The organism is Psychrobacillus sp. FSL H8-0510, from assembly GCF_038008345.1.
Lineage (GTDB): Bacteria > Bacillota > Bacilli > Bacillales_A > Planococcaceae > Psychrobacillus > Psychrobacillus psychrotolerans.
Map to the genome: position 1 here is coordinate 115,344 of NZ_JBBOYZ010000001.1, position 115,343 is coordinate 230,686.

The window sequence follows — 115,343 nt, forward strand, 5'->3', positions numbered from 1 at the left end:
GCGGCTTGTGGATTTTTTTCGATCAATCGACCCGCTAAATCACTTTTAAGTCCGATCAGCGAGAGCTTTTGTCCAAGCGTATCATGCAAATCTCTCGCGATTCTTTCTCTTTCTTCAATAATAATATACTGGGAAATCTTTATTTGTGCTTCTTCTAGTTGGTCCTCTAATGCTTCTCGTTGGTTTCGAGTATATGTATTGAAGGGCAACAAAATAACACCTATCAAACAAATGATAAGAAACGGCATATGGGATAGAAATAACTCAGTTTGGGTAAAAAATCCGATAATAACAGCCGCAATTGTAGCAACTAGATGAATACTATAAATAACAAAGAAGCTAAATCTTCTCTTTATATTCCCGATTAAAAAGGACAAGAAAATAGAGAAGTATATATAACCGTATAGGTAGGTCATCCAAACACTGATGGAAATTTGTAGTGCAACGGAGAGATATAGTAACCAACCTTTAGTAGAAAAGGATGAACGATAGGCAATGAAAAATAGTAAGGTTAGTGCTAAACCAATAACAATCTCTAAAGGAGTTGTAGATCTAAATATAAAAAAGAATGGAAAAATGCAAAAAACAATCCAAGCATAAATACTTAGCCAAGGATATTTGGGGAATATTTGATACCATTTGGACATGTATTTCACCTTCTTACCTATGTATAGTTATATTCATTATAATGCAAAAACCATTCCTAGGTAATTCTGGGAATGGTTTTTGCAGAATTTTACTTACTTTCAAATGTTGAGTTTTTTGAGTTCAACTTCGTATTTTGCTTAGTATTATTTAATAAATGTTTTATCTCTTTAAAGTTAACAAAACTTTTATTATCCTCATCGAATAGTCGGAAGTGGATAGACTCCAAACTCTTACGTAAGTTAATCGTAGTAGCTTGGTGTAAAGGTGGTGTAGAGTCATGCGCTTTTTCTAAGTTATAGTTAGGAACACGTGGACTTAGATGATGCACATGATGGAATCCGATATTTCCAGTTACCCATTGTAAAACACGTGGCAACTTGTAATAAGAGCTTCCTTCTATAGCTGCTTTTACATAATCCCATTCTGACTCATCTTCAAAATAAGAATCTTCAAATTGATGCTGAACATAAAATAACCAAATTCCTAATGAACCAGCTACGAAAAGTATTGTTCCTTGGATAATCGCAAATGCTTGCCATCCAATTAACCAAATCATTAACGCATAAATAGCAACTACAGATATATTGATTAAATACGTATTGTTGCGTTCTTTTCCGCGGGCACCTTTACGGTTTATACGATTGCTTACTAAGAAAAGTAGCGCTGGTCCTAAACCGAACATTACGATCGGGTTTCTATATAAACGATAGGAAAGTCTTTTCATTGGTGTTGCTTCTATATATTCATCAACGGTCATCATCCAAATATCGCCGACACCGCGTTTGTCTAGGTTTCCACTAGTAGCATGATGGATATTATGTTCGCGTTTCCATTTTTCATAGGCAAAAAGCGTAATGATTCCGGTGATTGTTCCAGTTATATCATTGGCTTTTTTATTTTTAAAGAAAGAACCATGTGTACAATCATGAAAGATGATGAATACTCGAACGACAAATCCTGCTGCGATAACAGACAAAGCAACGGTTAGCCAAACGGACACATCTAAACTTATATAAGCTAAAAACCATAAGATGAAAAATGGTGGGATAGTATTGATTAGTTGAATAATACTCTTATTTAACTCTGAGTTTTCAAAGGGTTTTACGTTTTTACGTAATGCGAGTGTTTTTTCTCTGCTCATTTTATTCCTCCTAGTAAGAACTATTACCTTAATAATAAGGAAAATCACAAATTAGTAGTAGGCATAAACGTCAAGTCATAAGTATGACAAGTGTCATATAGGACATATAGGTTATACCAACATAAAAGAGTGAATAGTCCTTTATAATAAAAGCAAAAGCAGCACCTCCATGAAGAGATGCTGCTTGCATAATCATATAATTATCCTTACCCAGTTATTAAATAACCTTTGAATAACAAAACGTATTCATAGAAATACTTTGTGTAAGAAATTTTTACAAATCCGTGTTATTACTTGATTTTTAATGTTATTTTTCTTTACTTTCCTTCAACAAACGTAATGTTTCATCGAATTCTTTTTCGATTTCAGCATTCGGTTTGTATGTCATTAAGCTGACTACAACTGCCACGATCAATGCAAGAACAAAACCAGGGACGATTTCATATAGTGCTCCTGAAAGTGTATCATTTGTACCCCAGAATACTACAACGACAGCCCCGACAATCATACTTGCTAATGCACCAGTGGAAGTAATTTTTCTCCAGTAAAGTGTTAGCAAGATAACCGGACCAAATGCTGCACCGAAGCCTGCCCATGCAAATGCAACAAGACCTAAGATTGTTTCATTTTGTTCCCAAGCAAGGATTGCAGCAGCTACGGAAACTACTAATACAGCGATACGACCATAGTTTACATATGTTCTGTCGGATGCATCTGTTTTAATAATGGCTTTGTATAAATCCTCTATTAAAGCTGAAGAAGTAACGATTAATTGAGATGAGATTGTACTCATAATAGCTGCTAAAACTGCTGCTAATACTAAACCAGCGATAAACGGATGGAAAACAACTTGTCCTAGTACGATGAATACTGCCTCAGGACTTGAAAGTGAAACATCCGGATTTTGTTGGAAATATGCAACACCAACAAGTGCTGTAGTAATTGCGCCTAGAAGACTTAGAATCATCCAACCGATACCAATTCTGCGAGCTTGTTTAGTTTCTTTAACAGAACTAATAGCCATAAAGCGAACGATAATATGTGGCTGTCCAAAGTAACCAAGGCCCCAAGCTATAGAGGAAATGATACCTGCAGCTGTTGTTCCAGCGATAAGACTTAAGTGCGTAGGATTCACAGCTTTAATAGACTCCACTGTTTCACCAATTCCACCAGTCATAAATACACCAAAGATTGGTACACATATTAAAGCAAGGAACATAAGTAATCCTTGAAGGAAATCTGTATAACTAACAGCAAGGAACCCTCCAAATAATGTATAAGCTACAACTACTGCTGATACGACTAAAAGTCCTGTATGATAGTCTAAACCGAATGAGCTTTCAAAGAAAACTCCTCCTGCTACCATTCCAGAGGATACATAGAACGTGAAAAATAGTAAAATGATTAAACCGGATGCAACACGTAATAATCGAGATGATTGCTTTAAACGGCTTTCTAAATAACTAGGAATTGTAATAGAATTGCTTGATACTTCTGTGTATACACGAAGTCTCGGTGCTACGTATAGCCAGTTTAAATATGCACCAATTGTAAGACCGATGGCTATCCAAGCTTCACCCATTCCTGATAAATAAATTGCGCCTGGTAAACCCATAAGTAACCAACCAGACATATCTGCAGCCCCAGCACTAAGTGCGGTAACAGCGGGACCTAGTGAGCGTCCGCCGAGCATATAATCCGTTAAATTGGTAGTTTTTCTATAAGAGTACCACCCAATTGCGAGCATTGCGATCATATAAATTATAATGGCCGCGAGTTGATAAGTTTCTGCTGACATGATAAATCCTCCTCCCTTTTTTCATCATAACATGGAGGTAAACGAGGTGCATCAAAAATTTTTCAATATCCATAATTTCCTATTACTTTAGAATTATCAAATAAACGAATAATAATAGAAGGAGTGAATTAAATTGAAATTTTTTCACACAGCAGACTGGCATCTGGGTAAATTGGTTCAAGGGATATATATGACAGAGGATCAACGATTTGTATTAGAACAATTTCTCCAAGCAATTGATATAGAAAAGCCAGATGCAGTAATTATTGCAGGAGACTTGTACGATCGAGCAGTACCACCAACGGAAGCGGTACACTTATTGGATGAATTGTTTGCAGAGATTGTGTTGAAACGCAATACCCCATTATTAACTATTGCAGGAAACCATGATAGCCCTAGTCGACTAAACTTTGGTAGCCAGCTTATGAAAGAAACGGGTTTACATATTGTGGGACAATTAAGTCGGAACATGAAATCTATAGTTTTAAACGATACTTATGGAGAGGTGCATTTCCACCTTGTGCCATACGCGGATCCTTCCCAAGTCCGATATCTAATGGAAGATGAGACAATAATTACACATAACCAAGCTATGAAAAAAATAATAGAATTAATAGAAGAGAAGATGGACAAAACAAAAAGGCATGTATTTGTAGGACATGCCTTTGTTACCCCACATGGTCAAGAACAGGAAAATACAAGTGATTCCGAACGTCCTTTAGCTATAGGTGGAGCAGAATATGTAAATGCAAGTCTATTCCAACCGTTTCATTACACGGCTCTAGGGCATTTACATCAAGCCCACTATGTTTTAAACGAAACAATCCGCTATTCAGGTTCACCACTAAAATATTCTATTTCGGAGGAGCACCATAAAAAGGGCTTTTTCATCGTGGAGATGGATGCAGAAGGTAAAACGACTGTAGAAAAAAGATTACTTGCACCAACTCGAGATATGAGAACGGTTGAGGGTTTTTTGCAGGATATATTAATGCAACCTGTTAGTGAAGATTATGTGTTCGTGAAATTACTAGATGATACGCCAGTTTTATCTCCGATGGAACAAATCCGGACCGTTTATCCTAATGCCATGCACGTCGAAAGAAAAGCGTTTCAATTAATTGGTTTGTCAGAAGAACCAGAAGTTGGACGGACGAAAAAGGATGAATATACACTGTTCCGTTCGTTTTACTCCGAAGTTAGTGGTAAAGAAGCATCGGTAGAGACCGGGGAAATATTTAAAGAAGTATTAACTGTATTAGCACGAGAAGAACGGGAAGGGGGAAAATCCAATTGAAACCGATTCAACTGAAAATGAGTGCGTTTGGTCCTTATAAATTCACAGAAACAATTGACTTTACTGAACTAAAAGGAAATAGGCTATTTGTTATTTCCGGAGCAACAGGAGCAGGGAAAACAACTATATTTGATGGGATTTGTTTTGCGCTTTACGGTTCAGGAAGCGGGGAGGATCGTCGCGATACGAAAACGATGCGTAGTGATTTCGCAACAGATGATACACATACTTCTGTTGAGTTAGTCTTCGAGATACATAATAGACGTTACCGCATATTGCGACAATTAGGTCACGTGAAAAAAGGCAATAAAGGTGCAACGGGTGAACGATATGAATTTTTTGAGATACAAGCTGCTGGAGAAGTACCTGTTGTCGAACGACAGATTGTATCGGAGATCAACAAAAAGGTAGAAGAAATCATTGGGTTGACTTTAGATCAGTTCAGTCAAATTGTCATGCTCCCACAGGGAGAGTTTCGAAAGCTATTGACCTCTACTACAGAAAACAAAGAAGCTATTTTACGAAAGATTTTTAAAACAGAGCCCTATAAAATGATTCATGAAAAACTCAAAGAGAAAAAGATAATTGCAGAGGCAGAACTTAGAAAAGAACAATTGACACAGGATAATTTTACAGAAAAAATTATTGCTTCCTTTCCACTACGTGAATCTAACCTTTTTACATTAATAAATGAAGCTAATTTTAACACCTTTCAATTAGTAGAGGCATTAAAAGAAGAGACTAGCTTTTACAAAGAGAAAATTATACAAGACGAACGTAAATATGAAGAAGCATATGAGCTTCATATGAACAAACAGAAGGTCTATCATGAAACCAAAGCTATCAATGATCGCTTTATCGAGTTGGAAGTAAAGGAACAACAACTTAAGGCCTTAAAAGAGCGTGAAAATGAGTTCTTAGAAAAGCAGCAACAGTTAGATTCTGCGGAGCGTGCAAGTATTATAGAGCCAATTGAAGCTTATTTCAATGAGCTTGAGCTAGAGGTTAGAGGAAAGCGGACTTTATTGGAGAAAGCGCAGAAAGAAAATATGATTGCAGAGGATAATTTGAAACAAACAGAAATTATCTTTACAACCGAATCGAATAATAAAGAAGCACGCGAAAAAAGTGTGGAAATGGTTATCTATTTAAACAGTCTATTACCTATATTTGAAGAGTTGGAGATTAAGAGGAAAGAGTTGTTATTACTTGAAAAAGGTAGTTTAGAGGCTGAACAAAAGCTTTCGACAATAGCTGCTAATCTCCAAAAACATAAGAACTTGTTAAAAGAACAGAAGTTAGAAATAGAGAAGTTAGAAGAACTACTAGAACCTTTAGACAGTATGGTGCAACAGCTTACTTTGCTCCAAGCACAGCATAACAAACTGCAAGAATATAAAGTCGTTGACCAGGAACTGCATATACTGATCTCAGCGGAAGCCAAGCAACAGGACAAATTTGAACAATGCAAAGAAACGTATGAGGATATTGAACAACAGTGGTTAGGGAATCAGGCAAGTTTAATTGCATCTAAACTAGTAGAGGGCGAGCCATGTCCAGTATGTGGTAGCAAAGAGCATTCCACATTGCATATTGATATAGGTGAAAGTTTTGTTGATGAAGGTGAGCTTCGAATGGCGAAGGCTGCGTTAAATAAGGAAGAATCGACTTTATTGACCTTTAAAGCGAAAAAAGAAACAGCAGAAGCTCAAATACAAAAAGTGCTCGTTCAGTTGAAGGAACATGAAGTAGAGGCAGAATTGGTCGAGCAAGTAGAAACCAATCTGCTCGATTTGCAAAGAGAGGTACAGCAACTTCGCTTAAAAAAAGAACTGCTATTTTCTTTAAAACAACCTTATAAAGAGTCCATAGCCAAAGTTGAAAATCTAGAACAGAGTAACTTAGAGATGGAAGCATTTTACAGAGAGCAGTCAAGCCAAGTGAAGCAAGCAAGAGCGGTATATGAGTCGAAGCTTTCCACAATACCTGGTCATATACCGACTTTACAAAATCTACAAACAGAAATTACTTTTGCAACAAAGCAAAAAGAACAATTAGCCCTTGCATGGGAAAATGTACAAAATAGGATGCAGTCTTCCCATGATGCGTGTACCACAGCCCGCTTAGCACTAGAGCATACCTCTAAATCATTACAAGAAGCGGAAGTAAAACGCGAAAAAGCTTTAACCCAATTTAGAGAATCCTTGAGCAAAGCAACGTTTGAAACTTTAGAAAAGTATTTGGCTGCTAAACTAACCGAAACAGAGCGCTCAGCCCTAAAATATCAATGTGAAGAATATAAGCAAAGGCTCCATACATTTACGGAGCAAGTAAGAGAAAGAAAAGGACAACTGGAAAACAAAACAAAAGTTGAACTAAAGCCTCTCGAGGATGAATTGAATCAGTTAAAAGAAATATACGAGCAGGCTTTAACGATATGTAATAGTACAAAAGAGTACGTAAAGGCAGGAAAAGAAATAGAAGATAAGATTGCTTCTACTAGTGAGAGAATTACTCTATTAGAGGAACAAGTACATCGAATTATGGATCTCTATGACATATTGAGGGGGCATAACCAAAAGAAAATATCATTTGAGCGATATGTACAAATAGAATACTTGGAGCAAATTGTTCAGGCAGCGAACGAACGATTAAAGCATATGTCGAATGGTCAGTTCCAATTGCTGCGAAGTGATAGACAGGAAACGCATGGGAAACAAAGTGGACTCGGGTTGGATGTATATGATGCTTATACAGGTCAGAAACGAGACGTAAAAACATTGTCAGGTGGCGAAAAGTTTAATGCTTCATTATGTCTAGCACTTGGAATGGCCGATGTTATTCAAAGCTTCCAAGGCAATATTCGTATCGAGACCATGTTTATCGATGAAGGATTCGGATCTCTTGATGAGGAGTCTCTCAACAAAGCAATCGATACATTAGTTGATCTGCAAAAATCTGGACGTATGATTGGCGTTATCTCCCATGTAGCAGAGCTAAAAGCAGCGATCCCAGCCATTTTAGAAGTGGAGAAACAAAAGGCAGGTTATAGCAGTACAAAATTTGTTATTAAATAGACCAATTTCATAATAATAAAAAGTACCTTTCATTAGTTGTCTAAGAGATGTAGGCAGGCGACTGACAAACAACATAAGAATAACAAAAAAGTGATATTGGTTATGACGGACGTCACAACCAATATCACTAAAATTCAAACGATAATAATAGAAAGTCTAAAGTCCTTCGAAAGCAGTAGAAACAGGACATCTTATGCTTTATCTCAATACTTATCTTATAATATCTAAAAATTCTTCCTCGCTATACACCTCAAGCATGTTTAAGGCGGATAAACCTTGTGGGTCAACTATCTTTGGATCTGCTCCATACTCATATAGGAGAGCAGCCATTTCATAGTTTTGGTATTCCAATGCAGCGGTTAACGTATTAGAGTAATTATCTGAGGTATTTGGATTAGCCCCAGCCTCTAATAACTTTTCTGCTATCGCAATATTTCCTGCGTATATTGCATAATGAAGAGCAGTTGTTCGCTCTGAGTCCATCTCTTCTATATCAATTCCACTAGATAGTAGACTATTAACTTTTTCTTCATCCCCATCTGAAACAGCTTCCATTAGAGGAGTTAAGGTCAATGAATACTCATCACTTAAATAATCTTCTTCAGGAGATAGTTCATTGAAAATACTCCCAGAAAACAAACTAGCATAAGTGAGTGTACCAGCTGCAAATAAAGCTATGACCGCAATATAACAAACAAAGAAAATTCCAATGAGTGCACCCACTCCAAGAGCAATTTTGCTGGAGTTAGAATAGTAATTTGGTGTACCTTCTATTCTCATAAAGTTCCCGACAGCTTGAATTCGTTTAGGTAAAAGTGGATGACTGGATAACACTTCGCTTAACCATACGGCAATATTCGATTCTGTATGGATTTGTTCCAAATATGCGTCTTCGTTTACTTCTGAATATAACTTTTTTCCAACGCCAAGAATGGTAAGCGCTTGTTTAGCAGCCATTCCATTTTGTATATAATAGGCAGCTTCACGATCACAGGTATATTCACATGATCTACTATACGCTTGCGAGAGAAATGGTATAAATTGTGCAGGCATGATTAAAATGTTCTTCCACACATGTCTTCTCTTTACATGAGAAAGTTCGTGGGCAATGATAAAATCGAGCTCTGCTTCACCTCGTTCTCTAGCTAACTCAAAAACTTCCGAATAAATAACTACCATATTTCTTCCTAGAAATCTTGTAGCAAATGCATTAAATGCTCCTTCTGAATGAATAACGAACACATCAGGAACTTTTTTTATGTTCATTTTTTCAGATAAAGACACGACACGCGCGTATACATCCGGGAATTGCTTTTCACTAATACGTATCCCATTTCCTCGAATAGAGCCGAGCATAACTACATTAGCATAAAGCAAAAATACGAAAAGAATTAATAAAATAGCTATACCAAATAAAGACACGATAGCAAGTATGTATAATAACAAACTGAAAATAACACTAATAACGAAATATGGCATTTCCCTATTAGAAGTTAACTCCTTCGACGACAAATAAATTACCTCCCCCAAATATTTACCAATTTATCATCCTACGTCTTTTCTGTCAAACTAGAAAATTCTGATAGATACTATCTAGTATACCGTATGTCTTTCACACAAATTCCCCTTTCATCATATTATTTTTACAAGAGGTGGTGAAAAATGCACGAGGAAAAAGAGGGTAAATTATACAATCCCTATGAAATGGAACAACAAGAATGGAAGAAGCGACAGGTAAAAGAGAGAGGAAAACAATTATTAACCATTATTTCTCCTATTTTCATTCTTTTACTTTGGGAAATTTGTTCAAGAACAGGTGTACTTGATATACGATTTTTTCCACCCCCATCTGCCATTGTTTCTACATTTTTTGAATTGATGACAAGTGGGTTGTTATGGACACATATTTCTGTCTCTTTGTATAGAATAGCCGCAGGATTTTTATTAGGTGTAATACCAGGAATAATTATTGGGCTACTAATGGGATTGTACGCCCCGATCCGTCATTTTATCTCACCGATTGTCATGGCTTTTATGCCTATCCCGACTTTGGCTTTACTACCGATCATCATTATCCTTTTTGGTATTGGAGATTTTTCAAAAGTTGTTACTATTGCAGGAAGTGTATTTTTCCCAGTGGTTATTAATACTGTCGCTGGCGTATTGAATATAGAAAAAGTTCACTTAGACGTAGCCAAAAATTATGGTGCAAGCCCCACTGATTTCTTTCTTAGAATTGCTTTCCCGGGCGCCCTTCCAGTTATGTTAGAAGGAATTCAAATGGGGCAGGCGATTGCGCTACTGACGATTGTCGCAGCTGAGATGATGGGGGCAACATCAGGTATCGGTTATTTAATCTGGACTTCCTATAAAGCGTTTATGTTAAAAGAAATGTTCGTCGGATTGATCCTCATTTCTTTCTTTGGATTTATGTTTTCTCTTTTATTACGCGGACTACAAAGAAAAATTATCCCTTGGAGGTGATTAGATGGACCAACCAGTAAAAATTTCTATTGATAATCTCACGAAAGTATTTTATAAAAAAAATAATAGTGTGACAGCTATACAAAATATTACGTTAAACGTAGAAGAAGGAGAGTTTGTCTGTATAGTTGGTCCAAGTGGATGTGGAAAAACAACTTTACTACGAATACTTGCTGACCTGGAACAACCAAGTTCGGGTACATTTTCAATAGAATCAGATACAGACTTCCGGCCATTGCAATCAATGGTATTTCAAGAAAAGGGAGTTATTCCTTGGTTGACTGTAGAAGAAAATGTAGCATTTGGACTGAATATGCGTCATCTGCCTAAAGAGTTTGTTCGAAAGCAAACCAATTATTATTTAAAGAAAGTTGGTCTTACAAAGTTCTCAAAGCTATACCCAAAAGAACTTTCAGGGGGCATGAAACAACGGATAAGTATTGCACGAGCTTTTGCAAATGATCCGGAAATATTGCTAATGGATGAACCATTTGCAGCGCTGGATGAACAGAACAAGTTCATCTTGCAAGAAGAGCTGCTATCTATTTGGTCTGAGACGAAAAAAACGGTGATTTTTATTACGCATAGTATCGATGAGGCTTTGTTATTAAGTGACCGTATTGTATTGATGAGTGCTCAACCGGGAGAGATAGTAGAAGAGATAAAAGTACCTCTGCCAAGACCACGTACGATGGAGCAAGTTCGTGCCAATCTGGAAATGGCGGAGCAGTTTATAGCGATCTGGAATCATCTACAGCAGGAAGTTCAAAAGTCGAGAAAGTAAGGAGGAAATATGTGAAAAAGTGGGGCTTTTTAATTGTAGTATCTTTTGTACTTTTACTAAGTGCATGTAGTTCTAAAGATAAGGACAGTTCATCCAAAGTAGATGATGAGGTGAGTAAAGAAAATCCTTCAGGAGATCTTGCACCACTAGAGGAAAAGGTTAAGGTTGTTATCGCTGAAGATGGATCTGCCTCTGGAGCTGGGTTTTATATCGCAAAAGAAAAAGGGTACTTTGAGGATTACAATATAGATGTAGAGTTTGCGGTGTTCTCGAATAGTGATGAAATGTTGCCGGCCCTTGCTTCTGGAGATGTAGATATCGCAGGAGGAGTATCGACTGCGTCATTCTTTAATGCTATTGCACAAGGAATTGACGTGAAAATTATTGCAGACAAAGGGCATAATGTTCCAGGAAAATCTTATTTTTCATTTGTAATCGGAAATCAAATGGTAGATGAAATAAAAAGTTATGAAGATTTTAAGGGAAAAAAAATTGCAATATCCTCTAAAAACTCGATTGATGAATATATCTATTTGGAAATGCTAAAGCATGCTGGATTAACAACTGAGGATGTAGAGCTTGTATTACTTGCAGATTTCGGAAGTATGCTAGGTGCAATTGAAAATGGATCGATTGATGCAGCATTACAAATTGAGCCATTAATAGCGCAAGGTGTTGAAAATGGATTTCATCAACGGTTTGGAGATGCGACTGACTATGCACCTGAGTCTCAAATTGCTATGGTATTAGGTTCACCACAGTTCATGAGTGATGAACAGGAGGTCTCCCTGCGGTTCATGGCTGCCTATTTAAAAGGGGTTCGTGATTACAATGATGCCTTTATTAAAGGGGAGAACAAAGCTGAAATTATAGACATCATGACAAAGCATACATCTCTAAAAGATACTTCGCTTTGGGAAAAAGTATTTGTAACTGGATTAAACCCAGACGGTACAATGTTTTTAGATGATGTATTAAAACAATATAATGCATACAAAGAAAACGGAGCTATTAGTGGGGATGTAGATTTTGATAAGGCGGTAGATACGTCGGTAACAGAAAAAGCAGTAGAAATTTTAGGAGCATATGAAAAGTAAACGTCCAGAAATTTGGGCGTTTTTTTTTCAAAGATAAGGATAAGTAGGAAGGTTAAAAGACAATTCCGACAGATTATACTTTACTAGATTGGATATAATATAATGTAAGGATAAGCAAGTGAAAATGAGGTGCGTAAAATGGTAAATGTTTTAGTTGATGCTGACGGATGTCCAGTAGTAGATTTAACGATTTTTGTGTCGAAAAAGTTTAAAATGAACGTTACTTTACTATGTGATACTGCGCATTATATGCAACGAGAAGGTGCAGATACAATAATGGTATCTAAAGGAGCAGATGCAGTAGACTTTGTTCTAGTAAATAGAGTGAAAAAAGGGGACATAGTCGTTACCCAAGACTATGGCCTAGCGGCAATGGTATTGGCTAAGCAAGGTTTTGCAATCGATCAAAACGGACGATGGTATACTCCTGAGAACATTGACCAACTGTTAGACAGTCGCCATATATCTAAGAAAATTAGACAGGCAGGGGGGCGCTTAAAGGGTCCTAAGAAACGTCAAAAAGAAGACAATGAAAAATTTGAAGCAAGCTTCCATAAATTATGTGAGCATGCGCTTCAAGCAGGAAGTTAACTTTCTACTGGAGCTCACTTAAGATGGGATTATCAACAAATACCCCGTTTGCATCAAGATGGATTGCATTCTTCATTTCATTTTCAGTTTTAATAGAATATAGATGCACCTGCAATCCATTTAATTGGGCTTCGTGAATAAATTCTTGATCGACCGATTTTAAATTAACCCCAATTCCACTAGCATAAGTTTGCAAACGTTCATAATCTAGATGAGATAACGCAGCTTTCTCTTTGAAACTAAACAGTTGAACAAGAGGAAGCGTCGGCTCTAGTGTATGAAACTTTGTTAAAGTATCCTCATTGAACGACTCCACAATAACTTTTGGCAAGGTGTGGTCCTCTCCTAATAAATCATACTTTTTTAATAAACTGAAAAGCTTCTCTTCCATTCCCTTATAAATACGTGGTGACTTTAACTCAATATAATAATTTACATCATCCCCGAACTGAACAAAAATCTCTTCTAAGGTGGGGACTTTCTCTTGTTCAAACTCTTTGTTAGCCAAATCTGGATATGCTTCATTAAACCATTTCCCTGCATTTAACTGCTTCAATTCTTCCAACGTATACTCCTTTACAAAGCCAAGTCCATCCGTTGTACGATCAACCTTTTCGTCGTGCATAGCAACTAACACTCCATCCTTTGTCATTTGTAAATCTATTTCAATATAGTCTACATCCGCTTGGTGGGCTATCTCATAAGCAGTCATCGTATGCTCCGGTGCAAAAGCAGAAGCCCCGCGGTGCGCTATGATTAATAACTTGTCGTTGGAAATTGGTTGTATACTGTTTTCCGAGTTATCGCAGCCTGCTATTAAACATAAACTTACTAGTATAGTAAATAATAAGCGCATGAGAGACTCCTTTCTAGTAAATTTTTGTTTAGTAGAATGAATTTAATTGGTATAACTAATATCTATAAGAGTGCTATGAAAAGGTTGAATTGATTGATATCAGAAAACGAATAACATATCTATTGAACTGGGAGAGCTTTTTGTTCTTGTCGGTCGAATGATCGCAGGTTAGAAAATATAACAAGTGGGATCTTGGATGGAAATTGGTGACATAGAAGTTAATGATATGCCTCCAAGCAAACATGATTTATCATTAATGTATCCGATCAGTTGAAGATAACACTCAATTTATTTAATGAATTATCCGCTATCTTATTTAGATGCAAAGCCATGGGCACATATGCGTTCTGAAATAAGACAAATCCAAAGACACTTAGGAATTGCATGTTTGATGTGACACGTGACCAAATGATAGCAATGACTATGGGTGATCGAATATAGTGCCCAGGAAGCGCTAGATGCAGCTGCAGAAGGTACCAATCGTGCGATAGAAATTGCCAATAAATAGACAAGAATATATAAACGAACAAGAGGCATTCATATGCTTGCTTGTTCGTTTTTTGATTATAAAAAGAAAACAATCTATTTAACATTTGCTGTTTTTTTTGGTATATTATACGGTGGACAAAATTAGAAAAGGTGGAGTAAAAAATGGACACAAATGCATACAGAGTATTACTTTACTATAAATATGTCCCGATTGAAGATCCAGTAACATTTGCGCAAGAACATCTTGCAGCATGTAAGGAAATCGGGTTAAAAGGGCGTATTTTAGTATCAGACGAAGGTATAAACGGAACTTGTTCAGGTACGTTTGAACAAACTGAGGCATACATGAATATGATGAAGGCAGACGAACGATTTGCTGACATGGTGTATAAAATAGATGAAGCAGAAGGACATGCCTTTAAAAAAATGCATGTACGTCCTAAAAAAGAGATTGTGCATTTAGGATTAGTGGACGATATTAATCCAAATGAAATAACAGGACAATACCTTTCTCCAAAAGAGTTTTTCGAACAAATGCAGGCTGAGGATACTGTTGTCATTGATGCTCGTAATGATTATGAATTCGATCTAGGACATTTCCGTGGTGCGATTCGTCCAGAAATTCGCAACTTCCGGGACCTACCAGACTGGATGATTGAAAACAAAGAAATGTTCGAAGGTAAAAAAGTACTTACGTATTGTACGGGCGGAATACGCTGTGAAAAATTCTCAGGATGGTTAGTAAGAGAAGGATTTGAGGGTGTAGGTCAACTACATGGTGGAATTGCAACTTACGCCAAGGATCCAGAAGTACGTGGACAACTTTGGGATGGACAAATGTACGTATTCGATGAGCGTATCGCTGTCCCGGTAAACCAAGTAGAGCATGTCGTGGTTGGTAAAGACCATTTCACAGGGGAGCCATGTGAGCGTTATGTAAACTGCGCAAATCCTGATTGTAATGACAAAATTCTTTGCTCAGAAGAAAACGAACATAAGTATCTACGCAGCTGTTCGGACGAATGCCGCGAGCATCCACGCAATCGTTACATTGTAGAACATAAATTATCTGAAGAAGAAGTAGAAGCTAGATTAGCTGCTATAAAATAGTAAACGAAAGCCCATGCTAACTAGCATGGGCTTATTTAATAGATATGAAAATCCTTTCCACGAGCACGACTTCAAACTACCGACCTCTATTTAAATGGAATATTTCTGAAATGATTTCAGCACTTCCTGGAGAAAACATAAATATTGATAACGCAATACATAATAGTCCAACAACTATTAAAATGAATTTTTTGTTTCCAAGTAGCCCCTTAATTACTAAAAATATTCCTACGAATAGTATTAAGAAATACCAAAATCCCATCGTCTCACTCCTCTGGTTAATTTAATATAGGGACGTTAATGTTCCTCATAAGTTCTGCCATAAGTAAATGATACAGTGATTTTACTTGCTTCAACAGAATCACCAAAATAAACCCTGATTGTAAATGACGTCTACTAAGCAGGACAGTATAAAGCATGGATGATGGTAATATATTAAACATATAGAGGGGATTTGCCTTCCTATATAGAAAGTAACAAAGAGTTCATTTTTCAAAAATAGAATGGAGGAACGTATATGTCAATCGAAGTGAAAAATATTTCAGATTTGAACGCAGTCAACGTATCCAAACTAATTCAAGAAAGTGAAAAGGAAGGGTATCGTTTTGTATCCAGATTAGCTTCCGAATATGAAGACGGGACACATCGCTTCAGCGAACAAGGAGAGGCAATTTATGGGGCATGGGATGAAGATGAACTAGTAGCACTAGGTGGTTTGTTTAAAAATACTGCTAGTGAAGCAGACAATTCCGCAAGACTATATCGATTTTATACATTACCTGAGCATCGTCGAAAGGGTATAGGAAGCGAACTGTTGAAAGTGGTTTCTGAAAATGCCAAAGGTCACTTTAAGGAAATAACAACTAAAACAGAGTCAGCAAAGGCAGATTCATTTTACCGTGCTAACGGGTTTAAATTTGACGAGCGCTCTCCGGATACTACGCATGTGTTGAGTTTAGAATAGAAAGGGTTTACAACGATGAATAACCAGCAATTAGAAATGAAATTCCCCTTAATCTCCAAGATGCAAAGGAAAGAAGAAATAATATGGTTTAATCCAAATAAAATAGATTCAGAAGAGGCATTAAAAAATGTTTCTGTTACTGCTGAAATGGTTCAAGATGCAAGCGATCGTTTAGATCGCTTTGCATCTTATTTATGTATTGCTTTTCCAGAAACAGCAAAAGCAAAGGGGATTATTGAGTCTCCACTTGTAAAAATTCCTACAATGGAATCTTCCATAAAAAAATTCTTTCATACAGAGTTTGATGGAGAATTGCTGTTAAAATGTGATAATGCCTTACCAATTTCAGGATCTATAAAGGCCCGTGGTGGTATTTATGAGGTGCTTAAAATTGCAGAGCAACTTGCGATGCGAGAAGGTTTATTGGAAGAAACAGATGATTATGCTATTCTCTCAACCGATAGATTTAGACAGTTTTTCTCAAATTACTCGATTGCAGTAGGTTCTACTGGAAATCTTGGACTAAGCATAGGAATAATTAGTGCCAAATTAGGATTTCGAGTAACTGTGCATATGTCTAGTGATGCGAAACAATGGAAAAAGGATATGCTTCGTTCAAAAGGCGTAACGGTTGTAGAGTATGACTTTGACTATAGTATTGCGGTGATGGAAGGTAGGAAACAGGCGGAGAAAGATTCAAAGTGCTTTTTTATCGATGACGAAAATTCCATCGACTTATTTGTCGGATATGCTGTTGCAGCAAGTAGGTTGAAAACTCAACTAGAACAAATGCAAATCATTGTCGACGCCGAACATCCACTTTTCGTATATTTGCCTTGTGGAGTTGGTGGTGGGCCAGGAGGAGTGGCGTTTGGACTAAAACTAATATTCGGGGACTATGTGCAGTGCTTTTTTGCAGAGCCTACGAACTCCCCTTGCATGCTACTTGGTTTAATGACCGGATTACATGAAAATATTTCAGTAGCTGATATCGGCCTTGATAACAAAACAGTTGCAGATGGACTGGCTGTAGGTCGACCGTCAGGGTTTGTAGGAAAAACGCTTGAGCAGCTCATAAGTGGAAGCTTCACGATTAAAGATAAAACACTTTATGAGCTTTTAGCTTTATTGGCTGACACGGAAAATATTCTATTAGAACCTTCTGCACTTGCGGGCATGACAGGACCAATTCATTTAACAACACAAGGAGTACCCTTGAAAAAAACTACTCATATAGTTTGGGCAACTGGCGGAGGAATGGTTCCTTCTCAGGAAATGCAAATCTATTATGAAAAAGGAAAACAATATCTTTTGAACTAAATATCAATCCTACTTAGAGTCTAAGTAGGGTTTTTTTATTGTTATTTGCTCTACTATATATAGAACAAATGTGTTATGCTATATATAGAACAAAATAAGGGAGGGTGACTCATGTTTATTGAAATAGAATCTAATTCTGATGTCCCCATCTATTTGCAGTTGGCACACCAACTTATGGAAGGTATAGTACGAGGTGAGTTAAAGCCAGGTGACTCGCTACCGTCTGTTAGAGCGTTTGCGAGTGATCTTGGGATGAATATGCATACAGTAAATAAGACATATCACTATCTAGAGGAAAAAGAGTTTATACAAATAGTGGCAAAATCAGGTGTAATTATTCGACCAAGTGGTATTCCGAAGGCAACAGAGGAAGAAAAGCAAAAACTTGAAGCTCAGCTAAGACCAATTATTACAGAGGGATTAGTTCGAAAGCTCTCAGAAGAAGAACTAGTAGAGATGGTACGCAAGCTCGTACAGAATATTGAGGAGGGGAACAAATGATTATTACACTCTTTGGATTCATCCTATTATTTATAACTATTTTACAAGCATTTATGCCGAAATTTCTAAAGCCAACAGAAGCATTTGGCGTGTATATACCAGATAGTCATACAAAAGATTCAGTGGTGATAAAATTAAAAAATACGTATACGACGGTTGTACTAACGTTCGGAATGATTATTTTTGGGGTCTATCTCTGGTGGGCTTTAACTCAAAATCCGGCAGAAGAAACGTTAGCTTTAGTGAGTGTAGGAGTTCAGTTTACAACGTTGTTTGTGAGCATTGGCTATTATTTTATGATGCATCTTCGAATGAAAAGACTAAAAGAAACACAAGGGTGGTTAATAGGGAAAAGTGAAGTGAGAGTAGTTGATGTAAAGTTTCAGGAAAAGCTCAAACTAATACCCCGTGTACTCTTTATCTTTCCTATGTTTGTTACTATAGGTTTAATCATATATACATTTATGAAATATGACCAAATGCCAGAGATGATTCCTACTCACTGGGGACCTACAGGAGAAGCAGATGCGTTCAGCGAAAAAACATATTTTAGTGTAGTTGCACTGCCACTTATTTTACTTGTGATGCAAGGTATGTTCCTTATGATGAGTGAAGGTATGAAATTTTCGGGAGCTCGCCTTAATCCATCCAATAAAAAAGCTTCACTTGTGCAGCAACTAGCATTTCGAAAATATACGAGTTTGTTAGCGCTCTTTATCACTATTGGAATAACACTTATGATGGGATATTTTCACTTGCAGACGATTCATCCCGAGATATCCTCATCTCTTATCATGTGGGCTCTCCCTCTAACTTTCTTAATACTAACATTTGCAGTTGTTGGCATTTATGTAATTAAAGTAGGACAAAGTGGATCTCGATTAAAAGTAGAAGAAAACAGTCCAGCCATAGAAAACAAGATAGCTGTTGACGAGGACCGATATTGGAAGGGCGGGATGTTTTACATGAACAAAAACGATCCAAGTATTATGGTAGAAAAGCGATTTGGCGTAGGTTGGACTTTAAATTTTGCTCATCCTATAAGTTGGATTGTTTTACTCGTGCCTCTTCTACTTATATTCGGCATATCATTTTTATTATAAGAAAAAGCAGCTCCCCAATTATTGGGGAGCTGCTTTTTGCTTGTTTCAAGAAAGAGTATGCTTTGCGCTGCAAAGCGGCGTCAGTTTTCTTATTCAGCGTCGAAAACTTCTACTTTTTCCATTTTAGCGCCATTTTTCATAGCTTTTGCTACTTCAAGTCCACTTGTAACTTGACCGAAAACAGTATGAACACCATCTAAATGTGGTTGAGGTGCGTGTACGATAAAGAATTGGCTAGAACCAGTGTCTTTACCAGCATGTGCCATTGAAAGGCTTCCTGCTTGGTGTTTGTGTGGGTTTCCAGCTGTTTCACATTTAATGTTTTTGCCGCTACCGCCCATACCTGTACCAGTTGGGTCTCCACCTTGACTTACGAAACCAGGAATTACACGGTGGAATACTACTCCGTTATAGAATTCGCTGTTTGCTAACTCTTCAAAGTTTGCAACTGTGTTTGGTGCCTCATTTGGGAATAGATCAAATTCAATTTTTTCACCAGAATCCATTAAGATATAACCTTTTTTTGTCATTTAAAACACTCCTTTTTCGTTTAAATCCTTCATTAGTATAGCATGTACCTAAATCATTTTCCAAAAACAGAGACTGTAGAAGAGTTTCGTATATTTTTAAAAAGAAATTAGCCTATTGTTGTCAAAATCCTTACCTAATACAAATGATGTTTTACAGATAAAGGTTATTTAGCACTCCTGTCGAATTAGTTAATTGAAAGAATCTTTATAAAAATATAAATATTCTATTTATAATTACCAAAATTTGCTTTACAATATAATTATTACCTAAAAAGGGGGACTATTTAAATTGAAGAAGATAGGGATTATATTAACTGCATCTGCTTTATCGATTGGGATGTTTTCATCTGCTGTTAGTGCAGCGAGTACAGTTACTGTAGGAGGACAACCAGTAAATGTGGTAGCACAGGTGAATTCAACAGAAAAGGTTGTTACTAAGGAAGACTTACTTAAAAAGTTTCGCTCTGCTTTTCCAGGGTTTTTTGACTTTGTGAATGCTAGTGATTTTCATATGAGTTCATATGATTATCCGGAGAGGGAGGAAACAAATTATCAGATGTCTTTCAATAAGTTGCAGAATGGGAAGGATACTTATGGGAATATATCGTTTTATGGAGAAGATTTAGAGGTAGAATCCTTCAGCTATGAGCCGATTAGAACTCCAGACTCTTTGTTTCCAGCCAAGGTTTCTAAAGAAGAAGCTAAAAAAGTGGCAACTGACTTCGTTAAGAAGTTTCTTAAAGCTGGGAATTACAAATTAAATGAAGAAAATAATGATTACTTTTATTACTCAAAACAAATATTAACTAGTCCTATTAGTTATTCTTTTTCTTTCAATCGTTTGAAGGATGATGTTGCGATTGCTGATCAACTTGTAACTGTAACAGTTCTTGGAAACGGAGAAATTGTCAATTTTTATAATTCAGCAATAACTAAATCTCCTATTTTTGACGATGTAAAAAAGGTGAAAGATCAAAAGGACGCATTAGAAAAAATGAAAGAAAATCTTACCGCGAGGCTACAATATCAAGTTAACACCAACTATGAAACTGGGAAAAATGATGTAAAACTGGTTTATGTGCCTGATGTTCTGAGTGTTAGTGCTGTTACGGGTGAATGGTTTAACGGTAAAGAATTTTTAGCGGAACAACCAACTAAAATGGAATATGAAAAGGTTACTAACTCGGCATTGCCAGTCAGGCAAAATGGAATGACGAAGGAAGAGGCAAAGAAAGCAGCAGAAAAGTTATTACAAGTAAAGTCTGACAAGGTCAAGTTGAGTATTCAATCAGTAGAAGAAGTAAAAAATAGTTATGGGCAAGAAGTAATAAGTATTCAATATATGTATAACTACGCTAATGGAGGAAGTGGTTCCTCATTAGAATTTGATAAGAAAACTGGGGAGTTGCTTCAGTATCATAATGCACAAAATAGTATGATGATTGAACTGAACGGTACTAAGGAGGAAGTTGCTCCTATTTCTAAAGAAGAGGCGATTGCTCAAGCGGTCAAGTACTTAAAGGAATTAGTGCCATCTTATCTTCATGAATATGCTATGCCTTTAGAGGACAGTTATGTCGATGACGCAAGGGGGAATTACTACTTAAACTTCCCTCGTATAGTAAATGGGGTAATGGTTAGTGGGGATCAAATTAGTGTAAGTATTTATAAGGACGGCTCTTTGGAAAATCTAAGTGTAAGCAGGCCACAAATTGAAGAATGGCCGACATTGGATAAAGTTATTTCTTTAAAAGAAGTGGAGGATACGTTGAGTAAAGCATTAAGTCTAAAAATGAGTTATATGAAGGGAAATCACAAGAAAGAAAATAGTCATTATGATTTAATATACTCTCCGTTATTCAATGAAACTGCCTTTAATGTGTTAGATGCCAATTCTGGGAAATGGATTAATCAATACAATATAGAAGTGACACCTGAGGTTTCTCATCCAACAGCAGCAGAAGAGCTGAACTATTTAATTAAGGCAAAGGTATTGACGGTAAATGATCCAAAAACCTTTAACGGGGATGCAGCTGTGTCTAAAGGGGAAGCAATCAAGATCATGATGAATTCTTTAACGTATATTTATGAGACAAACATTAGAGAGTCAGAGAGTATGAAGCAATCTTTTACAAACATTAACTCCAAACATGCTTCCTATCAAGCTGTTGAGCGTGCAGTAGAAGCGGGTATTTTAAAAACAGATCAAAAGACCTTTGATGTAAATAATCCTGTTACTAAAGAAGAGCTAGCCGTATGGTATATTCGAGCACTAGGTCTTGAGCAAGCAGCTATACAAAAAAATATTTTTAAAAACGAATTTACTGATGGCAAAAAAGTTACGGAGGCAAATATTGGTTATGTAATTTTGGCAAACTCACTTGGATTAGTAAAGGCAGAAAAAAATCATTTTAACCCCAAAAAAGAAATAACATATGCAGATTTAGCGGTGTCCTCAATCCGCTTAGCTCATGAAATCTCCAATAAGGGAAGAGATTTCAGATACAGTTATTAAATCATAGAAATATAAATAAAATTAGAGGGTCATGACAACCAGTCATGACCCTCTATATTTCTGCGTTAATATAACTGGTTAAGGAAAGAATTAGATTAGGATTTACCTTCAATGTCACACTTTAATTTTCAAAATACTGAAACTAGATCATGAAAGTGGTACGATAAAAAAAGAGGTGAATCCAAATGAATGGACAGAATAGAAAAGACGTTAAACCTGGCATAGAAGTGTATATCGTATTAAAAAAAGATCAACGATCAGGAGAGAAAACGAAAGGGATCGTAAAAGATTTATTGACGAATTCTTCCTTTCATCCGCATGGCATAAAAGTTCGCTTAACAGATGGACAAATAGGACGAGTTTGTGAAATCATAGGATAAATTATAAGGTGAAAAGGAGTGTAGTTGAAGTGCAAGTAGAATCTCAAATTTTACAGTGGTTTAACCACTTTCATCAATATCCAGAAGTGAGCTGGAAGGAATATGAAACGACGAATAAACTTGCGGAAATTCTGGATAGTTTGGGTATTTCCTATCGTAGATTTGATGATGTAACTGGATTGCTAGCGGAAATCGGGGAAGGGTCAGAAGTAATTGCGGTTCGAGCTGATATTGATGCTCTCTGGCAAGAAGTGGATGGAGAGTTACGTGCCAATCATTCCTGTGGACATGATGCCAATATGTCTATGGTGTTGGGAGCATTATTGTTACTAAAGGATAAAAAGTTGAATAAACGAATCCGCTTCATCTTTCAACCGGCAGAAGAGAAAGGTAATGGAGCAAATTCGATGATTGACCGTGGGGCCTTGACGGATGTAACACATCTATTTGGTGTGCATTTACGACCAATTGAGGAACTTCCTTTTGGAAAAGTTTCACCAGCTATACACCATGGTGCGGCATTATTTGTAGAAGGTAAGATAAAAGGAATAGATGCACATGGCGCTAGACCTCATCAAGGCAATAATGCCATTGATGTAGTAATGGCCATTCATCAAGCATTGAAAAACATTTACTTTTCCCCATTCGAATCATATTCTGCGAAGCTAACAAAAATTCAAGCAGGCGGAGAAAATGCGAATATCATTCCGGGAAATGCTACGTTTTCTATCGATGTGAGAGCAGCGAGTAATAGTGTTTTGTTTCAACTAAAAGATCAGATAGATAAAGACTTGAATACAATTCAACAATTATTTGATATAAAGATCGAGTGGGAATTTCAAGATATTACACCAGGTGCTGAAGTATCGAAGGAGGCCGCAGCAATTTCAAAACAAGCGATAATGGAAGTTATAGGTATGGAAAATTTAGCAGAAGAAGTAATTACTTCAGGAAGCGATGATTTCCACTTTTATACTATTAGACATCCAGAAGTAAAAGCCGCAATGATTGGTATTGGTGCGGATTTGACACCAGGATTACATCACCCCAATATGACCTTTAACAAAGATGCATTAATAATAGGTGCAAAAGTAATAGAGAAAACGCTTTCAAATAGTGCAAAATAATATTGACTAGTGTTTCGTTTCGATTTAATATTACTCTATTAACGACTATTAAACGTCAATTTAGAATTGTCTCAAAGTTGTAAGGGGGAAATATTTTGCCAGAAAAGAAAGTAGTAAGTAAAAAAGAGATGTCTTTACTTTGGGCTCTTACACCATTAGTTATTATGATACTGACTATGATTATAACAATTATTAAATTAGATCAGGGGCCCCATATTCCATTAATCGTTGGAACCACAGTTGCAGCAATTGTTGCATGGAAGCATGGATTTAAATGGTCTGATATTGAGGAAATGATGTACAAAGGTATTAAATTAGCATTACCAGCAGTAGTTATTATTATTTTGGTAGGACTGATCATTGGTGCTTGGATTGGTGGAGGAGTAGTCGCTACAATGATTTTTTATGGTTTGAAAATTATTACTCCTGCTTTCTTCTTAGTGACAATATGTGTAATATGCGCCATTGTTTCTCTAGCCATCGGTAGTTCATGGTCTACTATGGGAACTATTGGTGTTGCAGGAATGGGAATTGGTCTTAGTATGGGAATTCCGGCTGGAATGATTGCTGGAGCTGTAATTTCAGGAGCTTACTTTGGGGACAAGATGTCGCCATTATCTGATACAACAAACCTTGCTGCGGGATTAACGGGCACAGATCTTTTTGTACATATTAAACATATGTTATATACGACAATACCAGGAATTCTAATAGCTCTTGGTGTATATGCTTTCCTTGGAAATAGATATAAATCTAGTAATATCGACCAAGAAGGTATTAACCAAACAATATCTATGTTAGATCAAAGCTTCGTCATTTCGCCGTGGTTATTACTAGTTCCACTTGCGGTAATAGTATTAGTTGCGCTTAAAGTACCAGCTATACCAGCATTGCTTGTTGGGATTTTATTGGGCTTTTTATCTCAAATACTTATCCAAGGCGGCAATGTTGCTGATGCAGTTGGAGCATTGCAGAGTGGGTATGTAATCGATACTGGGAATGCGATGGTAGACGAATTGTTTAACCGTGGTGGCTTAGATTCGATGATGTATACAGTTTCCATGACGATTGTTGCGATGACTTTCGGTGGGATACTGGAATACTCAGGAATGCTTCAATCCATTATGAGTCAAATCTTAAAATTTGCTAAATCAGCAGGATCGCTTATCGCATCTACAATTGTTGCATGTTTCGCGACGAATGCAACTTGCTCAGAGCAATACATTTCTATCGTTGTGCCAGCTCGTATGTTTTCGAAGTCATACACAAAAATGGGATTACATTCTAAAAACCTATCACGGGCTTTAGAAGATGGAGGTACACTTACTTCGGTCTTTGTTCCTTGGAATACGTGTGGAGTGTTTATCTTAGCGACATTAGGTGTTGGGGTAGCGGAGTATGCAGCATTTGCCGTTTTAAACTTTATCGTACCAATTATTTCTATTATCTATGCCATGACTGGCTTTACGATTCAAAAAATATCAGAGGCTGAGAAGTTAGAAATATTGAGTAAAGAAACTGCAGAAGCATAATTCGAAAATGTGCTAGCATTGAATAGAAAAAGGGAGTTCTTATTAGAACTCCCTTTTTTGATGGAAGGCAAATGCTATAAAATTATCGAAAAGAAATGTCGGTCATGATGATAGTCATGATTAGCTTCAAGAAAAGTTACCTGGTAATCATATAGAAATAAATCTGTCTGTCCAAAGCACTTCGGAAATAATAGTTTTGTTCTCAAAGGACCGGGAATCTTTTTCCTGGTTTTTCATAGAAATTCTATTAAAAGATATTGATTGATATTGCGATGCAGATGTCGAGTTTCTAGCTGTAGGTTGGAAAGTTTAGCTCGTATATAGCGCGTGGTCGGCCTTGTTGATAGGTCATCTCTTCCCCTATGATATGTGCATACCCATGGTCTGTAAGTTTTTTTAAGATACGTTCAGTGGTTCTTCTACTAACTTGTAAATAGACTTCTAGATCATATGCAGTAAACTCGGTGGACTTTCTTAGACGACTAAATTTTACTACTTTGGACAAGTTTGCTGGGCTTAATGTTGTTTGTTTCGCTATTTGCACAAGTAGTGGATCACTATTTTTCAGTTCTACCTGTCTATTGCTGTTCGGAAACGGTCCGAGTAATTCCTTGGAATCCGTTAATAAGTAAGCTGTATTATCAGTAGTATAAGATAGGGCGTCCTTTGCATTTTGAGTAGCTTCTATAACTGTTTTTCCATAGCCGAAAGCGATTTTAATGGGTGAAGAAGATGAACTCAACCAGGAATTAATCATGGAATTATTGTTTAAAGCTTCTTCCACATTACCTTGAGTTGAAAATAAGCTATATAAATTGTCTGCTTCTTTTACGGTGTTAGCTTGAATAGCTGCTGCAATCTGTTTTACTTTGTCTTCTGAAATGGCCTGACTTTTACTTGTTTGTATATAACCAATGGCTATTTTGGCTGACTGACTTTTGAATAGAAGGGCAAGTGATTTAGTATCCACTAATCCCTTAATGATAGAGCTTTTTGGATCAATCATTCGAACGACAGACAAACCGTTGTCCCTTAATCTTTGATAAACTGCGTGAATACTAGTTATGGCTAATAAGGAGGATCCATTTTTCTGCAAGTTTGTGTGGAATGCTACTATTTCCTCTAAGTCAAAGGAGGTATCAATTTTCATCAAAAAGGGTGTTTCATTGAACTGCCCAATATCCTCTAAAACACTCATTGCACTTGCAGGATCGATTATGTCAATTGATAATTTATGTATGGCAGTTGGATGAGTAAAGCTAAGTGATAGTAGAGTAGTAGTGATAACGCTTTCATCTTGTTTCAAATAAAAAGATGGAATTGGTAGTTTTAAAACAGACTCTTGCGCGTAGTAAAATGGAAATGATCCTGAAAAAAATACGGCATCACAAGGTTTTATAATTGATACTATATCTTTTGCATCAGAAGGTATATTATATGTATAATAATCCATTTTAATGGATGGAAGTTCATGTTCAAAACTTCTTAAACGTTTGATGAAATTGGCCGATCCTAGTACAGCAATGCGTGTAATCATTGGGTCACCTCTTTTTTAGGTTTTTAACGACTATTTAACGACAACTATATCGAATTACATTCATGATGTAAAGAAAGTAGGAATTTATAATGAAAATTAAAGAAATAGATATTTACGCAATTAGATTACCTTTAATAGATCCATTTATAATAAGTTATCATACCTACGATGATATGCCATCTATTATTGTTAAGCTAACGACAGATACAGGTTTAGTAGGATACGGAGAAGCAGTTGCAGATGAGCATGTGACAGGGGAAACTTGGGAAAGTACATATGCATTACTGAAATCTACATTAGCACCAGCTATTATTGGAGAAAATCCTATGGAGTTTGAACAATTACATGAAAAAATGGACAAGGCCGTTTATCTGGCTCCTGCAGCGAAAGCAGCCATAGACATTGCTTGCTACGATTTAGCAGGAAAAAAACTTGGTGTTCCTGTTTACCAATTACTAGGGGGGCGTTACCACGAAAAGTTCCCTGTCACACATGTTTTAAGTATTGGAAAACCAGATGATATGGCAGAAGAAGCTGAGAGAAGGATAAAAGAAGGGTATTCCTCTTTTAAAATGAAGGTCGGGACAGACGTACAGGTTGATGTAAAACGTATTCAGGCAGTACGGGCTAAAGTTGGAGAAGAGGTTGCCATTCGTGTAGATGTAAATCAGGGTTGGAAAAATAGTGCTACTACCATTATGGCTATGCAAAAGTTAGAAAAGGAAGGACTAGATTGGTTAGAGCAACCGGTAGTAGCGGATGACTTCAATGGAATGGTAGAAGTGAAGGCTAAAACGAGTACTCCTCTGATGATGGACGAAGGCTTACGAAACTTTCGTGATATGCGTGAGCTAATCGAAAAACAGGCTGCGCATAAAGTGAATATTAAACTGATGAAGTGCGGTGGGATTTACCCAGCGATGAAATTAGCTCATATGGCGGAAATGGCAGGTATCGATTGCCAAGTCGGTTCCATGGTTGAATCTTCTATTGGATCTTCAGCAGGATTCCACGTTGCATTTTCTAAAAAAGTATTTACTAGTGTAGAACTAACCGGTCCTTTAAAATTCTCTAAGGATGTTGGGAACTTACATTATGATGTTCCATTTATACAGTTAAATGAACGCCCTGGACTAGGAATTGATATAGATGAAGAAATACTAAAGGAGTTAACTGAGTTCTCCACAAAAGTAACAATGTAAGAGGAAGTGTTCGCATGAAGGAATGGAAAGGTAAACTTGGAGAGAAAGAATATATTGTTCGTAAGTTAAAGCCCGATCATATGGATAGTATTTTACGTTTACAGAAAATCGTTTTACAAACGATGGAAAATGATAATTTCCTCTCTCCACTAACAAAAGAAGAATATGAGTACTCCATAGCACATAACTTAATGATTGGAGCATTTGTAGACAATAAGTTAATCGCATTTAGAGCTTTGGCGTTACCACCAATGGATGATGCTCATCTAGGTATTGATATTGGTCTGTCCTCGGAGAAACTGGGGAAGGTCGTTTATCAGGAAATTACGAATGTTCACCCAGATTATCGAGGATTTGGTATGCAAAAGAAACTTGGCGTTATCATTATGGAAATCCTAGACGCTTCAACTTATACACATGTATGTGCAACAGTTGCACCATTTAATATTCCTAGCTTAAAAGACAAACTTAGCCAAGGAATGGTAATAGGCGCCTTAAAAAAGAAATACGGAGGCATGCTGCGATACGTATTTTATAAAAAAATTCATGTGAATCGTGCCAGTGGAGAAAAGTTATTAGAAATTCCTATGGATGCGATTGAGAAACAGCAGCAGGTTATTGCGGATGGTTGGATTGGTACAGCTATTTTTCAAAAAGAAAACAAATGGTATGTAAACTATGAAGAAAAAGGGACATATATCTAAATCCAAACCACTTAGTGATTAATCTCACTGAGTGGTTTTTTCTGTACATAATATGATCGATTCACGAAAAGCTATTTACAATCTATCAGTTGCTTCCGTCAAATGTATGAGAAAGACTCAAGACCAATGACTGAACCAAATAGCAGAATTTTCAATTATAGTGAAATAATAAGAATAAGTTAAGGGGTGTTTCAAATGAAAAACTTATATAAAGACTCCCGCTTTCGACTCATTATATCAGCTAATATTGCTTCTTCTATTGGTTCGGGAATAACGATGATTGCGATACCATGGATGCTTGTATCAAGTGATGATGGTAATAAGGTTTTTGGATTTATAACAATTGGTATGACGATACTGAGTTTTATCCTCACACCATTTATAGGGAATCTAGTGGATAAAGTATCTCGAAAGAAATTACTAATTGTTAGTGAAATCGTATGTTTTGTTCTACTGTTTATATTTTCTCTGCTAGGCTTTATGGGCTTACCATATGAAATTTGGCATTATACGATTATCTATATGATTGGTAGTTTGTATTACACTATTTTTTATCCGACGATGTTTGCTCTAAATCAAGAGATATTTACGAAGGATCATTATAAATCATTAAATGGAACGATGGAAGTCCAAGGACAACTATCTAGTATGATTGCGGGTGGTTTAGCTAGTATCTTGTTGATGAAATGGGAACTGCATTATATTCTGTTACTAAACACGATATCTTATGGTGCTGCTATTTTCTTTTATTTGAAGTTACCGTATGTGAGATTACCAACTATAAAAACGGAGGTTGTTAAATCACAGGTAAGTGAAGGAATTAGGTATATGTTGGCTCGTCCTGCTGTATTTATATTTTTATTGTTTTCTTTCATGCCTTTTATCGGAGTGATGCTTACAAATTACTTATTTCCTGTCTATTTAGTGGATGTACTTGAGGCAGATGCGAGTGTTTATGGAATTGAAGGAATGATCTACGCAATAGGAGCAGTAATTGCTGGTGTTTTCGTACCGACATTATCCAGTAAGTTTGGAAATGAAAAGACGATCATTTTTGGGATATTGGTATATACGATAGCCATATCCTTAATAGTCTTCGTGGATTTACCTGTATACCTATCCCTTATGTTATTTTTGGCAATAGGTAATAGCAGCACAAGGGTTGCTAGAAACTCTTTCTTAATGGATCATATTCCCAACAATATAATAGGGAGAGTAGATAGTTTGTTTCGTACATTAGGTCTTTTAATCAGAATTCTCTTATTAGCACTATTTACTGAAATGGTGTCCTCAGACCTCATCGTATATTGTTTTATCGTGCTAAGTGGGATATTAATGGTTTCTTTGTCATTAGTACTTATATCGTTGAAAAAGGGTGTTAAAGAAAAGGAAATAAATTGTCCAGTTGTAGCAAATACTTAGCGAGGTAGTGCAAGTTGGTTGCTATACTCTTGCGTCTTTTTTGAAACCATTTCCCATCTCGTCCGTAAAATAACTATGAACAAAAAAGAGAGGGATTGAGAAAATGACCAGTGTATTTATTATTTCGGCAGTTGCAGCTATAATTACCGCATTATTAGTTGTTCCGTTAACAGCTAAAAGAAAAGATATGGTAACTTCCATTATTGGTCTGTCTATATTAACTTTTATCGTACTAGCGATTATATATTATGTAACGAACTTAGATCGTAATTGGACAGCGTTATGGCCGTTACTAGTTATTACAACATTAGCAGGAATGTTGTTAGCTAAAGGAAAAGAGCAAAAAGCAAAAGGTATCCTGTTTTTAGGAAGCTTAGTAATCGCAATTTTCATGCTGACGGCGCCTTTTTGGAATGCTGATGAAAAATTTAAAGTAGCAGAAATGAAACAAGAGGTGGAAATTGAAGCATTCGATGAAACGAAGACACCTGCTAGTGTACCACCAAAATTTGCACGCAATAAAATGAAAAAAGCTTTTGGTCAAGTACCAAATACAAGCTATTATGAATTAGGTAATTTACAAATTCAAAAGGTAAAAGATGAGTACGTATATATTGCTCCAGTAGAATTTTCTGGACTATTCAAATGGTGGAATGGAGACGTAACACCGGGTTATTTTACAATGAGTGCAACAGATTCATCGGATAATCCAAAATTTGTAGAAGCAGAAATGAGCTATACACCGTCTTCTTACTTCCATAAAAATTTGGAAAGACATATGCGTATGAAACATCCAACTAAAATTTTCTACGGTGCACCTCAGTTAGAAATTGACGAGGAAGGAAAACCATATTACATCAGATCTTACGGAAGCTTCATCTCAGCACGAAATGGATTTGAGGTAAAAGGTATCGTTGCGGTAGATCCTGCTACAGGACAGACGGATTCCTATAAAATTGCAGATGTCCCGGCATTTATAGACGGCGCTGTATCACCTGAAACGGTGAGTCTACAAAATAGTTATTTTGGTAACTATATACATGGATTTATCAATAGTCTATTTGGTAAAAAAGATGTGAGATTACCATCAGATGAAGGAACGGAAGCAAATGTTAGTCCAATCTTCGGAGAAGACGGACAAATGTATTACTTCACAGACTTTACGAGTCCAAAAGAGGGAGTAGACTCGATGCTTGGTTACTCATTAACCGATGGTAGAACAGGCGAGGCTACGTTTTATACAGGAAATCTAGAAGACTCATATATGGATTCTCAAGGGGCATTACAAATTATCGAAAAGAAATTCATTGAGAAAAAATGGTCTGGCGAGATGCCCGTATTGTACAACTTTTACGGAGAAGCTAGTTGGTTAACACCAGTGTTAGACTCTAATGGGTTCTTGCAAAATTACTTTATAGTATCAGCAGCAAATCCTGAGATATCTGTTTACGGAAATACGCCAAATGAAGCGCTAAAACTATATAAAACAGCTATTCAACGTGGTGGAAGTTCGGTAGACGGTAGTTCCGATGCCGAAGAGAAATCGATAACTGGTACGGTTGTACGTGTATTTAAAGAACGTGTAGGTGACTTTACGCAAGTATCGTTCCTATTAGATGACAAACAAAGTTATATCGTATCTTCCGAAGTTGCTCCCCTTGCCGTTTATATGCAAGATGGAGATAAAGTACAAGTAACTTTCTTAAATACAGGAGAACTTTTCTTGCCAGTAAAAGAGGTAACGATTCAAGGAATTGAATAGAGTATAAAATAGAAAATCTATCCCGTAATTTTTGAGGGCACTGAAAAAGTCAAAGAAATAACTAAAGCGATTGCGTGAACAGATTTCTGTTCACACAATCGCTTTTTCTTTTTATTCAATTCTCTTATCATAGTATAATGAGAAAAATTAACTTGAGGTGGTGCGACCATGATTTCCAAACAAGAAACGTTAAATTTAAGCCCGTATATTGCTTTGTATGATTTAGTCATCCCAAAAGATAATATGCTAAGACAAATCAATGAGCTCGTTTATTTTTCTTTTATCTTAGACGAATTAAAATCAAAGTATTGTTTGGATAATGGTCGAAATGCAGTTTCTCCTATTCGTATGTTCAAATATCTACTGTTAAAAGCCATACATGACCTATCAAGATGCTATATTGTAGAGCGTTCAAAATACGATATGTCGTTTAATTTTCTAGATATGTCATCAGAAGAAGATGTCATTGATTCGAGTTCTCTTACAAAATTCCGCCACCTTCGCCTACAAGACATGAATTTATTAGATTTACTCATTGGAAAAACGGTGGAAATTGCGTTAGAAAGAGGACTTATCACTAGTAAAACAATTATTGTCGATGCGACTCATACAAAAGCTCGTTAAAATCAAAAATCACCAAAAGAATTTTTACAAGAAAAATTGAAAAATGTGCGCAAAGTAGTTTATCAACTCGATGAAGAGATGAAAGGAAAATTCCTTGCTAAACCAACGTCGAATGAAGTGCTAGAACAATTAAATCGAATGCACATGAAGAACATGCAAAATTCCAAGAAACCGAGGAATTTAAAGAGATAGCGAAAAAACGCTATAAAATTGAAGTGAATAATAGTGAAATTAAAAATCCGCATGGGTATAAAACAGCCAAATCTGCGGTTTATTTGGCATGGAAATACAAGGGCCACAACGATATTCGCTGTTAATCTCAAGCGAATATTGAAACTTCTAAACGAGAAAAAATAGAAAATACACACCATAAAGTAAGGCACTTTCTGTTCGAACTAACAGAAAGTGCCTTATTTTTATAAGAAAAACTAATCAGTTAACAAAAAGTATTAGTTTTTCAGTGCCCTCTAATTTTTAGGGATAGATTTTTTGAAGAATAAGTATCTTTCTTAAGTTATCTAAAAACGGAACTACCTGTTTTAGAGTTGTATGGTGGCGCGGATAAACAAATGCTTATAAGGTTACCGAAAAAAAGGTGTTGGTTGGTCTTGACTTCTGTCACAGCCAACTAGCATCCCCAAAAATTCAATCGGTAATTACTTATATTCATTTCATTTTTAGATTAATATCAGCTTTTTCAATCTTTAATCAAAAATTATAGTAGCTTCATTTTTTGCCAATAGGTGAGATAACCAATGATGTGTGAATGGTCGATTAAAAAAAGATGCTCTTAAAAATGTGAAGTACACACTTTTCAGGTGCATCCTAAGTAAAGCTACTTTTAAACAGGTCTTATCTTTTAGGAAAGAATTATAATTTAAAGTGTTGTACGATACCATTTAGTTCTTCCGCTAACTTAGCAAGCTGTTCTGAACTTGAAGCAACTTCTTCCATAGAACTACTTGCTTCTTGGACTGTTGCAGCTGTTTGTTCTATTCCTGCTGCCGACTCTTCTGAGATTGAAGCGATTTCTTCAATTGATCCATTCATCTCCTGGCTATTTGCGGAAACTTCGGCTAAGTTACTGGAGATAAATTGTATATTCTTTACCATTTTTGTTATGGCAATCACTATATTATCAATGGTTTCCCCGGTAGAATTAATCTGAATTGACCCATGTTCTACTTCTTTATATGCATCCTGTAAAAAGGTTGTCACTTGAACAAATTCGTGTTGCGTATTATTTACAATGTTAGTTATATCTGTTACAGAAACATTCACTTGTTCTGCAAGCTTTCTGACTTCCTCGGCAACTACAGCAAATCCTTTACCGTGTTCACCAGCTCTTGCAGCTTCAATCGATGCATTTAAAGCTAATAAATTTGTTTGGCCTGCTATATCTCGGATAACAGAAACTAAGTTAGCAATCTCGTTTGTTCGTTCTTTAAAACCTTGTACTTTTTGAACAGACTCTTTAATAATTTGATCTACTTTTTCCATTTGTTTATTGGATGATTCCATTAATAACTTACCTTCACTGGTCATCTGAAGGACTTCAATGGTTGATTGTTGAATTCTCTCTCCATTTTCATTTGCCTCTAGCACTCTTGAAACAAATGTATCCATAATTTCGGACAGTTCACCTGCACTATTTGCTTGTGACTCGGATCCAGTAGCCAGTTCTTGCATGGTTGTTGCAACTTGTAAAGTACCTGCTTTAACTTCATTTGCCGATTGTGTTAGTTCTTCACTATTACTAGATAAAGTTTCAGATGTATTCGAAATGCTTGTCATTATTTTGATTAGACTATTTTGCATTTGATTCATTGCAATAGCGAGTTGTCCGGTTTCGTCTTTAGACTTGACTTGAAGTAAATTCTGAGTCAAATCACCATTTGCTAGATAATTCATATGGTCGGATACTGACTTAATAGGTTTTGCAATACTATTTGCAAACAACCAAATAATTATGATTCCCACAAGCAAAGTAATTCCTATTGTGATGATTATTAATGTCAGTATATCCTTAGATGATTTATTAAAATCCATCTCATACGTACTAGCATTGATAATCCATCCCCAATATGGATCTACTTTTGAATACGTTACTTTACCTTCAATCTGATTTTCATCCGTTGGAAGAGCCCAATCATAGTATGTGAATCCCCCTCCATCATTTCCTACCTTAATAGAATCTTGTATAAATTTTTTGCCATGGGAATCTTCCTGATCCCACATATTTTGTCCTTCTAAGCTAGGATGGGCAAGTAGACTTCCCTCATTATTTAAGATATATATGTATCCATTTTCTCCAATTTCTATATTTTTATTTATTGGACGGGTTCCTTCAGCACTTATTTCGCCTAGAATTTCCATTTTCGCTTTTTCCTGTGCTTCTTCTAATGTTAAATCACCGTTTTCTACGCTTTCATTTAGTACGCCAATGATTTCAATTGTTATTTCTACGCTGTTTTTTAAAATTTTATTCCCTAGGTTATCCAAGCTAGAGAAGCTCTTTTCATAGCTAATTATTCCTAAAATAAGCAAAGGAACGGTTAGAAGTAAGATAGAAATACTAACTAGTTTTACTTTGATTGACATCAAATTTTTAAACTTCATAGAGACCACCATTCTATAATTTCCTTACGTAACCTTACTAATGACGGTAGTTAAGTTCTTCTTTCATTGTCACAAGCATTTCAGTAACTTTCCATAATTCTACGGGTCTGGAGAAATAATAACCTTGTAAATAGTCGCAAGAGTTTTCTATTAAAAATGCTAATTGTCCTTCCGTTTCCACCCCCTCTGCTGTAACCTTCATTCCAAGCCGATGAGCAAGTTGGATGATTAAATGAATGATAGTTCTTGCTTTAATATCATTCTCGATATCCATAATGAACATCCGGTCTATTTTGAGGATATCGAAAGGATAGTTCTTCAGATAAGACAGTGAAGAGTATTGTGTCCCAAAGTCATCAATAGAAAGTTGAATACCATACTCTTTCAGTACTTTTAGCTTATTGATCGTTTCTATCTGGTAATCCATTAATATGCCTTCAGTAATTTCTAATTCTACTAATTCTGGAGCAATATTGTATTCCTCTATTGTTTGAATAATCCGGTCAATCAAATCATCTTGCTCAAATTGTTTTGGTGATATATTAATTCCAATGACTATTGGTGGAAGTCCCATATCCAGCCATTCTCGCATTTGCCTAAGAGTGGTCCTCATTACCCAATTGCTGATTTGAAAAATTGTTCCATTCTTTTCAGCAATGGGAATAAATTCATTGGGGAATATCATACGACCTGCAGGGGTTTGCCAACGTATTAGTGCTTCAAAACCTTGTAATTGAGAGTTTAAGTTAAACTTTGGTTGATAGTGCAAAGTAAATTCCTGTTGGTCGATAGCCCTTTTCAATTTACTTTCGATGTTGAATCGATCTAAAGAAGAAGAAAGTAAGTGTGATTCGAATATACGAAAACTGTGATTGTTCTTCTTGTTAGCTTTGGATTCATACATAGCTAAATCCGCATTCTTTAAGAGTTCCTTTACAGTGTTTCCTTGATCTGGAGAAAATGTTGCCCCAACGCTTAATGAAATGTAGTGTTGTTGATTTTCAATTAGATAAGGTTCATTCATATAATTTATTAAATCTATACATCGGCTAGCCAACTCCGACTTGGTATTAACTTCTGGAGTAGCTAATACAAATTCATCTCCCCCTAATCGAGCAATTACTTCATTTGGATTAATAAATTTTTGTAATCTATTAGACACCATTTTTAGTAAGTCATCACCGGCTTGGTGACCGAGATGATCGTTTATGTATTTGAAGTTATCTAAATCAAATAAAATAATAGTCACTAAGTGATCAGGGTCCCTACTAAGTAACATTTCGGATATTCGGTCTGTCAGTAGCCTACGATTAGGCAGACCAGTTAGTGAATCATGGTAAGCCATATGAGAAATTTTTAGTTCAGCTTCTTTCCGATCCGTAATATCTGTACGAATAGCTGTATATTGATAAGCATTTCCTGCTTTGTCTAGAAAGGGAACTATGGTTGTATCAACCCAATATAAATCGCCATTCTTTTTCGTATTTAAAATTTCTCCTCGCCATGTACCACCATTCTTTATAGTGTTCCACATCTCACTAAAGAAGCCTTTTGGATGATATCCGGAATTAGTCATTGTGTGCGGACTCCCAATTAATTCATCTCTGGAATAGCCAGAAATATCACAGAATAAATCATTCACATAAGTAATATTTCCATAGATATCTGTAAATGTGACAAGTGTTGATTCGTCTAATGCATACTTCAAATCACCTAAGTGACTCAAAGTATCATCAAGTTGGATTTGTGTCTCACGTAAAGTGGTAATATCTTGAGTAATTCCAGTAACTTTTTGTTCAAATATATAACTGAGATTTATCTTAACAATCACGTGAATCAATGATCCGTCATGTCGAATTATTCTATATTCATTTTCAAGAAATTGCTCTGTAAAATTACGATCAATTAAGGAAGAGGCGTTAATCAAAGAGCTTTCTCGATCTTCTTCGTAAACATAGTTATTTATAAATGTGGTGATAGGTAGTACTTGTGGTATACCAGGATCGCCTCCCATCATTTCGATATACTCTTCACTCAAGTGCAGATTCCCAGATAGTAAATTATATTCCCACATACCAATTTTAGATATTCTCATTGATTCAGAATAGACTGCCCAGTTAAAAGGGTTATCAGTGTCATCTTCTAGATTTTGGACTGCATTTTTCAACATATTTTACTCACACCCAATCCACCAATTTTATAATTTATATATTATAAATATAATAACAATTACCTAATTTAAAGTATGTGATTTTTATCACTGTTATGGATATATATTGTCATATTATATAGTTATTATTAACTAATTTATAACCCTATTTCAATCTCATATAGGAAAGGAATTTAATATCAAGTAAATGTGTTGAATTTCTAAAGAGTATTGAAAAAGTTAATAAATTTAGCAGATCAAAGATAAATTTAATCAAAATTGAATAGGATAGATGGCATGCTATATAATGATATGACAAATCAAACATAGGATTTCTAGAGTAGAAAAGAGGGGTTATTTGAAGGTTCATTACTTAACGATAGGGGAAGTAGCAAAGCTAAGCAATATATCGGTTCAAACTTTACGATACTATGATCAGATTAATTTGTTTAAACCTTTCGAGATAAATACGAGCAATAATTATAGATATTATCAAAATACGCAATTATATTATTTAGACATTATTAAATCATTAAAGTACCTTGGATTATCGCTAGAAGAGGTTAAATCAGTCTTAAAGTTAAAGCCTGAAGAACTAGTTATATATTTAGAAAACCAAGAGAAAAGAATTGAGGAACAATTTCAAAGGCTCCATAATACGAAGCGGGTATTACAGCGCAAAAAAGAGCAAATACAATCTTTCGTGCTGGAACCAAATATGATGACGGTTAGCAAAAAGAACTTACCGGCACAAAAAATAGTGAAGATTAAAACCTATAATATGAAGGTCGATGATATTCCAAATAGGGAGTTTGGTCGTATTAGTAAAGTGTTAGAAGACGAAGGTAGCATATTTGATACATTGTATGGTGGAGCGTTTTCCTTCCAAAAATATGAATTCTTAAATGATATTAACTATGATTATTTTTTTGCATATATCGTAACGGATAAGGATTTTGAAGAAAAATATGAAGATGTGGAAATTAGTGTGTTACCTGCTGGAGAATACCTTAGCATTTCATTTGTTTTGGAAGACAATGAATATGTGGAATGCTACCAAAAGTTAATCGACTATATAGAGAAACACCAAGTAGTAATAGATCCCATTGTATATGACGTGTGGATGCCGATAAATTATTCGGCTTCCAAGGAAGATGAATTTTTAGTAGAACTCAAAATACCTATTCAAACTACTTGACCCTATAGTTACTATAGGGTTTATTTTTATTTATATGCTGAGTAAGAATTATAAGGAGTTTTAAAGATGGGTTCGCAAAAAAGTGGTTTAAATAAAGTAATTTATCTAGTTTTAGTAAATTTGTTTATTGTATTTTTAGGTATAGGATTAATTATTCCAGTGATGCCAACATTAATGCGTGAGATGAGCTTAGAAGGCTCTACGATGGGCTATTTAGTTGCGGCTTTTGCATTTGCACAGTTGTTAGTCTCTCCAATTGCAGGTAGATGGGTAGATTCGATTGGTCGTAAAAAGATGATTGTCATTGGTATGTTCATATTTGGGGCATCGGAAATGCTCTTCGGTCTTGGACAAGACGTGAAGGTATTGTATATGTCTAGAATATTGGGAGGAATTAGTGCGGCATTCATCATGCCAGCTGTAACGGCTTTTGTTGCCGATGTTACTACCTTAAGGGAAAGACCAAAAGCGATGGGCTATGTGGCTGCAGCAATCAGTGCTGGATTTATCATCGGGCCAGGAATCGGCGGATTCTTAGCGGAACATGGAACGAGACTTCCCTTTTTTGTTGCTGCAGGTCTTGGAATTTTAGGTGGAGTATTTTCACTTATTATTTTGAAGGAGCCTGAAAGAGCTCATATAGAAAGCGAAGGAGAACCAGTTAAACCACGTTTTCGTAAAGTATTGGAACCAATTTATTTGATACCGATGATTATCATTTTAGTATCTAGCTTTGGCTTAGCGGCATTTGAAACAGTGTATTCGCTTTTTGTAGATCACAAATACGGATTTACACCAAAGGATATTGCGTTAATCATTACGGTAAGTGGTGTTCTAGGAATTATATTCCAAGTGCTAACTTTCGATCGTATTGTAGGGAAAATAGGGGAAATTCGGTTGATTCAAATTTGTATAGGTGTATCAACGATTTTCATTTTTGCCATGATAAAGGTTTCTGCCTACTGGTCTATATTGCTCGTAACTTTTGTGATTTTCTTGCTGTTTGACTTAATGAGACCAGCGCTGACAACTTATCTATCCAAAATTGCTGGTAATGATCAAGGCTTTGTTGGAGGACTAAACTCTACGTTTACGAGTATAGGTAATATTATTGGTCCAAGTATTGCAGGTATACTGTTTGACGTGCATATTGATTATCCATATGTATTAGCAATGGTCATACTAGCGATTAGCTTTGTAATTTCATTGTTTTGGAAGAAACAAAAGCCAGTTTTTAAGGAAACAGCTGAATAAAGCTACTGTGGCTTTTAGCATTGTACTCATCAAAATGGGAGTCATTTTATCTTTTAGTAAAAATCCTATACAATAGAGTATATAGGATTTAACGTGAATCATTGAAACGGAGGACTAGTCGTGCATGATGTAGCAAAGTTACAAAAAGAAGCGATGGACATGCTAAAGAAAACAAGTAGAACTTTTTATATTCCAATTACTTTTTTAGAATCTAAACTGAAAAAGGCGGTTGCCTCTGCTTATTTATGTATGCGTGCGATAGATGAGATTGAAGATCATGAGTCATTAGGTGCACAAGAGAAACAAGAACTGTTACTTGCTACTAGCAAGATGCTTAAAAATGGGTTTGATAAGAAGCTATATGAACAGCTAGTTGAACCATTTCAGGAAATTCTTCCACCTGTATCGTTAAGACTTGGCGACTGGCTAGAAATTTGCCCGGATGATTTAGTAGAAAAAGTAAAAGATTCGACGAGTGAGATGGCAGAAGGAATGGCTAAATGGGTAGGTAAGAACTGGCAAGTGAAGACGAAAGAAGACCTCGATGAGTATACCTACTACGTAGCTGGTCTTGTGGGAGTGATGCTTTCGGATTTATGGAAGTGGAGCGCAGACATTGACACAGACCGTGATTTAGCAATTGCGTATGGACGAGGACTCCAAGCGGTGAATATATTGCGAAACAAAGATGAAGATAGCGAACGAGGTGTACAATTCTTCCCAGAAGGTTGGACAAGAGCGGATATGTTCGAGTATGCGGAAAGTAATTTAGCTCAAGCTGATGAGTATATCAAGAGTATCGACAGTAAAAGTATATTGTTATTCTGCAAACTACCTCTTGCACTTGCACACAAAACACTAAAAGCACTGAAGAGCGGGAAAGAAAAAATGACTCGATCGGAAGTAGAGCAAACTGTTGAGGAAGTACAAGCAGAGGTGTAAGGTCGTATTTAATATGGATAAAGCTGTATACTAAAAGATGAAATGAAATATTTCTACTATGAGAGGAGTTTTACTATGTTATCAAAAAAATTACATGAAGCATTAAACGATCAAATGAACTTTGAGTTTTATTCTGCACATACATACCTTGCAGCAGCTGCATATTGTACGGCTGAAGCATACGATGGATTTGCTAATTTCTTTTTAGTTCAGGCAGAAGAAGAACGTTTCCATGCCATGAAATTTTATAACTTTTTAAGTGATTTGGGATACCGAGCTACAATTGATGGTTTTGATAAACCGGGTAATGAATTTACTTCGACTTTAGATGTTTTTGAGACTTCCTTAAAACATGAAAAAGAAGTGACGCGTCGTATTTATCATCTTTCTGATATTGCATTAGATGAGCGTGAACATGCAACGATGGCATTCTTAAAATGGTTCATTGATGAGCAAGTGGAGGAAGAGGCTTCATTTGATACACTGATTAACAAAATTAAACGCATTGAAAATGATTCCAATGCTATGTTTATGTTGGATTCTGAGCTAGCATCCAGATCATTCACACCAGACGAAGCCTAATAAGAAGCTTCGAGAGTTGGATCTAAGTCTAATATAACGTTATTAAAAGGCTCTAATATTCTGAAGTTTACTTCGGTTATTTGGAGCTTTTCTTCCATAAAAGTAGAGTTCTTTTTGAGAGGTTTAAGTTATATATCAAAAGTAAATAAAGGGAGGAAAAAAAGAATGCTGAAAACAATTGTATTCGACCAAATAAAACGCGCGATGAAAGAAAAAGATGTGCTAGCAAAGGGAGTATTAACTATTCTCAAGTCTGCGTTAGATAGTGCAGAAAAAGAAAAAGGTTCTGCTCTTTCGCCCGAAGAAGAAATTGCTATTGTAAATAGAGAAGTAAAACAAACAAACCAAGCATTAGATGGTGCAAAAGCAGCAAATCGTGAAGATTTAATAGAAAAAGAAAATGCAAAACTAAAATTACTAGCAAGCTTCTTGCCTACCCAATTAAGTGAAGAAGAAATAGTAACACTTTTAACGGAAGCAGGAGTCGTAAAAGGCATGAACATGGGAGATGCGATGAAAATCGCTAAACCAATACTTACAGGAAAAACAGATGGATCCACCATGTCCAAAGTAGTGAAAAGTATAATTTAAAAAATGAGCGGGATTACATTCCCGCTTGAAAAAAAGATAATGTAAGGTTAAACGTCTATCAAATTGTCCATAAATTTGATAGGCGTTTTTTCTTGGTACATAGCAATTGTTACACAACGAGGGAACAGTGCGTTATATTGTAATCATTTAAAAATTGAATATTCAATTAGTATGTTTTGGATGGGGTTATAGAAGTTGGAAGTGTGTAGGTCAATTAGGTTGTTAGAAAAACTCTCAATTGAAATGGTTAGGATATAGTTACATACAATTTGCATTGACAATTTTATGAAAATTCTGTATTATTTAATAGTAGGAAGAATTTGGAATTTCAGTTTTTCTGCTTACCCTAAAAACTATTTAGCGACAATTTAGCGACAATTTCACGACGTTACGTTTTTATATGTAGAAGAGTGGGAAACCCAACTGTTGGCACAGTGGCATGAGTTAAATAGTATAGATGCAAAGGAAGACCGACATACCCAGTGTTGAATGTGGATAATATTTTACATTTAAGAAATAACAATTGATATTTGGATAGGGAATGGAGGTTGATTTGCTTTGAAGATAATTGATACTCATTGTGATGCGTTAAGTAAAATGTGGAGAACTAAAGAGACCATAGAATTCTATGACTCTTCTCACCTGAAAACAAATTTTAATCGTTTGCAGATTGGTCAAGTTTCCTTGCAATGTTTTGCTATATTCGTTCCACAACATATTAAGAAAGAAGATAAGTTTCAAGTGGCTTTAGAGCAAATTAAACTTTTCCACACTGAAATTTTAGCTAAACATCCTAGAGTTAAACAGGTTACATCTTGGAATGATCTTGATAATCTAAAACCTAATGAAATCGGTGGAATGTTAACTTTAGAAGGATTAGATGTAATTGGAAATGATCTGACGAAATTAATAACACTATATGATTTGGGGGTAATGACAATTGGCTTAACCTGGAATGGTTCAAATCTTTGTGCAGACGGGGTTGAAGAGGATAGAGGAATTGGCTTAACTAAATTAGGCGAACAAGTTGTTAACTTAAATAATCAACATTTAGTTTGGACTGATGTGTCCCATTTAAGTGAGAAGTCTTTTTGGGACGTGATGGATGTAGCGAGATATCCTATTGCTAGTCACTCTAATTCAAAGGCTTTATGTGATCATCCAAGAAATTTAACGAATCAACAAGCCGATACATTGTTTAAAAACAACGGATTCGTTGGAGTTACATTTTACCCGCCATATGTGAAATCAGAGGGCGTGGCTACAGTTGAGGATTTGATTGGTCATATAGATCACTTTTGTACACTGGGCGGAGTCAAAAATATTGGTTTTGGATCTGATTTTGATGGAATTGAATCATCTGTAACAGGATTAAAGGATGCATCGATGTATCAAAATTTAATTAATAAATTATTAAGATATTTTAAAGAAGAAGAAGTAAGGGGATTTGCTTATCGTAACTTCCTAAAACATAGACCTACGATAAGAAGTTAGTAAAAATTCCATGAGAAGAGAATGGAAAACAATAAAAGTAAGATTCCGGAAAATAAGAATGGGAAAGTTAACTTAAAAGTTAACTTGTAAGGACTTAAGTTCTCCTTTTTTCCCTCAATTTCTTCAATTACTCGTTCCACTCGATTTGTTTTTTGAAAAAACATTTTGAAGCTTTTTATTATTGCACTGAAAAATCCACCTTGGATGACAAGCATTATACTTCCAATAACTGTTAGAATGAGAGAAAAGTTGAAAAGAGTATCTATCCATAACAGTTGATTAAAAGAGTTGTGTTCAAGGTAGGAGTATATAACTGAAATAAGTAGTATGCCTGAAATGATTAAAAAATTCAAAAGAAACATCCAGATATCACTCCTAAAAATAGAATATATGTAATTATAACATATAGATATTTCTGAATATTCTGATTAATAAAGACGTTACCGTGTTTTACCAAAGGAAAAGGGGAGATTTCAATTGAAGAAAAGATTATTCGTTAAATTATTCATGTTAATGGTAGTAGTTGGTCTAGTACTGTCTGGGTGTAACTTTAATACGTCAGAAAAGGAAGAGACAGATTCAAATGCAGGGGATAAGGAAACAGCTGTAGCAAAGCAAATATTAAATATGGTAGAAGCATCAGAAATTCCAACTATGGATTCCGCACATGCACATGATAATGTTTCATTTACTGTATTGAGCAATGTTAACGAAGGTTTATATCGCTTAGGACAAGAGCACAATCCAGAATTAGCAATGGCTATCGAAGATCAAATTAGTGAAGATGGATTAGTGCATACTTTTACTTTACGCGATGCGAATTGGAGTAACGGTGAACCTGTAACTGCGAATGACTTTGTTTATGCATGGCAAAGAGTTTTCAGTGAAACAGGACATTATGCAAGTATGTTTGAAACAGCAAATATTCTAAATGCTACTGGAATCATAAAAGGGGAAAAAACATCTGAAGAGTTAGGAGTCAAGGCTCTAGATGAAAAAACACTTGAAGTTACTTTGGTAGCACCTACTGCTTTACTAGGACAATATTTAACTTTCCCTACTTTCTTACCTCAAAATCAAAAGTTTGTTGAGAGTTTAGGGGAAAAATATGCTTTAGAAGCTAGTGAACTGTTATATAACGGACCATTCATCTTATCGGAATGGAAACATGATGAGAGTTGGAAATATGAGAAAAATCCGGAATACTGGGATGCTGATACTGTAGAGCTAGATGAAGTTAATGTATTTGTTGTTAAAGAGGATGCAACTCAGCTAAATCTTTATGAAACTAACAAGGTTGATATTATTAATCTTAGTTCAACTTCTGTAGACCAATTTAAAGATAGTGAAGACTTTATTACTCTAGCTGATTCCGAAATCTTCTTTTTGCGCTTTAATCATAATAATGAAGCATTAGGAAATGAAAATATTCGTCGTGCGATTGATATGAGTTGGGATAAAGTGGCTCATGTTGACACAATTCTAAACAATGGTTCATTAGCTTTATATGGTTTAGTACCACAAGGTTTTTCGTTTTCTCCAAATGGTGAAGATTTCCGTGAATTAAATGGAGATTTAAACCATGGAACGATTGAAGAAGCGCAAGGGTATCTTGCAAAAGGGCTAAAAGAAATAGGTAAAGATTCTGTAGAGATTACACTTACAGTCTCTGCAGTAGAAGGAAATGATAAAACAGCAGAATACTTAAAAAATCAAATTGAAACTAATTTACCAGAATTATCAGTGAGCATAAAACTTGTACCTGTAGAGCAAAGATATGAATTAGAGTCAGCGAAAGAATACGATATGGTTATTTCAGCATGGGGGCCAGACTACATCGATCCAATGACTTATATCGGCATGTGGGTGACTGGTGGTTCAGCTAATCGGATGGATTATTCTAACGTTGAGTATGACACACTTGTAAACCAGATCAATATTGAAAAAGACTCTGCTAAGCGATATCAAATGATGTTAGACGCTGAAAAAATGTTATTTGAAGATGCAGCTATTGCACCTTTATATCAACGGGGTCTAGCGGTGCTACAACGTACTAATATAAAAGGCTTAGTGCGTCACCCAAGTGGGCCTGATTTTACCTTCAAGTGGACAAATATAGAAAGTAAATAATGTAATAGCTAAAAAGGGGTATAATTTTATACCTCTTTTTAACTATAAAAATTAGTAGCTATTTTAAATCCAATATAAGCGAGGTGTTATTTTGAAAAGGTATATTGCGCAACGTTTACTCTACATGTTTATCACCTTATTTATTATTGTTTCGCTCACCTTTCTATTAATGCAAATGCTTCCTGGTACCCCGTTTACTGATCCTGACAAACTATCTGTAGAGCAATTAGAATCAATGAATGAAAAATATGGCCTAAATGATCCGTTAGGAAAGCAATATGTGAAGTATATTGGAAATCTGATGAAAGGTGATTTAGGCCTATCTTACCAGTATGAAGGCCGGGCAGTTAATGAAATTTTAGGGGAACGGATAGGACCATCTGCAATACTAGGTTTTCAGGCACTTATGTTCGGAACGTTAGTTGGCTTGATGTTAGGAATCATTTCTGCGCTAAATCATAATAGTTTTTTAGATTATGGTTCTGTTATAATCGCTGTCCTGGGAATGTCAATTCCATCCTTTGTATTTGCAGCTCTAATGCAATATTTTATAGGGGTTAAATTAGGGTGGTTACCAGTAGCATTATGGGAAGGATATGAAAATACTATAATGCCATCTTTAGCATTATCTGTGACAGTTATAGCTACAGTAGCCCGATTTATTCGAACAGAAATGCTAGAAGTTCTCGGTCAAGACTACATAGTAACAGCAAGAGCAAAAGGAATTAGTGAAAAGTCTGTTGTTTTTAAACATGCTATAAGAAACGCGATAATTCCTGTAGTGACGATGTTAGGGCCTTTAGCTGTATCCATTATGACAGGAACATTGGTTATTGAGAAAATCTTTACTGTTCCTGGCCTAGGCGAACAATTTACAAAATCTATCTTAGTAAATGATTATAGCGTCATTATGGGAGTTACTTTAATGTACAGTGCATTATTTATCGGTATTGTTTTTATCGTAGATATTCTTTATGGAATAATAGATCCACGAATTAATTTAAAAGGGGGTTCATAAGTTATGAAACCTCAAAAACGAGAAATTACACAAGATTTATTTGTTCATGCACCAATGGAATCTACTAAAAGTGAAGAGATTAATGGAACACCAGAAACCTTTTGGAAAGAGACATTCAAAAGATTGAAAAAAAATAGAGGAGCTTTAATTGGACTTCTAACTATCCTTTTACTATCAGCAATGGCTCTGATTGGACCACTTTTAAGTGATCATTCAGTTACTGAACAAGACTTAGTGCGTTCTAACTTACCTCCAAAGGCGGCAGGATTTGAATGGATAGGTCTTGATGGAAAAGATGTTAATGGAAAAGATCAATATGAGGCTAGGGGAATAACCGAAAATTTTTGGTTTGGAACCGATGAGTTTGGTCGTGATCTATGGACAAGAGTATGGAAAGCTACGCAGATTTCTTTATTTATTGCCATAGTAGCTGCACTTTTAGATTTATTCATTGGTGTGATATATGGTGGTTTATCTGGTTTTTATGGTGGGCGATTAGACAATGCTATGCAACGTGTTATTGAAGTGTTGATGGGTATTCCAAATTTGATCGTTATTATTTTATTTATTCTTATACTTGAACCAGGCATTACTTCCATAATCTTAGCCATGGTTGTCACAGGGTGGGTAGGTATGGCTCGTGTTGTTCGAGGACAAATATTACAACTTAAGGGGCAAGAGTTTATCTTGGCAGCCAGAACCTTGGGAACACCTAATAGGACAATCATTTGGAAACATTTGATACCCAATGCCATGGGTTCCATTATTATTACGGTAATGTTTACTATACCGACAGCTATCTTCTTTGAAGCTTTTCTGAGCTTTATCGGGTTGGGGTTACAACCGCCTCTTGCATCTTTAGGTGTTTTAATTGAGGACGGATATAAATCAATGCGTTTCTTTTCGTATAAATTAATTTTCCCTGCAATTGTAATTAGTGCAATTATGATAAGTTTTAACTTATTAGGTGATGGACTGAGAGATGCACTAGATCCGAAAATGAGAAAATAAGAATGGAGACAATGATGGAAGATACCATATTAAAAGTAGAAAATCTTCATGTTTCCTTTAAAAGTCATGATGATGGAGAGATAAAAGCCGTACGCGGAGTGAGTTTTGAATTAAAAAAAGGGGAAACATTAGCTATTGTTGGAGAGTCAGGATCTGGAAAATCAGTTACAGCAAAAAGTTTAATGGGTCTTCTCCCTAAACAAAATAGTTTTGTTAAACAAGGTAAAATAATGTATGAAAAAAAGGACTTACTCAAATATAGTAATAAAGAAATGCAAAAGATACGTGGATCAGAAATATCTATGATTTTTCAAGACCCTATGACTTCTTTGAACCCAACTATGAAAATTGGTAAACAGATAATAGAAGGATTTAGGAGGCATCAAATAGTCGGAAAAAAGGAAGTATATAAAAAAGCAACAGAACTTCTAGAACTAGTTGGAATTGCAAATCCTGAAGAAAGAATAAAAGATTATCCTCACCAGTTTTCAGGAGGAATGAGGCAAAGAGTAGTTATAGCGATGGCACTAGCGAGCAATCCGAATATATTACTTGCTGATGAACCAACGACAGCACTTGATGTAACCATACAAGCACAAATCTTAGATTTGATGAAGGATTTACAAAAAAAGACTGGCGCTGCGATTGTCATAATTACCCATGACTTAGGTGTTGTCGCTAATATGGCACAGCGCGTGGCGGTAATGTATGCAGGAGAAATTATTGAAACTGGAACTGTTGACGAGATTTTTTATGAAGCAAGACATCCTTATACAAAAGGATTACTATTATCCATGCCTAAGTTACATTCCTCTCGGTCTACTAAATTGATTCCGATTTCAGGAACTCCACCCGACTTAAGTCAATTACCGGAAGGATGTCCCTTTGCAGCTAGATGCCCTTATGTCATGAAGGTGTGTCACGATTTCACGCCTGATAGTACGAAAGTATCTGATACTCATATGGTGTCGTGTTGGTTAGAAGATAAGCGTGCACCTCGAATTGAATGGCGGAGCGGAGAAGGAGTTTCAAAAGATGAAGAAAACCGAAAAGCTAATTGAAGTTAAAAATCTAAAGAAATATTTCCATGTAAGTAAAGGCAAATTATTAAAAGCAGTAGATGATATTACTATTGATATTTATAAAGGAGAGACATTAGGTTTAGTTGGAGAGTCTGGATGTGGAAAATCAACAGCGGGGCGAACAATTATTCAACTCTACAAGGCTACATCAGGACAAGTAATTTATGACGGTGAAGATATTCAAAAAAAATCATCAACAGAGATAAAGAACATGAAGAAAAAAATGCAAATGATATTTCAAGATCCTTACTCATCACTTAATCCAAGGATGACTGTATTAGAAATAATATCAGAAGGGATTGATAATCATGAGTTTCATTATAATAAAAAGGAAAAAGAAGACAAAGTTTATGAATTGCTTGAATTAGTAGGTTTAAATAAGAGGCATGCTACTCGATATCCACATGAATTTAGTGGGGGGCAAAGGCAACGTATAGGAATTGCAAGAGCACTTGCTGTTGAACCTGAATTTATTATTGCTGATGAGCCGATCGCAGCTTTGGATGTTTCAATCCAAGCGCAAATTGTTAATCTATTGCAAGAATTACAGGAAAAAAAGGGGCTTACTTTTTTATTTATTGCCCATGATTTATCAATGGTAAAATATATTAGTGATAGAATAGCGGTCATGTACCTAGGAATAATAGTAGAATTGTCAGATAGTGAGGATTTATACGATGAGCCTTTTCATCCATATACAAAAGCTTTGTTATCAGCAATTCCAGTACCAGATCCCAAAATTGAAAGAATCCGTGAACGTATTATTTTAGAAGGGGATGTGCCCAATCCGATGGATCCTCCAAGCGGATGCCGCTTTCGCACACGTTGTCCAAGTGCTATGGATATATGCACAGAATCAGTTCCGAAATGGCAGGAAGTTTCTTCAAACCATTTTGTTGCTTGTCACCTTTATAATGTGTAGTGCAAATTAAAGATGAGTTAGATGTATCGAAAAGATTAAAATGCAAAAGGCTTCCAAAACTACTGAAAGCCTTTTTGTAGGGGGTTATTTAACTGTTAAAATAGAAGTGAATAAGGTGAAATATCCATTGAGAGGGATTAATATATGTTCGAGAATAACTGGTGTAAGACCAAAAGCTGACAAAAAGACGAAGTAATGGATTACTTTCCTCATAACTTTTTATCAAATAATCCTCGTTTATTTAGCTAATCCTATTTACAATTCTTCGTTTTTAATAAGTGAAAATGGTTGATTGGAGCGCAGAGCGGCGACTCCAGTGGAAACAGCGCGAGCTGAAGACCCTGGACTGAGTGTAACGAGGGAAGCGGCTGAAGCCGTGCCCACGGAAAGCGTCCGCTCGGAGCGGAAATCAATGGCATATCTACGTTTCTGTTCTTATAGAACTGGGATTCTTTTGGCCGGGTTTTTCTTATACTTTTTCTATTTTGCTCTAATAAATAGAACTTTCAAGTAATTACCTTCTTTAAAAAGTGGAGAGGTTCTAAAATCGGTTGGAAGAGAGAACTCTTCCTCAATCGAATATTTTCGGTTACTTTCTTTAAAAGCTTTCTCCACAAATGTTTTGAACTTCTTCATCCCAAACGTGGCATTATTAGTAGAAGCGACAATGACACCATTTTTTTCTGTAATATTAATGGCATCTATAAGCAGTTTAGTATAATCCTTGGCAGAACTAAACGTATACTTTTTAGAACGTGCAAAACTAGGTGGATCGAGAATAACCATATCGAAGGATAATTCTTTACGTTTCGCATACTTGAAGTAATCAAATACATCCATCACAATAATATCTTGTTGTGCTACATCGATTCCATTTACTTCAAATTGTTCCGTCGTCTTACTTAAGCTTCTTTTAGCAAGATCTACACTTGTTGTCTTCGTAGCACCACCAGCTGCAGCAAATACAGAGAAAGCTCCAGTATACGAAAAGGTGTTTAACACCGTTTTCCCTTTTGAATAATTATCTCGAATTGTTTTACGAACATCACGTTGATCTAAAAACACTCCAACCATTGCCCCATCATTTAAGTAAATAGCAAAGTTTTGCCCATTTTCTTTTACAAGAAGAGGGAACTCTCCGCGTTCACCTTTAACAAAATCATCGTCTTCCACATACTGTCCTTTCGTATCAAAACGTTTCTTTTCATAAATACCTTTATAGGGAGTGGAAGCTTCTAGGGCTTCTAAAATGATTTCTTTAAAGGAATAAATTCCCTCGCTATACCAGCTGACTAAATAGTATCCATCAAAATAGTCAATGATTAAACCACCGATACCGTCTCCTTCCCCATTAAATACACGAAAGGCTGTTGTATCGGTATTATGATAATAGTCGTCACGGTGTTTAATCGCCGTAGCTATTTTTTTTTGGAAAAATGACTGATCAATTTTCTCGTTTTCATTTTTTGTTAGGAGCCAGCCAAGTCCTTTGTTTTGTTTTCCAACATAGCCTTTTCCGATAAACTGGCCAGAAGCATTTTGAATTTTTAGTATAGATCCTTCTTCAAGAGACTCTGGTTCCAGGAAACCGTCTTTCATCAATATCGGAACACCTTTTTGTAATTCTTGAGCAAGTGTTTCAGTTACTTTAATATCGAATTCATTTTGTGTCATTTTATTCATCCTTATATGTTTTTTATATATTATCTCATACGTCTTGGTAAAAACCCTTGATAGTCTTATGGTACAATATACTATACATGCGCAGAGGAAGGAAGTTTGCAATGAAAAAGTCAAAATTAATCCCACCAATTATGATTGTTGTGGCGGTGCTCGCAACTATTATTTTAAACCAAGTAGAATATACGGAAGTAACCATTATAAACAAAATACTTATTATTGTAGGAGCAGCTGTTTTATCTTCCGTAATTGGTTATTTCCTGCTAGGAACAGACGTAGATAAAGTGGATCCAAAACCAACTAATAACATAGTAAATAAAACTAATAAGAAAAAATAGAGGCTTTACTTTCTCAAAAATGATTGGAGTGACCTAAGTGTTAGATAAAGCACGGCAATTATTACAAACTTACTTTGGATATGATTCCTTTCGTGAGGGACAAGAAACAGTTATTAACTATGTACTAGATGAGAACTCTAGCCTTTGTGTAATGCCTACAGGGGGAGGGAAGTCTCTATGTTACCAAATCCCCGCACTTATGCTAGAAGGCACTACGATTGTCATCTCTCCTCTAATCTCCCTTATGAAAGACCAGGTGGATACTTTAATTCAGGCTGGGATCCCTGCAACCTTCATAAACAGTACATTAACTGCAGAAGAAGTGAGACAAACAATGGAGGAAGTAAAAAATGGCCAATATCGGTTACTTTATATAGCTCCAGAGCGTTTAGAATCTCCCAACTTTTTAAACCAATTAAAAAAAGTAAAAGTTCCTTTAATAGCAGTGGATGAAGCACATTGTATTTCTCAATGGGGTCATGATTTCCGTCCAAGTTACCGGGCTATTCATCGATTGAAGGAAGTATTTACAGAGCAGCCAACAGTACTTGCCCTAACAGCTACCGCAACGCCAGCTGTACGAGATGATATTTGCCGATTGTTACAAATTCAAGAAGATAATACAGTTATTACGGGATTTGCACGATCAAATTTAGCTTTTTCGGTCGTACTTGGACAGGATAAAAATAAGTTTTTAAAAGAATTTATTAAAAAAAATGCCAGCGAAGTAGGCATTATCTATGCTGCAACTAGAAAAACAGTGGATTTGTTATATGATCTATTAAATAAGGCGGGAATTGAGACGGCAAAGTATCATGCCGGGCTGCCAGAGAGTTTTCGAAACAGTGAACAAGAACGTTTCTTAACAGATGAAGCGCAAGTAATGGTTGCAACCAATGCATTTGGTATGGGGATTGATAAATCCAATGTACGCTACGTAATTCATTATCAGTTGCCAAAGAATATGGAAAGCTATTATCAGGAAGCTGGAAGAGCAGGACGAGATGGCTTACCAAGTGAATGTGTAGTTTTGTATGCATCACAAGATGTTCAAACGCAACGATTCTTAATAGATCAAGCAATGGACCGTGATCGAATTCCTCAGGAACTAGAAAAACTGCAGGGAATGGTGGATTACTGTCACACAGAAAACTGTTTGCAACAATTTATAGTTACTTATTTTGGAGAGCCAGATGCTCCTAAATGTGGCAGATGTGGAAATTGCACAGATTCAAGAGAAGTACAAGATGTAACACAAGAGGTTCAAATGGTTCTTTCATGTGTGGTTAGAATGGGGCAAAGATTTGGAAAGACGATGACTGCTCAAGTATTGACTGGTTCTGAGAACAAAAAAGTAATCGATTTTGGTTTTACGAAGTTATCAACTTATGGAATATTAAAGGGTAAATCATTAAAGGAAGTTTCTGGACTAATGGAGTTTATGATTGCAGAAGGGTTTCTTTCAGTGAAGCATGGTAGTTTGCCAACCATTTATGTATCTGATGCTGGAAAAGAAGTATTGTTGGGGAATAAAAGGGTGGAACGTAAAGGTGTAACGGTGACGAAACAAATTGCGAAGAGTGATCCATTGTTCGAAAGACTAAGAATACTTCGGAAAAAAATTGCGGACGAAGTTGGTGTACCACCATTTGTTATTTTTTCTGATAAGACTCTGCAGCATATGTGTGCAGAGCGCCCGCAAACCGAAGAACAATTATTAGAAATTCACGGAATCGGTGAAAACAAACGAGAAAAATATGGACAAGTTTTTCTCGAGGAAATTCACAATTATACTATCGTGTAGTTTTTATGAGATACTACTGTAAGATTAGAAGGTACATTAATCTTTTTGGCATCTTCAGTAGAGATTTCGACAATTACTGATTGCTCTAGAATTTTAAAAATAGTACCTTGAACTTCGTGATCATTACGAGTGAAAGAGATCTTCTCATCAATTTTCCTAGCTGCCACAAAGGGGGAAACTTCCTTAGGTTGTCGTTGAAAACTCATGTGTATGCCTCTTTTCTAGTTTTATTCCGCATTAGCGATAGTTTAATTATACCATAGATTAGGGTTGAAAATCTGTAAAAGAGATTATTAAAACTCGAATACAAGGGAATGACGTCGAATATTTTTGATATATTGGAGAAACTAAGTATATGATAGGGTTAACAGATTTGTTTGGAACCAATATGAATGGGAGGAACGTCAGATGAATTTAATCGGAACACCTTATGTATTGGACGAAAAAGAGAAACAAATTACGACCGTTCTTAAAGAAGAAGATTTTGATATCATGAATATTCAATTGCGTGCTGGGGAAGAAGTAAAAGAACATCATGCTAATGCAAATGTATTGATTGTTGTTAGAAAAGGGAAAGTACAGTTTACGGTAGAAGGTGTGGAGCATACTGTAACGACTGGGACCATCTTGCATATGAAACCATTGGAAAAGCATGCCTTAAAAGCATTAGAAGATTCGGATATAGTTGTAACTAAAATAAGTTTGTAAGAGGAGATTATGCATAGTGCATTTTAAAGAGTTTAAGTTAGATGAGAAAATTTTACGTGCCATTGAACAATTAGGCTACACAGAGCCAACAGAAGTGCAACAGAAGGTAATACCAGTAGTTTTGGCAAAACAGGACGTCTTAGTGAAATCTAAAACGGGCAGTGGAAAAACAGCTTCTTTTGCTACACCATTATGTGAGCTTGTAGACTGGGAGGAAAACAAACCTCAAGCATTAGTGCTAACACCTACAAGAGAGCTTGCTGTTCAGGTTCAAGAGGATATTACCAATATTGGCCGTTATAAACGTATAAAAGGGTTAGCTCTTTACGGAAAGTCACCTTTTGCTAGACAAAAGTTAGCTTTAAAGCAAAAAACGCATGTGATTGTAGGTACTCCAGGTAGAGTACTAGACCATATCGAAAAAGGAACGTTAGATGTATCTAAGATGGAATATCTAGTTATTGATGAAGCAGATGAAATGCTGAATATGGGCTTTTTGGAACAAGTAGAATCTATTATTAAATTACTTCCAAAAGCTCGTACAACAATGCTATTTTCAGCAACTCTTTCTGACCAAATAAAAAAATTAAGTACAAAGTATATGAAACAAGCGGTATCCATTGAAATTGATGCATCGGAAGAAAATGCTCCAGACATTGAACATGTGAAGTATGTTGTAGTTGAGGAGTTAAAGCTTTCATTACTAGAGAAGCTAACAATTGTGGAGAACCCAGACAGTTGTATTATCTTCTGTCGTACAAAAGAACGCGTAGAACAACTAGTAGATGTGTTAGATGAAAAAGGATATACCGCTGACAAAATACATGGTGGGATGATGCAAGAGGATCGCTTCGAGGTAATGGATGATTTCCGAAAAGGGGAATTCCGTTATCTAATTGCTACGGATGTGGCCGCTCGTGGGATTGATATTGATGATATTACTCATGTAATTCATTATGATGTTCCATTAGAGGAAGAAAGCTATGTACATCGTACTGGTAGAACAGGTCGCGCAGGGCGAAGTGGTAAATCGATAATGTTAGCAACTCCTTTTGAAGATAAGTTTGTAAGAGGAATCGAATCATTTATCGGCTTCGAAATTTCCACAGCATCAGAACCTACTAAAGAAGAGATAGTAAAAAGTCGTGCTGCATTTGATGTGAAAATGCAGGAGCAACCTGAGGCTAAAAAATCTAAGGGTGAGCAACTAAACGCCAATATTACTAAACTATATTTCAATGGTGGTAAGAAAAAGAAAATCCGTGCCGTCGATTTTGTTGGAACCATTGCAAAAATTGAAGGAATTACTGCAGATGATATTGGAATTATTACGATTCAAGACACAGTATCCTATGTAGAAATTTTAAACGGTAAAGGCTCGCTTGTATTGAAAAATATGAGAAATACAACAGTCAAAGGTAAATTACTAAAAGTGCATATTGCCAACAAATAAAGAAGAGGCTTTCCAATGGGAAGCCTCTTTTATTGCATTCCACTATCATTCGAAAAAATTATCCCTTTTGCTAGTAAAAGGTAGTAATGCGAAAGTAAATATAGACTTAAAAGTAACATCCCAAAGACCGTTAGTATTCTACAAACAGAAGCTAGTAAACTATACATGAGCACAAGTAAAATCCAAATTGTAGCTTATTACTTTGACACAAGGAACTACCGGAACTTTCCTATAAGTACTAAAGTAAAGCATCCTCAATAAACTTTCGATAACTCTCCATAATTCCATTAGGCAATTGTGTAGGAGGATAAAACTGAAGACTAATGGATTCAACATCATCTGCTAAAACTTCTCCGCTATATTCTGATGTTTTGAAAACTGCAGAAACGGAGTAAAATTTATCGCCGTTCGGGTTTTCAATATAATAGTCTGGGCCAGAATATACATTACAGAGTTGTAGTTTCCCTACAAGTAGAGCAGTTTCTTCCAGTACTTCACGTCTGGCTGTATCCTCAAAACTTTCACCGAGTTCCATTAGACCTCCAGGTAGACCGTAAATACCTGGTTCACGTTCTTGCAGTAATATTTCACCTTTATCGTTCAATATAAGCACATTAGAGCCAGGTAATATTAGAGGTTGATGTCCTACATATTGTCTTAGCTGTTTGTAGTATTCCATGTTAAATCATCCTTCCGATAATAATTGTAAAAGTGTAACTTAAATAATGGTACGATATGTATTAATAATTGAAACTTTCAATTAGGAAAAAACGTAAAACATAGTACTTATTAATAATAGAGGAAGTGAGCATCACATGACAAAGAAACTGTGGTTTCAAACAGGAGTAGCAATACTACTGACGCTAGTTATTATACGCATGTTCATGGAAGTCAAAAGTATTTTTTCACCGCTTTTGATCATTGGACAAACAATATTCTTACCTTTACTTTTAGGTGGTGTTCTGTTTTATCTGTCACGTCCATTATTAAAATGGTTAGAATCAGTCAAGTTCCCGAGATGGGCAAGTATCCTATCGGTATTTGCTGTTATTGGCTTAATAGGGTGGCTTTTTTATGCACTAATCGGTCCGCCAATTACGGAGCAGGTGAATGAATTAGTTGAAAACACTCCAGAAATTATAGAAGACGTGGAGGAGGTTACAAAATATGCGCTATCCCAAAAAGATCTTTTGCCGGAGACACTACAAGATACAGTGGATGATGCAACAGGGAAGATTAACGATATAGCTGTTTCAGCAGGTTCGTTGCTTTTCAAATTCATTCAAAGTGTTTTCCAAGGAATTTTCGTACTGGTACTTGTACCGTTTTTCCTTGTATATATGTTAAAAGACCATGAAAAGTTTGCTCCCTTTGTTTCTAGTTTTGCTAAAGGGGAGAAAAAGACCTGGATTCGTAAGACTTTAGCAGATATTGATGATACATTGCGCTCATATATTCAAGGTCAATTATTTGTCAGCTTTTTAGTTGGATTAATGTTGCTGATTGGCTATTTTGCTATTGGATTAGAATATGCCTTATTACTAGCAATATTTGGAATGATGATGAATGTTATCCCGTTTTTAGGGCCCTATATTTCGGTGATACCAGCGATAATCATTGCCCTTACTCAAGAACCAAAGTTGGCAATTTATGTAGCAATTATTATGTTAGTGGCACAACAGATTGAAAGTAATTTCATCACACCGAATGTTATGGGGAAATCCTTAGATATTCATCCATTGACGGTCATTACAGTTATTTTGGCAGCGGGGAATATCGCAGGGTTATGGGGAATTATATTAGCTATTCCTACCTATGCAGTGATAAAGGTTATTTTAAAAAATATCTATGCTAACCGAGTGGGGATAAAGGATGCTGCTACAAAGTCAGTGTAGGAGGTAGAATTGGATGAAATTCCGTTCGAAAATGGATAGGACGTTTAAGATGATGATGTCGGTTGCGCTAGTTATTATTGCGTTAGCGATAATGTGGCCAGTAGCATACGAATTGTTCTATACAAATTCACCTGATTATTTGGCTATTTGGATTATGATTGCTTTATTTTTAGTATGTACCGGTTTTCTCATATGGATTTCTTTTGACATTCATTACATATTTTACGATGACTATTTATATGTCAAAGGAGGTCCTTTTCGAAGTAAAATAAAGTATAAGGATATGACGAAGGTAAATAAATCATCGAATATATTAGTGGGCTATCGTATTCTTTCCTCCAAGGATGCACTGGAAATTCATTATAAAAACTCGTTAATGGGGAGTATAATAATTTCTCCAGACAATCAGGAACAGTTTTTACAATTATTATTACAAAAGGCGCCACATGCTACCTCTAATGTAATACCTCACGTATAGCTAGCGTTGGGGGCAGTAGATGATCGCACTTGCATAGTATATTATTAATGGCATTCCAAGATGAAATCAATCATTCAGGGAAGAGGTGCATTATGGATAATGATAGCTTCAATAAGCCAAGTAATGACTTGATAGGGGATATTCTTAAAGAGTATTCGAAGACAGGTGGCATGGACAACTTAAAGGGCGCGGGGAAGCCAATATCGGAGGAATACTTAACCGGTGATATCTTTCAACACTTCCAAAAAATTGCGAAGGATGCTGGATATAAACCACACTGGTTAAAGCTTCAGCATGAGATAAGGGACGAACTGCATGATATTGCGAAAAATTATTTAAATGGTGAAAAAGAAGGACTACAATTTAGGGTAACAAAGGTAAATGATAAAATAATGCAGTACAATAAAGCATGTCCACCACCTATGCAAAAAGGATTGGTGAGATTAGAAACAATAGATTCCGCCGCTAGCAGATGGTAATAATAACTAAGCCAAAATCCTCTGGATTGCGGCTTTTTTTAGCGTTAACGTACTTCTTAAATAATTGTATTGACGGAAGTTCTATTTCTTATTAAAATACAAATGAGTTAACATTAAAATTAAATTAGGTTAACTCATTTATTAAGGGGGAAACTTTTATGAGAAATGAACGTTTAAAAATGATGATTGTAGCCGCATTGTTTGCAGCTATCATAGCAGTTGCTGCACAAATCATGATTAATGTTCCACCTGTACCATTTACATTAATGACAATTGCGGTAATGCTAACAGCAACTATATTAGGGGCTAAGTATGGAACTCTTGCAGTAACGGTATATGTATTAATGGGCGTAATTGGAATTCCAGTATTTGCTGGGATGAAAGGTGGATTTGGTATTGTACTTGGACCGACAGGTGGATACCTGTTAGCAATAATACCTGCTGCGCTATTTGTCGGGTGGTATTTGGATACTTTTAAGTATTCGAGGATGCAAGCAATTATCGCAAATATCATAGCCGTATTTATCATACTAATACTTGGTTCTATTTGGTTGAAAATAGTAGCTGAACTTCCTTGGGATGCAGCGTTTAAAGGAGGAATGCTACCATTTATCCTTCCCGACCTTGCAAAAGCGGTTGTTGCTGCACTAATAGGCATTATTATTCGGACAAGACTGGTAGCGGCAAAACTAATATAAGCTTCTGTGTAAAGTCATTGTATAAAAAAAGCACTTGCTCCTAGTGGGATAGTGGAGCAAGTGTTTTTCTTATTTGGGGTATCGTTCTGAACTAAGTGAACGATTTTTTGTGTGGTTGTGGTCTTTTTCATCTAGAAATTCAATATTTATATCCTCGACAGGAAGGGCATCTACAGTTTGCATGTCTTCATGCATATCAAATAGGCTTTCCTTAGTGGTACGTACTCCATCGGGATTGTCAAGGATCCTTCCAGTTGCTTCCTTACGAATATCAGCCATTTTTAACCATGTTTAAAAGCATATGACTAAGGGCTTGTTGCTGCTCTTTGTCTCCACTTTTCCACAATTGTTGAAGAACATGTTCTTCTCGGTTGCGTGGTTCTTCGTGGTTGGCTAAATAACCAGCAACTTTTTCAGTAGCTTTAGCTAATGTTTCATCACTAAGTCCCATTTTTTCACCGGCTGCAACTTTTCCAGATAAATACGATTTAAAGTTAGAAAAATTTTGTAGAATTTGTTCTTTTTCTTCTTGACCAATACTATCAAGCTTAGCATCGACACGCTCATCTATATTGTTTCCCAATCTTCCTCACTCCTTTTTTATTGAACTCTACTTAGGTATGTCCAAAGAGTGTGCAATCATGCATAAGTAATCTAATAATTTTATTTTGATTGTGGACAAAAGCCACATTTTTGCAATCCGGGTATATCCTTTGAAAAGCAGCAAGTGGTTCTAATTGTTGTATTTAATAGTTCTGCGGGTTGTTGATCTTTCAAATAAAGCCGGAAATATTCTTTCGTACTAAATGACTCCCAAATGGACGAATCCTTTAACAGATACCAATCATTTCTGGCTTTCTCTTCCAACGCGGGATTTTCAAAAAAGGTATAGTAATGCCATAGTAAGTAACCAAACACATTTTCCCAAAGAACTAATGGAGATATACTACATTTTGAGCGGAGTTGTTTGATTATAGAAAAACATTGTTGTTCCCATATAAGTTGAACATCCAATTTGCGATTTTCTTGTACGTCTCGAAAATATTCTGGAGGGATAAATGTACTGATTGTTTTATTCCCATATTCTGTTGTACTAAAAAACTGGAGCTGTTCTATAGGTCCATCCCAAATTTCATCATACATAGTCATCATATAAAACTGCATGGAGATGAACATTCCGACCCTTCTCATAAAGAAAGAAGCTGCAATGGGTTCATTAGGTGAAGAAGAGATTAGCTTAATAATAGGGAGTGCATTAGCGATATCATTCCCTTTGAATAATATTGTTCCGTTAGGTTGGATAAATACACTATAGTTATTTAATTGTTGGATTTGGTCACTCGATAAGTTTGTCATATATGTAGTATACATTTTTTTATAGAAACAGTTGACTTTTTAATTGAAAATGATTATCATTACCATATAGAAAGTTTCTCCTAGTTGAGAAGTTTAAAAACAGCGACTTTTCTCCAAATTGTAGCTGGTGATAGGCACACCTTAACCCCCTCAAAGTTGAGATAGTGCATAAATACGTCGGTAGCCTTTAATAGGTTACCGATTTTTTTATTAGAGCAAAAGAATTAAATCGATCTCTAAAATAATTTAACTTTATTTTCCAGTAAAATATAAACATAGGAAGTTATTTGTGAAGAACTTCACTAATCATTAACTGTTGACATCCACTTTAATACTATCTATAATTCTCAGAATATAAAGATTATTTAGATAAAACTTAATAATCCTTATCAATTGGGAAAATACTAAAGGATGGTGGATGTGTCGATGGATTTAAGAACAAGAGCATTACGATTGCATCGTGAAAGTAAGGGAAAGATGGAAGTTGTCTTTAAGGTTCCCATGAACAGCATGGAGGATTTAAGTTTAGCCTACTCACCAGGTGTTGCAGAACCGTGTATTGAAATCCACAACAATCCATCCACTATTTATGACTATACTGCTAAAGGAAACTTGGTTGCAGTAGTGACAGATGGTACTGCAGTATTAGGACTCGGTGACATTGGACCAGGAGCTGCCTTGCCTGTTATGGAAGGGAAAGCAATTTTACTAAAAAGGTTTGCTGGTGTAGATGCCTTCCCGATTTGTTTGGACACAAAAAACGTGGATGAAATAGTCCAAATTGTTAAGGCGTTAAGTCCAACTTTTGGTGCTATAAATTTAGAGGATATTTCGGCTCCACGTTGTTTTGAAATTGAAGATAGACTTCGCATGGAATTAGATATTCCTGTTTTCCATGATGACCAACACGGTACTGCAATTGTAGTAGGTGCTGGACTTCAAAATGCGATGAGACTAGTAAACAAAACAAGTAATAATGTTAAAGTTGTGATTAATGGAGCAGGTGCTGCTGGCATGGCAATTTTAAAAGTACTTCTCCAGTTGGGATATACTAATATCATTATGTGTGATTCAACGGGGATTATTTATGAAGGCCGTGAACAAGGGATGAATCCTATTAAACAATCGATTGCAAGTTTAACAAACCCACTTGGTTTAACAGGTTCTTTAAAAGATGCGATGGAAGGATCAGATATATTTATCGGTGTTTCTGTAGCTAATTTACTGACAAAAGACTTAGTTCTTTCGATGAACACGGATTCCATTATTTTTGCACTAGCCAATCCTAATCCTGAAATTTCATATGAGATTGCAAAGGAGTGGGGAGTTAGAGTAGTAGCAACAGGCCGATCAGATTATCCAAACCAAGTAAATAATGTATTGGCTTTTCCTGGAATTTTCAGAGGTGCTTTAGATGTTAGAGCCACCGATATTAATGAGGATATGAAGTTGGCTGCCGTTGAGGCAATTGCTTCATTAGTAAATGACAATGAGCTTAAAGATGACTATATAATTCCAAGAGCTTTGGATGAAAGGGTTGTTCAGGTTGTGGCTTCAGCAGTAAGTAAGGCTGCAATTTCTTCGGGAGTGTCCACACTTTATGAGCCAGTACTTAAAAGTTAGTAAGTAATGGAAGGATATAGGTAAATATAGCTTATTTAACGACTTAATGTAGTAATTAAGTCGTTTTTTGTCGCGTATTTTATAGTTCAAATTACTATTCTAGAAAAATAATGAAATTTCCGAATATTTAAAATATAATAGATGTAGAAGGGAAATGAATGGTCATTCATTTTATTCTAAAAAAGTGTAAAGGGGATAGAGTATGGGAGCGTTCAAAATGCTAGGTCTGGAGTTAGCTAGGCTTACAGAGAAGAAAGGGGTGTTGTTTTCTGTATTAGGAGTATTACTAGTACCAATTGTTTATGTAGCAATCTTACTTTCAGCAACATGGAGTCCTTACGATAATCTAGATAATCTACCTGTGGCATTTGTGAACAAAGACTTAGGTGCAAACTCCGGGGGATCAGCCATTAATATTGGACAGGACTTAGTAGAAGAATTACAACAAAATCCTGCCTTAGGTTGGGAATTTGTCTCACAAGAAGAAGCAAACAAGGGGTTAAAGAGTCAGAAGTACTATATGGTAGTGGAGATTCCTGAGGACTTCTCTCAAAAAGCATCCTCTGTACTTGATGCAAATCCAGTAGTGCCAGAATTACGTTATATTCAAAATGAAGGCCTAAATTTCATGGCTTCTCAAGTAACAAAAAGTGCTACAGAAAAACTAAGAGAACAACTAGGCAATAAAATAACAGCAACCTATACTCAAACATTATTTTCTAGACTTGGAGATATTTCAAATGGCTTCGCTTCTGGTGCAGATGGATCCAATAAGCTTTTTGAAGGAACTACAACATTGAGTGATGGAACAAGCCAGTTACTACAATCTTTAAATGATAAGTCTGGTGATATTCAAAAGTTAGCAACTGGTGCTGCAACAGCGGAAAGTGGCGCAGGGCAACTTCTTAGTTCCGTAAAAAACGGAGAAGGTGATATTAAGAAGCTAGCGGCAGGTTCTAAAGAAGTGGTACAAGGTATTAATAGTCTTAAGGCTGGTTCCGAACAAGTACTAAATGGACTGAAATCGGCTAAAGCGGGTAGCACTAGTTTAACTACCGGATTAGAAAAACAGTTACAACCAGGAAGTCAGCAATTAGCAAGTGGTTTAGGAAAAGTGACAGAAGCTACGAAAACGCTTACAGGAGGGTCGCAAGGATTAACAGAGGGATTAAAGGCATATTTAGGGAAGCATCCTGAACTTGCACAAGATATTGAATTTATGACTCTTGTTGGTACGAGTGATGCGGTTTCTAAAGGCTTAACGCAATTTAGTCAACAAGTTCAACCTTTAAAAACGGGAGCAGATGCTTTAGTTGCAGGTGCTTCGCAACTGACAGCAGGTTCTAAACAGCTAGATGCAGGTCTTAACCAATTAGTAAGTGGTCAAACAGCAGCTACAGCTGGTATTGATCGTTTAAAAAGTGGTGCTACCCAAGTTGCGAATGGTAACGCAACGGTTTCTACTTCTTGGACGAAAGTTGGTAATGCCGTTTCTGGACTTAAAGATGGACTAACTCAAATAAGTTCTGGAAACCAAACAGTGGCTGTTGGTTGGGAAACAATGACTTTAGGAGTTACTTCACTAAACGATGGTGCAACACAACTTAAGTCTGGTAGCCAAGAGCTTTCTACTGGATTAGCTGGTGGTGCTAGTGAGGTTAGTGGTATTCAAGTGAGTGATGCTAACATAGCGATGTTTGCAAATCCCGTAACTTTAACTGGAGAAAAGGTTAATAATTATAAATTCTATCGTGATTCTACAGCTCCTTATATTATGTCTTTAGCATTGTTTGTAGGTATCTTATTATTATCTTTTGTAGTTGAATTTAAACGACCTGCTACTACTCCAGGATCTGTGATTAGTTGGTATGCTAGTAAATTGATGCAGCTTTCTTTGTTTGCAATAGCACAAGCATTAATCGTGTCGCTATTTACGTTAGTATTTATTAAACTACAAGTGGATAGTATTCCTTTGTTTATATTGTTCACTATTTTTGTTAGTTTAACATTTATGTCCATCGTATTTTTCCTAGTAACATTGGGAGGGAATATTGGTCGCTTTGTAGCACTTGCTTTTATTGTTTTGCAACTATCTACTACAGGATCGAATTTACCAATTCCGATGTTACCAGAAAATTTACAAGCATTAAGTAAATATCTACCGTTAACATACTCTAATGCAGGGTTTAAATCGATTATTTCTTTAGGAGATACAGGTTTCATGATTATGAATATGTGGTTCCTTCTAATTTGTTTAATCGTAAGCTTAATATTAACTTTTGTAGTCTTTGCTTTCAATTTTAAACGCGTTTCTACAAGCAATCATGACAATGATGGATTAACTGGTGCAAACGTGTAATTGCATAATTAAAAGAGGATTGACGGCTGCTAAAGCTGTCAATCCTCTTTTTAAGAACAAAAGTGAGATAATGCGGGTCTAACACAGCACCCGAATCCACTTAATCTTAAAAATTATATTTTAGTTTGTCCTTTTAAAGCTCTCGTATTTAATAATTTTGTATAGTAACTATGTAAGAACATACCTAAAATAATAATTCCAAGTCCTATAAGTGCAATTGGTGCTGGTAAAGGCACATGTAGTAAAAACATTTCACCAATAATGACGAAAATGATTTCGGTTGACTGTGTCGCTTCTACAGCAGCTAGTTTCCCTTGGTGATTTCGAACTCGATCTGTTGCCATGAAAAATAGAATAGTAGCGATCACTCCAGAACTCACAGCTACAATAAATGATTGAAACACTTGGCCAGAAGATGGTAAACCTACGGTAAAAATCGCATAAATACCCATTAAGATCCAGGCGGGCATAGACGCAACAGTCATGCCTAAAACGCGTTGAAATGTATCCAAGCGTCCATTCAAATGTTCCATCATTTTACGATTCCCTAAGGGATAAGCCAATGCAGCTATAAGTACAGGTAAAATCCCTAAAAAAATCATTTGCAAATTAACTGTATCTGTATTTGGAATCTGTATAAGAATAATTCCTACTAAAATAAGTAGGGAAATAAATAATGAGACGACCGGGATTTTTTGTTTAATGATTCTGTTTTCCATTTTTATCAAAAATAATGGCGCAAGTAGAACTCCAGCAACAATCGTGAATTGCCACATTCCAGATATTAACCAGCCAGGCCCATAAGCTGCTGCAAAAGTGAGCGGTGCATAAAATAATACAAATCCTACAAAGCTCCATAGAAACCAAGCAGCAGGTGCAGATTTTATTTCTTTATAGGTTTCAAATAAACCTTTTCGATTGTAGACAATGATGAATAAAAAAGGCAGCATGAAGAAATATCGAAGGGAGGAGCTCCAAATCCAGCTCCCCCCAGATATTTCCATAGAACGATTAAGTATAAAGGTTACTGCAAAAAATAGGGAGGCTAAAATACCTAGTAATATTTCGCGCATATTAGCACCTGCTTAAGCTTGCTGTTCAAACGACTGGATAATACCCTTTACAACTTCTGTTGATTTTGCCATATCATTTACAGAGATGAACTCGTATTTTCCGTGATAGTTTTCTCCACCTGTAAATACATTAGGTGTAGGCATTCCCATATAGGAAAGCTGTGAGCCATCTGTTCCTCCACGTACTGGAATAATAAGTGGTTCTATATCTAAAGCAATCATCACATCTTTTGCTACATTTAAAATTTCAATAACAGGTGTGATTTTTTCACCCATATTGTAGTATTGATCGTTTAACTCTACAGAGATAGCAGTTGCTCCGTATTCTGCTTTAATCTTTTCAGCAGTATCTAGGAATAATTGTTTTTTCGCTTCAAATTTCTCACGGTCATGGTCACGAATAATATAGCTAAGCTCTGTTTTTTCTGTATCGCCATTAATATTCATCAGATGTATAAAACCCTCGTATCCATCGGTTTTTTCAGGTACTGCATCTGTTGGCATGTGAGATTGAAATTTTGTAGCCATTGTAATGGAGTTCACCATTTTGTCTTTTGCAGACCCTGGGTGCACACTTTTCCCATTTGTAATAACCTTGGCACTAGCTGCATTAAAGCTTTCATATTGTAATTCTCCTAATGGACCACCATCCATTGTATAGGCAAAGTTTGCTCCGAATTTTTCCACATCAAATTTATGAGGACCACGCCCGATTTCTTCATCTGGTGTGAATGCCACTCGAATTTTCCCGTGTTTTACTTCTGGATGTTGGATAAAATATTCCATTGCAGTCATAATGATGGCAATTCCTGCTTTATCATCGGCACCAAGAAGCGTAGTACCATCTGTAGTTAATAGTGTGTGACCAACATAATTTTTTAGTTCAGGGAAGTCTTGAACGGTCATGACAGTATGCTCATTGAGAGTAATATCTTGTCCATCATAGCTTTCGATTCGCTGTGGATTTACATTTTTTCCTGTGTAATCTGTAGCTGTATCTACGTGAGCTAAGAAACCGATTGTTGGCATTTCTTTATCAGTATTAGCGGGTAAAGTGGCGAAAAGATAACCGTTTTCGTCTAATGTAATTTCCTCTAAACCAACTGTAGTCAATTCCTTTTTCAGCTCATGGAGTAAGTCCCATTGACCTTCAGTGGTTGGACATGTTGTACTTGAAGCATCGGATTGTGTATCTATTTTTGCATAGCGCACTAGTCGCTCTATTAAAGTCTCTTTCATGAGATTAAATCTCCTTTCGATTTGTAAAGCTAGTTCTTATTTTAACAGATTCTTTCGAGTTGCGGAATAATTAATGCTAAGAGCAAACATAAATTGAGCTCCGTAATAAGAAATCATTATAAGTGCATCTGAGAAAGGAATATCTACTATGAATTTATTAATAGCAAGGGTTGAGTCCGAAAAGATAAATAAAATAGCCCCAATAATAACAAATTTGTTTGCAGTTTGGAAAGCGTTCCAACCCATCGTCAAAATAACTGCAATATAAATAATAACTGCCAGCGCTAAGACTGTATCTCCTTGAGACCAGAGTGTTCCAGCTAACCAAATTACCATTGATAACCCGTATATTAATAGCAATGCGATTGCCCATTTTGGAATGGATGTTTGTTTGATGTTTCTAAATGCGAAGATATACCAAATATGTCCGATCAAAAAGGTTATAAGTCCGACTATAAACCAATAGATTAATCCGTCAGCAAACATACATACAGTGAGTCCGATTAAAATAAGTGTCTTGTACTTTTTAGATTCTCCTCCAGATTGTAGAGAAGCAAACAAGATAATAAGTAGCATCGGAATAAGTTTGAAAATAATCTTTGTCGATACAGGGTCACTTGGAATAAAGAAAATATAAATAATACCCATAATTGCAATTAAAACCCCAATAATTTTGCTCCACATAAAACAAACACTCCCCTTTCTTATTAAATTCGTTACGGAAGATAAAACTTCCTCCACATTGTATGCGAATCTAAATAAAAAAAAGAACCAGCTGCCATAGTGAATAGGGCAACTGGTTGTATTTCTGATTGGTATTGTCTTGTGGAAGTTGAGCTTTATTTATTAGTAAGCAGTCCAACCAGCATCAGCGGCAATAATTTGCCCATTAACGAAGCTTGATTCATCAGAACCTAAGAATACTGCAAGTTGTGCAATTTCTTCTGGTTGACCGACACGTGGCATAGTACCGCTACCTGTTTGCTGACGACCCATACCGAATTCAGAAAGGCTAGTCATAGAATTTTGAATATTAGTCATGACGCCACCTGGAGCGATTCCGTTACAGCGAATCCCTGAGTTAGCGTACATATAAGCTGTATTTTTAGTTAAACCAGACACTGCATGTTTAGATGCTGTGTATGCTGCACCTGCGCGAGCACCACGTAATCCACCTGCAGAAATGTTGTTAACGAATACTCCATGTCCTTGTTCTAAGAAAATGTTAGTTGCTATACGCATTGCACGCATAACGCCAGTAGTATTCACTGCGAATAACTGATCCCATTTTTCATCAGTAATTTCACCAACAGGCTCCATTCCATCCATGATCCCAGCGTTATTTACTAAAATATCTAATTTACCAAATGCTGCTTTTGTTTCAGCGAATAAGTTTTCTAAATCAGCAAGTACTGCTACGTTTGTACGGTTAGCGATTGCTTCTCCGCCAGCTGCTTTAATAGCTGCTGCCACAGTTTCTGCACCTTCTAAATTGTAGTCGGAAACAACGACCTTTGCGCCTTGTTTTGCATAAGCCTCAGCGATAGATTTCCCCATCCCAGAAGCAGCGCCTGTAACGATAGCTACTTTGTTTTGTAATCTCATAATTATTTCCTCCTCATATGTTATTATACAGTTGTACAATAACAGTATAGTTTAAAATGAAAACGTATTCAATCAACAGTTATCGCAATAGTTGTACAATATCAAACACATATTGCAATAAGTGTTCGATAAGGAGAGATATTATTGAAAACAAAAGATTTAAGAGTCGTGAAGACAAAAAAAGCTATCTATCAAGCATTAACTCATATATTAAAAAACAAAAGTCTGACTGATATTAATGTGTCCGAGCTTTGTAGACAAGCCGGTGTAAATAGGGGGACTTTTTACTTCCACTATGAGGAGGTTGGAGATGTTTTTAAGGAATTTTTTGAAGAGGTCATTTTAGATTTGCAAGAATCTTATAAAGAACCATATAAATACATTTCTGCACTTCAATTAAAGTCTTCAGTTTACAAAAATCTAGATCCAAAAACAGTTCGTATTTTTCACCATGTCAAAAAGTACGAAGACTTTTACCGTATTATTTTATCAGATAATGTGTCTACAACATACTACTACATGTTTTTTGATGCAATCCGTTCGAATTTTATAGAAGATAGTAAAATAGGGGAGTATGATGAATCTAAAAAATTTGTATATTCTTTTATGACAAATGCAATAATTGGTTTAATTATTGAATGGCATCGAAGTGATTTTAAAGAGTCCGTTGATGACATGAACATTCATTTAGTTCAAACATTGAATGCGATAGCGAGGAATTAGTGAACTTAGTATATATGGTATTTCTCATATTTGAAGAATAAAAGAATAAGTGGAGAAATAAAGAAGGTTAAAAAGTTGTACAAAAAAGACTCATCCGAGAGGATGAGTCTTTTTAATCAAAACTTAAACTTCTTGTAAAGTATTGCTTAATTACTTGCGTACAGTTTTTAAGGCAGTTGTCCAAGGGATAACTTGATCTAGCATTTGGTTTACTGAATCAGCTTGTACTGCTGCTGGTTTGAAGTCTGTCCCATTTTCAAAGTCTGTAAACAAAGATAGTGCTGGATGTACACGTACATGCGCTACTAGTAATTCACTTAAAATACCACGTAAATGCTCGGTTGCTCGAGCCCCACCTACTGAACCGTAAGATACGATTCCTGCTGCTTTGTTGTTCCACTCTTCACGTAAATAATCTAAAGCATTTTTAAGTGCTCCTGTGATTGAGTGATTGTATTCTTGAACGATGAATACAAATCCATCTTGTTTTGCAATGGCTGCTGACCAAGCTGCTGCACCTGATGCGTCGCCGCCTGCTTCACCTAATAGAGGTAATTTGAAATCTGCAATGTCAATAATTTCATATTCTGCGTCTCCACGCTTGTCGGCTAACTCTTTTACCCATGCTCCAACTTGAGGACTAACGCGTCCTTCACGTGTACTTCCTAAAACGATACCAATTTTCATCATGTCATTTCCTCCTGTTTGCTCTTCATTTGAATTTAATCCGAATATTTTTTTCATAAAGCTCATGTTTATACCCCAAATCTTTACTTATTTTTTTGTGACAGTTTTTCATCAAGTGATAAGTTAATTGGATTAACTAAGACAAAGTAAATACCGATAGCCAAGTAGACTAGTTCTAATTCGTATCCAGCGGATACACCATCGCCTAATAATCCGAATGATAATTTCGCTGAGAAAATTGCTCCTAGCATTATTACCGCAAATAGCCCGCTAATTACTCGTGTTCCTAGTCCAACTACCAGTAATGCTCCACCGACTAATTCAATAATCGCAATTGCGTATGCTAGAGAACCTGGTAAACCAAGGAACTCAAAATATCCAACGGTATTTGAAATACCACCTTGGAATTTTGCTATGCCATGTATTAAGAACATAAGTCCAAACACGACACGTAAAATAAGTGTTGCAAGTTGTTGCTTCTTCATAATAAAAAAATCCTCCATTTAAGTTACTTAACGTAACTTACTATAATATAGTTATTAACTAAATACAATACATTTGATTACAAAAAGTAATCATATAAGCGAAAAAAATGATTTTCTGCTTATTTATCAGAAAATCAATGAGTAAGAAAGCTATAGAAATGTAAGGAAATCAACTAAAAACAAGCATTCTGATGAATGCTTGTTTTAAAAACTATTTTTGCCAAGGAGGATAGAAAGTTACATAAGTTCCTGCTATAAAATCATGAATTGCTCGTTTATCTTCACGAATACCAACCATAAAAGCACTAACAATAGCACCAATGCCAAATGTAAAACCATAGATAATACCGGCTATTAAGTGACGTTTAATCATTATCCAAAAGTTGACGTCAGTTTCATCGATATTCACAATACGAATACCAAGAATTCTCTTACCTACAGTGTATCCAACCCAAAAGACAGGTAGTAATATAAAATAAAGATATGACCCTATAGTAGTAAACCATGTATTGCTTTCTCCAAGAATAAGGTAACTAATGATAGCTAGTGGAGCCCCCATAATAATACCATCGAATAAACTAGCACCAAACCTAATCCAAAAGCCAGCAGGATTCAATAACTTCAACTCCTTTTAAATGCCTATAATGCAGAGTCATCCACGCTATTTAAATATTCTTCAATCGAGCCAATAACGGATTCCACACAACCTTCCTCGAATGGAGAGATCAAATTAGCTTCTGCTACTAATTTAGTGAAAGATGTCGACCCACCAAGCTGACAAAGATGTAAATAATCCTTCCATGCAGCTTCGTGATCCTCTCTTGAACGCTTCCAAAATTGGAATGCACAAATTTGAGCAAGTGTGTAGTCAATATAATAGAATGGGCTAGCAAAAATATGTGCTTGGCGTTGCCACAACCCACCTGCCTCATAATAACTATTACCATCGTAATCACTGTGAGGTAAATAAACTTCCTCGATTTTCTTCCAAGTAGCTTTACGTTCAGCGGGGGTCATCTCTGGATTTTCATATACAGCATGTTGGAATTCATCGACTGCCACACCGTAAGGTAGAAACAGCAGTCCACTACTTAAGTGAGCAAACTTATATTTGTCTGTTTGATCCTTAAAGAACAATTCCATCCAAGGCCATGTGAAGAATTCCATACTCATCGAGTGGATCTCACATGACTCATAGGTCGGCCATACATACTCAGGGATTCCAATGTTACGACTTGTATACACTTGGAAAGCGTGACCTGCTTCATGCGTTAATACATCAATATCTCCAGATGTTCCATTGAAGTTAGAGAAAATATAAGGAGATTCATAGTTATCGATAAACGTACAATAACCACCTGCTTCTTTTCCCTTTTTCGCAACTAAGTCCATCAATTCACGGTCAATCATAAATTGGAAGAACTCCGCTGTTTCAGGAGAGAGCTCCTCGTACATTTTCTTGCCGTTTTCAACAATCCACTCCGGAGAACCTTGTGGTGTTGCGTTCCCACTTAAGAAGTTAAAAGGCTCATCATAATACTTCAGACTGTCTACGCCTATGCGTTTTGCTTGTCGCTCATAAAGTCTAGTTGCAACAGGAACGATAAAATCACGGACCTGATCACGGAATTTTTTTACCATCTCTGCATTGTAATCGATACGGTTCATACGAATATAGCCGAGCTCTACAAAGTTCTTGTACCCGAGAGTTGTTGCTATTTCATGGCGTACTTTTACTAGTTGATCATAAAGGTCATCAAATTTCGCTTCATTTTTATGGAAAAATCCACTACTAGTCTCTTTTGCTTTTTTACGAGTATCACGATCGGTAGATTCAGCATATGGTCCCAGCTGTGCAAGTGTTAATGTTTCCCCGTTAAATTCTACTTGTGCGGAAGCAACTAGCTTCGAGTAGTCGGATGCAAGCTTATTTTCTTTTTGCATAAGAGAAATAATTTCCGGTGAGAATGCCTTAATCTGATAATCTGCCAAATCGAATAGTTGATTGCCCCATTTATCCTCCAGTTCATCTCGAAAAGGTGATTCAACCAACGCTTTGTAGTATTCAGTAATCATCTCTTCAATTTCAGGATTCGTTTCATCAAAATAATCACGCTCTTTTTGATAGAACTCATCATTAGTATCGATAGATGCACGAATATAAACTAAGTTTGCTTGTGTAGAATAATCATTGCGAAATGCATTGATATTCTCGATTGCCTCATTCTGTTCTGCTACAGAAGAAGCTTCTTTAAATTTTGTTAATAACTCTCTAAATGTAGATTTGTCTTGTTCTAAATTTGGACGTTTATATTCATAATCGTTAAATGTAACCAATGGAATTCCCCTCTCTATCGTTTCGCTTTACGAAACTCCTTATTCATATTGTTTATTATTTTCAGATAAATTGCAACCACATTTTTACATATTGATAATTTACAAACGTTATTATATAATGTTTGTAAATTAATAAACAAAGATTGGTTGTGTTTGTATATGGAAGTGTCAGAATTACTTTGGAGTGCCTCCTCAGAACAGTTAAAGTCAGGGTATGCTGAAGAAGACGAAATGTATATTTGTATTATGTGCGGTTTTAAAGTTGAAAAGGGATTCATTTATCCAAAGAATAATATGTTATATGAAGCAGAAAAATTCATGAAGCATCATATTGAAATGGAGCATGACTCTGTTTTTCAATATCTAATAGGGCTTAACAAAAAATTTACTGGCTTAACCGAACATCAAAATAGCCTATTACGCCTCTTTTATGAGGGTAGAAGTGATGCAGAAATACAAACAGAGTTAGGAATTGGAAGCTCTTCTACGATTCGAAATCATCGTTTCGTATTAAAGGAAAAGGAGCGACAAGCAAAAGTGTTTTTAGCGATGATGGAAATGTTAAAGGCAAAAGACAATCATGCACCGACATTTTTACCGCTTCATAAGACTGCAACGATGGTGGACGATCGGTATAACATCACGCAAGAAGAACAAAAAGATATCGAAAGTAAATTCTTCCCAGACGGAATAGATGGACCTCTTATGAAATTTCCGAGGAAAGAAAAGCAAAAACTAGCAACCTTAAGAGTTCTGATCCAAAGATTTGAAAAAGGAAAAACTTACACAGAGAAAGAAATAAATCATGTACTAAAGAATGCTTATGAGGATTTCGTAACATTAAGACGTTACTTAATAGAGTATGGATTTTTGGCCAGACAAGACGATGGTAGTGCGTATTGGGTGAAAAACTAAGTAGAAGGATGGAATATAAATGGATCGCAAAAAAGAATTAAAACAAGAATATAAAGAAATTAAAATCGAGGGCGGAATTTACGTCATCACAAACAAACGAAACGGTAAAAAGTATGTAGCTTCTACACCTAATTTTAAAACGTTGAATGGGGTTAAATTTACATTAGAAAACGGACTCCATTCAAATAAAAATCTGCAAAAGGACTGGACTCAGTTCGGCAAAGATAATTTTGACATAGAGCATATGGAGATTATTAAAAAAGAGGAAACTGAAAGTAGGGTAGGCAAAAAAGAATTAGAAAGGTTATTGGAGAAATGGTTAGAAAAACTACAACCTTTCGGTGAAGAAGGGTATCATAGCTAAAATGAATTTTATGGAATAGTAAAAAGATGGGTATCAAGAAAATAACACGATAATTACTTAATACCCATCTATTTGTAACAATCAATTCCCCAAAATATATGCCTTTAACAACGCGACACGTTCTCGCGTACGAACCTTGAATTCAACCACTTTGGGAGTTTTAGCAGCCACGACATCTGATTTCCATCCTAGTTTACTTGCTAGTACTTTGGATCGTTGTAAATGGTAGTCGCTTGTTATAAGGGTGACGGAGTCGATATTACTGGGTAGTAATTCTTGTGAGAACAGTAGATTTTCATATGTTGAGGTGGCTTTGTCTTCTAAGATGAGTCGATCTTCGGCTATGCCATTTTCCAATAGAAAATCTCTCATCACCACGGCCTCTTCGATATCTTCATCGGGACCTCGTCCACCTGAAAGTACTAATTTTACATGGGTATATTTTTGGGCATACGCAAGAGCAGCCTCCAATCGATACTGTAAAGCAAAAGAAGGGATATTCCCTTTTTTCACTTTGGCACCAAGCACAATAGCATATTGATTGGTGCCATCTGCCTTTGGATTTTGACCATTTTCAAGCCAATTACTCGTGAGAACCCATATCCCAATTCCACTAGAAATAATCACTACTAATGGGATAAGCACGATCCACCTCATTTTCTTCTTCATGATATTCACTCATTTCATACAGATGGTTTCTTCTTACTTAAGAAAGTGGAGATTCTCATCTCTTCCTTTCGCATTAAACGACGGAAATTCTCGAGATGTAGTACAACAGCCATCAAAAATAGGAATCCGGCAATAGCCATTGGCCCTACTCCTTCTGCAAACCAAATGGATGCACCGATAAAAACAAAGTAAAAAACAAACACACCAATTAATAAATAGTCCGTTAATAATGTAGTTCCGATTAATAATATAAGTCCGATTAAACCAAGCGGCCAGCTAAGAGCAAGTAGTACACCAATAAGGGATGCAGTGCCTTTACCACCTTTAAATTTAGTGTAAAGAGGGAAGTTATGTCCAAGTATTACAGCAGCACCTGCACTATATAGCAGGATGTCCTGTTCCACTATCGAAAAATGTGCGTACTGTGAAACCCAAAAACCCGTCCCAATTACGACTATAACTCCCTTTAAAATATCAATTATGGCAACTAAAATGCCATATTTTGCGCCAAGAACAATAGCTGCATTTGAGGCGCCAGAATTTTTTAAGCCCTCTTTTTTAATATTTACCCCACTCAGATACTGAGCTATTTTAGAACCGTGAATGGACCCAACAAGATAACTGATCACAAGGATACAAATCATCGGAATGAGCATTTTTTTCACCCCCATTAACTTCAATATATTAAACGAATGAAAAGATGAGAAGTTTCAGAATTTTAAAGTATATGTTTTTTAATTATTCAAAAAAGTATTGACAAATAGATTGGTAGAAATCTATACTGTGTAACAAGATGGAAAACTAAATCTAATACTCTTATCAAGAGTGGCGGAGGGAATAGGCCCTACGATGCCCGGCAACCAACAAGTTCTCAACTTGGAAAGGTGCTAAATCCTACAAATTCTAAATTGAATTTGGAAGATAAGAGGAGGAACATGCGAATTTGCACCCTCTTCTTAATTGAAGAGGGTTTTTTGTTTGTTCTAATCCTCCCTCGCCTCCATAAGCGTCCATCTAACTACATTTTAGGAGGAATTCAAATGACCAATCTACAAAAAGAAACACTACTTTTACACGGTGGCCAACAACCAGATCCAGTGACTGGATCACGAGCAGTACCCATTCATAAGACGACATCCTTTGTATTTAGAGATACAGAACATGCACAAAACCTATTTGCTCTTGCAGAAACAGGTAATATCTATTCACGTATTACGAATCCAACTGTGGATGTATTTGAACAACGAATTGCATTATTAGAGGGGGGAACGGCAGCAGTTGCATTTTCTTCAGGAATGGCAGCTATCGCATTTTCTATATTAAACATTGCAGGAGCAGGAGACGAAATTATTGCTGCTGAGAATTTATACGGTGGTACGTTTAATTTATTTGCTCATACATTGCCGCGATATGGTATAACGGTGAAATTTGTAGATTCTACAGATCCAGAAAATTTCCGAGCTGCTGTGACAGATAAAACGAAAGCATTTTTTGGAGAAATTATAGGAAACCCAAGCTTAAATGTATTAGATATAGAAAACGTAGCAGCCATTGCTAACGAAGTAGGAGTGCCTTTACTTGTAGATAGCACATTTGCTACTCCATATGGATCGAACCCTATTAAGTACGGTGCTCATGTCGTAATTCATTCAGCGACTAAGTGGATTGGTGGTCATGGTACTACGATTGGTGGAGTTGTAGTAGATGGAGGAAACTTCAATTGGGACTCCGAGAAATTTCCAGGATTCACACAACCGGATGTGACCTATCATGGTCTAAGATATGGAATAGACGTTCCAAACGTGGCATTTGCAGTGAAATTACGCGTTCAATTGCTTCGTGATTTTGGTCCAACTTTAAGTCCTGAAGCAGCATTTTCCTTTTTACAAGGACTAGAAACACTTCATTTACGCGTACCAAAGCATAATGAAAATGCACAAAAAATTGCGGAGTACTTAGAAAGTAACGAAGAAGTAACTTGGGTTAACTACTTAGGTTTAGAAAGTCATCCCTCCCATGAGCTTGCTAAAAAGTACTTACAGAATGGTTTTGGTTCCATCCTAACTTTTGGAGTGAAAGGTGGTAAAGAGGCAGGTCGTAATATTATCGATAATATTGAAATTTGGTCGCATGTAGCTAATGTCGGGGATGCTAAATCGCTAATAATCCACCCTGCATCTACAACACATCAGCAGTTAACTCCTGAAGACTTGGTGAAATCGGGCGTTACAGAAGACTTAATTCGCTTGTCTGTTGGACTAGAGGCGGTTGAGGATTTACAGTCTGCCCTTGATAAAGTACTTGTGGGAAAAACAAATGTCCTCTCTAGATAGAATTTTATTGATAATTGAGTAAAAATGGGCTACAATATGTAAAATAGTTCTTCGTATATGAATGCGATTAGATTTTACAAATTGAAGCAAATTGGAACTCAATTGTGCAAATTCAGTTGGAGGAGATAGCATGGCGACGATAAAAGCAGCAATCCTAGGTTTCGGAACAGTCGGGCAAGGGATTTACAACATTGTAAATGAAAAAAGAGAAGATCTGAAAAAGTCTTTAGGATTAGAACTAGAAATTAGTGCGATCCTCGTAAACAATGTTGGAAAAGAAAGAATGGCTACACCTGGTGTGTTAGTAACTGATAACTTTGAGGATATTATTAATATACCTGGACTCCAAGTGGTATTCGAGGCAATTGTAAATGAGGAACCGGCATATAACTACTTATGTAGAGCGATTGATAAAGGATGTCATGTAATAACAGCAAATAAAGTAATGTTCTCCAAATATAGTATTCCATTACATGAGCGTGCAAAGTCTCGTGGAGTATTTATAGGATATGAAGCAACAACAGCCGGCGGAGTTCCAGTTATTAAGACATTAAAAAATCTATTACAAGTTAACTCAGTGAAAAGAATCCAAGGGATCTTAAATGGTACGTCGAACTACATTTTGACACAAATGCGTCAGGATGAATGTCCATTTGATGACTCATTAAAAGAGGCGCAGGACCTTGGTTATGCAGAAGCAGATCCATTTAACGATGTGTCCGGGCAAGATGCTTTCCGAAAACTGATGATACTAAGCGCACTAGCGTTTAAAAAACAGCCCAATTGGAACGATGTTCGTGTAGTTGGTATTGATGAAATCTCATTAGAGGATGTCCGCAAAGCCAAAGAACAAGGACTACGTTATCGCCATGTAGCAGAAATAGAGCAAGACGAAAACGGTGAACTATACGCATCAGTTGGTCCACAACTAGTAGGGCCAGATCATCCATTATACTCAATAGAAGGTGTAAACAACGCAGTTGCACTAGATACAAACTATATTGGAACATTAACATTAGTCGGTCCAGGAGCAGGTATGTACCCAACAGCAAGTGTGATGGTAGAAGATTATGCAGAAATAATCGGAAAAAGAGCTGGATTCTTTATTACTATATAATTTTTAGTTTAGGGTACTAGTATATTTTATTTATTTACTTAATTGATTGAAGTGGAGGGCGGCGACTCCAGCGGGAAGCGTCCGCCTGAAGCGAAAATCAACGGTATTGTTTACAGGACCTATTAATAAAAAAGGACATTCTCCTCATTCGGAGAACGTCCTTTTCCTTTGTATTAATCTTCGTCTTTTACATCAATATCATCCGGAATCGGAGTATTTCGCCATTCATCGATTTGTCGCTTCAAATCCTCAATTTGCAGTAAGTGCGTTTCAAATTGAGCACTATTCACGTAATACTCTTCCCCATCAAAAATAGCACGAATTTTTTTCTCTGAAATATATCGTTTTACTTGATCAATAGGCATTGATAAATAATTCGCAGTTTCTTCTACTGTCATATACATGTAAAATGCCTCCTATCCTTATTAGTATAAGATACGATTGGCGGTAACTCAATATGTGCTATATTGGAAGTTAGAAAATGTGGAAAGGTAGGGAGAAAACTTGACCGTATTACCATACATATTTGTTCTACTTGGTGCTATTTTATGGGGGACAACAGGCACTGCACAAACATTTTTACCAGACAGTGCGCATCCTTTTATCATTAGTGCTGGACGATCAGCAACAGGTGGATTATTCCTGCTGATCATTATGGTTTTATTAAAAAAAATTAAATTCCGTTCATGGCCCTGGAAGCAAACACTATACGCCGCTGTATGTATCTCTTTGTTTCAGCTCTTATTCTTTTCTTCTGTGCGTTTAACAGGTGTAGCTGTAGCAAGTGTGGTTGCCATTGGAAGTGCACCAGTATTTTCAGGTTTAATAGAATGGATATTTTTAAAGATGCGCCCTACAAAAGTGTGGGGATTCTCGACTGGCTTAGCTATTATAGGTTGTATGTTATTATTTGTTACAAAAGGTGAAGTGAGTATAAATCCATTTGGGGTTCTGTATTCCTTAATCGCGGGTATTATCTTTGCATTGTATACAATGACAAGTAAATCTATGTTGCAAAAAGAAGAGGCAATGTCGGTCGTTGCAATGACTTTTTCACTAAGTGCTTTACTGTTGACGCCTTCTTATTTCCTATTTGACGTGAGTTGGTTGAATGATGCAGGAAACATAGGAATCATTTTTTACTTGGGAATAGCAACAACTAGTATTGCATATGTATTATACGGCTGGGGTCTTCGTAAAATACCCGCCTCCTCTGCGTTAACTTTGTCTCTGGCAGAACCGACGACAGCTGCTTTACTTGGGGTAGTTGTGGTAGGGGAAATTCTTAGTACAACCTCTTGGATGGGGATTGGTTTATTGCTTGGGAGTATCGCTATTTTAACACTAGGGAGTAAATCGGCTAGGGGACAATCTGAAGGCGTAGGTAAAGTGTCTGTTTAACTAAGACTGTAAATAAGGAGGGCTGTTTCGAGAAATCGGAACAGCCTTTAATTATTATTCTCGTTTAAAACCCTAACACTGCTCGAACATCTGTCATATAAGACTGACTTACCGGTAATTCGGTTCCGTCCTGTAACTGTATTAACAAATTAGAAGAAAAATCGCGGACGATTCGGTCGATAAATGAAATATTAACAATATAAGAGCGGTGAATACGTAAAAAGTTATCTGGTAACCGGAGTTGTAATTCCTTCAAAGGGATACTAGTTTTATAAGGCTCTTTATTGGCGTAGAACCATGTCTTTTTTTGAAGACTTTCAATATGAGACACTTTTTCAATAGAGATTGGTTTCCATTCGTCTTCCTGCTTCCCCGTTAAAAACTTATAAGGAGAAGTAATGGGAACTGCATGATGAGGGGGGAGTATAACAACCAATGCCGCTTTTTCCCCATTAATCTCAATTGGATAACCAATTCCGTAATAGGGAACTTGAAATAATGCATCTTCTAAAACAGCTTCTATTCTACATCCTCTCGTCAGTACTAGATTAGCTACACTATTAGGATGGATTTTCTGTCCTGCTTTTAGATGAAGATCATGCCCTCCTGCTTGGTAGTATATATACTGATCTCCAGCCGCTATAGCGATAGAGGCCTCTTTGGGCACCCATTCCTCCATTATTAAACTATACTGTTTTAGTTGCTCTATTTTAAAATCCACTAATACACCTCGTTTTCATAATATTCTGCGTTCATCTCGCTAATTCTTCGTTTATCCTAAAAAAACAATATTTCATCCAAATATCTATACAAAAAACATCTTTCTGTTATATATTAGATTACAAGAAAAGGAACTGTTATGATACAGTAAAAAAGTCGTATTTTTAAACAGTGTTCCTCCACAAAATATTAAGGGGTGTATGTACATGTCAAAAAGACAACAACAGGTAGAAGAGCTTCAACAACAATGGAAAGAAGAAAACCGTTGGAACGGTATTGAACGTCCATATTCTGCAGAAGATGTAGTGAAATTACGTGGCTCTGTCATTATTGAACAAACATTAGCTCGAAAAGGTTCAGAACGTTTATGGAAGTCGCTCCATCAAGAAGACTTCATCAATGCCCTTGGAGCTTTAACTGGTAATCAGGCAGTGCAACAGGTAAAAGCTGGACTTCAAGCAATTTACTTAAGTGGCTGGCAGGTAGCAGCAGATGCAAACCTTTCAGGTCAAATGTATCCAGATCAAAGCTTATACCCTGCAAACAGTGTGCCAGCAGTAGTTAAGCGTATTAACCAAGCGTTACAACGTGCAGATCAAATTGACCAAGCGGAAGGTAGAGAAGATGAGTTTGACTGGTTTGCACCTATTATTGCAGATGCAGAAGCTGGGTTTGGCGGACCATTAAATGTTTTCGAACTGATGAAAGGTATGATTGAAGCTGGAGCGGCGGGTGTCCATTTAGAAGATCAACTTGCTTCTGAAAAGAAATGTGGACATCTTGGTGGGAAGGTTCTTCTACCTACTCAAAATGCCATTCGTAATTTAGTATCAGCTCGACTAGCAGCAGATGTAATGGGGGTTCCAACTGTATTAATTGCACGTACGGATGCAGATGCGGCAGATATGGTAACGAGTGACATTGACCCACGTGACGCAGATTTCATAACTGGCGAAAGAACACCTGAAGGGTTCTTCAAAACAAAACCAGGAATTGACCAGGCAATCGCACGTGGTTTAGCATACGCGCCATACGCGGATCTTATATGGTGTGAAACTTCTCATCCTAGTTTAGAGGAAGCTAAACAATTCGCTGACGCTATACATGCAAAATTCCCAGGTAAATTGCTAGCGTACAATTGTTCACCTTCCTTCAACTGGGAAGCAAACTTGGATCAGGAAACAATTGCAAAATATCAAGTAGAGCTAGGGAAGATGGGTTACAAATTCCAATTCGTAACACTAGCGGGGTTCCATGCGTTGAACCACAGCATGTTTGAACTAGCGCATGATTATAAAACAAATGGTATGGCAGCATACTCTAAACTCCAACAAGCAGAATTTGCAAATGAAACAAAAGGATATACAGCTACGAAACATCAACGTGAAGTTGGGACCGGATACTTCGATGAGATCTCACAAATCGTGTCAGGTGGAACTTCCTCTACTACGGCGATGAAAGGCTCTACAGAAGTAGCACAGTTTGCTTAAACCAAACATGGGGATGGGAGGTTAATGATAAATGGAACAACTAACGACTAAAAGGATTGAAATTTTAGGGAAAGAGGTTGAAGGCATTGACGAAATTTTAACGCTAGAAGCATTAGATTTCGTAGCTTCCCTCCATCATCTCTTTGATAAAAGAAGAAAAGAATTGCTACAAGCACGTCAGTTTCGTCAAGAGAAATTAGATAACGGGGCAACATTGGACTTTTTATCGGAAACCAAAACAATTCGAGAAGGAGACTGGACAATAGCTCCCCTCCCAGAGGACTTACTGGATCGCCGCGTCGAAATAACTGGCCCGGTTAATCGTAAAATGGTCATCAATGCATTAAATTCAGGGGCAAAGACATTTATGGCTTGTTTTGAAGACGCGACTTCGCCCACTTGGGAAAATATGATTGATGGTCAGCTCAATATGCGTGATGCTGTTCGCAAAACAATCTCTTATACACAGCCTGAAACGGGTAAAGTATATAGCTTGAAAGAACAACCAGCGGTCCTCATTGTAAGACCTAGAGGATTCCATCTTTTGGAGAAAAATATACGGATAGATGGTGAGTCAATCTCTGGTAGCTTCTTCGACTTTGGACTTTATTTCTTCCACAATGCAAAGGAAGCGATTGCTCAGGGAACTGGTCCTTACTTTTACTTGCCGAAGTTAGAAAGTCATTTGGAAGCACGATTATGGAATGATATTTTCGTCTATGCACAGCAACAATTAGAAGTTCCTAACGGGACGATTAAGGCAACTGTTTTAATCGAAACAATCATGGCGGCATTCGAAATGGATGAAATTTTATATGAGCTTCGAGAGCATTCGGCAGGTCTAAACTGTGGACGTTGGGATTATATTTTTAGTTATATTAAACGACTTCGCAACCAGTCCCAGGTCATCTTGCCCGACAGAGGTCAAGTGACGATGACGTCACCATTTATGCGTGCTTATTCGCAGTTATGTATCCAAACCTGCCATCGACGAAATGCATCAGCCATTGGTGGAATGGCTGCACAAATTCCCATAAAAGGGGACGAAACAGCAAACGCAACAGCTTTCGCAAAAGTAAGCGAAGATAAACGGAGAGAAGCAACGGATGGACATGATGGAACATGGGTGGCACACCCAGGGTTAGTGCCTGTCGCTTGGGAGCAGTTCCAAGAACATATGCCTACGCCAAACCAAATTCATCGAAAACGAGAAGACGTCCAGGTAACAGCGGCTAATTTACTCGAAGTACCAAAGGGAACTATAACCGAAGAAGGCCTTCGTATGAACTGCAGTGTAGGGGTTCAATATATAGCATCTTGGCTACGTGGAAATGGAGCAGCTCCGATTAATAACTTAATGGAAGATGCTGCAACGGCAGAAATTTCTCGTACACAAGTATGGCAATGGATTAGACATCCAGAAGGAAAGATAGAGGATGGACGAAAAATTTCCATCACTTTAGTAGAACAAGTTTTAACAGAAGAATTAGGGAAACTGAAAGCAACTTTTGGAAATGACATATACGGAAACGGTCGCTACACAGAAGCGGCAGAGTTATTCCTATCATTAGTAAGAGAAGATGAATTTATCGAGTTCTTAACATTGCCAGGCTACGAAAAGATTAGCTAAAAAAACAATCCATTCAAGGAGGTGATTTGCATGAAATTAACTACTCAAGAAGTAAATACAAAGCATTGTCGTGAATGTGGATGTGTTATTAATGAGCAAGTAGAATCATCCCTTTACGAGTGTGAACGTTGCATCGGCATGAACGAGGAATAACTATATCGAAAAAACAGGAATGTCTATAAATAAGAACTTGTAAGTAAATTTAAATTATAGAATATAAACCTTCTAACTAATCTTTTATAGATATGTTAGGAGGTTTTTATTTTTTTAAAGCATTTGTGTCATAATAGTAGTTAATATTAGGTATTAGAGAATCTAGGGGGTGTTAAAATGGCAACTTCTGAAAAAGAGTTAAGGACCTGCAACAAAGGGCATAAGTATTATAAAAGTAGTGACTGTCCGACTTGTCCAATGTGTGAACAAGGAAGCAAACCTAATAGCGGTTTTCTATCGCTGCTCTCGGCACCAGCAAGAAGAGCGTTGATGAATAACGAAGTTACTTCCTTGCAGAGGCTCTCTGAATTCAGTGAGAAAGAAATTTTAAAGTTCCATGGTATAGGTCCCGCTTCTTTGCCCACACTTAAAGAAAGTTTAAGAAGAGAAGGTTTAACCTTCAAAAGTTAATAATGTATACAAAATGCACCGCAAAAATGCGATGCATTTTTATGTGGTTATTTAGATTGTTATTCTGCAGGATACGTGGTCTGAACAGTTTTTTGCCCATTTTCTTCTACATATTCAATGATTAAATGTGTGCCTTCTTCTACGTTTTCAAACTGAGGCATCGCCACCTCAGATAATTGCATTACTTCTGTTTCACCAGCTAGGTTTTTTACTTCAATAGAGTGTGGATCCACTAGTCCGGTAAATTTTATTTCCTGTGTTTGAACGACAAGTTTTCCCGGTGAAGTCAAAAACTCATACGCAACTTTTTCTTTTTGGTCATTTAACCCTTTGGCGGTGGACCAAACGGTCAATGTGTAAGGACCTGGGGGAATTCCCACAAGTTCTTCTTTCAGATTAAGTGGGATCGTCCATTCCTCATTAGGCTGAAGTTTCTTTTCTTGTATTTCTTGCATGAATAATTTATTTGCTGAATATGTGTAAATGATTTCCTTCTCATTATTTAATAGTTGGAATTCGATTTGTTGACCACTCGACATTTCCAAAACTGCTTCTTCTGAAGTATCATTCTTTAGCGTAAATGATCCTTCTCCATTTGTTGTTATATCAATTCGTGTGGATACAGTATCTTCTACGGCATCACTTCCAGTTGTATATTCACTTAGACTGGATCCACAACTAGCCAATATAAAGAGGGGGATTACAAGTAATAAAATCCAATTGATTGTTTTGTTCTTTCTCATGTTGTACACCTCCTGTTTACAAATTAGACCATCTTTTGGATAAAAAGTTTCATACGATGAGAACAAAATTTTCCACAAAAAAACTTCCCTGTGTTAATCACAGAGAAGTAGTTATTATGCTTTTACTGGGCTAAATTCATGAACCCATACAGTCATATGAGGTAACCAAGGCATACCAGGGTGATAAGACAAGATGGACTGTTTATAATCTTCCACTGATTCAAAGCCTTCTTGGTTTGCATGTTCATCCATCAAGTCACCAAGTGTTTGAATATATACACGGTCTACAACGAATGATTGTCCTTGAAGCTCCATAATCTCGCCTACATCTGCGTAGCGACCATTACGTCGTGTAGCAGTTTTTTTACCTTGTAATACTAAAGCAACATCAGATTCCATTGTCACTAATCGTTCAATGGAACATGTTTTTGGAGGTAAAGTTGTTGTTTCTTCGTGATTTGTCATTGATAGTCCACCTTAAAAAATATTTTCTACTTCTAACTAGTGTACATGTAAAATGTATTGCGGACTATGGTTAGATAAGCACTTTTTAGGTTGTTGGAGCAAATTGCACCGAGATCACTTTATGCTCAAGTTCAACTGGAGACTGTTTTCCCCTCATTTAAGAACATTTTCGTGTTATTAAACTATTTTCCAGCCCATTCATAGGCTATCTCTTGTTTCTTATCACTTAGTTCCTTTGCAGCTGACCAAGCGATAAGGGTGTATGAGCCAGCAGGAACTTCCGCCAATTCTGTTTTTAACTCAAGTTGGATAACGACTTCTTCGTTTGGTTGTATCACATTTTCGGACATCATAAGGACAAATACTTTGTCGGCAGAATAAGTAAATACAATATTTTTTTCATTGTCTAAAAGCTGATATTCTACTTCTTGGCCACTACCATACGTTAAAGTTGCTTCTTCATTTGTTTCATTTTTAATCGTAAAAGTAGCATTCCCATCTTCTTTAACTTCTAATTTAGTTGTAATAGTTTTTTCCTCCTTTGGTTTAGATTCATTTCCAGTAGTAGTATCTGTATTGTTCGTTCCGCAGCTTGCTAAGATTAATATGAGGGAAAAGGTACATAAACCAAAAATTATTCTTTTCAAATTAATCACTCCTCTACCTTATTAGACAGTTCTGCGGATGAAAAGTTACATATGAACTTCCTGACTTATTTTCTTAAGAATTTCTTCATATTTTCCCTACTGGAATGTTAAGGAATGAAGGGTACAATAAGTAACATAAGAGTGATGAGGGATACATAAATCATATCGTGCAGACCAAGGAGGTAAACGAATGACACAGTTCACAGTATTAGTAACCGACGATGACAAGGACATTCGAGATGGTATCGAAATTTATTTGAAAAATGAAGGCTACCACGTTTTAAAAGCTGCAGATGGATTAGAAGCATTGCAGTTAATAGAAGAAAACGAGGTTCATGTCATTGTATTAGATATTATGATGCCTAAAATGGATGGAATTTCAGCGACTTTTAAAATTAGAGAACAAAAAAATATTCCTATTATTATGCTAAGTGCAAAAGCTGAGGACTCAGACAAAATTCATGGGTTATCGGTTGGAGCAGATGACTATGTAACGAAACCTTTTCATCCGATGGAATTGGTAGCACGTGTAAAGTCTCAGCTTAGAAGATATACCAAGTTAGGAAATTATCAGGGGCAGCAGCAAGTTATTGAACTAGATGGACTAACACTAAACAAAGAAGCGAAGGACCTCTCAGTAGAAGGAGAGTCCGTTAAACTAACACCAATTGAATTTAAGATTACAGAGCTACTAATGGTTAATGCAGGACGTGTTTTTTCGATCAATGAAATATATGAACGCGTTTGGAATGAACCAGCATATAACGCTGAAAATATAGTAGCTGTTCATATCCGGAAAATTCGAGAAAAGATAGAAGCAGATCCTAAAAATCCTAGATATTTAAAGGTGGTGTGGGGCGTTGGCTATAAGATCGACAAGTAAAATGAGTTTACTTTTATCTGTAGTGGCAATTGTCTGCGGGATACTTTGTTTGTTTTATTGTATAACCAACCTTGTGCCTATAGTAGAAATTAGAGAAAGCTTTGTAGAAATTATTCAAAACATGAAAGGGGGAATAGTGGGGTGAAGAAACCAATTATAAAGGATATAATACTTTCTTTGTTAGCGGTGATAATGGTTTTAGCATTTTTTACTTTAACTAGAGAAAGTGGTAATTATATAGGGAAAAACTATTTTGATAGTGATGGGTTTAAAATAGAAGTGAGCAATTTTGAGTCGTCCATTGTTTCGCTTATTTTAGCTGTTCCAGAAAAAGAAGAAATGAAGAAGAATATTACTGTAACAGCGGAGGAAATAGATGAACATCGCTATCAGTTTGGTAGTTTGCAAGAGCAACTTGACTCTATCACCGCTCAATATGAAGCAAGAACAGACGAAGCATCAATTGCAGAGCGAAACAAAAAAATGGAAGACATTACAAAAAACTTTGAGAATAATGAATATGTAGCTGATAAAGTGAGAATGGAAAAGGAAAAGCTAGTGGATGAGTACTTTCAAGCTTTAGAGGCAAGTAAAAATGAATTCCTAAATTATAATGACGAATTTATATATAGTTTAAAAAATACAGAGACGGGTGAAAAATTTAATAACGGCGATTTAGATACAAAGCTTGCTTATAAAAAAGAGTATTCAAGTAAGTCGACGTATTTAAAGGGCAATGTGATAAATGAAAATACAGAAAACTCCTCGTATCTGCAAAATTTAGTTGGCTATAGTTTTCCAAAATTCGAAGGAACTATTGCTATACCAGAGGCTAGTATTATAAATGGGGATCGGGCGGATAACTATCAGTATTTTAAAAAAGAAGAAAGATTCTTTTATGGGATCCTCATTCTAGGTGTCCTAGCCACTATTGCATTTATTGTATTATGGAAGAAAGACAAGGTTCATTTTCAGCATGAAGAGGGAAAACGTAAATATCATAGACTGCCAATAGATGTTCAGTGGGTATTATTTTTTGCCAGCATATTTATTGTATTTATTGCTACGAATGAATTGAGAATGAGTATTTTACATTATGGTGGATTCGATATTCCAATCTTTACATTACTCCTTGCAGTGTTCTTAACAGCTTTAGCGTTCTATCAATGGCAGTGGATTAAAGGAAGTTTTGAAGATATAGATTGGAGTAAAAGCCTCTTATACAGTTGGTTTAAATCTTTAGAAGGATTATTCTTAAAACGCACTATTGGGATGCAAACGTTGATCATGCTCACGGTTATATTCCTCTGGGGATTTGGAACAATGATGGTTTTCTGGCAACCTGCAGTATTACTACTTTGGATACCAGCAACTATATTTATAGGTATTCCAATACTGGTGTTCTTATTGGCTAGAATGTCATACTTGAACCGAATTATTATGAAGACGGAAGAAATGGCAAGAGGCGTAATTGGCAATGAGATTGAAGTAAGAGGGAAGTCACCGATTGCTGAGCACGCCGCTAACTTAAATGGACTTCGTAGCCGTATAAAATCATCCCATTCGGAGCAAGCAAAAAGTGAACGCTTGAAAACGGAGCTTATTACAAATGTTAGCCATGATCTTCGTACACCGCTAACATCTATCATTACGTATACCGATTTGTTAAAAAATCCAAGCATTACAGATGAAGAGCGAGCATCCTATATTGCAATATTGGATAAAAAGTCGATGCGTTTGAAAACACTAATTGAAGATTTGTTTGAAGTATCTAAAATGACAACCGGCAATATCGAATTAGATAAACGAAAAGTAGACTTAACGCAGCTCTTGCAGCAAGCAATAGCTGAACATCAGGAAGACATTGATAAGTCGGGTCTAGATTATCGTGTAGTCATTGGCACAAAACCAATCATGTCCTATGTCGATGGACAAAAGTGGTGGAGAGTCCTGGATAACCTCATTATTAATACACTGAAGTATGCCCTACCTAATACTCGTGTATATATCAATTTGGACCAAATGGACGGAGAAGCCGTGTTCGTCATCAAAAATATAGCGAAGTATGAGCTAGGCAATGATGTGAATGAATTAACCGAGCGATTCAAACGAGCAGACACATCTCGTCATACAGAAGGTTCCGGACTTGGCCTTGCAATCGCACAATCCATCGTGGATTTACATGGAGGCAGCTTGCAAATGGAAGTAGACGGAGATCTGTTCAAAGTAACGGTGAAAATTGCAGTAATAGTATAAAAAAAAAGAGAAATCCCAGTGGGGTTTCTCTTTTTTTATGCTTCGGAAATGGTCTTAGTTGTAATTTTGAGCTGTTTAGTTGGAATAATGGAGAGGTTAGTTGGAATTTTGAATGATTTAGTTGTAATAATGAGCATGTTAGTTGGAATAGTAAAAAAATTCCACAAAAAAGACCGCCAAAATTAGCGGTCGTGAGACATCACGTAATGTCTGAGTTTATGATTATTCACTGGTTGGAGGGGAAGCTTATTTAATAAATAGTTTCCAGCATGCTTGTCCTTCAATTCAAGGAAGTAGACACATTCACGGTTTGTAATAGAGTCTTTCATTAGGTAAAACCAATCTTCAACGGCCTGTTGCTGGAGAAGGAGTTTACCCACTTTGCAAGTGGGGCACTTTAACTGACCACTCACTTTCCTTTTACAAATAGGGCATATCAAACCGGTTTTCACATCAGCAAGTTTCACTGGATATGTTTGTGCTATTGAAGGAGGGATATATTCAAAGGATTTAGCAGCAAGTTGCCTGGATAACTGATTGAATTTGGTGGTTGATAGGACATCGGGCAACTGATTATAATCATCCATATAGATGGAGATGTCGCAGCCCATAACAATTGTGGTATATTTTGGAGGAAGTACTACATGTGTTTTACTGTAGGCAAGAACAATGATTTTTTTTATAGGAAGATCTATTTTTAATTCCTTTAGGAGTACCTGGAGCTTTTTTGTTTGACGTGTTATTTGCTGTTCGGGGCATTTAAAGGGAGTGACTTCGCCGTCAAACTCTCTTATAAGTTGATCAGGATTTTTTTGAAAGGCAATTTTCCCTCGGATGTTTTTAATTTCTAAAAGAGCTATATATTTCTTTGTGAGAATAAGCGTATCCATTTGGAGATAACTGTTGGAATCTATTTTAATGTGGAGGTCTTTAAGTATGGCATAGCTTTTAGGGAAGGGAACCTGTTTGAGAAAGTTATCCACATAGCATTCTCCGTGAAATCCTGCTTCTATTGCTTTAATACGTTTCTCTACTTCTATATAAGTAGGGTGATAGATAGGTAAACGTTGTAGAATTCGCCTGTAGATTGGAATCGACTTTGGAAATTTGCGTGGTATATCGATGACACATTCCTCCTTTTCAATGAAAATACCATTTTTACAAACATATAACAAGTAGGGGATGAAAACATGGAAACGTTGAATCAATTAAATTTTGCTCGGGTTTATACATTAGGAAGAATTAGTCAAGTAAATGAAGCTTCGTGGGATATACAACCTACAGGATTCAATAATACTATTCGGTGGAATGTAGGACATATTTACGTGAATGCTGAGATACTAACGCAAAGAGCAATTCCAACCTATGAAATTGTACATCCGGAGTGGGTAACACTGTTTGTTCCGGGAACAAAACCAAGTGATTGGAATGTGGAACCGCCAACTTCAGATGAACTAGTCAGTGCTTTAAAGGAACAAGCGGAGCGAATAAAGGTTGCGCTAGACGATCAGCTAGCCAATATTTTAATAGAGTCGATGTCTATAGGGAAGCTCCATGAAATGAAGACAGTTGAGGCACTAGTGCAATTCTTGGTTTGGCATGAAGGCGTACATGCTGGAATTATCCACGCATTGAACCGTGCAACAAGTGATTGACGATGAAAATTTATATTGTAGGCTCAGTGGGAAGTGGCAAAACTACCCTTGCTCGTAAAGTTGCAGCCCAACTTCACCTACCACACTTTGAAACGGATAATTTCGTATGGAACCATCAGCTAACTGGTGACATCCGAAATGAAATAGATGTTAGAAACCAACTATTTATCAATGCCGTTAAACAAGAAAAATGGGTAATAGAGGGCGTTCACATCGACTGGACAGATGAGGCGTTACTCGCAGCAGATCAAATTGTTTTCTTAGACATCCCTGTGAATAAAAGAACATGGCGCATTATTAGAAGATACATTCGTCAACTTTTAAAAATAGAAAAGGGTAACTACAAACCGACCTTTACTATATTCCGGAAGATGTTCCAGTGGAACACGTACTTTGAAGAACAAATGAAACCAGCGTTCATGCAGAAATTTGAAGTCTACGGATCGAAAGTGCATTACCTTTATACAAATGAAGATGTCGAAGATTGGTTTCGGGAACTTTAAATAAAAAAATGGGATGGCGGTTTGTTCAAATGAATATATTTATTGAAAAATTACATGTGGCAGACGAAGAAAATTTGTTTAATTTTGAACTTGAAAACAGAACTTTTTTTGAGGAAATGGTACCTACGCGTGGAGATAATTTCTATAACCCAGAGAATTTTAAAAAAATCCATAAAACTTTACTTGAAGAACAAGTTAATGATGATTCCTATTTCTATTTAATAAAAGATAGTGAAAGCTCAATTTTAGGCAGAATTAATTTAGTCGATATTGAGAAAATGGATAAAATCGGTTACCTCGGTTATAGGGTGGGGCAGGCACACATAGGAAAGGGAATTGCCAATACAGCATTGAAATTATTAATAGAAACAGTAACTGGGAAGGGCATAAAACAGATTAAAGCCAAAACAACAACTAATAACATAGCATCCCAAAGAGTTTTAGAGAAAAATGGATTTGAAAGAATAGAAACTAGTAGTGAAGAGTTTGAAATGAATGGTCAGATGCTGAAATTTGTTTACTATATTTTAAAAATCTAGTTTTACATATGGTTTTTTTGAAGTCGAGCAGTTTTACTAAGGATAGCATTTGTTTTATACACCCCCAAAATAACTAAATAACTTTAATGAGCCAAATAAAAAAGGATCACCATCTTCTAAAATGGTCATCCTTTTTTTTCATTGTATCTATTTCCTTTATCAAATAATCCAGTTTACTTTGTATATCTGATAACTGCTGTTGATTTGCTTGCTTTTTTTGTTCTACATTCTTTTCTTCTTGAGCCAGCTCCGAAAGGGCAATGCCTTCGCCTATGGTTTCAATAATGTACCCAATCGTTACAACAACAGTACCTAGAAATCCTACTTTTGCAGCTAGATTACCCTGTTGCTCACTCTCGTTCTCCTGCTGTTCATTAGGGTCTAGTGGGTTCATGCGCACTAACATCCTTTATGCTATCTTTTTGTCCCGGTTTAACAGGAAGTTTTCCTTTAATAGCATATGATGGCGATAATGAATTAGTTATTTTTTTGTGGGAACCATTTTATGTTCAAATGCATAAATTACGGCTTGTGTACGATCACTTACCTCGAGTTTTGATAATATATTACTGACATGCGTTTTTGCTGTTTTTAATGCTATAAAAAGAGTGTCTGCTATATCTTGATTTGTTTTGCCTTCTGCCATTAGTAAAAGTACTTCATGTTCTCGGTCTGTTAAATCCTCATGGAGAGCATGATCCGATCCTTGACGCATACGCTTCATCATTTTATTGGTTACTTCAGGTTCTAATACAGCATCTCCATTCAAGGTTTTACGTATAGAATCTGCAATATGAGAGGCTTTTGACGTTTTTAACAAATAACTGATAGCTCCAGCTTCGAGTGCTGGATACACTTTGTCATCATCTATAAAGCTGGTGACTATCATTACTTTCGCTTCTGGCCATTGTTGAACAATTTCCCGTGTAGCTTCTGCACCATTCATAATCGGCATAACCATATCCATCAAAATAATATCGGGTTTGTGCACTAGAGCCATATCCACAGCTTCTTTTCCATTTACCGCTTCAGCGACTACTTCCATATCAGGCTGTGCTTGTAAGTAAGCGGAAACACCAATACGTACCATTTCATGGTCATCCGCTAATAAGATTCGAATCATTTTTTTGCTCTCCTTTCTCCAACTGGATTGTTTCAATATCTATCTTCTCAATCGGTAGCTTCACTTCTACAATTGTACCTTGAGAAGGAACAGAAACAATTTTACTTGTTGCACCAATTTCCACAGCTCTCTCTTGTACACTTTGTAACCCGTAAGAGCCATTTTTGGAATCGACCTGTTCAAATCCTACTCCATTATCTTGAACTCGGAAAATAGCAAGATTATCTCGTTCCACGAATAATATATCGACTTCAGTCGCGTTTGCGTGTCGTAGTGTATTGGATAACGTTTCCTGTGCAATTCGGAAAAGATGATCCTCTGCTCCTTTTGACAAAGGGACATCTTCTAAGCGATAACGAATCGTGAAAAATACTTTTTCTTGTAATTCTATAAGTAGTTCTTCCAAACCTTCTTTTAACGTTTTATCATGAAGGGCTGCTGGACGGAGATGTAGTAATAATGCTCGCATTTCTAATTGTGCTTGTTGAACTATTTTTTCTGTTTGTAACAATGTTTTTGGGGCTTTTTCATGTTGTGATTCTTCTATTTCTACCATAGCAGACAAAAGCATAGACGCAGCGAACAATTGTTGAGATACGGAATCATGTAGTTCTCTAGCCAGTCGCTGTCTTTCTTGCACGATTCTCTCTTGAATAACTCTATCTTGGTCCTCTGCTTTTTCATTCGTAATGCGTTGTAATGTCTTACGCTGAGTTATGATAAGTTGCTCTAACTGTGTTGTAGTAACATGTAATCGTTTAGAGTACGTATATTTCCTCTTTGTTGGTTCAAATGCCTCGGCCGCTAGCAAAGGGCGAAGGCTAATATCAATCTTCTTTTCCTGATCTCGAACCTTTAGTAGTGTATTCAGTGAAAAACTAAAACTTATAATAGCAAGAATGATAATAATCCAAGCACCAAAAGGCACCTCTGCGTACTTTGATTCTAATAAGGACCACCAAGCATTTTCATTGGGCCAACCCCATAGTGCATAAAGCAAAAGTGCTGCAAGTGATAATAAGGTGAAAAAAATAGAGAAACCTTGCCCCAAAATAATTTTCATTTGCGGATCACCTCAATATCCCCAATCCATGTGGATACAGTAATGACTAGCTCTGAAGCATACAGAACGTCGTCTAAATAACCATCTTTCACTAGAACAGATTGGTTCCATAGACGTTGAACGCCACGACCAAAGATGTCCGCCTCTCCGATTATCGTTGCAAAATGTAGTCTTACTGGAATTTCGTATGGTACATAGATGGTCACCTTTCCAAGGGACTGGCGAACGGAAACAAAAGATAGGCCTTTTGGCAATACTGTTTGTGTTACATCAATCACTTGTTCTCCATAAAAGCTTTGCACATGGACATCTTGCCACTCGTAAGCATTAAAGGGAGTTGTTTGAGAAGAGAATAACTTATTCTGTATAATACTATTTGGAGTTTCTTTATATACTGTGTCAAATGGACGGACCATATGTTGAATAGGTTCATTTTTCCAGAGTTTATACAGGATGTACCCCATTATAGCGAGAAGTAGAAGTCGCAAACTCCACATAGAAAAAATCGCTATAATCAAAAGAATAAATCCAGTCCAAAATAAAAAGCGGGTACGTTTTCGCAAGCTAAAATACATCATCCCGATGCCAAGAAGAACTAATACAATACTGCCATTCCCGAAAATTGTAGCCTCTATGAACATAAGGAAAACAAAACAAATGAGTATAAAAGCTAACTTGTTCGTTTGGTTTTCTTTCATAATGAGTATTCCTCCTTCTTCGCATTAGGTGAAAATTCCATCAGCGGGTTCCGCTAATGGCTAGTTGAACCTGGATAAAGGAGAAGGCGAGTGCCTCCTCCTCTTTAATGCCTGCTACGCTTTTCCATCTGTCTTGCGTCTTTCCTCTAGTTTACACAATTTCTTCTTTAGTTTGTGCATTTTTTTCTAACATTTGTAAACGCTGTTCCATCGAAGTGACTTCATGCTCTTTTTCAATCTTTTGGCCCAGACGTTCGATGTACTGTTCCATGTCTTCGAAAGTACCGAAATTCTTTTCTTTTTGTTCAGGTTGTAGAATTCGATCCATTTGATGGTGTGCACGAGTTACATTTTCTTTTCCCATCAATTGTAATTGGCGAACTTTCATGTCTTTAATTTTATGTTTCATCTCTTCGTATTTACGTTCTAAACCGAAAAGCTCTTCCGTTGTTTGGTGAATACTGTTCTGCAGTACAATGGCACGTTCTTCGTAAGCTGTTACTTCAGCTAAGGCGAAAGCAGCTAAGTCTTCCTCACCACTTGCAGTTGCTAGATCTACTTGGTTTTTACGTTTTTCAACCATCTGCATCGTTTCCACTAATTCTTTTTCAAGTTCTTGCTTTAAGTTTCCTTGACGCTCTAACCATTTACCAGTTTGTTCTGTTTGTTTCTCTGCTTCCCTAATATATTGGTTAAGCATTGCAATCGGATTTTTTTCTTCTTTTTTGTCAAAAAGCTTGTGTAAGTCTGCTTCTATTGAGTATTTTAGTCTGTTTAATAGTGATGTCATTTTCATTTCCTCCTTATTTTGAAAGCTCGTTCCATTGTTTTTCAAAGTTTACAAATGGGTCATCTGTTTTAACGATTGAAGATGAAAAATTTACTTCTTCGTTGTTCCATTTTTTCACTACATACCAAACCGCTAGAATTGCTAAGATACCGAAGAATCCAGGCACGTTTACAACGGCACTGATTAAACCAAGGATTCCTACGCTTGCCCAAAAGATTTTCAAGAAGGTTGAATCACTCTTTAAGTAAAAATGTACCCCTGCAAAAACGATTGCTGCGGAGACCCCAAGAGCTAAGAGCGAACCTAAGTTAGCTAATGCTACAATCCCTGCAATAATTCCTAGTGTTAATAAACCAAATCTTTTTTTCATATATTTGTTCCTCCTCTCGTTTGTATTACAAGCTTACCAATATTAGAAATGAATCCAAACGGGCTTAGAATTGATTTTCTTATCGGTCTTGAGCCTTAGGGGTACTAAGACATTTTCTGCTATACTTATGAAAAAGTAGTCAGGAATCTACTCGTTATCCGATACTTTGTTAAGTGAAAAATACATACATTGGAGAAATGATACATGAAAAGAATCGCTGGAGCAGCAGTAGTAATCCTCTTATATTCTGCAATCGTATTTTACTTTGGCTGGGGAGTTGCCAAGTGGTTAGATCTTTATCTCCCTATAAATACTTGGTTATTTAGTTTTGTCTGGGGAATACTTGCTTTTGGATTTTTCATTGGGAGAATCAGTCATAAGTTGCGACTCTTTAGTATAATAGGGTCCTACTGGTTTATTGTCATGCAGTATGGGATTATTCTTTTCCCAATTGCGACCATACTTTTGTGGATTTTCCCAACACATCTAAATTTAATAGGATGGTTAGTTTGTGGGATTTTCATCTTTGTTTTAATATTTGGCACATATAACGCATACACACCGGTAGTTCGTGAGCTTTCTATTGTAATGCCGAAAAAGGGCTCTAAACCAGATTCTATTAAAGTAGTAGTTGCATCTGATTTCCACCTTGGTTTATTATCCAATAAGGCACATTTAACTCGCTTTGTGAAAAAAGCAAATGCTCAGAAGCCAGATTTAGTGTTGTTAGCAGGAGATTTAGTCGATGATGATCCAATTTGGTTTGTGGAAAAAGGTATGTCCGAAGTTATGAAACAGCTACAATCTACGTATGGTATATACGGGGTGCTTGGAAACCATGAATATTATGGAAAGAAAATTCCTCTATTAGTAGAAGAGATGGAAGCATCCAACGTTCACATGTTATTAGATGAAACTATTTTAGTAGCAGATTCGTTCTATTTGACGGGTCGTGAAGACATAACGAACAAAAACAGAAAGCAATTATCTGAGTTAGCTCCGGAAGAAAAGGATTTACCATGGTTTGTAATGGACCATACACCGTCTAATTTATTAATACCTGAGAACGAAAAAGTAGATTTTCATGTGTCCGGTCATACACATCTTGGGCAAATGTGGCCCAATCATTTATTTACAAGAAGGATTTTTGAATTAGATTATGGGTATAGGCAAAAGGGAAGTTTACATGCAATTGTATCTTCTGGATTTGGTTTTTGGGGACCACCTATAAGGTTAGGTAGTCAATCAGAGCTATGGTCAATAAACATTAAGTTAGAGGATGTGGAAGTATAATGGAAGCATGGATTACAGACTGGATGAATCAGTTTGGTTATCTAGGAGTATTTTTATTAATTTTAGCAGAAAATATTTTCCCGCCAATTCCTTCTGAAGTGATTTTAACCTTGGGAGGATATATGACAACGATGACTAGCATGACGAAGCTTGGTATTATTATTGCTTCCACGGCCGGTTCTGTCATTGGTGCGACTATCTTGTATGGTATCGGGTTACTTTTAGATGTGGAGCGGTTGGAGAAAATTGTTGGGAAGTATGGTAAGTTCCTACGATTAACGATTAAGGATATTCATAAAGCCGACGCTTGGTTTGATAAATATGGAGTCTGGGCAGTCTTTTTCGGAAGATTAATACCACTGGTGAGAAGCCTTATTTCAATTCCTGCAGGGATGTCGAATATGAAGTTTGGATTATTTCTTCTATTTACGACACTTGGAACGTTAATATGGAATACAGTATTAGTCTCGGTAGGAGCGGCGGTTGGAGATAACTGGGATGAAATTGTTGGATATATGGATATTTACTCCAATATTGTATATACCATTATAGCTATTTGTGGTATTGCATTTCTGATTTGGTACTTTAAAAAACGAGATTAAGGAGATTTTATGGAAATTTTAGAGTTATTAAAAGCACTTATACTTGGATTTGTAGAAGGAATGACAGAGTTTGCACCGGTATCGTCTACGGGACATATGATTATTGTCGATGATATGTGGTTGAAGACGGAAGATTTTTTAGGGAAATATTCTGCTAATACATTTAAAATTGTTGTTCAATTGGGTTCTATTTTAGCGGTAGTAGTAGTGATGTGGAAGCGATTATTCAGTTTAGTCGGCTTGTATAAAATTGATACAGAAGAATCGAGTAAACAGTTCAACTTGCTTCATGTTATAGTTGGGATTATTCCAGCAGGAGTATTGGGAGTTCTATTAGAAGATTTTATCGATAAGAATTTATTTGGTGTAGAAACCGTAATATTTAGTCTTATAGCGGGTTCTATTTTAATGATTATTGCAGATAAATTTGGACCGAAAAATCCTTCTATCGTAAGTCTAGATCAAATTACATATGCACAAGCTTTCAAAGTAGGTTTAGTACAATGTCTTTCGTTATGGCCGGGGTTCTCACGTTCAGGTGCTACCATTTCTGGTGGTGTATTATTCGGGATGAATCATAAAACAGCAGCAGACTTCACATTCATCATGGCTGTTCCGATTATGGCTGGAGCAAGTTTGATATCTGTTTTGAAAAACTGGGAAGATATTGATATGAACCACTTGAGTTTTTATATAGTAGGATTTATTAGTGCATTTGTTTTTGCACTTATTTCTATTAAGTTCTTCTTGAAATTAATCTCACGCGTTAAATTAATGCCGTTCGCAATTTATCGCATTATTTTAGCAGTGGTTCTTGCAGTTATCGTATTTCTTTAAATAAGTTGGCGAATTTTGTTAAGTAGTTCGTGGAGTAGGACTAAAACTATAGGGAAAAAGCATTGCCTCTGGCAGTGCTTTTTTTGAGTGGATTTGGTATGGACTACTTAGTGAAATAAGAAAAGCACGTCTCTCTTTAAAAGAAAGAATTTGTTAAGGAAAAAGGATGAATATTGGATAATGATTGTCCCTACTACTGGTTATTTATTTTGAAATAAAAGATTGTGAACGTGTTCACTTAAATTATATAGGGATTGAAGCTTTAAGGTGTCTAGAAGAACTAAAGATCGGGTAAAGAATACATAGGAAAAGCAATCAGGAGGTAATTTTTAATGAAGAATCATATTGTTGGCGTATACGAAAATGAACAACAAGCAGCTGAAGTTGTGGAAGATTTAAAAGCGAAGGGCTATACAACCGAAGAAATTTCAGTTATTGCTAAAAATATAAATGAAACATCTGAAATCGCACAGGAATTAAAACCCTCCACAAAGGATGGAGCAATTGTTGGAGCTGTAACTGGAGGAGCAATTGGAATAGCAGGGGTGATAGCAGGGTTATCCACTATATTAATCCCAGGGTTTGGTGCTGTGTTGGCTGCAGGTCCAATTATTACAACAATTGGCGGAGCAGTAGTAGGAGCCAACTCTGGTTCTGGAGGATTAAAACATGCTCTTATGGAAATTGGAGTTCCAGATAATGAAGCTGAACTCTATTCGAATGAAGCACAGGATGGTAAAATCCTGGTATTTCTTCACCCTAAAGAGTGAGGGTCGATTGAGTGGTCAAAAGTAATGTTTGCAAAAATAATATCAAGTGATTTTAGCTAAAAATCGCTGAATCACTTGATGTATTAGTTCCCCTAGAGAATTGACAGCTTGAATTAGGAGTTGCTCAGTTAAACACAATATGTTAGATTATATAAATGAACTAAACACAATATATAGTATGTTAACGATGAAAAGGTACCTTTATGGTTTAAAAGGGAATTCGGTAAAATGCCGAAGCTGTCCCCGCAACTGTAAGTGTGGACGACTGTTGAATAGCCACTGCGAGTGATCGTGGGAAGGACAACAGAAGGATGAAACACGAGCCAGTAGACCTGCCTTTTCATCGGTAAGCAACACTTTCTTCGGGGGTTGAGAGGTGGGAGCGAAGGCCTCTATCTCGAATGATTGATATGTCTTGTTGTATCCTACACTTTTAATTTTGAGCGATGTCTCAGCCGAAGATGGCTGTGTCATCGCTTTTTTTGTTTTGTGGTTTGGAGGGAAGTGCCACATAACTGTAACCGTTTAAAAAATAGGAGGAATTCAAATGACAATCATCTCAAACACAACGAAACAAGAAGTCCTACATAATCTAACAAAAGAATTTGGGGAGGAAAAAATTACTCCTCTTATAAAAACACATGAAAGATGGATGCAAAAACACCCGGAAGGTACAATAGCTGCTTGGTCGAAGTCAATGTCACTAGAAGCATTAAGTTTTCTAGATGAACAAGAAACGTACTGGACCTTTGTAGCAGCAAGAGTTCATTTAGCGCAGGTGTATGAACAAGTAGCTGAGAGAAGAAACACAACTGTGGATGCAGTGTACACAAAGTTTGCTAGTAATGTTCAACTGTTAAGTGATAAAGGCATTTACGATAAACGTCTTAAACAAGCATACTCACTACAAGAACTAGAGCAGCTATCTGAAATCCTCGTACAGGAAAGAGATTATTTATTTACTTATATCGGTCTAAAAACACTATTAGATCGATATGTAGCGAAGGACTTTGATAAAACAATAGTCGAACTGCCTCAGGAACGTTGGCTTATTATTGCAATGACACTGATGAAGGATGAGCAAGAAAATCGTTTAGAGAAAGTAAAAGAATCCTATTGGGCGATGAGCAACCTATATATGACAGTAGCAACACCAACACTATCTAATGCAGGTAAGCCTCATGGACAGCTCTCTAGCTGCTTTATCGATACGGTAGACGATAGCCTTCAAGGAATCTACGATAGCAATACGGACGTTGCAACCCTATCCAAATTTGGCGGGGGTATAGGTGTGTATATGGGCAAAGTGCGTAGCCGTGGATCTTCTATTAGAGGTTTTGTTGGTGCTTCCAGTGGTGTGCTTCCTTGGATTAAACAACTTAATAATACAGCAGTAAGTGTTGATCAGCTTGGGCAACGCCAAGGGGCAGTAGCTGTGTATTTAGATGTTTGGCATAAAGATATATTTACATTTTTAGATTTACGTTTAAATAACGGTGATGAACGACTACGAGCGCACGATATTTTTACTGGTGTATGTTTGCCCGATTTATTCATGGAGAAAGTCGATGCTAGAGAGGAATGGCATTTATTTGACCCTCATGAAGTTCGTCAGCTTAAAGGCTATTCTTTGGAGGACTTTTATGATGAAAAACGTGGCGATGGATCATTCCGCCAAAAGTACGAGGAATGTGTTAGCGATCATCGCTTGTCTCGTGAAACTGTTCCCGCTATCGACTTGATGAAGCGAATTATGCGTTCTCAGCTAGAGACAGGAGTACCGTTTATGTTTTACCGCGATGAAGTCAATCGCAGCAACCCTAACAAGCATGCAGGGATGATTTATAGTAGTAATCTTTGTACGGAAATTTTCCAAAACCAAAGTGCAACTACATTTGAGTCGATTCAAATTGAAGACGATATCATTGTCACTCGTCGTAAACCAGGGGATTTTGTCGTATGTAATCTGTCGTCTATAAACTTAGGGAATGCAGTTCCGGCAGATGTATTAGAAAAGCTTATAAAAATTCAGGTTCGGATGCTCGACAATGTGATTGATCTAAATATGATTCCAGTTCCTCAGGCGGAACGTACAAATTCTAGGTACAGAGGGATTGGGCTTGGGACATTTGGATGGCATCATTTACTGGCACTAAAGAGTATTCGCTGGGAGTCTGATGAAGCGGTTGAGCTTGCGGATTCATTGTATGAAAAAATTGCATACTTAACGATTAAAGCTTCTGCGGAGCTTGCGAAGGAAAAAGGGGCATATCCATTATTTGAAGGGTCAGATTGGCAAACAGGAGTTTATTTTGACAATCGTCAATACGATAGTAAAGAGTGGAATGAATTACGGGATATTGTAGGGGAAAGTGGGATACGGAACGGATATTTAATGGCAGTTGCTCCGAACTCTTCAACATCGATCATAGCTGGAAGTACTGCAAGCATAGATCCTATATTCCAGAAGTCATACTCGGAAGAGAAGAAGGATTATAAAATTCCGGTCACTGTACCAGATTTGAATTCTGAGACTACATGGTATTATAAATCAGCGTATTTCATCGATCAGCATTGGACGCTTAAACAAAACGCTGCACGCGGGCGTCATATCGACCAAGGAGTTTCATTAAACCTATATGTGCAAAACACAATCAAAGCAAAAGAATTATTAGATTTACATCTAGATGCATGGAATAGCGGGTTGAAAACAACTTATTATGTGCGTTCCACTTCAGTTGAATTAGTAGATTGTGACTCTTGTTCAAGCTAATGAAAGCGATCATTTGCTATTTAAGCTATAGCGGTAATACCGAGGAAGTAGCGGATCTATTGAAGAAGCAATTGGAAGCCGGCAACTTTGAAATAGATATGTATAGTATTGGCTATGGAGCAGTACCAAATTTGTTTGAATATAACCTTATTTTTCTCGGAACTTTTACTTGGGATAAGGGAAGCACGCCCGAGGAAATGAAGGACTTTGCAAGAGAAGTTGGTGACAAGCCTAACAATGTCTATATCTTTGGGACTGGGGACACACAGTTTGGTGGAGATGATTTGTTTTGTAATGCTGTAAACAAATTAGCTCGTTTCTATAACAGTGATTATCCGGGTTTGAAAATTGAGCAATCACCGAGAGGCAGCCAGGAGAGGCTGGTAAGTAAATGGTTAGAAGGAGTTTTGGAACATGCAGAAGGCAAAAACATTAGAACCTAGAAATCCGAACAAATCGACAGGAATTTTCAACGGCCAGTCAAGTGGAATATTAAATTGGAACGATATTGCGTATCCACACTGGCATAAGATGTACAAGCGCTTGCTAGGTAATTACTGGCAGGCAGATGAGATCAATATGTCCAATGATATAAAGCAGTTTGCAAGCCTTAGTCAGTCGGAGCAGGATGCCTATTTGAAAATTATTGGCTTGCTTGCGACATTGGATGCACCTCAAACACGTACAGCACTGTTATTATCGCTTTACGCAACCGACCCGTCAGTCCAATCAATCATGGCTGTAATTGCACAGCAAGAAGCGGTGCATAATGAAAGTTATTCGTATGTATTATCTTCTATCGTATCGCTTGATCAGCAAAATAAGGCATTTGAATTTGGGAGAACAGACGAAATTTTACTCAAGCGAAATAAAAACATCGCGAAGTATTATAATGACTTTGTAGAAAACCCGACGACAGAAAACATATTAAAAACGTTAACATACACTACCTTATTAGAAGGACTGTTTTTCTATTCAGGCTTTGCCTATTTCTATAATCTTGCTCGCTATAACAAGATGGTTGGGACTTCTACAATGATTAGCTATATAAACCGAGACGAGCTAGAGCACGGACGATTTATATCGGAACTGTTTAGAGCAACTCTTTCTGAAAACCCTGAACTGAATAACGAAGAGCTAATTGAATGGGTATACGAACAATTTAAAGAATCCGTAGAGTTAGAAATAGAATGGTCGGAGTATGTATTGGCTGATATCGAGGGAATTGAATTAGAAGAAATGCATGGGTATATTAAATACCGTGCTAACAAAATGTTACGTTTAATCGGTTTGGAGGAAATATATCCTGAATATGTAGAAAACCCAATGAAATGGATACGTGCCTATGCAGATAATATTGATGGAACAAAAACAGATTTCTTTGAACAAAAATCCCGTCAATATGTAAAAGTAAATGCTATTGATAATGGATTTGATGATCTTTAATATAATAGTGGAAACTATTAATGGATTAAAATACGGATAACAAAAAATTGCTTTATTGAACTATTACATACGTTCAATAAAGCAATTGCTATTTTTCGTGAGATAGACTGTTAACATAGTGGCCTAGAAGTTTTAAAGTTTTAAAGTTTCATTTGTACTCTTACCAGGTTCAACAGGCTCTTCTTTGCCTACTACTTTTTTCATGAAATTATATGCAGACTTGATCATTGATCCTGTCTCCCAATATTCGGCTGTTTCAGATTTTACTTTAATCAGTATCAGTCGAGGGTCCGTATAATCCATATCAAACATCACTTCATAGGCTTTATTCCAAAACTCTTTTTTCTTATTAAGGTCATCGACAATTTCAGCTGTTCCACTAATCGACGCATACGATTTTTCCGAAATGATAACGTTGACGTCATCATTTGTTTTGATTTCTTCATATTTATCGGTATCCGTACGTGTTAAAAACCATAAATCACCGTCAAATTCTACCTCTTGTAATTGCATCGGACGTGCTACTAAGCGGTTTTCCGGACTGTGTGTTACAAGCATCGCGACCTTGGCACTTTTGATAATTGATTTTAGTGCATCTAAAGTTTCTGGTGTATTTGTCATGAGAAATTCCTCCTTAATAATATATAGATAAAATCCCCTTATTTCGCAACAATAAACTTATTCTGAGCTTTTTTATAAAGATGGTTATTTGACTTTATAAATGAATTACAAATAGCCCATATTTCATTATGAAATATGGGCTATTATTATATTAAATCAAGAAATCCACTCTAATATTTCGATACGATTGCCAAATGGATCGTGTATATATATCCGATTGGCTCCGGGTAAGTCGACATCGACTATAAAATTCACATCACATTCAGCTAAATGTGCTTTTAAAGCATCTAAATTTTTTACTTGAAAAGCAGGGTGAGCTTTTTTAGCTGGTGCAAATGGCTCTTCAATACCGATATGGATTTGATAAGAGCCGAAACCAAACCAAACGCCACCCCGTTTTTTTAGAAGTGCAGGTTTTTCTACTTCCGTAAAACCTAAAATTTCCCTGTAAAATTTTCTTGCGATAGATTCAGAATCCTTTGGAGCTGCTAATTGAACGTGATCGATTGATTGAAATACAAATGACATCGTTAATCCCTCCTTATACTTTCATTGTATGGGAAAGATAGTTATAAGAATAATTTATAAAATTCATCATTATACATAAAGAATACTTATGACATTTTTGCAATTATTTTGTTAACCGTATTTTTATTGCGAGCTGTGGAGGGAATCCCGAGTTTACGCTCAAAAAAAGCATTCGTAAACTTTGTTTGATGATAGGTTTTAGAAAGACTAATAATCACGTTTCGGTTTTTCCAAACAACAAATTCATCATCTATTAAACCTACAAGCATTTCTTGTTGCTCCTCCGAAATTTCCTGTGTTAAAAACATCACATACACTTGGTCTTTGTAAAAGATAGGATGCTGCTGAATCTCTTCCAACTCTTCTTTTGAACGGATTGTTACAGGTATTTCAAATCCATAAGATTCTAGAAGAGCTACCTCTAAAGAGGGGCCATCAATAACAGACTGTTCCACTATTACGTTTCCAGTCTGAATATAGGTTTGTACATTTTCATAACTCATCTCTTCAAAAAGAGATTTTAAGGATTTCATATCTACCTTATTTTTAGCACCGAGATTGATCCCTCGTAGCAATATTACTGATGGCATCCAACAACACTCCCAACTGTTTTAAGAAATTCTACTTCTATTTTAACCAAGCCAGAAGGAGTTCGTACAGCTTAAAACTAATACAAATAAAAATAGTACTCCTAAAAAAGCATCTACTTTATCAACTAAGATCTCATGAAAGAAACCACCTCTCCGTTCTCCTGTAAAGCCCCTTGCTTCCATGGCAAATGCTGATCGCTCGGCTTTACGGACAGCACCCGCAAGCAAGGGAATAAGGACTAGGCGAGTATCCAACAAACGCTGTAAGGCATTTTTTTTCTGAACAATTCCTCTCAACCGTTGTGCCTGCTGAATTTGTATAAATTCGTCTTTTATAACTGGTAAAAACTGAAAGCCTACTAAAATGCCATAAGCTATTTTAGGGGATAGTTTTAATTGTTGCATTAAACTTAATATGAACGTAACGGGATTAGTTGTTAAAGCAAACAATAGAGACAAACTTGAAAAAGCTAAAACACGGAAGCTCAAAGAAAGTGCATGGTGTAGCTGGAGTTCTGTCACATGAACAGACCCGATTGACCAAATGATAGGACCGACCGTTTCCTTAGCAAATACAAGTGTCGTCCAAAAATAACCAAAAGACATTATAAAAAATGGAATCATAAAGAATAGCCACTTCTTCCAATCAGTTTGACTGAACAATATTTGCATTAAAAGTACACCAGCCCAAAATAGAAGGGGGGTCACTGGATCAAAGAAAAAAGCCATCGTGAACATGCACACAGTGATTAAAACAAACTTCACGGAAGGATTCATTCTATGCAAAAGACTTCTCACATTGCATCAGTCCTTTCGGTGGGAGTAAATGATGCTCCAGTAATAACTTTTCGTTCTCCCAAACGGCTAACGCAGGAAACTTCCCAGTTAAACTACCATCCTCCATCAATATAATAGAATCTGCTAGACAATAGGCGAACTCCATATCGTGCGTAACGATTAAAAATGTAGTGCCATCATGAGCACGCTCATCTATTAGTTGATATAGCTCTGATAATGCGGCAGCATCCTGACCTGAGGTAGGTTCATCCATTAAAATTACTTCTCTCCCATCACAAAGCATTGCGGCAATGGCTACCCTTCGTTTTTGACCATGACTAATAGAAAAAGGATGTGAAGCAGCAATGTCCATTAGTTTTAATCGCTGCAACATGTTATCCACACCATATCCACCGCCATATGCCACTTCATCTTGAACAGTCTTAGTAAGAAACAAAAACTCAGGTGATTGCGGAACATAGCCTAAGAACGTCGGTTCTACTAATCCATTTCTAGGAATCAAATGACATAAGGCCTTTAATAAAGTTGATTTACCACTACCGTTAGGTCCAGCAAGAATGGTAATTTCTCCGCGCTGTAAAGAAAATGAGGCGGGCTTCAAAAAATTTTTTGTCTCTATTTCTGTTGCTTGAATGGAAATATCTGGTTTTATAGAAGTCGTTCTTTTAGGAAGTATGGATGGTTCATCGCTTTCGCTCAAAGGAATGATCCTGTCAAAAAAATCTCCCCATAAGTCCAAGCGATGTTCAATTGCAACAATTGTCATTTGCCGATTTTGCTGTAGCTGATCCAACCATTCTATATATCTTTTAGCTGTATAAGGGTCCAAATGAGCGATTGGTTCGTCTAACAGCAAAATCTCGGGCTCCATAATAAGTGCACATGCAGTAGCGATTTGTTGCTTCTGCCCACCTGAAAGCTGTTGAATAATAGAATATCGAAAGTCAGTTAAATTTGTGAGAGCAAGTACCTCTCTTATTCGATTCTCCATCTCTTCACGTTTCACCTGCAAATTTTCTAGCGTAAAAGCAAGCTCCTCTTCCACTGTTTGCATACAAAATTGCGCATCTGGATCCTGAAAAACGGTAGCAATTCGATGATTTATTTCCCCGGCAATGAATGTCCGACTATCCTTCCCAAATAGCTCAATATTGCCCGTTAAAATACCATCGCAATTATCGGGATATAATCGATTGCACAAGTAAAGTAGTGTCGTTTTTCCACAGCCGCTAGGACCAGTTAACACAACCCTGGAACCTTTTTGTACTGCAAATGAAAAGTCAGTCAAAGTCCATTTTTCCTCATCTGGATATCGAAAGCTGACCTTCTCAAACGAAATGACGTCATGCACGAGCATCACCTTTTTTCGGTCGTGAAATAGCGTATCCTCGAAGAGAGCCTGTTGCTAGTAAGCCATCGGCAACCGCTTTACCTCCAACACCAGCAAGGAGAGCTCCACTCAATATGCGAATGCCAAGCATCAGCGCAACATAACCAGTACTGAATACCGTAAAGCCACCTAACAAATACCCGTAGGCAAAACTAAATACCGAAGATCCCACACCCGCTAGGATTAGAATCCAAATATCAAAGCGTTTGTATCTAGTTGCAGCAAATACTGCTTCTGCCCCTAAGCCCTGAATAACACCTGATAGAATTAGTCGGGGTCCAACGGCATTTCCTAACAACACCTCAATGGCAGCGGCGATTGTTTCTGAAATAACTGCAGCACCTGGCTTTCGAATAATATACATACTAATAATAGACACGATAAACCAAATCCCAAAAATCCATTCATATGCAATCGGACCTATAAATCCAGCCCAAATATTACCGACATGCAAGAACAATAAATACACAATGCCAAATACAACGGCAAGTAAAGACATTAACACGATTTCTTTTAGCTTCCATGATTTCAGCATTTAACGACCTCCATGAGAGGGGCTGTTAATACTCATAGAAACGGTCATAACCAAATGCTTATGCTCATCTGAGCGGGCATTCGTGAATGCTTCTTCATAAAACGCAAACACATCATGAATATCTCCATGAATACCACTCGCATAATGCATGGAATCATTAAACACACCTTGTGCTTTAGCACGATCCACTTCACGGTAAATAATGTCCATATAACTCGGGTTATTCATCGGGTATAGAGCAAATTGAGAAGATACATATTGTTTTGTTATATCTGTGTTGGCAATTATATCGCCTTTGTCTAGATAGACATCTCCTGCAGAATCACCGGGGCAACCAGCGGAAAAAGTACCGGACAGTGCAATATGTTCTCCTGTTTTAGCAGCATGCAATGTAATTGCTTTTGCCACATTAAATACATGTACTTGTTTGCCACGAATAACCGTCGACACATCATCTGTGTGCATCCACACATTCGTCGCATCCGTCTCCTTCAAAGCACCTTTAATCACTTTGATAAAATCATTTGTCATCGGATGTAACGAAAAACGAAATCCGATAATTGGGCTCAATCCACACTCCATTTAAAAAACCTCCCTGTATTTTTTCATAAAAAAAGACCACATCCGTGAAGATGCAGCCACTTATCCAATACAAAAATATTAGGGAAGTCACCGCACTTCCTCACGCAGGTATTATCCTGATCGAGTTTTAAGGGATCGGAGCAAAATGCTCGCATCTCAGCCAAAGTGGGCACCCCTAGTGCGCAAAACGGTATGTAGTTTTTAATATGCCCAAAGTATAACGTAGCTATTTGAAGTTGTAAATATGTTTGCAAAATTTCCTACTTTCGTCCATGCTTTATCTAACCCGATTGTTTGAGGGCTGGGTGAATCATAATGGATATTTGGAGAAACACCGGAATGTTGGGGATAATCACCCGAAAGCACCAGAGAAACACAAGAATCCATAACTCGAGGGAGGATAAAGTTTTGAAGAAAATATACATAACTCGTAAACTACCCGAAGAAATCATTGAGCCTTTAAGAAAAAAGTTTGATGTACAAATGTGGCATAGCGAAACTATTGGAATGACAAATGAAGAAATAATAACAAATGCTAAAGACGCGTACGCTCTATGGACGATGTTATCCGATAATATCGATCGTACACTAATTGAAAGCCTTCCAAATTTAAAAGTAATTAGTAATTTTGCAGTGGGCTATAACAATATAGACATAGAGGCAGCAAAAGACCGTAGTATTGTCGTAACAAATACTCCGGGAGTATTAACAGAGACAACAGCAGACTTAGCATTTGCTTTACTATTAGCAACTGCTCGAAGAATAACAGAAGTAGAACAAGAAATTCGTTCGGGTAACTGGGATTCCTGGTCACCAATGCAATATACAGGAATGGACGTTTTCGGTGCAACACTCGGTATTGTAGGAATGGGACGTATAGGGGAAGCGGTTGCTAGACGTGCGAAAGGCTTTGATATGAATGTGTTATATCATAATCGCTCTAGAAAACTAGATGCAGAAGAAACGTACGGCTTTACTTACGCGGAATTAGACGAATTACTTAAGCAATCTGATTTTGTCATTCTATTAACTCCACTTACACCTGAAACAAAGGGACTTATAGGGGAACGTGAACTTAATATGATGAAAGAAACTGCAGCAATTATTAATGTCGCACGAGGTGGCATAGTAGATGAACAAGCTCTTTATGAAGCACTGGCGTCGAAAAAGATATGGGCTGCAGGACTAGATGTATTTGAGCAAGAGCCTGTACCGGTGGATCATCCTCTACTAACTTTACCTAATGTAACGGTGTCTCCCCATATCGGTAGTGCCAGTATCCGCACTCGCCAAGCGATGATGCAAATGAATGCAAAAGATATAGAAGCAGTTTTAGAAAATAGAGAACCTCAAAATAGAATTCTCTAATACTTAAGTAGTGGTCCTCATATGCAGGGCCACTCTTTTTGTTTACTTGAAATGATGATCGACATCAGTAAGTGCAAATGATAAACTATAATGAAAACGATTATCATTATCAGTAGTGATATTCATATAAAAGGGAGTCAGTTGCATGCTAGATAAAATGCAAATGTTTATCGTTCTAGCTGAATGTCGTTCATTTACAGAGACGGCTCGTAGAATGTTTTGTTCTCAACCAACAATTAGTCATCAAATTCAACAGCTAGAAGAAAAATATAAGACCATATTAATTCAACGTAAAAATAGACAAATTGAATTAACAGAGCAAGGGGAAGTTTTTTTACAATATGCTAGGAAAATATTATTACTAGATAAGCAAATGGAACAAGAATTGCACCAAGTAAATTCTCCACTTTCCGTACACATAAGTCATTACATAGCTGAAAAATATTTTGCGACTATTTTACCTCTCCATATAGATGAATTTGAACAGCAATCATTCTCCATTAAAAGCAATTGTTATGAAAGCCTTAAGGAAAAGTTACTTCTTGAGAAAACAAATTTTGCAATTATGCCAATCTATGAGAATGACTCAGAATTTCAACAAGCATATAAAGTGGACTTATTATTTGAAGAGGAATTATTTTTAATAATGCATTGCAGTCATCCGCTGGCAGGAAGAAAAGTGATTTACGCACGAGATTTAAAAAACCAAACTCTCTTACTACCAGAAAACTTGTATTTGCAACAACTAATCAAAGATAAAATCGATCAAAAGAATGCACAAGTCCAATATATGCAGATGACGAATTTTGAAATTATAAAACAAGCTGTCTTGTCTGGTATGGGTATTTCTTTTTTGCCCTTAAAAATAATAGAGCCTCTTTTAGGTCAGAACAAGATTATGGCGAAGTCGATTCATGGACTTTGTATTAAACGTCAAAATGCAATTGTATCTAATCCACAAAAAATGCTAACCCAAAGAGAGTTAAATTTCTGCAAATACGTCAAAAATCAATTTATACATATGGAAAGCCTTTGAGTGCCAATAGAATGAACTAACCCAAGCTTCTTATAGCTTGGGTTTTTCTATATTTTCAAATCTAGTTTGCAACTATTAATAAAATGAATAATACTATTTATTTATTTTATTGATAGCGCTTACTTCCATGGAGCTAGGTGAAAAGTCGATATGTGAATTATAAATGATATTGAGAATCATTATCGTTGGTGTTAAAGTACGAAGGCAGGAATAAAAAATCAATTATTTAATAAAAAGGAGAAAGCATAGTGTATAAAGGGATTAAAAAATTATGGGGCTTACCGCTTATACTATTAGTGTTTTTAGTAGCAGGTTGTTCATCGAATGAAGCTAAAGGACAAGCTGATGAAACAAATTTAGAAGGTGAAGGAGCAGTAACGGAACAAGTAGCAGAGTTAAAAGTGGGGATTCCATCAGATGTTGGTCCATTAAATATATATACCGGAAACGTCGACTGGTTAACTGATTTAGTATATGACAAATTATTTTCACCATCGCCATATGTAGATGAACCGATTCCATGGTTAGCAGAGTCTGCAGAGCAACTTGATGATACAACTTGGATTGTAAAGGTACGTGATGGTATAAAGTGGCATGACGGGGAAGACTTTACGGCAGAAGATGTCAAATTTACATATGAATACTTCCGCGATGGTTCAGCCAACCGCCATACACATCATGTTAGCGAAGTACCGAAAATTGATGAAATTGAAGTTGAAGAGGATGGAAAAACGGTTCGTTTTGAGTGCGCCTATGCTTGTCCATCACTAGCGAGTATTACCTTTGCCGATTTGCCGATTTTACCAGAGCACATTTGGAAAGATGTTGAAAATCCACGTCAATATAATAAGTTAGCTGTAGGAACAGGTCCTTTTGTTTTAAAAGAATATGAAGCAGACCAGTATTACAAATTTAAAGCGAATAATGAATACTTCATGGGTGAACCAACAGTTGCTTCCATAAATATGCCGATTATAAAGGATGCAACAGCTATGTTTAACGCATTACGTGCAGGTGAGATTGATGCATCTACGCGTACAGTACCAGCTGAATTACAAGATTCATTTAAAAATACCGAGGCGATGAAGTTAGCAAAAGTATCTCCATTATCTATTGTCCAATTCGGTTTAAATTATGAACGAAAGCCATTTAATACAGAAGAGGTACGCCGAGCGGTATCTCTAGCGATAGATCGTCAAAGCATTGTTGATACTGTGTTATTAGGTCAAGGACGTGCTGGTTTAACTGGATATCCTCACCCGGATTCTCCGTGGACAAATCCAGATTTATCGACACCATATGATATAGCGAAAGCAACAGAAATTCTAGACTCACTTGGCTACAAAGATACAAATAATGATGGTTTTCGTGAAACACCAGAAGGTGAAACGTTACGGATGAATACAATTGTTTCTGCAAGTGAACCTGTTTATGTGCGTGTAGCTGAAATGCTGAAGGAGCAATTAAAAAATATAGGGTTACAGTTTGAAGTAGAAGCAATGGATGCTACGACTTATGCAGCTGCCAATTCAGAGGATAATTTTGATACATATGTTAGTTTAATAGGTCCGCATGGTGTAGCAGATCCAGATCAATTCATTATGTCTCATCGTGCATCATATCTATGGACGAAAGATATAGCCTATCCTGCTATGGATACATTGATTGAAGATTGGATGGCGGCATCCACAATTGAAGATCGTAAAGCAATTTCATTTGATATGCAGGAGTTATACAATAACCAACCTACTGCGATTGCCCTTTATTATCCGGAGGAAGTTTTCGCTTATAACGCTACGGTGTATGACCAATATGTAGAGTCTTTAGGTTACGGGATTGTGCACAAATATTCATTCTTACCAGAAGAAACGCGTCAAGCTGTTTCGGCAACAGCCCCAAAATTTGTGGAATAAGGAGAGTTGTAAGAAATGAATAGGACTCTATCGTCAATTGGAAAAAAGCTAATTCAATATGGACTGGTGTTCCTCGTAGCATTGACGATTAATTTCGCTTTGCCCCGATTAGCCCCAGGTGATCCGCTGTTATATTTTTTCGGCGATACGATAAATGAACTAACAGAAGTACAAAAGCAGCAGGCTCTTGAATCGATAGGTCTCGATGGGTCTTTATGGGAACAGTATATTGTATATTTACAAGGGATTGTGACATTTGATTTTGGGGTGTCAATTAAATATGCAGAGCCTGTGATGACAATAATAGGCGATAGATTGCCATGGACATTGTTATTAGTGGGGCCAGCTATGTTATTAAGTGCTGTAATTGGCGTTATATTGGGCGCTTATTCTGCTTGGAATCGTGGGAAAGGTCGTGATGTCTCACTATTAATAGGAATGCTGACCTTACAAGCTGTTCCAGGTTTTTGGGTAGGACTATTATTTTTAGCTGTTTTAGCGGTTCAATTAGGTTGGTTTCCTACATACGGGGCTTTTTCAATGATGCAAGATGGAACAACTTGGGGGTATATAAAGGACGTTGCAGTGCATGCGATCCTGCCGCTTACTACGATCACATTAGCAACAGTAGGATCGAACTATTTGCTAACACGTTCTTCAATGCTTGAATCTCTTGGGCAAGATTATATCACGATGGCAGAGGCAAAAGGTGTACATAAAAAAGGGTTAATTTTTAATCATGCATTACGCAATGCTTTGCTACCCATTTATACGCATTTTACGATGACATTAGGCACTTTAGTGGGTGGAGCAGTGGTAGTGGAATCTGTCTTTTCTTATCCAGGAATTGGTCGATTGTTATATGAAAGTGTTATTGCAAGAGACTTTCCAATGATGCAAGGCATATTTTTAATTATTACACTTGGTGTGATTGGAGCAAACTTATTTGCTGATTTAACGTATCCACTTATTGATCCTCGTGCACGTACGCTTAAAAAGACAAAGGGAGCGGATATGAATCATGCGTAAATCAACAAAAGTCATCGGTACTGTAGGATTCATTTTATTTATTGGTGTTGTACTCTTTGCTGTACTTGGACCTTTTATCATCCCATATGACGCATATAAGCAATCTGGCCCTTCCTTTCTGGCTCCTAATAGTGACCACTTTCTTGGAACGAATGATATGGGACAGGATATTTTAGCGGAGCTTGCGGAGGGGGCACGAACTTCATTAACGATTGGAATTTTGACAGCTCTATTTGCCACACTCATTGGAGGTAGTGTTGGTATTCTAGCGGGTTATATCGGAGGTTGGTTTGAGGTAATTGTGATGCGTGTTATTGATGTCGTATTAACACTGCCATTTCTACCTCTGATGATTGTTATTGCCGTATATATGGGACCAGGAATATTTACACAAGTATTTGTTATTACTTTAGTTATGTGGGCTGGAAAGGCAAGGCAAATTCGCGCACAAACTTTATCTATTAAAACAACAGGACCAGTGCTAGCAGCTAGGACGATGGGAGCAAACCATTGGTATATTTTCAATAAACATATTTTTCCGAGCGTTTTTCCCCTATTCATCCCACAATTTGTTGGCGCTGTAAATACAGCCATCTTATTGGAATCTTCACTTAGTTTTTTAGGGATGGGAAATCCATTAGTTAAGAGCTGGGGAAGTATATTATATTACGCCAATAGTCGAAGTGCATTTTTAACAGAAGCATGGGTTTGGTGGATTATTCCTCCTGGTATTTGTATTGTCCTAGTGGTCTTAGCCTTTTCTTTAATGGGCTATTTTTTAGAAGAAAAAGTGAATCCAAGACTAAGTTCATACGCGGTCACACCGAAACGTCAAAAACAGGAGAAAGTAGAGGATTTAACGCTAGTTGAGCGAGATATTATGCTGTCTGTTCAAAATTTGACTGTCGAATACCCTAAAAAGGGCTGTTATCAAGAAGTAGTATCTAATGTTTCTTTCGAAATACAACGAGGGGATGTGCTAGGAATTGTGGGAGAGTCAGGAAGCGGTAAATCAACAGTAGCTGCGAGTATTATCCAACAGCTGAAGTTACCGGGAAGAAGCAAAGGCTCAATTTATTTTGAAGGACAATCACTAGAAACATTGGATGATGAGCAAATACGTCAACTTCGCGGGCGGGACATTGGATATATTGCACAAGCTGCGATGAATGCGCTTAATCCTGTTATTACTATTGAAAAACAGTTAAAAGAAGCAATCAAAGTACATAAAAAATTAGACGAATCTAGTATGGACCAACGTGTAATAGAAGTAATGACACAAGTCGGACTCGATACTAAATGGAGATTTTCTTTCTCTCATGAATTATCTGGTGGTATGCGTCAGCGCGTAATTATTGCGATGGCCTTAATAAATCGACCGAAACTTATTATAGCTGATGAGCCGACAACCGGACTTGATGTAATTGTTCAAGTTGAAATTGTTCAGTTACTACGAAAATTGCAACGTGAGTTAAATATTTCAATGATTTTTATATCGCATGATTTACCAGCTGTACTATCGGTTACGGATCAGATAATTATTATGAAATATGGTCATATCGTAGATAGAGGTGAGTCGATTGAAGTCGCTGAAAACTCAAGTCATCCATATACGAGACGTTTAGTC

The 115,343-nt window shown here is 36.6% G+C and carries 113 protein-coding genes, 1 pseudogene and 3 riboswitches (2 of these 117 cut by a window edge); of the genes and pseudogenes, 68 read left to right on the top strand and 46 right to left on the bottom strand.

Features of this window, described 5'->3' with window-relative positions:
• The 3 genes from MHI40_RS00615 to putP all read right to left on the bottom strand — a co-directional run.
• Window positions 1–647: the 5' portion of an ATP-binding protein gene (locus tag MHI40_RS00615; RefSeq protein ID WP_093536672.1), read on the bottom strand. 484 nt of this gene lie to the left of the window's left edge; only the first 647 of its 1,131 coding nucleotides appear in the window; the start codon lies at window positions 645–647; its stop codon lies beyond the left edge, outside the window.
• Between the two features lie 89 nt (window positions 648–736).
• Window positions 737–1,789 (bottom strand): fatty acid desaturase, encoded by a 1,053-nt coding sequence (locus tag MHI40_RS00620; RefSeq protein WP_093536670.1) that lies wholly within the window; start codon window positions 1,787–1,789, stop codon window positions 737–739.
• A gap of 307 nt (window positions 1,790–2,096) precedes the next feature.
• A complete protein-coding gene (putP, locus tag MHI40_RS00625; RefSeq protein WP_093536668.1) occupies window positions 2,097–3,587 on the bottom strand; it encodes a sodium/proline symporter PutP in 1,491 nt (496 codons plus the stop codon).
• A 133-nt stretch (window positions 3,588–3,720) separates the two neighbouring features.
• Here putP and MHI40_RS00630 point away from each other — a divergent pair, with 133 nt between their 5' ends.
• Both MHI40_RS00630 and MHI40_RS00635 read left to right on the top strand, forming a co-directional pair.
• On the top strand, window positions 3,721–4,884 hold the full coding sequence (locus MHI40_RS00630; RefSeq protein ID WP_340761110.1) for an exonuclease SbcCD subunit D: 1,164 nt from the start codon (window positions 3,721–3,723) through the stop codon (window positions 4,882–4,884).
• Complete coding sequence (locus MHI40_RS00635; protein WP_340761111.1) at window positions 4,881–7,961, top strand: SMC family ATPase; 3,081 nt, start codon at window positions 4,881–4,883, stop codon at window positions 7,959–7,961. Before MHI40_RS00630 ends, MHI40_RS00635 begins: the two co-directional genes overlap by 4 nt.
• 210 nt (window positions 7,962–8,171) lie before the next feature.
• On the opposite strand, the gene MHI40_RS00640 is transcribed toward MHI40_RS00635, so the two are convergent.
• Window positions 8,172–9,473, bottom strand: a complete 1,302-nt coding sequence (locus tag MHI40_RS00640) for a M48 family metallopeptidase (protein ID WP_340761112.1) — start codon at window positions 9,471–9,473, stop codon at window positions 8,172–8,174.
• A gap of 150 nt (window positions 9,474–9,623) precedes the next feature.
• On the opposite strand from MHI40_RS00640, the gene MHI40_RS00645 reads away from it, so the two are divergent.
• The 4 genes from MHI40_RS00645 (at window position 9,624) to MHI40_RS00660 (ending at window position 12,917) form a co-directional block, all read left to right on the top strand.
• A complete protein-coding gene (locus MHI40_RS00645; RefSeq protein WP_093536662.1) occupies window positions 9,624–10,445 on the top strand; it encodes an ABC transporter permease in 822 nt (273 codons plus the stop codon).
• 4 nt (window positions 10,446–10,449) lie between these two features.
• Entirely contained in the window at window positions 10,450–11,229 is a 780-nt protein-coding gene (locus MHI40_RS00650; RefSeq protein ID WP_093536660.1) for an ABC transporter ATP-binding protein, read from the top strand.
• An 11-nt stretch (window positions 11,230–11,240) separates the two neighbouring features.
• A complete protein-coding gene (locus MHI40_RS00655; protein WP_340761113.1) occupies window positions 11,241–12,326 on the top strand; it encodes an ABC transporter substrate-binding protein in 1,086 nt (361 codons plus the stop codon).
• A gap of 138 nt (window positions 12,327–12,464) precedes the next feature.
• Window positions 12,465–12,917, top strand: coding sequence for a YaiI/YqxD family protein (locus MHI40_RS00660; protein WP_093536656.1), 453 nt, complete (start codon window positions 12,465–12,467; stop codon window positions 12,915–12,917).
• Between the two features lie 4 nt (window positions 12,918–12,921).
• Here MHI40_RS00660 and MHI40_RS00665 read toward each other — a convergent pair whose 3' ends face one another.
• On the bottom strand, window positions 12,922–13,773 hold the full coding sequence (locus MHI40_RS00665; RefSeq protein WP_340761114.1) for a glycerophosphodiester phosphodiesterase family protein: 852 nt from the start codon (window positions 13,771–13,773) through the stop codon (window positions 12,922–12,924).
• A gap of 651 nt (window positions 13,774–14,424) precedes the next feature.
• Here MHI40_RS00665 and trhO point away from each other — a divergent pair.
• Window positions 14,425–15,372 carry an oxygen-dependent tRNA uridine(34) hydroxylase TrhO gene (gene trhO, locus MHI40_RS00675; protein ID WP_340761115.1) on the top strand — a complete coding sequence of 316 codons (948 nt, stop codon included), beginning with the start codon at window positions 14,425–14,427 and terminating at the stop codon, window positions 15,370–15,372.
• A 76-nt stretch (window positions 15,373–15,448) separates the two neighbouring features.
• On the opposite strand, the gene MHI40_RS00680 is transcribed toward trhO, so the two are convergent.
• The gene (locus tag MHI40_RS00680) at window positions 15,449–15,634 is read right to left on the bottom strand and encodes a hypothetical protein (RefSeq protein ID WP_340761116.1); all 186 of its coding nucleotides are present in this window, start codon (window positions 15,632–15,634) and stop codon (window positions 15,449–15,451) included.
• Window positions 15,635–15,889: 255 nt separating this feature from the next.
• Here MHI40_RS00680 and MHI40_RS00685 point away from each other — a divergent pair, with 255 nt between their 5' ends.
• The 4 genes from MHI40_RS00685 (at window position 15,890) to MHI40_RS00700 (ending at window position 19,260) form a co-directional block, all read left to right on the top strand.
• Window positions 15,890–16,336, top strand: a complete 447-nt coding sequence (locus tag MHI40_RS00685; RefSeq protein WP_093536640.1) for a GNAT family N-acetyltransferase — start codon at window positions 15,890–15,892, stop codon at window positions 16,334–16,336.
• A 15-nt stretch (window positions 16,337–16,351) separates the two neighbouring features.
• The gene (locus MHI40_RS00690) at window positions 16,352–17,656 is read left to right on the top strand and encodes a D-serine ammonia-lyase (protein WP_340761117.1); all 1,305 of its coding nucleotides are present in this window, start codon (window positions 16,352–16,354) and stop codon (window positions 17,654–17,656) included.
• 111 nt (window positions 17,657–17,767) lie between these two features.
• The gene (locus MHI40_RS00695) at window positions 17,768–18,157 is read left to right on the top strand and encodes a GntR family transcriptional regulator (protein WP_340761118.1); all 390 of its coding nucleotides are present in this window, start codon (window positions 17,768–17,770) and stop codon (window positions 18,155–18,157) included.
• Window positions 18,154–19,260, top strand: a complete 1,107-nt coding sequence (locus MHI40_RS00700) for a DUF1648 domain-containing protein (protein WP_340761119.1) — start codon at window positions 18,154–18,156, stop codon at window positions 19,258–19,260. The genes MHI40_RS00695 and MHI40_RS00700 overlap by 4 nt, the downstream gene beginning before the upstream one ends.
• An 89-nt stretch (window positions 19,261–19,349) precedes the next feature.
• On the opposite strand, the gene MHI40_RS00705 is transcribed toward MHI40_RS00700, so the two are convergent.
• On the bottom strand, window positions 19,350–19,790 hold the full coding sequence (locus tag MHI40_RS00705; protein ID WP_093536632.1) for a peptidylprolyl isomerase: 441 nt from the start codon (window positions 19,788–19,790) through the stop codon (window positions 19,350–19,352).
• Between the two features lie 289 nt (window positions 19,791–20,079).
• Between MHI40_RS00705 and MHI40_RS00710 the strand changes: the two genes are divergently transcribed.
• The 4 genes from MHI40_RS00710 (at window position 20,080) to nhaC (ending at window position 25,344) form a co-directional block, all read left to right on the top strand.
• Complete coding sequence (locus tag MHI40_RS00710) at window positions 20,080–22,305, top strand: S-layer homology domain-containing protein (protein ID WP_340761120.1); 2,226 nt, start codon at window positions 20,080–20,082, stop codon at window positions 22,303–22,305.
• Window positions 22,306–22,490: 185 nt separating this feature from the next.
• On the top strand, window positions 22,491–22,685 hold the full coding sequence (locus tag MHI40_RS00715; RefSeq protein WP_093536628.1) for a YwbE family protein: 195 nt from the start codon (window positions 22,491–22,493) through the stop codon (window positions 22,683–22,685).
• A 29-nt stretch (window positions 22,686–22,714) separates the two neighbouring features.
• Window positions 22,715–23,812 (top strand): amidohydrolase, encoded by a 1,098-nt coding sequence (locus tag MHI40_RS00720; protein WP_093536626.1) that lies wholly within the window; start codon window positions 22,715–22,717, stop codon window positions 23,810–23,812.
• A 128-nt stretch (window positions 23,813–23,940) separates the two neighbouring features.
• Window positions 23,941–25,344: a Na+/H+ antiporter NhaC gene (gene nhaC, locus MHI40_RS00725; protein ID WP_340764327.1), complete on the top strand. Its 1,404-nt coding sequence runs from the start codon at window positions 23,941–23,943 to the stop codon at window positions 25,342–25,344.
• 289 nt (window positions 25,345–25,633) lie between these two features.
• On the opposite strand, the gene MHI40_RS00730 is transcribed toward nhaC, so the two are convergent.
• A complete protein-coding gene (locus tag MHI40_RS00730) occupies window positions 25,634–26,881 on the bottom strand; it encodes a hypothetical protein (protein ID WP_340761121.1) in 1,248 nt (415 codons plus the stop codon).
• A gap of 89 nt (window positions 26,882–26,970) precedes the next feature.
• On the opposite strand from MHI40_RS00730, the gene MHI40_RS00735 reads away from it, so the two are divergent.
• The 5 genes and pseudogenes from MHI40_RS00735 to MHI40_RS00755 all read left to right on the top strand — a co-directional run.
• Window positions 26,971–28,083, top strand: a complete 1,113-nt coding sequence (locus MHI40_RS00735; RefSeq protein WP_340761122.1) for a mandelate racemase/muconate lactonizing enzyme family protein — start codon at window positions 26,971–26,973, stop codon at window positions 28,081–28,083.
• A gap of 14 nt (window positions 28,084–28,097) precedes the next feature.
• The gene (locus tag MHI40_RS00740) at window positions 28,098–28,787 is read left to right on the top strand and encodes a GNAT family N-acetyltransferase (protein ID WP_340761123.1); all 690 of its coding nucleotides are present in this window, start codon (window positions 28,098–28,100) and stop codon (window positions 28,785–28,787) included.
• Window positions 28,788–28,982: 195 nt separating this feature from the next.
• Entirely contained in the window at window positions 28,983–30,209 is a 1,227-nt protein-coding gene (locus MHI40_RS00745; RefSeq protein ID WP_340761124.1) for an MFS transporter, read from the top strand.
• A 103-nt stretch (window positions 30,210–30,312) separates the two neighbouring features.
• A complete protein-coding gene (locus tag MHI40_RS00750; protein WP_340761125.1) occupies window positions 30,313–31,971 on the top strand; it encodes a hypothetical protein in 1,659 nt (552 codons plus the stop codon).
• A gap of 168 nt (window positions 31,972–32,139) precedes the next feature.
• Window positions 32,140–32,727: pseudogene (locus MHI40_RS00755) on the top strand (transposase); the annotation flags it as partial.
• Window positions 32,728–33,465: 738 nt separating this feature from the next.
• Here MHI40_RS00755 and MHI40_RS00760 read toward each other — a convergent pair.
• Together MHI40_RS00760 and MHI40_RS00765 are read right to left on the bottom strand one after the other, a co-directional pair.
• A complete protein-coding gene (locus MHI40_RS00760; RefSeq protein ID WP_340761126.1) occupies window positions 33,466–35,214 on the bottom strand; it encodes a methyl-accepting chemotaxis protein in 1,749 nt (582 codons plus the stop codon).
• 37 nt (window positions 35,215–35,251) lie between these two features.
• Entirely contained in the window at window positions 35,252–37,384 is a 2,133-nt protein-coding gene (locus MHI40_RS00765; RefSeq protein ID WP_340761127.1) for a putative bifunctional diguanylate cyclase/phosphodiesterase, read from the bottom strand.
• Between the two features lie 337 nt (window positions 37,385–37,721).
• Between MHI40_RS00765 and MHI40_RS00770 the strand changes: the two genes are divergently transcribed.
• The 6 genes from MHI40_RS00770 to MHI40_RS00795 all read left to right on the top strand — a co-directional run bounded on the left by MHI40_RS00770 (window position 37,722) and on the right by MHI40_RS00795 (window position 43,424).
• Window positions 37,722–38,561: a MerR family transcriptional regulator gene (locus tag MHI40_RS00770; protein ID WP_175496229.1), complete on the top strand. Its 840-nt coding sequence runs from the start codon at window positions 37,722–37,724 to the stop codon at window positions 38,559–38,561.
• A gap of 66 nt (window positions 38,562–38,627) precedes the next feature.
• Window positions 38,628–39,815 (top strand): MFS transporter, encoded by a 1,188-nt coding sequence (locus MHI40_RS00775; protein WP_340761128.1) that lies wholly within the window; start codon window positions 38,628–38,630, stop codon window positions 39,813–39,815.
• A gap of 120 nt (window positions 39,816–39,935) precedes the next feature.
• Complete coding sequence (locus MHI40_RS00780) at window positions 39,936–40,757, top strand: squalene/phytoene synthase family protein (RefSeq protein ID WP_093536610.1); 822 nt, start codon at window positions 39,936–39,938, stop codon at window positions 40,755–40,757.
• 75 nt (window positions 40,758–40,832) lie between these two features.
• Window positions 40,833–41,339 (top strand): ferritin, encoded by a 507-nt coding sequence (locus MHI40_RS00785; RefSeq protein WP_093536608.1) that lies wholly within the window; start codon window positions 40,833–40,835, stop codon window positions 41,337–41,339.
• Between the two features lie 165 nt (window positions 41,340–41,504).
• Window positions 41,505–41,930: a GatB/YqeY domain-containing protein gene (locus MHI40_RS00790; RefSeq protein ID WP_093536606.1), complete on the top strand. Its 426-nt coding sequence runs from the start codon at window positions 41,505–41,507 to the stop codon at window positions 41,928–41,930.
• Between the two features lie 558 nt (window positions 41,931–42,488).
• Window positions 42,489–43,424, top strand: a complete 936-nt coding sequence (locus tag MHI40_RS00795; RefSeq protein ID WP_340761129.1) for a dipeptidase — start codon at window positions 42,489–42,491, stop codon at window positions 43,422–43,424.
• Here MHI40_RS00795 and MHI40_RS23395 read toward each other — a convergent pair.
• Entirely contained in the window at window positions 43,421–43,786 is a 366-nt protein-coding gene (locus MHI40_RS23395) for a DUF3899 domain-containing protein (protein ID WP_445678317.1), read from the bottom strand. The genes MHI40_RS00795 and MHI40_RS23395 overlap by 4 nt on opposite strands.
• A gap of 115 nt (window positions 43,787–43,901) precedes the next feature.
• Here MHI40_RS23395 and MHI40_RS00800 point away from each other — a divergent pair, with 115 nt between their 5' ends.
• The 5 genes from MHI40_RS00800 (at window position 43,902) to MHI40_RS00820 (ending at window position 49,587) form a co-directional block, all read left to right on the top strand.
• Window positions 43,902–45,554 carry a peptide ABC transporter substrate-binding protein gene (locus MHI40_RS00800; RefSeq protein ID WP_340761130.1) on the top strand — a complete coding sequence of 551 codons (1,653 nt, stop codon included), beginning with the start codon at window positions 43,902–43,904 and terminating at the stop codon, window positions 45,552–45,554.
• Window positions 45,555–45,645: 91 nt separating this feature from the next.
• Window positions 45,646–46,572, top strand: coding sequence for an oligopeptide ABC transporter permease (gene opp3b / locus MHI40_RS00805; RefSeq protein ID WP_340761131.1), 927 nt, complete (start codon window positions 45,646–45,648; stop codon window positions 46,570–46,572).
• Window positions 46,573–46,575: 3 nt separating this feature from the next.
• On the top strand, window positions 46,576–47,583 hold the full coding sequence (gene opp3C / locus MHI40_RS00810; protein ID WP_340761133.1) for an oligopeptide ABC transporter permease: 1,008 nt from the start codon (window positions 46,576–46,578) through the stop codon (window positions 47,581–47,583).
• A 14-nt stretch (window positions 47,584–47,597) separates the two neighbouring features.
• Window positions 47,598–48,644, top strand: coding sequence for an ABC transporter ATP-binding protein (locus MHI40_RS00815; RefSeq protein WP_340764329.1), 1,047 nt, complete (start codon window positions 47,598–47,600; stop codon window positions 48,642–48,644).
• The gene (locus MHI40_RS00820) at window positions 48,619–49,587 is read left to right on the top strand and encodes an ABC transporter ATP-binding protein (protein WP_340761134.1); all 969 of its coding nucleotides are present in this window, start codon (window positions 48,619–48,621) and stop codon (window positions 49,585–49,587) included. The genes MHI40_RS00815 and MHI40_RS00820 overlap by 26 nt, the downstream gene beginning before the upstream one ends.
• 480 nt (window positions 49,588–50,067) lie before the next feature.
• Here MHI40_RS00820 and MHI40_RS00825 read toward each other — a convergent pair whose 3' ends face one another.
• Entirely contained in the window at window positions 50,068–51,261 is a 1,194-nt protein-coding gene (locus MHI40_RS00825; protein WP_340761135.1) for a class I SAM-dependent rRNA methyltransferase, read from the bottom strand.
• Window positions 51,262–51,371: 110 nt separating this feature from the next.
• On the opposite strand from MHI40_RS00825, the gene MHI40_RS00830 reads away from it, so the two are divergent.
• Window positions 51,372–51,605 carry a hypothetical protein gene (locus tag MHI40_RS00830; RefSeq protein ID WP_340761136.1) on the top strand — a complete coding sequence of 78 codons (234 nt, stop codon included), beginning with the start codon at window positions 51,372–51,374 and terminating at the stop codon, window positions 51,603–51,605.
• A gap of 37 nt (window positions 51,606–51,642) precedes the next feature.
• Window positions 51,643–53,409: a DNA helicase RecQ gene (recQ, locus tag MHI40_RS00835; protein WP_340761137.1), complete on the top strand. Its 1,767-nt coding sequence runs from the start codon at window positions 51,643–51,645 to the stop codon at window positions 53,407–53,409.
• On the opposite strand, the gene MHI40_RS00840 is transcribed toward recQ, so the two are convergent.
• Complete coding sequence (locus MHI40_RS00840; RefSeq protein ID WP_093536598.1) at window positions 53,394–53,615, bottom strand: DUF2187 family protein; 222 nt, start codon at window positions 53,613–53,615, stop codon at window positions 53,394–53,396. The two genes, recQ and MHI40_RS00840, sit on opposite strands and share 16 nt — an antisense overlap.
• 202 nt (window positions 53,616–53,817) lie before the next feature.
• Between MHI40_RS00840 and MHI40_RS00845 the strand changes: the two genes are divergently transcribed.
• Both MHI40_RS00845 and MHI40_RS00850 read left to right on the top strand, forming a co-directional pair.
• Window positions 53,818–54,117: a cupin domain-containing protein gene (locus MHI40_RS00845; RefSeq protein WP_340761138.1), complete on the top strand. Its 300-nt coding sequence runs from the start codon at window positions 53,818–53,820 to the stop codon at window positions 54,115–54,117.
• 13 nt (window positions 54,118–54,130) lie between these two features.
• Window positions 54,131–55,570: a DEAD/DEAH box helicase gene (locus MHI40_RS00850; RefSeq protein ID WP_340764330.1), complete on the top strand. Its 1,440-nt coding sequence runs from the start codon at window positions 54,131–54,133 to the stop codon at window positions 55,568–55,570.
• Window positions 55,571–55,808: 238 nt separating this feature from the next.
• Here MHI40_RS00850 and MHI40_RS00855 read toward each other — a convergent pair whose 3' ends face one another.
• Window positions 55,809–56,249: an NUDIX hydrolase gene (locus MHI40_RS00855; RefSeq protein ID WP_093536592.1), complete on the bottom strand. Its 441-nt coding sequence runs from the start codon at window positions 56,247–56,249 to the stop codon at window positions 55,809–55,811.
• Window positions 56,250–56,385: 136 nt separating this feature from the next.
• Here MHI40_RS00855 and MHI40_RS00860 point away from each other — a divergent pair, with 136 nt between their 5' ends.
• The 4 genes from MHI40_RS00860 to MHI40_RS00875 all read left to right on the top strand — a co-directional run bounded on the left by MHI40_RS00860 (window position 56,386) and on the right by MHI40_RS00875 (window position 59,120).
• Entirely contained in the window at window positions 56,386–57,465 is a 1,080-nt protein-coding gene (locus MHI40_RS00860; protein WP_340761139.1) for an AI-2E family transporter, read from the top strand.
• A gap of 13 nt (window positions 57,466–57,478) precedes the next feature.
• Entirely contained in the window at window positions 57,479–57,943 is a 465-nt protein-coding gene (locus MHI40_RS00865; protein WP_340761140.1) for a PH domain-containing protein, read from the top strand.
• Between the two features lie 92 nt (window positions 57,944–58,035).
• Window positions 58,036–58,422, top strand: a complete 387-nt coding sequence (locus tag MHI40_RS00870; protein WP_093536586.1) for a DnaJ family domain-containing protein — start codon at window positions 58,036–58,038, stop codon at window positions 58,420–58,422.
• A 158-nt stretch (window positions 58,423–58,580) separates the two neighbouring features.
• On the top strand, window positions 58,581–59,120 hold the full coding sequence (locus MHI40_RS00875; RefSeq protein WP_093536584.1) for a biotin transporter BioY: 540 nt from the start codon (window positions 58,581–58,583) through the stop codon (window positions 59,118–59,120).
• A 69-nt stretch (window positions 59,121–59,189) separates the two neighbouring features.
• Here MHI40_RS00875 and MHI40_RS00880 read toward each other — a convergent pair whose 3' ends face one another.
• The 3 genes from MHI40_RS00880 to MHI40_RS00890 all read right to left on the bottom strand — a co-directional run bounded on the left by MHI40_RS00880 (window position 59,190) and on the right by MHI40_RS00890 (window position 60,476).
• On the bottom strand, window positions 59,190–59,399 hold the full coding sequence (locus tag MHI40_RS00880; RefSeq protein ID WP_093536582.1) for a hypothetical protein: 210 nt from the start codon (window positions 59,397–59,399) through the stop codon (window positions 59,190–59,192).
• On the bottom strand, window positions 59,392–59,703 hold the full coding sequence (locus tag MHI40_RS00885; protein ID WP_093536580.1) for a DUF3243 domain-containing protein: 312 nt from the start codon (window positions 59,701–59,703) through the stop codon (window positions 59,392–59,394). Before MHI40_RS00885 ends, MHI40_RS00880 begins: the two co-directional genes overlap by 8 nt.
• Before the next feature lie 80 nt (window positions 59,704–59,783).
• Window positions 59,784–60,476, bottom strand: a complete 693-nt coding sequence (locus MHI40_RS00890) for a hypothetical protein (RefSeq protein WP_340761142.1) — start codon at window positions 60,474–60,476, stop codon at window positions 59,784–59,786.
• 426 nt (window positions 60,477–60,902) lie between these two features.
• Here MHI40_RS00890 and MHI40_RS00895 point away from each other — a divergent pair, with 426 nt between their 5' ends.
• Both MHI40_RS00895 and MHI40_RS00900 read left to right on the top strand, forming a co-directional pair.
• On the top strand, window positions 60,903–62,099 hold the full coding sequence (locus MHI40_RS00895; protein WP_340761143.1) for an NAD(P)-dependent malic enzyme: 1,197 nt from the start codon (window positions 60,903–60,905) through the stop codon (window positions 62,097–62,099).
• A gap of 202 nt (window positions 62,100–62,301) precedes the next feature.
• Entirely contained in the window at window positions 62,302–64,458 is a 2,157-nt protein-coding gene (locus MHI40_RS00900) for a YhgE/Pip domain-containing protein (RefSeq protein ID WP_340761144.1), read from the top strand.
• A 113-nt stretch (window positions 64,459–64,571) separates the two neighbouring features.
• Here MHI40_RS00900 and MHI40_RS00905 read toward each other — a convergent pair whose 3' ends face one another.
• The 4 genes from MHI40_RS00905 to MHI40_RS00920 all read right to left on the bottom strand — a co-directional run bounded on the left by MHI40_RS00905 (window position 64,572) and on the right by MHI40_RS00920 (window position 68,375).
• Complete coding sequence (locus MHI40_RS00905; protein WP_340761145.1) at window positions 64,572–65,531, bottom strand: DMT family transporter; 960 nt, start codon at window positions 65,529–65,531, stop codon at window positions 64,572–64,574.
• A 12-nt stretch (window positions 65,532–65,543) separates the two neighbouring features.
• A complete protein-coding gene (gene pepT / locus MHI40_RS00910) occupies window positions 65,544–66,770 on the bottom strand; it encodes a peptidase T (RefSeq protein WP_093536570.1) in 1,227 nt (408 codons plus the stop codon).
• Window positions 66,771–66,806: 36 nt separating this feature from the next.
• Window positions 66,807–67,454: a lysoplasmalogenase gene (locus MHI40_RS00915; RefSeq protein ID WP_340761146.1), complete on the bottom strand. Its 648-nt coding sequence runs from the start codon at window positions 67,452–67,454 to the stop codon at window positions 66,807–66,809.
• A gap of 162 nt (window positions 67,455–67,616) precedes the next feature.
• The gene (locus MHI40_RS00920) at window positions 67,617–68,375 is read right to left on the bottom strand and encodes an SDR family oxidoreductase (protein ID WP_340761147.1); all 759 of its coding nucleotides are present in this window, start codon (window positions 68,373–68,375) and stop codon (window positions 67,617–67,619) included.
• Window positions 68,376–68,519: 144 nt separating this feature from the next.
• Here MHI40_RS00920 and MHI40_RS00925 point away from each other — a divergent pair, with 144 nt between their 5' ends.
• The gene (locus tag MHI40_RS00925; RefSeq protein ID WP_340761148.1) at window positions 68,520–69,098 is read left to right on the top strand and encodes a TetR/AcrR family transcriptional regulator; all 579 of its coding nucleotides are present in this window, start codon (window positions 68,520–68,522) and stop codon (window positions 69,096–69,098) included.
• A 150-nt stretch (window positions 69,099–69,248) separates the two neighbouring features.
• On the opposite strand, the gene MHI40_RS00930 is transcribed toward MHI40_RS00925, so the two are convergent.
• The 4 genes from MHI40_RS00930 to MHI40_RS00945 form a co-directional block, all read right to left on the bottom strand.
• Complete coding sequence (locus MHI40_RS00930) at window positions 69,249–69,851, bottom strand: NADPH-dependent FMN reductase (protein WP_093536562.1); 603 nt, start codon at window positions 69,849–69,851, stop codon at window positions 69,249–69,251.
• A gap of 17 nt (window positions 69,852–69,868) precedes the next feature.
• Window positions 69,869–70,270, bottom strand: coding sequence for a DoxX family protein (locus tag MHI40_RS00935; RefSeq protein WP_093536560.1), 402 nt, complete (start codon window positions 70,268–70,270; stop codon window positions 69,869–69,871).
• Between the two features lie 211 nt (window positions 70,271–70,481).
• A complete protein-coding gene (locus tag MHI40_RS00940; RefSeq protein WP_340761149.1) occupies window positions 70,482–70,895 on the bottom strand; it encodes an RDD family protein in 414 nt (137 codons plus the stop codon).
• A 14-nt stretch (window positions 70,896–70,909) separates the two neighbouring features.
• Window positions 70,910–72,607: a M3 family oligoendopeptidase gene (locus MHI40_RS00945; protein WP_093536558.1), complete on the bottom strand. Its 1,698-nt coding sequence runs from the start codon at window positions 72,605–72,607 to the stop codon at window positions 70,910–70,912.
• 159 nt (window positions 72,608–72,766) lie between these two features.
• Here MHI40_RS00945 and MHI40_RS00950 point away from each other — a divergent pair, with 159 nt between their 5' ends.
• Together MHI40_RS00950 and MHI40_RS00955 are read left to right on the top strand one after the other, a co-directional pair.
• Window positions 72,767–73,522: a DUF2087 domain-containing protein gene (locus tag MHI40_RS00950; RefSeq protein WP_340761150.1), complete on the top strand. Its 756-nt coding sequence runs from the start codon at window positions 72,767–72,769 to the stop codon at window positions 73,520–73,522.
• 19 nt (window positions 73,523–73,541) lie between these two features.
• Window positions 73,542–73,886, top strand: coding sequence for a GIY-YIG nuclease family protein (locus MHI40_RS00955; protein WP_340761151.1), 345 nt, complete (start codon window positions 73,542–73,544; stop codon window positions 73,884–73,886).
• An 81-nt stretch (window positions 73,887–73,967) separates the two neighbouring features.
• Here MHI40_RS00955 and MHI40_RS00960 read toward each other — a convergent pair whose 3' ends face one another.
• Both MHI40_RS00960 and MHI40_RS00965 read right to left on the bottom strand, forming a co-directional pair.
• A complete protein-coding gene (locus MHI40_RS00960; RefSeq protein WP_340761152.1) occupies window positions 73,968–74,555 on the bottom strand; it encodes a YdcF family protein in 588 nt (195 codons plus the stop codon).
• A 14-nt stretch (window positions 74,556–74,569) separates the two neighbouring features.
• Window positions 74,570–75,211, bottom strand: coding sequence for a glycerol-3-phosphate acyltransferase (locus MHI40_RS00965; RefSeq protein ID WP_340761153.1), 642 nt, complete (start codon window positions 75,209–75,211; stop codon window positions 74,570–74,572).
• A gap of 157 nt (window positions 75,212–75,368) precedes the next feature.
• Window positions 75,369–75,483, top strand: a riboswitch (SAM riboswitch).
• Between the two features lie 112 nt (window positions 75,484–75,595).
• Here MHI40_RS00965 and MHI40_RS00970 point away from each other — a divergent pair.
• Both MHI40_RS00970 and MHI40_RS00975 read left to right on the top strand, forming a co-directional pair.
• The gene (locus MHI40_RS00970) at window positions 75,596–76,888 is read left to right on the top strand and encodes an O-acetylhomoserine aminocarboxypropyltransferase/cysteine synthase family protein (protein ID WP_340761154.1); all 1,293 of its coding nucleotides are present in this window, start codon (window positions 75,596–75,598) and stop codon (window positions 76,886–76,888) included.
• A gap of 130 nt (window positions 76,889–77,018) precedes the next feature.
• Window positions 77,019–78,005 (top strand): homoserine dehydrogenase, encoded by a 987-nt coding sequence (locus MHI40_RS00975; protein WP_093536548.1) that lies wholly within the window; start codon window positions 77,019–77,021, stop codon window positions 78,003–78,005.
• 173 nt (window positions 78,006–78,178) lie between these two features.
• Here MHI40_RS00975 and MHI40_RS00980 read toward each other — a convergent pair whose 3' ends face one another.
• A complete protein-coding gene (locus MHI40_RS00980; protein ID WP_093536546.1) occupies window positions 78,179–78,409 on the bottom strand; it encodes an excisionase family DNA-binding protein in 231 nt (76 codons plus the stop codon).
• Between the two features lie 100 nt (window positions 78,410–78,509).
• On the opposite strand from MHI40_RS00980, the gene MHI40_RS00985 reads away from it, so the two are divergent.
• Window positions 78,510–79,406, top strand: coding sequence for a DMT family transporter (locus tag MHI40_RS00985; protein ID WP_340761155.1), 897 nt, complete (start codon window positions 78,510–78,512; stop codon window positions 79,404–79,406).
• A gap of 64 nt (window positions 79,407–79,470) precedes the next feature.
• On the opposite strand, the gene MHI40_RS00990 is transcribed toward MHI40_RS00985, so the two are convergent.
• The gene (locus MHI40_RS00990; protein ID WP_340761156.1) at window positions 79,471–80,127 is read right to left on the bottom strand and encodes a LytTR family DNA-binding domain-containing protein; all 657 of its coding nucleotides are present in this window, start codon (window positions 80,125–80,127) and stop codon (window positions 79,471–79,473) included.
• A 205-nt stretch (window positions 80,128–80,332) separates the two neighbouring features.
• Between MHI40_RS00990 and aceA the strand changes: the two genes are divergently transcribed.
• The 4 genes from aceA to MHI40_RS01010 all read left to right on the top strand — a co-directional run bounded on the left by aceA (window position 80,333) and on the right by MHI40_RS01010 (window position 83,870).
• Window positions 80,333–81,616: an isocitrate lyase gene (gene aceA, locus MHI40_RS00995; protein ID WP_340761157.1), complete on the top strand. Its 1,284-nt coding sequence runs from the start codon at window positions 80,333–80,335 to the stop codon at window positions 81,614–81,616.
• Between the two features lie 31 nt (window positions 81,617–81,647).
• On the top strand, window positions 81,648–83,246 hold the full coding sequence (gene aceB, locus MHI40_RS01000) for a malate synthase A (RefSeq protein WP_340761158.1): 1,599 nt from the start codon (window positions 81,648–81,650) through the stop codon (window positions 83,244–83,246).
• Between the two features lie 30 nt (window positions 83,247–83,276).
• Entirely contained in the window at window positions 83,277–83,399 is a 123-nt protein-coding gene (locus MHI40_RS01005; protein WP_139219905.1) for a protein YhfH, read from the top strand.
• 177 nt (window positions 83,400–83,576) lie between these two features.
• The gene (locus tag MHI40_RS01010; protein ID WP_093536538.1) at window positions 83,577–83,870 is read left to right on the top strand and encodes an RNA polymerase alpha subunit C-terminal domain-containing protein; all 294 of its coding nucleotides are present in this window, start codon (window positions 83,577–83,579) and stop codon (window positions 83,868–83,870) included.
• Between the two features lie 59 nt (window positions 83,871–83,929).
• Here the strand turns inward: MHI40_RS01010 and MHI40_RS01015 are convergent, their stop codons facing one another.
• From MHI40_RS01015 to MHI40_RS01025, 3 genes are all read right to left on the bottom strand, one after another.
• Window positions 83,930–84,613 carry a BsuPI-related putative proteinase inhibitor gene (locus MHI40_RS01015; protein ID WP_340761159.1) on the bottom strand — a complete coding sequence of 228 codons (684 nt, stop codon included), beginning with the start codon at window positions 84,611–84,613 and terminating at the stop codon, window positions 83,930–83,932.
• A gap of 114 nt (window positions 84,614–84,727) precedes the next feature.
• On the bottom strand, window positions 84,728–85,078 hold the full coding sequence (locus MHI40_RS01020) for an ASCH domain-containing protein (protein WP_093536534.1): 351 nt from the start codon (window positions 85,076–85,078) through the stop codon (window positions 84,728–84,730).
• Between the two features lie 182 nt (window positions 85,079–85,260).
• Window positions 85,261–85,725: a BsuPI-related putative proteinase inhibitor gene (locus MHI40_RS01025; protein WP_340761160.1), complete on the bottom strand. Its 465-nt coding sequence runs from the start codon at window positions 85,723–85,725 to the stop codon at window positions 85,261–85,263.
• 190 nt (window positions 85,726–85,915) lie between these two features.
• Between MHI40_RS01025 and MHI40_RS01030 the strand changes: the two genes are divergently transcribed.
• Together MHI40_RS01030 and MHI40_RS01035 are read left to right on the top strand one after the other, a co-directional pair.
• Window positions 85,916–86,608 (top strand): response regulator transcription factor, encoded by a 693-nt coding sequence (locus MHI40_RS01030; protein WP_093536530.1) that lies wholly within the window; start codon window positions 85,916–85,918, stop codon window positions 86,606–86,608.
• Between the two features lie 141 nt (window positions 86,609–86,749).
• Complete coding sequence (locus tag MHI40_RS01035; protein ID WP_340761161.1) at window positions 86,750–88,864, top strand: sensor histidine kinase; 2,115 nt, start codon at window positions 86,750–86,752, stop codon at window positions 88,862–88,864.
• Between the two features lie 182 nt (window positions 88,865–89,046).
• Here MHI40_RS01035 and MHI40_RS01040 read toward each other — a convergent pair whose 3' ends face one another.
• Window positions 89,047–90,072, bottom strand: coding sequence for a nuclease-related domain-containing protein (locus MHI40_RS01040; RefSeq protein WP_340761162.1), 1,026 nt, complete (start codon window positions 90,070–90,072; stop codon window positions 89,047–89,049).
• Here MHI40_RS01040 and MHI40_RS01045 point away from each other — a divergent pair.
• From MHI40_RS01045 to MHI40_RS01055, 3 genes are read left to right on the top strand one after another with little or no spacing between them, the layout of a single operon-like run.
• Window positions 90,055–90,519: a DinB family protein gene (locus MHI40_RS01045; RefSeq protein WP_340761163.1), complete on the top strand. Its 465-nt coding sequence runs from the start codon at window positions 90,055–90,057 to the stop codon at window positions 90,517–90,519. The two genes, MHI40_RS01040 and MHI40_RS01045, sit on opposite strands and share 18 nt — an antisense overlap.
• 2 nt (window positions 90,520–90,521) lie before the next feature.
• Entirely contained in the window at window positions 90,522–91,022 is a 501-nt protein-coding gene (locus MHI40_RS01050; protein ID WP_340761164.1) for a DNA topology modulation protein FlaR, read from the top strand.
• Between the two features lie 29 nt (window positions 91,023–91,051).
• On the top strand, window positions 91,052–91,561 hold the full coding sequence (locus MHI40_RS01055) for a GNAT family N-acetyltransferase (protein WP_340761165.1): 510 nt from the start codon (window positions 91,052–91,054) through the stop codon (window positions 91,559–91,561).
• 106 nt (window positions 91,562–91,667) lie between these two features.
• Here MHI40_RS01055 and MHI40_RS01060 read toward each other — a convergent pair whose 3' ends face one another.
• From MHI40_RS01060 to MHI40_RS01085, 6 genes are all read right to left on the bottom strand, one after another.
• A complete protein-coding gene (locus tag MHI40_RS01060; RefSeq protein ID WP_340761166.1) occupies window positions 91,668–91,955 on the bottom strand; it encodes a hypothetical protein in 288 nt (95 codons plus the stop codon).
• Window positions 91,956–92,042: 87 nt separating this feature from the next.
• Window positions 92,043–92,684, bottom strand: coding sequence for a response regulator transcription factor (locus MHI40_RS01065; protein ID WP_340761167.1), 642 nt, complete (start codon window positions 92,682–92,684; stop codon window positions 92,043–92,045).
• Entirely contained in the window at window positions 92,659–93,747 is a 1,089-nt protein-coding gene (locus tag MHI40_RS01070) for a sensor histidine kinase (RefSeq protein WP_340761168.1), read from the bottom strand. The genes MHI40_RS01065 and MHI40_RS01070 overlap by 26 nt, the downstream gene beginning before the upstream one ends.
• The gene (gene liaF / locus MHI40_RS01075; protein ID WP_093536515.1) at window positions 93,744–94,445 is read right to left on the bottom strand and encodes a cell wall-active antibiotics response protein LiaF; all 702 of its coding nucleotides are present in this window, start codon (window positions 94,443–94,445) and stop codon (window positions 93,744–93,746) included. The genes MHI40_RS01070 and liaF overlap by 4 nt, the downstream gene beginning before the upstream one ends.
• Window positions 94,446–94,596: 151 nt before the next feature.
• Window positions 94,597–95,235 (bottom strand): PspA/IM30 family protein, encoded by a 639-nt coding sequence (locus MHI40_RS01080; RefSeq protein WP_340761169.1) that lies wholly within the window; start codon window positions 95,233–95,235, stop codon window positions 94,597–94,599.
• Between the two features lie 13 nt (window positions 95,236–95,248).
• Window positions 95,249–95,605 (bottom strand): lmo0954 family membrane protein, encoded by a 357-nt coding sequence (locus MHI40_RS01085; protein WP_093536511.1) that lies wholly within the window; start codon window positions 95,603–95,605, stop codon window positions 95,249–95,251.
• 204 nt (window positions 95,606–95,809) lie between these two features.
• On the opposite strand from MHI40_RS01085, the gene MHI40_RS01090 reads away from it, so the two are divergent.
• From MHI40_RS01090 to MHI40_RS01120, 7 genes are all read left to right on the top strand, one after another.
• Window positions 95,810–96,898, top strand: a complete 1,089-nt coding sequence (locus MHI40_RS01090) for a metallophosphoesterase (protein WP_340761170.1) — start codon at window positions 95,810–95,812, stop codon at window positions 96,896–96,898.
• Window positions 96,898–97,500 carry a DedA family protein gene (locus MHI40_RS01095; RefSeq protein WP_093536507.1) on the top strand — a complete coding sequence of 201 codons (603 nt, stop codon included), beginning with the start codon at window positions 96,898–96,900 and terminating at the stop codon, window positions 97,498–97,500. The genes MHI40_RS01090 and MHI40_RS01095 overlap by 1 nt, the downstream gene beginning before the upstream one ends.
• A 9-nt stretch (window positions 97,501–97,509) precedes the next feature.
• Window positions 97,510–98,337: an undecaprenyl-diphosphate phosphatase gene (locus MHI40_RS01100; protein WP_093536505.1), complete on the top strand. Its 828-nt coding sequence runs from the start codon at window positions 97,510–97,512 to the stop codon at window positions 98,335–98,337.
• Between the two features lie 332 nt (window positions 98,338–98,669).
• Window positions 98,670–99,107: a general stress protein gene (locus MHI40_RS01105; protein WP_340761171.1), complete on the top strand. Its 438-nt coding sequence runs from the start codon at window positions 98,670–98,672 to the stop codon at window positions 99,105–99,107.
• 176 nt (window positions 99,108–99,283) lie between these two features.
• A riboswitch (cobalamin riboswitch) is annotated at window positions 99,284–99,461 on the top strand.
• Window positions 99,462–99,654: 193 nt separating this feature from the next.
• On the top strand, window positions 99,655–101,880 hold the full coding sequence (locus MHI40_RS01110; RefSeq protein WP_340761172.1) for a ribonucleoside-diphosphate reductase subunit alpha: 2,226 nt from the start codon (window positions 99,655–99,657) through the stop codon (window positions 101,878–101,880).
• On the top strand, window positions 101,880–102,323 hold the full coding sequence (locus MHI40_RS01115) for a flavodoxin (protein ID WP_340761173.1): 444 nt from the start codon (window positions 101,880–101,882) through the stop codon (window positions 102,321–102,323). The genes MHI40_RS01110 and MHI40_RS01115 overlap by 1 nt, the downstream gene beginning before the upstream one ends.
• Complete coding sequence (locus tag MHI40_RS01120) at window positions 102,295–103,326, top strand: ribonucleotide-diphosphate reductase subunit beta (protein ID WP_093536496.1); 1,032 nt, start codon at window positions 102,295–102,297, stop codon at window positions 103,324–103,326. Before MHI40_RS01115 ends, MHI40_RS01120 begins: the two co-directional genes overlap by 29 nt.
• A 132-nt stretch (window positions 103,327–103,458) precedes the next feature.
• Here the strand turns inward: MHI40_RS01120 and MHI40_RS01125 are convergent, their stop codons facing one another.
• The 7 genes from MHI40_RS01125 to MHI40_RS01155 all read right to left on the bottom strand — a co-directional run bounded on the left by MHI40_RS01125 (window position 103,459) and on the right by MHI40_RS01155 (window position 108,370).
• Entirely contained in the window at window positions 103,459–103,947 is a 489-nt protein-coding gene (locus MHI40_RS01125) for a pyridoxamine 5'-phosphate oxidase family protein (RefSeq protein WP_093536494.1), read from the bottom strand.
• Between the two features lie 156 nt (window positions 103,948–104,103).
• Window positions 104,104–104,475 (bottom strand): VOC family protein, encoded by a 372-nt coding sequence (locus MHI40_RS01130; protein WP_340761174.1) that lies wholly within the window; start codon window positions 104,473–104,475, stop codon window positions 104,104–104,106.
• Between the two features lie 86 nt (window positions 104,476–104,561).
• On the bottom strand, window positions 104,562–105,065 hold the full coding sequence (locus tag MHI40_RS01135; protein WP_340761175.1) for a DUF1697 domain-containing protein: 504 nt from the start codon (window positions 105,063–105,065) through the stop codon (window positions 104,562–104,564).
• A 42-nt stretch (window positions 105,066–105,107) separates the two neighbouring features.
• Window positions 105,108–105,842, bottom strand: coding sequence for an energy-coupling factor transporter transmembrane component T family protein (locus tag MHI40_RS01140; protein ID WP_340764332.1), 735 nt, complete (start codon window positions 105,840–105,842; stop codon window positions 105,108–105,110).
• 1 nt (window position 105,843) lies between these two features.
• Window positions 105,844–107,220, bottom strand: a complete 1,377-nt coding sequence (locus tag MHI40_RS01145) for an ABC transporter ATP-binding protein (RefSeq protein ID WP_340764335.1) — start codon at window positions 107,218–107,220, stop codon at window positions 105,844–105,846.
• On the bottom strand, window positions 107,207–107,788 hold the full coding sequence (locus tag MHI40_RS01150; RefSeq protein ID WP_093536484.1) for an ECF transporter S component: 582 nt from the start codon (window positions 107,786–107,788) through the stop codon (window positions 107,207–107,209). Before MHI40_RS01150 ends, MHI40_RS01145 begins: the two co-directional genes overlap by 14 nt.
• Complete coding sequence (locus MHI40_RS01155; protein ID WP_340761176.1) at window positions 107,789–108,370, bottom strand: YkoF family thiamine/hydroxymethylpyrimidine-binding protein; 582 nt, start codon at window positions 108,368–108,370, stop codon at window positions 107,789–107,791.
• An 80-nt stretch (window positions 108,371–108,450) separates the two neighbouring features.
• A riboswitch (TPP riboswitch) is annotated at window positions 108,451–108,557 on the bottom strand.
• A 221-nt stretch (window positions 108,558–108,778) separates the two neighbouring features.
• On the opposite strand from MHI40_RS01155, the gene MHI40_RS01160 reads away from it, so the two are divergent.
• The 5 genes from MHI40_RS01160 to MHI40_RS01180 form a co-directional block, all read left to right on the top strand.
• Window positions 108,779–109,738 carry a 2-hydroxyacid dehydrogenase gene (locus MHI40_RS01160; RefSeq protein ID WP_340761177.1) on the top strand — a complete coding sequence of 320 codons (960 nt, stop codon included), beginning with the start codon at window positions 108,779–108,781 and terminating at the stop codon, window positions 109,736–109,738.
• A 145-nt stretch (window positions 109,739–109,883) separates the two neighbouring features.
• Window positions 109,884–110,774: a LysR family transcriptional regulator gene (locus MHI40_RS01165; RefSeq protein WP_340761178.1), complete on the top strand. Its 891-nt coding sequence runs from the start codon at window positions 109,884–109,886 to the stop codon at window positions 110,772–110,774.
• Window positions 110,775–111,022: 248 nt separating this feature from the next.
• The gene (locus tag MHI40_RS01170) at window positions 111,023–112,687 is read left to right on the top strand and encodes an ABC transporter substrate-binding protein (RefSeq protein ID WP_340761179.1); all 1,665 of its coding nucleotides are present in this window, start codon (window positions 111,023–111,025) and stop codon (window positions 112,685–112,687) included.
• Between the two features lie 15 nt (window positions 112,688–112,702).
• Window positions 112,703–113,716, top strand: coding sequence for an ABC transporter permease (locus MHI40_RS01175; protein ID WP_340761180.1), 1,014 nt, complete (start codon window positions 112,703–112,705; stop codon window positions 113,714–113,716).
• On the top strand, window positions 113,709–115,343 hold the 5' portion of the coding sequence (locus tag MHI40_RS01180; protein ID WP_340761181.1) for a dipeptide/oligopeptide/nickel ABC transporter permease/ATP-binding protein. Its footprint extends 57 nt past the window's final position; only the first 1,635 of its 1,692 coding nucleotides appear in the window; it begins with the start codon at window positions 113,709–113,711; its stop codon lies beyond the right edge, outside the window. Before MHI40_RS01175 ends, MHI40_RS01180 begins: the two co-directional genes overlap by 8 nt.

Excerpts from the sequence above, each read along its gene's own strand:
- MHI40_RS00875 (WP_093536584.1), top strand. The coding sequence starts at position 58,581 with ATGAGAAATGAACGTTTAAAAATGATGATTGTAGCCGCATTGTTTGCA.
- MHI40_RS00825 (WP_340761135.1), bottom strand. The coding sequence starts at position 51,261 with ATGACACAAAATGAATTCGATATTAAAGTAACTGAAACACTTGCTCAA.
- MHI40_RS01130 (WP_340761174.1), bottom strand. The coding sequence starts at position 104,475 with ATGTCATTTGTATTTCAATCAATCGATCACGTTCAATTAGCAGCTCCA.
- MHI40_RS01100 (WP_093536505.1), top strand. The coding sequence starts at position 97,510 with ATGGAAATTTTAGAGTTATTAAAAGCACTTATACTTGGATTTGTAGAA.
- opp3C (WP_340761133.1), top strand. The coding sequence starts at position 46,576 with ATGAAACCTCAAAAACGAGAAATTACACAAGATTTATTTGTTCATGCA.
- MHI40_RS00665 (WP_340761114.1), bottom strand. The coding sequence starts at position 13,773 with ATGCGCTTATTATTTACTATACTAGTAAGTTTATGTTTAATAGCAGGC.
- MHI40_RS01065 (WP_340761167.1), bottom strand. The coding sequence starts at position 92,684 with ATGATTCGAATCTTATTAGCGGATGACCATGAAATGGTACGTATTGGT.
- MHI40_RS01030 (WP_093536530.1), top strand. The coding sequence starts at position 85,916 with ATGACACAGTTCACAGTATTAGTAACCGACGATGACAAGGACATTCGA.
- MHI40_RS00930 (WP_093536562.1), bottom strand. The coding sequence starts at position 69,851 with ATGAGCTTTATGAAAAAAATATTCGGATTAAATTCAAATGAAGAGCAA.
- MHI40_RS01125 (WP_093536494.1), bottom strand. The coding sequence starts at position 103,947 with ATGACAAATACACCAGAAACTTTAGATGCACTAAAATCAATTATCAAA.
- MHI40_RS00950 (WP_340761150.1), top strand. The coding sequence starts at position 72,767 with ATGGAAGTGTCAGAATTACTTTGGAGTGCCTCCTCAGAACAGTTAAAG.
- MHI40_RS23395 (WP_445678317.1), bottom strand. The coding sequence starts at position 43,786 with ATGTTTCTTTTGAATTTTTTAATCATTTCAGGCATACTACTTATTTCA.
- MHI40_RS00935 (WP_093536560.1), bottom strand. The coding sequence starts at position 70,270 with ATGAAGAAGCAACAACTTGCAACACTTATTTTACGTGTCGTGTTTGGA.
- MHI40_RS01060 (WP_340761166.1), bottom strand. The coding sequence starts at position 91,955 with ATGAACCCACTAGACCCTAATGAACAGCAGGAGAACGAGAGTGAGCAA.
- MHI40_RS00760 (WP_340761126.1), bottom strand. The coding sequence starts at position 35,214 with ATGAAGTTTAAAAATTTGATGTCAATCAAAGTAAAACTAGTTAGTATT.
- MHI40_RS01015 (WP_340761159.1), bottom strand. The coding sequence starts at position 84,613 with ATGAGAAAGAACAAAACAATCAATTGGATTTTATTACTTGTAATCCCC.
- MHI40_RS00785 (WP_093536608.1), top strand. The coding sequence starts at position 40,833 with ATGTTATCAAAAAAATTACATGAAGCATTAAACGATCAAATGAACTTT.
- MHI40_RS00890 (WP_340761142.1), bottom strand. The coding sequence starts at position 60,476 with ATGACAAACTTATCGAGTGACCAAATCCAACAATTAAATAACTATAGT.
- MHI40_RS01055 (WP_340761165.1), top strand. The coding sequence starts at position 91,052 with ATGAATATATTTATTGAAAAATTACATGTGGCAGACGAAGAAAATTTG.
- MHI40_RS00740 (WP_340761123.1), top strand. The coding sequence starts at position 28,098 with ATGAAGGAATGGAAAGGTAAACTTGGAGAGAAAGAATATATTGTTCGT.
- MHI40_RS00650 (WP_093536660.1), top strand. The coding sequence starts at position 10,450 with ATGGACCAACCAGTAAAAATTTCTATTGATAATCTCACGAAAGTATTT.
- MHI40_RS00790 (WP_093536606.1), top strand. The coding sequence starts at position 41,505 with ATGCTGAAAACAATTGTATTCGACCAAATAAAACGCGCGATGAAAGAA.
- MHI40_RS00895 (WP_340761143.1), top strand. The coding sequence starts at position 60,903 with ATGGATTTAAGAACAAGAGCATTACGATTGCATCGTGAAAGTAAGGGA.
- MHI40_RS00830 (WP_340761136.1), top strand. The coding sequence starts at position 51,372 with ATGAAAAAGTCAAAATTAATCCCACCAATTATGATTGTTGTGGCGGTG.
- putP (WP_093536668.1), bottom strand. The coding sequence starts at position 3,587 with ATGTCAGCAGAAACTTATCAACTCGCGGCCATTATAATTTATATGATC.
- MHI40_RS00715 (WP_093536628.1), top strand. The coding sequence starts at position 22,491 with ATGAATGGACAGAATAGAAAAGACGTTAAACCTGGCATAGAAGTGTAT.
- MHI40_RS00855 (WP_093536592.1), bottom strand. The coding sequence starts at position 56,249 with ATGGAATACTACAAACAGCTAAGACAATATGTAGGACATCAACCTCTA.
- MHI40_RS00620 (WP_093536670.1), bottom strand. The coding sequence starts at position 1,789 with ATGAGCAGAGAAAAAACACTCGCATTACGTAAAAACGTAAAACCCTTT.
- MHI40_RS01140 (WP_340764332.1), bottom strand. The coding sequence starts at position 105,842 with ATGAATCCTTCCGTGAAGTTTGTTTTAATCACTGTGTGCATGTTCACG.
- MHI40_RS00975 (WP_093536548.1), top strand. The coding sequence starts at position 77,019 with ATGGCGACGATAAAAGCAGCAATCCTAGGTTTCGGAACAGTCGGGCAA.
- MHI40_RS01090 (WP_340761170.1), top strand. The coding sequence starts at position 95,810 with ATGAAAAGAATCGCTGGAGCAGCAGTAGTAATCCTCTTATATTCTGCA.
- MHI40_RS01050 (WP_340761164.1), top strand. The coding sequence starts at position 90,522 with ATGAAAATTTATATTGTAGGCTCAGTGGGAAGTGGCAAAACTACCCTT.
- MHI40_RS01110 (WP_340761172.1), top strand. The coding sequence starts at position 99,655 with ATGACAATCATCTCAAACACAACGAAACAAGAAGTCCTACATAATCTA.
- MHI40_RS01115 (WP_340761173.1), top strand. The coding sequence starts at position 101,880 with ATGAAAGCGATCATTTGCTATTTAAGCTATAGCGGTAATACCGAGGAA.
- aceA (WP_340761157.1), top strand. The coding sequence starts at position 80,333 with ATGTCAAAAAGACAACAACAGGTAGAAGAGCTTCAACAACAATGGAAA.
- MHI40_RS00700 (WP_340761119.1), top strand. The coding sequence starts at position 18,154 with ATGATTATTACACTCTTTGGATTCATCCTATTATTTATAACTATTTTA.
- trhO (WP_340761115.1), top strand. The coding sequence starts at position 14,425 with ATGGACACAAATGCATACAGAGTATTACTTTACTATAAATATGTCCCG.
- MHI40_RS01095 (WP_093536507.1), top strand. The coding sequence starts at position 96,898 with ATGGAAGCATGGATTACAGACTGGATGAATCAGTTTGGTTATCTAGGA.
- MHI40_RS01145 (WP_340764335.1), bottom strand. The coding sequence starts at position 107,220 with ATGCTCGTGCATGACGTCATTTCGTTTGAGAAGGTCAGCTTTCGATAT.
- MHI40_RS00745 (WP_340761124.1), top strand. The coding sequence starts at position 28,983 with ATGAAAAACTTATATAAAGACTCCCGCTTTCGACTCATTATATCAGCT.
- MHI40_RS00685 (WP_093536640.1), top strand. The coding sequence starts at position 15,890 with ATGTCAATCGAAGTGAAAAATATTTCAGATTTGAACGCAGTCAACGTA.
- MHI40_RS00920 (WP_340761147.1), bottom strand. The coding sequence starts at position 68,375 with ATGAGATTACAAAACAAAGTAGCTATCGTTACAGGCGCTGCTTCTGGG.
- MHI40_RS01020 (WP_093536534.1), bottom strand. The coding sequence starts at position 85,078 with ATGACAAATCACGAAGAAACAACAACTTTACCTCCAAAAACATGTTCC.
- MHI40_RS00820 (WP_340761134.1), top strand. The coding sequence starts at position 48,619 with ATGAAGAAAACCGAAAAGCTAATTGAAGTTAAAAATCTAAAGAAATAT.
- MHI40_RS00905 (WP_340761145.1), bottom strand. The coding sequence starts at position 65,531 with ATGCGCGAAATATTACTAGGTATTTTAGCCTCCCTATTTTTTGCAGTA.
- MHI40_RS00735 (WP_340761122.1), top strand. The coding sequence starts at position 26,971 with ATGAAAATTAAAGAAATAGATATTTACGCAATTAGATTACCTTTAATA.
- MHI40_RS01070 (WP_340761168.1), bottom strand. The coding sequence starts at position 93,747 with ATGAAAATTATTTTGGGGCAAGGTTTCTCTATTTTTTTCACCTTATTA.
- MHI40_RS00915 (WP_340761146.1), bottom strand. The coding sequence starts at position 67,454 with ATGTGGAGCAAAATTATTGGGGTTTTAATTGCAATTATGGGTATTATT.
- MHI40_RS00865 (WP_340761140.1), top strand. The coding sequence starts at position 57,479 with ATGAAATTCCGTTCGAAAATGGATAGGACGTTTAAGATGATGATGTCG.
- MHI40_RS01105 (WP_340761171.1), top strand. The coding sequence starts at position 98,670 with ATGAAGAATCATATTGTTGGCGTATACGAAAATGAACAACAAGCAGCT.
- MHI40_RS00955 (WP_340761151.1), top strand. The coding sequence starts at position 73,542 with ATGGATCGCAAAAAAGAATTAAAACAAGAATATAAAGAAATTAAAATC.
- MHI40_RS01165 (WP_340761178.1), top strand. The coding sequence starts at position 109,884 with ATGCTAGATAAAATGCAAATGTTTATCGTTCTAGCTGAATGTCGTTCA.
- MHI40_RS00660 (WP_093536656.1), top strand. The coding sequence starts at position 12,465 with ATGGTAAATGTTTTAGTTGATGCTGACGGATGTCCAGTAGTAGATTTA.
- MHI40_RS00980 (WP_093536546.1), bottom strand. The coding sequence starts at position 78,409 with ATGTATATGACAGTAGAAGAAACTGCGAATTATTTATCAATGCCTATT.
- MHI40_RS00840 (WP_093536598.1), bottom strand. The coding sequence starts at position 53,615 with ATGAGTTTTCAACGACAACCTAAGGAAGTTTCCCCCTTTGTGGCAGCT.
- MHI40_RS00775 (WP_340761128.1), top strand. The coding sequence starts at position 38,628 with ATGGGTTCGCAAAAAAGTGGTTTAAATAAAGTAATTTATCTAGTTTTA.
- MHI40_RS00765 (WP_340761127.1), bottom strand. The coding sequence starts at position 37,384 with ATGTTGAAAAATGCAGTCCAAAATCTAGAAGATGACACTGATAACCCT.
- MHI40_RS01135 (WP_340761175.1), bottom strand. The coding sequence starts at position 105,065 with ATGCCATCAGTAATATTGCTACGAGGGATCAATCTCGGTGCTAAAAAT.
- aceB (WP_340761158.1), top strand. The coding sequence starts at position 81,648 with ATGGAACAACTAACGACTAAAAGGATTGAAATTTTAGGGAAAGAGGTT.
- liaF (WP_093536515.1), bottom strand. The coding sequence starts at position 94,445 with ATGAAAGAAAACCAAACGAACAAGTTAGCTTTTATACTCATTTGTTTT.
- MHI40_RS01005 (WP_139219905.1), top strand. The coding sequence starts at position 83,277 with ATGAAATTAACTACTCAAGAAGTAAATACAAAGCATTGTCGTGAATGT.
- MHI40_RS00645 (WP_093536662.1), top strand. The coding sequence starts at position 9,624 with ATGCACGAGGAAAAAGAGGGTAAATTATACAATCCCTATGAAATGGAA.
- MHI40_RS00845 (WP_340761138.1), top strand. The coding sequence starts at position 53,818 with ATGAATTTAATCGGAACACCTTATGTATTGGACGAAAAAGAGAAACAA.
- MHI40_RS00965 (WP_340761153.1), bottom strand. The coding sequence starts at position 75,211 with ATGCTCATTCCGATGATTTGTATCCTTGTGATCAGTTATCTTGTTGGG.
- MHI40_RS01175 (WP_340761180.1), top strand. The coding sequence starts at position 112,703 with ATGAATAGGACTCTATCGTCAATTGGAAAAAAGCTAATTCAATATGGA.
- MHI40_RS00880 (WP_093536582.1), bottom strand. The coding sequence starts at position 59,399 with ATGGCTGATATTCGTAAGGAAGCAACTGGAAGGATCCTTGACAATCCC.
- MHI40_RS00690 (WP_340761117.1), top strand. The coding sequence starts at position 16,352 with ATGAATAACCAGCAATTAGAAATGAAATTCCCCTTAATCTCCAAGATG.
- MHI40_RS00970 (WP_340761154.1), top strand. The coding sequence starts at position 75,596 with ATGACCAATCTACAAAAAGAAACACTACTTTTACACGGTGGCCAACAA.
- MHI40_RS00680 (WP_340761116.1), bottom strand. The coding sequence starts at position 15,634 with ATGGGATTTTGGTATTTCTTAATACTATTCGTAGGAATATTTTTAGTA.
- MHI40_RS00750 (WP_340761125.1), top strand. The coding sequence starts at position 30,313 with ATGACCAGTGTATTTATTATTTCGGCAGTTGCAGCTATAATTACCGCA.
- MHI40_RS01010 (WP_093536538.1), top strand. The coding sequence starts at position 83,577 with ATGGCAACTTCTGAAAAAGAGTTAAGGACCTGCAACAAAGGGCATAAG.
- MHI40_RS01085 (WP_093536511.1), bottom strand. The coding sequence starts at position 95,605 with ATGAAAAAAAGATTTGGTTTATTAACACTAGGAATTATTGCAGGGATT.
- MHI40_RS00960 (WP_340761152.1), bottom strand. The coding sequence starts at position 74,555 with ATGAAGAAGAAAATGAGGTGGATCGTGCTTATCCCATTAGTAGTGATT.
- MHI40_RS00730 (WP_340761121.1), bottom strand. The coding sequence starts at position 26,881 with ATGATTACACGCATTGCTGTACTAGGATCGGCCAATTTCATCAAACGT.
- MHI40_RS01080 (WP_340761169.1), bottom strand. The coding sequence starts at position 95,235 with ATGACATCACTATTAAACAGACTAAAATACTCAATAGAAGCAGACTTA.
- pepT (WP_093536570.1), bottom strand. The coding sequence starts at position 66,770 with ATGAAAGAGACTTTAATAGAGCGACTAGTGCGCTATGCAAAAATAGAT.
- MHI40_RS01045 (WP_340761163.1), top strand. The coding sequence starts at position 90,055 with ATGGAAACGTTGAATCAATTAAATTTTGCTCGGGTTTATACATTAGGA.
- MHI40_RS00860 (WP_340761139.1), top strand. The coding sequence starts at position 56,386 with ATGACAAAGAAACTGTGGTTTCAAACAGGAGTAGCAATACTACTGACG.
- MHI40_RS00815 (WP_340764329.1), top strand. The coding sequence starts at position 47,598 with ATGGAAGATACCATATTAAAAGTAGAAAATCTTCATGTTTCCTTTAAA.
- MHI40_RS00900 (WP_340761144.1), top strand. The coding sequence starts at position 62,302 with ATGGGAGCGTTCAAAATGCTAGGTCTGGAGTTAGCTAGGCTTACAGAG.
- MHI40_RS00870 (WP_093536586.1), top strand. The coding sequence starts at position 58,036 with ATGGATAATGATAGCTTCAATAAGCCAAGTAATGACTTGATAGGGGAT.
- MHI40_RS01150 (WP_093536484.1), bottom strand. The coding sequence starts at position 107,788 with ATGCTGAAATCATGGAAGCTAAAAGAAATCGTGTTAATGTCTTTACTT.
- nhaC (WP_340764327.1), top strand. The coding sequence starts at position 23,941 with ATGTCTTTACTTTGGGCTCTTACACCATTAGTTATTATGATACTGACT.
- MHI40_RS01120 (WP_093536496.1), top strand. The coding sequence starts at position 102,295 with ATGCAGAAGGCAAAAACATTAGAACCTAGAAATCCGAACAAATCGACA.
- MHI40_RS00705 (WP_093536632.1), bottom strand. The coding sequence starts at position 19,790 with ATGACAAAAAAAGGTTATATCTTAATGGATTCTGGTGAAAAAATTGAA.
- MHI40_RS01155 (WP_340761176.1), bottom strand. The coding sequence starts at position 108,370 with ATGGAGTGTGGATTGAGCCCAATTATCGGATTTCGTTTTTCGTTACAT.
- MHI40_RS00695 (WP_340761118.1), top strand. The coding sequence starts at position 17,768 with ATGTTTATTGAAATAGAATCTAATTCTGATGTCCCCATCTATTTGCAG.